Origin of the sequence: Adlercreutzia muris, from assembly GCF_041223505.1 — a bacterium.
In the GTDB taxonomy this organism is placed as follows: Bacteria; Actinomycetota; Coriobacteriia; order Coriobacteriales; family Eggerthellaceae; genus Adlercreutzia; species Adlercreutzia muris.
The window spans coordinates 113293-228635 of record NZ_JBCLQK010000004.1; the positions used below are offsets into that span (position 1 = coordinate 113293).

The window sequence follows — 115343 nt, forward strand, 5'->3', positions numbered from 1 at the left end:
TATCCGTTTAGATAGAACCTGCCGATGAAGGGATTTGCTCGATGGCGAACGAATATAAGTACGATCGCGTTCTGCTGAAGTTGTCCGGCGAGGCGCTGGCCGGCGATCTCGGGTATGGAATCGATCCGAAGGTGGTCGACGACCTGGCCGAGGAGATTGCCGAGATCGTGCACGACGGCGTGCAGCTGGCCGTGGTCATCGGCGGCGGCAACATCTTCCGCGGCTTGGCCGGCTCGGCCGAGGGCATGGATCGCGCCCAGGCCGACTACATCGGCATGCTGGCCACGGTGATGAACGCCCTGGCCCTTCAGGACGCCTTCGAGCGCCACGGCATCTTCTCCCGTGTGCAGAGCGCCATCAACATGCAGGAGGTCTCGGAGCCCTACATCCGTCGCCGCGCTGTGCGCCACCTGGAAAAGGGCCGCGTGGTCATTCTGGCTGCCGGCACGGGCAATCCCTATTTCACTACCGATACCACGGCCGCCCTGCGCGCCTGCGAGTTGGACGTGGACTGCGTCATGAAGGCCACCAAGGTGGACGGCGTCTACGATGCCGACCCCACGACTCATCCCGAGGCCCAGCGCTTCGACCGCATCAGCTACATGGACGTGCTCAGCCGCGGCCTCAACGTGATGGACGCCACGGCCACGTCGCTGTGCATGGACAACGACGTGCCCATGATCGTGTTCAGCTTGACCACGCCCGGCAACATCAAGGCCGCGCTCCAGGGCGAGCCGGTGGGCACGGTCGTCGAGTAGCGCGCACGGCCGCGGCCTTCCCGGTCGCGCATTTTGTATCCGAGGAGCCCGCGGGCTCTGTTCCTAAAGAGGGAGGAAACCCCAATGGCAGATATCGATGAGATTCTCATGGGCGCCGAGGAGCGCATGGAGAAGGCCGTGGCGGCCTTGAAGGACAACTTCATCGGCGTGCGCACCGGCCGCGCCAACGCCATGGTGCTCGACCGCATCAAGGTGGACTACTACGGCGTGCCCACTCCGGTGAACCAGATGGCCGGCGTGAAGACGCCCGAGGCGCACCTGCTGGTCATCGAGCCCTGGGACAAGGGCGTGCTGCGCGCTATCGAGCAGGCTATCCTGGAGAGCGATCTGGGCGTGACCCCGAACAACGACGGCAACGTCATCCGCCTGCCGTTTCCGAGCCTGACCGAGGAGCGCCGCCGCGATTTGGTGAAGCAGTGCAAGACATTCGCCGAGGAGGCCCGCGTGGCCGTGCGCAACGCCCGCCGCGATGCGAACACCGCGGTTGAGAAGGCCGTGAAGAACGACAATCTTCCCGAGGACGAGTCCAAGCGCGCCGAGGCCGAGATTCAGAAGATGACCGACAAGTTCGTCGCCGAGATCGACGAGGTGCTGAAGAAGAAGGAAGCCGAGGTCATGGAGATCTAGCTGGTTCCGTGGGCGAACCTGCGAGAAATGATATGGCTAAAAGTTTGGATTACATATTCCCGAACCCGCCCGCGGGGCTCGACCCTGCGGCGCTTGATCGTGCGCGGGTGCCCGAATCGGTGGCCATCATTATGGATGGCAACGGGCGCTGGGCGAAGAAGCGCGCGCTCAATCGCCTGCGCGGACACAAGGCCGGCATCGAGGCGGTGCGCGAGACCATTCGCTGCGCGTCTGACCTGGGCGTTCGGTACCTCACCATTTACTCGTTCTCTACGGAGAACTGGAAGCGGCCCGAAGACGAGGTCGTGGGGCTCATGGATCTGTTTGCCAAGACCATGCTGGCCGAGGTGGACGGGCTTCATGCCGAGGGTGTGCGCGTGCGCACTATCGGCGATCTGTCGCCGCTGCCTGCAGAGACGCGCGAGGCCTTCGACGCCGCCTGGGAGAAGACCCGCGACAACGAGGGAATGACCCTGGTGGTGGCCGTGAACTACGGCGGTCGCCAGGAGATTTTGCGGGCCACGGCCGTCTGCATGCGCGAGGCGATCCTGATAGCCGAGGAGACCGGCGAGGTGCTGGAGCCTACCGAGGAGATGTTCGAGCGCGGGCTGTACACCTGCGGTATGCCCGATCCCGATCTGGTTATTCGCACCTCGGGCGAGATGCGCGTGTCGAATTTCCTGCTGTGGCAGATCGCCTATAGCGAGTTCGTGGTGACCGATGTGCTGTGGCCCGACTTCGACCGGTACGAGTTCCTGCGCTGCCTGCTGGCGTACCAGGGCCGCAATCGCCGTTTCGGGGGCGTGGCCTAAATGAGAGGCGGCATCTCCGACGACGAGAAGAAGAGTCGCGCCCGTCGGGCCCGCGAGCGGTTGCGCCAGAGCGCACCGAGCATCAAGGGGGCCCGTTGCGAGCCCAAGGCCGACCATATCGGGTTCGGCCTGCTGACCGATGAGGATGAGGAGCGCGAGCTGCCCCCGCTGGCCTGCGACCCCGCCTCGGCGCCTCCTGGGCCGCCGTGGCATTACGACCTTTCCGAGGAAGAGGAGCAGGCTCGCCAGGAGAAGCGCGAGACCCGCCAGGAGAAGCGCGACCGCCTGAAGCGCAAGGCCCTCGACAAGGCCCCGCAGAAGCTGAAGAATCCCTCTGATTTGCAGGTGCGCTTCCGTACCGGCGCGGTGTACACGGCAGTGACCGTGGTGTGCGTGCTGGCGGGCAACATTCCCATGGTGCTCATGCTCATGGCCGTGGCAGGCATCTGCGCTGGGGAGTTCTTCTACATGCTGCGCTCCGATGCGAAGCTGCCCAACGAGATGCTCGGCATTGTCGCGGCGGTGCTCTATCCGGCGAGCGTGTATCTGGCCGGGCTCATCGGCGCCATGCTCGTGAGCCTGGGGCTGCTGCTGGCGCTGATCGTTTGGTACGTGTTCTGGCTGCGGGCCCGCATTCCCGATGTGGGCGTGAGCTTCTTCGGCGCAGCCTATACCGGGCTTTTGCTGTGCGGTCTCATCGTCATCCGCGTATCGCTACCGGAGCCGTGGGGCGGCATCGTGGTGCTGTTGCTGTTCTTGAGTGTGTGGGCCAACGACGCCTTTGCCTACCTGGTGGGCAGCAAGATCGGCCGTCACAAGCTGGCTCCGCGCACGAGTCCGAAGAAAAGCTGGGAGGGCTTCTTCGCGGGGCTCGTGGGCTCGGTGCTGTTCTGGTGCGCCATCTCCTTCGTGCCAGGCGTGACCATGTCCGTCGTGCAGGCGGTGGCCTTCGGGGCTATCGCCGGCTGCATGGGCGTTCTGGGAGACTTGGCCGAGAGCCGCATCAAGCGCAACTCGGGCTTCAAGGATTCCGGCACTATCATGCCCGGCCATGGCGGTCTGCTCGATCGCAGTGATTCGCTGTTCCTCACCTCCATTACCGCCGCCATCCTCATGGTGGCCGGCGGATGCATTCCCTACGTCGTCTTCTAGGGCGGCATCCCGCCTTCTGTTCCCGACCTGAAAGGCAGGCCCATGAGCAAGCGCCGCATCGTCGTTCTCGGCTCGACCGGCTCCATCGGCACCCAGACACTGGATGTGGTGCGTCAGCATGGCGACCAGCTGGAAGTGGTGGGGCTCGCCGTGCATGGGAGCTTGGACGGCCTGCTCGCCCAGGCCCGCGCGTTCGGCGTGCGCCATCTGGCCGTGGGCGACTCCTCTCTGATCGACGATCCCCGTTGCGATGAGGCGCGCGCTCTGGTGGCTGCGCTGCCCGGCGCTGTGGGTGAGAGCGAGGCCTCTTTCGCCGTGGGGCCCGAGGCGGTGGCGGCCCTGGCCCAGCTGCCCGAGGCCGATGTGGTGGTGAACGCCCTGGTGGGCGCTGCGGGCCTGCGGGCGAGCTACGATGCCCTGGCCGCTGGCAAAGTGCTGGCCCTAGCCAATAAGGAGTCACTCGTGGTGGGGGGCGACCTCATCATGCCCTTGGCGGCCCGCCTCGACGAGCAACGCCGTGCCGATGGCGCGGCTCCGGTCACAGGCCCGGCGGGGGCGCTCATGCCCATCGATTCCGAGCACGGCGCCATCTACCAGTGCCTTCTGGGGGAGAATCCCCAGGAGGTGTCCAAGCTGTGGGTGACGGCATCGGGCGGCCCCTTCCGCGGGAAGACTCGCAGCGAGCTGACGGCCATCACGCCGGCCCAGGCCCTGGCCCATCCCACCTGGAACATGGGGGCCAAGATCTCCATCGACTCCTCTACCCTCATGAACAAGGGCCTGGAGGTGATCGAGGCGCACCATCTGTTCGCCATGGCCTACGACCAGATCGAAGTGGTGGTGCAGCCCCAGAGCGCCATCCACTCCATGGTGGAGTTCACCGATGGCTCGGTGCTCGCGCACCTCGGTACGACCGACATGCGCATTCCCATTCAGTTCGCCCTGTCCTACCCGGCTCGCTGGGAGGCTCCGGTGGCTCCTCTCGATTTCCGCACCCTGGGCACCTTGGAGTTCGCTGCCCCCGATACGGATACGTTCCGCTGCCTGCCCCTGGCCCGCCATGCGGGCGAGGTGGGCGGCACGCTGCCTGCGGTTATGAATGCTGCCAACGAGGTGGCCGTGGCGGCGTTTCTGGCCGAGCAGATCGGCTATTTGGACATTGCCGCCTGCGTGGAGGCCGTCATGGAAGCCCATGAGCGTGCGGGCGTCCAGCCGGTGGAGAGCCTCGATCAGCTAGAGGCGGTGGACGGCTGGGCCCGCGCCCAAGCCCGTTTGTGGTGCGCCGCCCGCTAGCCTTGCAGCATGCGCTGACGCTCCTTGTCGGCGCGGTCGACGAGCCACATATTGATGACTCCCTTGCGGGTCATGCCTCGCCGGCTGGCTTCTTCGTCGAGAGCGGCAATGAGCCAGAGGGGGAGTGTGACAGTGATGGTTTTGGTCGTGGTGTCGAGCAGGGGCCGGGCGGCAGCGTCAACGTCAAAATAGTCGAGCACGTCTTCGCCGGCCTCGAACCGATCCTCAAGGTTTTCGGCGGTTGTTACACCTGTCATAGAATCTCGCCTCCTTTTTAGTTGAACGCCTCACGGAGATTATGCGTACCGCTATTCCCCGATAGGCGATGATGGCTGTCCAGCAGACCCCGTCCATTTTCGCGATGACCATGCGCCGCCGTTCTCCGCGTTTCTTGGCTGCCATTTCGACAAGCCCGCGGTCGTTCCAAAGTCCGCCCTCCCCTAAAGCCGATGCCGTGCTTTTCTTGATTTGAGGCATCCTTAGCGGCATCATAAAGGGAATGCATGATGCGCTCCTCTGAAATGGCCTGTATGGTTAGATAGAGACCATGTAGATATTAAATTGATTTCAAAATGATATAGATCATTGAGGTGATGGGTAGGGCGGCCTGAGGCCGCCCTACTATGGCTACTTGTGACGGTTGCGGAAGCTGTGCCAGGCAAGGGCTCCGCCGAAGCAGGCGGCCAGGGCTGCGATGCCGATGGGAATGAGGTTGTTGTCGCCTGTTTGGGCCAAGCGCCCGGGAGCGGGAGAGGCGGCCTGACTCGGTTCGGGCTCTTGGGGCTCGGGCTCCTCGGTGCCGCCCGTGGGAGGTAACGGCAGGTCGGGGTAGCCGTAGGTGACCGTCTGCCCCTCGTCCTCCAAGTCGGCGTGGAGGGCCACCTCCGCATCGCCATGGTAGAGCGACTCGAAGACGACGAGGCTCGCGCCATCGAGGTCGGTGCCGGGGATGGTGATTTCCACTTCTACGATGCCATCGCTGTGCTCGGGCACGAAGGTCTTCTCGGCGGTGATGATCTCATCGCTCACGGCGAAGGGCTCGCCGCTCTGCTTGTCCATGAGCAGGGCCACAAGACGGTATTCGAAGCCCGGGGTGAGGCCCTGGTAGCTTACGGCATCGACGATCGTGACCTCTTCGGCCGGTTCGCCCTCGTGGGTGCCGCTCACGCTGTCGCGGGCGGAGGTTGCTATGGTGATGGGGTTGGCGGTGATAGTCTGCTTGCGATCGTCAATATCGTGGTGGGCGGCCACCTCCGAGCCGTTCTTGAGCAGGGTCTCGAACACGACCAGCTCGGTGGATTCCTCGATGCCCGAGGCATCGAAGTGCAGCTCGATGTTCTGGTAACCGTTGTAGTCGTTCGGCGTGAAGGTAGCGGATGCAGCCACTTCGGCGTCATCGGCGAGGAAAGGCTCGCCGGTGGATTTGTCCATCAGCACGGCCTGCAGCTCGTAGGGCTCGCCCGGCTTAAGGCCGGAATAGGTCACGCGATCCACAATGGACACATCGGTATCGGCGCTGATCTCGCGGTCGCAGAGATCGTTGGAGATGCCGTCGTAGGCGCTCGTGCGGATGGAGGGGCGCCCAGCAGCAGTGTTGTTGAGCGTGCCCAGGTCGATGGCGAGGTCCTGGTCGCTCTCGTCCACGACGATCTCATCGTGGATCATCTGGAACAGCTCGTTGGCGGGACAGCGCAGCTCTTCCAGCTCGTAAGTATCGAAGGGCAGCGCTCCGTGCTCGTTGTCGGGATCGATGGCCGTGCCGTCGGCTCGTAGACCGAACCACGTGCCGGCGGTGGGATCGAGGGCATCGACATCCAGGGTGAGGGGCATGCGGAAGCTGCCGTCGGGGGCGCGGAACTGCTCGTCGTTGCTGTTCGTGCGTTGGTCGTGGGGATGGGCAGCGGTGGACTCCGTGGAGGCGAGGCCGTTCTTGTCGGTGACGATGATGTGCCACTCGCCCGTCGTCTTGGAAGTGAGCTTGAAGGGAATGCCCGCTAGCTTGGCAGCCCCTTCGGCCCGCTTCATGAAGCGCAGATCGGAGCGCACGACCTGATCAGTTACGAGATCGCCGTTCTCCTCGGCGTCATAGGTCTCGATGATCTCGCCGTCGTGGTCGGCATCGGTGATATGGCGCACGCGCACGGTGGGATCGAGTCGGTAGCCCTCAGGGGCCTTCACCTCTTGGATGGCGTAGGTGCCGATGGGCATGGCGATGGTGCCGTCAGAGAGCTTGTAGAAATCGGATCCACTCACTTTGTAGGGGAGCTGCGTCTCTTGCCCGTTCTTGTCCATGTGCGTGAAGCTACTTTCCGCGTCTTTCAGTACGAACGCGCCCTCATCGTTGGTGCGCACGACCCAGCTGGCTCGCGGCGTTAAGGGAGCGATGGACGACGCTGTGCCGCCCTTTACGTCATGATAGTCGATACGGAAGTGCGCGTCCCCCAAGGTAGCCGCACCTTGGGCAAAATTCTCCTTGCTTTGGGCATCTCGCTTCTGGATGAAAATGGACAGAGGGTTTAGCTTCGCCTTGTCGGTGACGGCCGTGGTGTTGACGCGGGTCACGGCTCCGTCGGTGACGATGACGGGGTAGATGCGGGTATCGAGGGCGAATCCCTGAAGCGGGCGCTTCGTCTCGCGTACCCAGTAGGAGCCGATGGGCAGCCCGTCGGCTCGGGCATAGCCCTCTCCCTCGGCCGTCAGGTCGGTGCGCAATTCGCGAGCGAGCTGCGTGCATGCCTCATCGCGGTAGATACCGTAGGTGGCGCCGGCGAGGGTATAGCCGGGATTGTTGCCGGTCAGCTCGGGATAGTTCGACTGCTTGAGCAGGTCGATGGAGCCCTGCTGGGGCACGTCCTCGAAGACGAGGGAGCTTATAGCCTCGGCATCGCTTGCGGCTTCTACGGCGAGGGCCTTGACCGAGGGGGCCAGGCGGAAACCGGGGGGCGCGAAGAGCTCGGCGACGTAGTACGTGCCGGCCTCGATGTCCTCGACGACGTTGCTCGCGCCGTCGCTATCGGTCACGAATGTGAAACCCGCGTTCTGGTCGGCCCAGGCGCGCGCCTCCTCCCAGGTACCCCAGGCACCGTTCTGGGCCTGGCGCGATGCCGCCTCGGCAGAAGATTGCCCATCGAAGGCGGCGAACACGCCGTGCTCAAGGGAGTAGTTCCCATTGGCATCGGAGATGGCCGGCTCGGTAGACACCTTGGTAAGCTGGGCCTTCCCGGTGGTTACGGGCGCAGCGAGCAGGTAGCCCACGACATCCTGGAACTCGTTGCCCGTAGCGGCGGACATGGCGTCGAATTTGTAGTAGAACTTATACCAGCCCTGGTACTGCGTCTGGGGCCCCGTGTAGGTGCCCTTGAACACGATGTAGTTATCGCCGGCGGGGTTGGTGGTGACGGCGCCGTAGCCGTTGTTCACATTGGATGATCCGCAGGTGCCGTGGGCCATGGCGCGGTTGGTGGGCGCAGTGCCCGAGCTGATGCCGGCGTCGAAGAAATCGCGGCCGGTGGTGACGTAGCGATCGTAGTAATGGCTGCCGGTCTGGGCTGTGGCGAACTGGGCGGCCGACCCGTTGCGGGCCGCCACCGTATCCCACAGGTAGAGGTCCACGGCGGCATCGAAGGAACTGTCGTTCACATCGAGGAACCAGTCGTTGAAATTGGTGCTGTTGGGCTTGCTGTTCTCCCATACCTGGGAGGCACTGAAGAGCACGCCGAAGCCGTAGCTGCCCACTTTCTCCGGCGGGAAGCCGTAGGCCTTCTGCTTCTCGATCTGCTGATCGGTGAAGTTCTCGAGGCGCGTGTGGGGGTTCAGCTGGTAGCGCTTTTCGGCCTGGCCGGGGAAGGCGCGAGCGCTCTCGCCGGCTTCCGCGGCTCCCGTGGCTGCGCGCACGAGGTCGGGAATGTCGGAGGAGAAGGTGATCTCCTGGTCGTCATAGGTGATGGTCACGTCGTCGGTGTCAAGGTCGGCCAGGACGTAGCGCTCGTAGGCGGGATGGGCGGGTGAGAGCCAGAAGACGATTCCGAGGCTGTCCCGTCCCTCTTCGTAGACGGCCGGGAGGCGCACCGTGCCTGTCTCGGCATCGTAGGAGCACTCGGCGGTGATGTCGCGCTGCTCGTAGTTGAAGGCGGCGTAGTTCTCGTATACCTCGAAGGACAGATTGTCGCCATAGTGCAGGGTGGCCGGATCGTCGTTCACCGTTACGACGAGGTCATCCCCATCGCGCAGGTAGGGAGCTTCGTAGCCGGCGTAGTCGATGGTCTCCCCGGCTTCGTCCTTGAAATGGAGCATGACGGGCACGGTGCTCTGCTCGTCGGCTTGGGCGACGACGGTCGCCGGCGTGGTGAAGGGCATGATGCACGCCATGAGGAGGAACGCCATAATGGCGCTGATGATCTTTTGGGTGCGGCCCGGAGCGGGCCGCGCGAGATCTGGACGGGTGGGATCCATGGAGGGCTCCTTTCTGCGCTGGCCCGGAAGGCGCGCGGGTCGATGGAAGTGCCGAACGCGAGGGATGGCCCGATGTCCGAAGGGGAAGAGGGGGGGGCTGTGCCGGCTCGCGTTCGACGGCGCCTACTGTAGGCTCCCAAAACCGTAGAAATGTCGCGGGAACGTCGCACCTGATTCCCGCCGCGCGCCGTCCCGGCACCGTGCCAGAGCCTTCCCCCGTACGTCCTTGCGTCGCGGTGGGGTCGTCGAGTCACCCGTCCGCAACACTTGCCCTCGCCACCCGGAACCGTCCGCCACGCCCGTCAGCGTCGCGCTCCGAGCCGCTCCGGCCTCCGCTTTCGCCGTAGCTGTGAAGGCCCCGTAGGCCCCTTGTAGTTATTTCAAGGGCGACCCCGGTGCGAGGAGGCGCGATCGGGAGCGCTCCTTATAATGGGCGGCGATACACGCCCGTCGGCCCGCCTGGGACGGAGGCCGGCGAACAACGATTCTCGTCTAAAGGAGTTAGTGAGTGGATATTCCCATCATGCTCGTGTGCGCCGTCATCACCATCGGCTTCCTCGTGTTCATCCACGAGGGCGGCCACTTTCTGGCGGCTCGCGCGTTCGGCATTCGCGTGACCGAGTTCATGCTCGGTCTTCCCGGCCCGTCGGTGGGCTTTACCCGGGGCGAGACCCGCTTCGGGGTGACGGCTGTGCCGCTGGGAGGCTATGCCAAGGTGTGCGGCATGGAGGCCGGTCCCTTGCAGCCGCACCTGCAGGAGGTGCTCGCGGCCCTGTATCGCCGCGGCACGGCCAACATGGAGGACGTGGCTCGCGATTGCGGCATTTCCGACGATGCGGCTTACGAGGCCCTGGAAGAGTTGGTGGAATGGGGCAGCGTTGTCGGCCCGCAGAAAGCCGATCAGTTCAACACCTACCGCGCTCCGCGCGTAGCCCCCACCAAGCGCCAGCTCAAGAAGGCCGCTGCTGCCGGCGCGCCGGCGCTGCCGAGCTACGAATTGGGCGAGGCTCGCCCTGTGCACGACGAGCGCGCCCTCTACGAGAGCGAGTATCGCCAGCAATATCGGTCGCTGCCTTTCTGGAAACGCTCGGTCATCCTGCTGGCCGGCATTGCCATGAACCTGCTGTTCGCCATGGTCGTGTTCATCCTGGTGTTCTCGGTTGTCGGCTTTCAGGTGGCCCACCCCGAGACCGGCGAGGTCACCACGATTCACGCCTCGGTGCTGCAGGCGCTGCAGGCCGGCTTCATGTACATCGGCATGGTGGTGCAGGCGGTGGCGGGCCTGTTCAATCCCGCGACGGCGGCCCAGACCGTGTCCGACTCCACGTCCATCGTGGGCATCGCCGTCATGTCGAAGGACTTCTTCCAGGCCGGCCTTGTGCAGGGGCTGGAATTTATGGCCATGATCTCGGTGTCGCTCGGCATTATGAACCTGCTGCCCATTCCCCCGCTGGACGGCGGCCGCTTCGTGGTGGAAATCTTCCAGAAGGGAACGCGCCGCACGGTGTCCCAGAAGGCCATGAACTACATGTCCATGGCCGGTATGGCCCTGTTCCTCGGCTTTTTCGTCATCATGCTGAACCAGGATATCCAGCGCTTCGTCTTCGGGAATTGGTAAGCCCTGCCGCGCACAGCGAAATGGATGATGTATGGGGACGGCCTGCGGGCCGTCCTCGGCTTTATAATAGATAGAACTAGTTTCGTTCTCAGTAAGGAACGCCTATGAGTGATGCGTTAAAGCCCTGTGCTGCCGGGGCTGTTTCGACGGCTGCGGCTGGCAATAAGCCTTGCAAGCCCCACGCCCGCACGCGCCGCGTGATGGTGGGCACGGTTCCCGTGGGCGGCGGGGCGCCGGTGGCGGTGCAGAGCATGTTGAATGCCCCGGCCGACGACGTGGAGGCCAACCTCGCGCAGATAGAGGCGCTGGCGGAGGCCGGCTGCGAGATCGTGCGCATGGCCATCCCGCGCCGCAACTGCCTGGACGCTTTCGAGGCCGTGTGCGCCGCGTCACCTCTGCCCGTGGTGGCCGATATCCACTTCGACGCGCGCATCGCCATCGAGGCGGCTCGGCGCGGGGCGGCGAAGCTGCGCATCAACCCGGGCAACATCGGCGGCTTGGAGGCCACGCGCGCGGTGATCGTCGCGGCCCGTGCGGCGGGCATCCCCATCCGCATCGGGGTGAACGCCGGCTCGCTTGATGATGCGCTCGCGGCCCGCGATGACCTCACGCTGCCCGAGAAGCTGGTGGCTTCGGCCACCGAGTACGTGCGCTTCTTCGAAGAAGAGTGCGACTTCCGCGATATCGTGGTGTCGGCCAAGGCCCACGACGTGCAGACCACCATCGACACGTACCGCCTGCTGGCCTCTGCGTTGCCGCAGGTGCCGTTGCACATCGGCGTCACCGAGGCGGGCACGGCCTTCCAGGGCATCATCAAAAGCGCCTGCGGCCTGGGAGTTCTTCTGGAAGAGGGCATTGGTGACACCATGCGCATCTCGCTCACCGACGACCCGGTGGTGGAGGTGCGGGCCTGCTGGACGCTGCTAGGCTCGTTGGATCTGCGCCGCCGCGCCCCCGAACTCATCAGCTGCCCTACCTGCGGCCGTTGCCAGGTGAACCTCATCGGCCTGGCGCGCGAGGTGGAAGAGCGTCTCGCTACCGTGAGCAAGCCGGTGAAGGTGGCCGTCATGGGTTGTGTGGTGAATGGCCCCGGCGAAGCCGCCGATGCCGATATTGGGGTGGCCTGCGGCGCAGGCTCCGGGGTTGTTTTCTCCCATGGTAAAATCGTTCGCAAAGTGCAAGAGGCGGAAATCGTTTCCGCCCTGATGGAAGAGTTGGAGAACCTATGATTCAAATCCTGCGCATGAGCAATCTGTACGCCCCCACCCTGAAGGAAGACCCGTCGGACGCCGACATTGCCAGCGCTCGCCTGCTGCTGCGGGCCGGCATGCTGCGCAAGACCGCCTCGGGCGTGTACACGTTCTTGCCGCTGGGCTGGCGCGTGCTCCGCAAGATCGAGGATATCGTGCGCGAGGAAATGGACGCCGCCGGTGCCCAGGAGATTCTCATGCCGGCCCTGCAGCCGGCGAAGCTGTGGCACGAGAGCGGCCGCTGGGACGACTATGGCCCGGAGCTCATGCGTCTGACCGACCGCCACGACAACGAGTTCTGCCTCGGGCCCACCCATGAGGAGCTCATCGTGGACTTGGTGCGCAACGAGCTGCGCTCCTACAAGGAGCTGCCGGTGAACCTGTACCAGATTCAGACGAAGTACCGCGACGAGATTCGCCCCCGCTTCGGCCTTCTGCGCTCCCGCGAGTTCATTATGAAGGATGCCTACAGCTTCAACGCCTCTCAGGAATCGGTGCAGGAAACCTACGACGCCATGGGCGAGGCCTACAAGAAGATCTGCGACCGCTGTGGTTTGGAGTGGCGCGAGGTGGAAGCCGACGGCGGCCAGATCGGCGGCAGCGTGACCGCCGAGTTCATGGCCCTGGCGGAATCGGGCGAGGCCGAGCTGGTGTACTGCTCCTGCGGCTATGCGGCCGATGCCGAGGCTGGTGCCTGCCTGGCCCGCCCCACGCTGTACGAGGTGGATGCCATGGAGAAGATTGCCACGCCCGGCGTGCACACCATCGCCGAGCTGGCCGCGTTCCTGGACATCCCCGAGTCCTCCACGGTGAAGGCCCTTTCGGGCAAGGATGCCGAGGGCAATCTCGTGTGCCTGTTCATCCCCGGCGACCATGAGCTGAACGAGCTGAAGATCGAAGGCGTGGTGCCCGGATTTGCGCTGCTGACCGATGAGGAGATGAAGGACTTCGGTCTGTGCAAGGGTTCCATGGGCCCGGTGGGGCTGCCCGAGAGCGCGCGTGTTATCGCGTGCGCGAGCCTGCAGGCGGTGCCCCAGTGGGTGGTCGGCGCCAACGAGGACGGCTTCCACTATGTGGGCGCCCGCCTCGGCCAGGACTTCTCGGTGGACGAGTGGGCCGACCTGTCTACGGTCAAGCCCGGTGATGGCTGCCCCGAGTGCGGGCTGCCCCTCGATGGGGCCCGTGGCATCGAGGTGGCCCAGATCTTCCAGCTGGGCGACAAGTACTCCCGCGCCATGGGCGCCACGTTCATGGACGAGGAGGGCAACGAGGTTCCCTTCTTCATGGGCTGCTACGGCGTGGGCATTTCCCGCACTCTGGCCGCCATCGTGGAGCAGCACAACGACGAGCACGGCATCATGTGGCCTCCGTCGGTGGCTCCGGCCCAGGTGTGCGTGGTGCCGCTGACCGTGGGCGACGACGAGGTACAGCCCATGGCCGAGAAGATCGCGCGAGATTTGGCCGAGATCGGCTTCGAGGTGGTCGTCGACGACCGCGACGAGCGCGCCGGTGTGAAGTTCAACGACGCCGATCTCATCGGCTGGCCCGTGCAGATTGTCGTGGGCAAGCGCGGCCTGAAGGAAAACAAGGTGGAAGTGAAGCTGCGCCGCACCGGCGAGAAGAAGGACGTGTCGCTGGACGTGTTGGCTGAGCTCATGGGCTTCGCCCGCCGCGCCATGCGCAACAACACCCATACGGGTGCTGGCTACGGCAGCTTCGACGCCATTTTCGGCTAGGAGCGAGGCTTTTCAATCAGAGGGAGGCCCCGGAAGGCAGCCTATGCTTTCCGGGGCCTTTCTTGTTTCGCGCCGAAAGGACGCGAGCCGCACCGAATGGATGCGAAATCTCTGCGCGTCGAATGATGTAAAGCACCAGCTCAGAATCCCTGTCAAAGACTTTTGGCAGGGGTTTTTCATTGGATGGGGGGCCATGTCAAAGAGTTTTGGTGGTAGGGTGGCACCCGTCATGTCACTCTGATTGCGAAAGGACGGAACAGTGGAGCTGAAGGAATCGTTGAAGGAGCATCGGGCCCGCCTCGGTCTGTCTCAGGAAGAATTGGCGGAGCGCATTTTCGTGTCGCGCCAGACCATATCGAACTGGGAGACTGACCGAACCTATCCCGATGTGCAGAGCCTTCTGTTGCTAAGCGAGCTGTTCGAGACGTCCATCGACGAACTCGTGAAAGGAGACGTGGCAACTATGGAGAAGACCATCAAGGAAACCTGGAAGACGATGCAGAATTGGGCGCTGGCCGCCTGGGGCTTGGTGGCCGTAGGATTCATCTGCCTGATTGTGGGATTCCTGCTGCCGACGGGCCCCTCGTCGCTGGCGGCCAACTGCACCGAGGGCGAGGTGCTGGGCATCGTGCTGTTCGTGGCCTTCTGGGTCATGGGCCTTATCGTTATCAACAAGGTGGAGATCATGAAGAAGCAGAACGACCTGGTGACTTACCGGGAGATTGTCGCTTTTTCCAAGGGCGAGGACATAGAGGCTGACGAGCAGGCATTCAGCCGCCGTCACCCGGCGCTTTCCAACGGCCTGAAGCTGTCGGTGAGTGCGATTTCAGGCTTCGTGGTGATGTATGTGGTGATGAAGATATTTATGGGCTAGGTGGTTGCCGGGCGACTGCTGCAGTGTGGTGAGGCGGTCGAGGCCCGTTGCCGGCGCAGAGTCGCGTGCCGCTGCCTGCGGGCTCGGCCAAGGGGCACCGTGCCGTCCTTGGGCGCATCTGCGGCTCCGTGTCGCCATCTGCGACGCGGCTGAGGCGAGCGGCCGATGAATATGACCGAGGCAATCATCTTCTGACGGGGCGGTAACGCTGTCGGCCTTTGGGGTGCGGGGCCTGCGGAGGGTCGTATAGTGGAAGGCGCGAAACCGCCACCGAGATAAGGGAGGCCCGATCATGACAACGATTGCCGACGGACTGAAGGATGTGTTCCTGGCCGGTGTGGGCGCCATGGCCCTAGGGGCTGAAAAGACCCAGGAGCTGGTAGAGCAGCTCATCGCCAAGGGCGAGATCACCGTGGAGCAGGGCAAGGAGATCAACTCCGAGGTGCTGAAGCGGGCTCAGGCCACGGCCGAGCGCGTGGGCCAGCAGGCTCAGGCCGCGGCCGACGAGGCGGCCCATCAGGCGAAAGTGGTCGCCAGCCACCTGGGCGATCAGGCCAAGACTGCCTCCGAGCTGGCGAAGGAGCAGGCCGAGGCCGCGGTGTCCATGGCCCGCTCTCAGACCGAGATGGCCGCCGATGCCGTTCAGAAGGCGGCCGGGGAGGCCAGGAAGGATTCCGCCGACTTCGCCGCCGCTTTGAAGCACGACGTGCTGGAGGCCCAGATGGCTGCCATGACGCCGGAGGAGCGCACCGCGTTCGCGGCCAAGGCCGCCGAGATCGCCGCTCGCGATGCAGGCGCGAAGGCAGAGTAGCTGTTGGAGTCGCTTCTTCTCGGTATTGTACTGAGCCCCGAATTGACGATGTGAACGGCACAACCGTTAAAACGGGGCGGGAAATGAGCCGTAAAGCCGATAATGGGCGTAGAAGCGGGCTCGAATTTCCGCTTCGCACGGCACAACCGTCAGTTTGAGGCGGAAAAGGATTTGGAACGAAAAAAGGGAACCCACGCGATGCGGGTTCCCTTTTTGGGAGGGGAGGCGTGTTCGGGGCGGCCTACCAGGTGCCGTTGTGCAGGTTCTTGCCCAGCAGGTAGCCGAAGGTGGTGCAGGGGCCGCCCAGGTTGATGCCCGGCACGTGGTAGTCATACACGTCGCCGTACATGTCGCCGACCACGGTGCCCACGCCGTATAGGCCGGGGATGGGGTCGTTGTTCGCGTCGCACACGTGCATCTGGATGTCGGTGTTCAGACCGCCGGTGATGCACAGCGTGTAGGGCTCGTTGCGGATGCCGTAGAAGGGCGGCTGGGTGACGGGCAGCAGGAAGCGCTTGTCCTTATGGAACTCGTCGTCGAGCCCGGTCTCGCAGTAGCCGTTGTAGCGCTCCACCTGGGCGAGGAAGGCCTCGCGGGGCAGGCCCAGGCCGTCAGCCAGCTCTTCCAGGGTATCGGCTTTCACGGCGGTTTCGGCCATGGTGGCATCGAAGCCGGCGTACTCGTCAGTGGTGGTCCAGTCGGTGTTGGGATCGAAGAGCATCTCGATGGCGTCCTTCACCTCCTGGGTGTCGCGGGGCTCCCCGCCGATGCGGTCGCCCTGCCACGGGGCCGAGGCGTCTACCCAGTTGGCGTCCCAGATGAGGAAGGCGCACCCGTCGGGCTGCACGCGCTGGGGGTAGGGCATGTAGCCGTAGGTGCAGTTCTCGTTGGAGTAGCGCACGCCCTTGTTGTTCACGAGCAGGCCGGGGAAGGTGGTCAGCGCGCCTTCCGCCCACCAGCGGCAGGGGAGCACCTCATCGCCCATGGTGGCGAGCATGGGGGCGTTGGGGGTGTACTTCTGCCAGGCAGCGCCGATCCACAGGGCCAGCTTCAGGCCGCTGCCGTCGTACACGCCGCCGTTGCCGAAGGGCAGGGCGATGGGGCAGTACTTCGCCACCATGTCCCTGTCCTGGGAGAAGTCGCCCGTGGCCAGCACCACGCCCTTCGAGGCCACGTAGCGCACCAGCCCGTTCTCGCCCTCGGCCACACAGCCCGTGACGCGGCCGGTGTTGTCGTCCTCGCGGTCGAGCTGTACGGCGGTGGTGTTGTAGAACACGCGGCCGCCGCCCTTCTGGATTTCCTCGGACAGGGCCTCCACGACCACCTGCTGGGAGGCGCCGGCGGCCTGGGCGCCCTCGGCCACGAAGGAATGGGACACGTTCAGGGTCTTCAGCGGACCGCCGTCCCACCAGTTCTTGCCGCCGTCTTGCTGGTTGTTCTCGATAACGGCGGTGATGCCGTAGGGCTCCACCTTGTCCATGAGCCAGTTCATGGCGTTGCCGGACTCATCGTAGACGAGCCACCACTTGTCCTGGTCCAGGCGGAAGCTGTTGGCGGCGAAGATCTCCTGGAAGATGGGCTCGATCTCCTCGCGGCTGTAGTCCATGCCCAGCTCATGGGTCAGGCGCGTGTTGAAGGCCGCGTTCGAGCCGCCGCGGGACACCGCCCGCGCTGGAGGCGATGAGCACCACGTCGGCGCCCTCTTCCACGGCGGGGTCGGCCTCGCCGTTCGGACGCCCGGCCCTCTTCGATGTGGGCGTGGGGGCGCTGTACTTCTTCACGTCGCACATGGTCATTCGCGCCCTGTATTATGTGGGCATCGACCGCACGCCCTGGGAGCTGACGGTCTTTTTATTCACGGTGGTTCTCTCCATCATTCTCGCCCTGGTGGCCCTGGGCCGCAGCGCCAAGTACATTTCGGAAGAGCTGATGGTGTCCTACAACACCACCCGCACCCATGTGCGCCACATCTACGAGAAGCTCAACATCCACAGCAAACAGGAGCTTATCGATCTGGTGCTCTTCGGCTCCGGCGTGATGTAGGGGTGCGCTCCCGTGACGCTTTGGCGCGGTTGGCGGGCCGGGCGCGGGTGCGGAGCTGGGCGCGTGGTACACTGCTGCGAACGAACAAAAGGCCCCCGAGCGGCCGTCCGGGTGCCGGTGCACGGCGCGGCGGAGGGCGGCGGCCCCAACCAACGAAAGCGAATCCATGGCTGATTTCATTGAAGGCAAGCGCCCGGTTATCGAGGCACTGCGCACCCACGTGCCCCTGAAGTACATCCTCATGGCCGATAACCTGAGTCAGGGCGACAGCATCGTGCGCGATATCCAGCGCAAGGCGAAGAATCGCAACATACCCATTAAGAAGGTGTCGAAGAAGAAGCTCGACGAAATTTCCGAACGCGGCAGCCACCAGGGTGTCATGGCCGAGGCCGAACCCTTCGGCTACGTGAACGTGACCACCATTCTGGAGGCGGCGGCGAAGTCGGCCGAGGAGCACGACGGACGGGCGCTCATCGTGGTACTCGACCACATTACCGACGCCGGAAACCTGGGGGCCATCGCGCGCTCGGCCGAGTCGGTGGGCGCTGCGGGCATCATCATTCCGAACAAGCGGGCGGCCCGGGTGACGGCGGCCACCTACAAGAGCTCGGCCGGGGCCATCTCGCACATTCCCGTGAGCCAGGTGGCAAACATTACGAGTACTCTGGACCGCCTGAAGGAAGAGGGCTTCTGGGTGGCCGCTGCCACCGAGCACGCGAGCGACTATATTTGGAATACGAACCTGAAGGGCAAGATCGTGCTCGTGATGGGCAACGAGGGCGAGGGCGTGTCGCGTCTTGTGCTGGAAAGCTGCGACTTTGGCGTGAAGCTGCCTCAGGTGGGCGAGATCTCCAGCCTGAACGTGGCCCAAGCCTCCACCGCCTGCATGTACGAGTGGCTTAGGCAAAATTGGGCCTAGCTTGCGGGTGGGAATGTGGCGAAGCAACGGAAGAAACTGCTGATCGTCGATGGGTACAACGTGCTGCGGTCGGGCAGCCGGTACCGGTGGCAGCCGCGGGCCGATGAGGACTACACCGACGACTTCTTCAACACGGCGCGCGAGCGGCTCATCAACGATGTGGTGAACTTCGCCGGGCGCGACATGGGCGCCGTCATCGTGTTCGACGCGGGCGACAACGAGCTTTCCCAGGGCAGCCGCACCAAGGTGGGCGGCGTGGATGTGGTCTTCTCGCCGGCGGGGCAGTCGGCCGACAAGGTGATCGAGAAGCTGGCCTACGATGCCGGCAAGCGCGGTGTGGAGACCATGGTGGTCACGAGCGACGCCGCCATCCAGGACACGGTGTTCGGCGGCGGCGTGGACCGCATGAGCGCCGAGGGGTTCTCCCATGAGATGGGCGAGTATTACGAGGACGCGCGGCTCGACGACACCCCGAAGGTGGCTCCCAAGCGCACCGTGGCCGACCGCATTCCCTCCGATACCTTGGCGAAGCTGAAGGCGCTGCGCGACAAGAAGTAGATGGCGGCCGGCTGGCATCGTGGTGTTCGGCGGTGGGCCCTGTCGGCAGTATTCGCGCAAGGGAGGGCGGTGTTTTCCCAGATCAGACATTCCGCAACCAATAATTGCGGGAAATGACAACGGGAATTGGTCGCGCGGGCGGCAGCGTTTCGGTAGGCTCGAAGGCAGTCGAGGAAGGCAAACGCAGAAGAAAGGGACCACACCATGAACGTTGAGATTGCCGAGCGCCTGGCCGCGCGCCGTAAGCAGGCGGGGCTGTCCCAGGAAGCCCTGGCGGAGAAGCTGGGCGTGTCGCGCCAGGCCGTTTCCAAGTGGGAGCGGTCGGAGTCATCGCCCGACACCGACAACCTCATTGCCCTGGCGAAGCTGTACGGGGTGTCGTTGGACGAGCTGCTGTACGTAGACGACGCCATTGCCGACGATGTGGCCTTCGAGGCGGCCGACCGGGCCGCGGGGCACCGGGGCGCGGCGGGCATGGCGGCTGGCGGGAGCACGGTGGGTGCGAGCACGACGGGCGGGAGCACGGTGGGCGCGGCTGCCGGCGATGCTGCCACTGGCGGCGCAGGCGAACCTGCGGCTGATGTCCGCGACAACGCGTCGTTCGGCCCCGACGGAATCAACTTCGAGAAGGAAGGCCGAGGCCACGTGCATGTGGGACCCGACGGCATTCGCGTGAACGACGGCAAGGACCATGTGCTGGTAAGCTGGGCCGACGGCGTGCACGTACGCGACCGCTACGGCCAGGAAGTGCACGTGGGCTGGGACGGCGTGCGCGTGAACACCACCGAGCCCGAGGCCGCCGACCACATCTTCGAGCACGCCTCCTTCGACGACATCGATTCCGACTTCGCCAAGCGGTGGATGAAATTCCCCTTCTGGGGCATCGTGCTGGCAGCCTACCTGCTGCTCGGCCTGGTGAGCGGCGCGTGGTGGCAGGGGCTGTTCTTGCTGTTCCTCATTCCCGTGTACTACATCGTGGGCGCGGCCATCGTGTCGCGCCGCGTGGCGCCCATGCTCTGCGGCCTGTATCCCGTCGGCGCCACGGCGTGGTTCTTCTGGATGGCCTTCGTGGTGGGCCAGTGGCATCCCGCGTGGGTCATCTTCCTCACCATCCCACTTGCGGAGATGATCATCGTGAAAACCTCCGAGCGCTGGCACCGCCGCCGGAATTGCGAGGCCGTTGTCGAGGAGGTGTCTTAGACGCGTGCCGTGCCGACGGCTCGAAGGGGCGACGTTGCGCCGAAGCCGACCGTCGCCCTTCCCAAACGGGCCGCTGTTGCTCCGAGCGAGTCTCCGCTGCCTCGAACGGGTTGCTGCCCCGCAGTTGGACGCCGCCGCCTTCCCTCAGCGCTTGGGCACCCCCGGTTCCTCGGAACACGGGGGCTTTTCTTTGGTATGCTGGTATCATTGAGAAAGTGATTGGCATTTTCCCAGGTGGCATATGGGGCAACCGCTGGTTGTCGCGGCAATGTTCCGCAGGATTTTGAAATTGACCACAAAGGGTGCTGGTGCAACTTCCAGGGAAACCATAGGGTGAAAGGCGAGACGTGACAACACGCAGGACACGAAAGGGAACCATGATGAACGTGGAGATCGCCCAACGCCTTGCCGAGCTGCGCCGCGAGCGCGGTTTCTCCCAAGAAGGCTTGGCCGAGCAGTTGGGGCTGTCGCGCCAGGCCGTTTCCAAATGGGAACGGGCCGAGTCGGCGCCCGATATGGGGAACCTCATTGCCTTGGCCGACTTGTACGGCGTGACGCTCGACGAGCTGTTGCGCGTGAGCCCCGAAGTTGAGGAAGACGTGCGCTACGAGTCGCAGGAGCGCGCCGAATCGGCCGAGAGCCAGGCGGCGGAAGCGGCCGAAGCGGCCCGCGCGGCGGCCGAGCGCGCCGAGACGGCAGCCGTGGCGGCCTCGGCGGCTGCCGAGAGCGATGGCGCCCAGAAGGTGGTCGTGGAGGTGAGCGCCCCGGCGCCGGGGGTCGGAGTGAGCGCGGGCGCCCGCGGAGTTGGTGCAGCCATGGGCGCTGGCTCGATGGCCGGCGGTATGCCCGGGGTTGCCGGTGCGCCTGCTGCGCCGCCGTATCCACAGGTCGCTTCCCCCGGCGGACCGTCAGTGCCGGGCGGCATGCCGGGCGGGGTGATGCCCGGCTACGGCGCTCCGCAGGCTCCCGTGCCGCCAGTGGGGGCAGCACCCTTCGGGGGCTCAGCCCCAATTCCCCCGGCGGCTGCGGTACCCATTGCGCCGCTCGCGCCGCCCCAACCGAAAGACCCGCTGCGCAGCTTTCCCTACCCGCTGCTGTGCGCTGTGCTCTTCTTGCTGGCCGGTTTCTGCTTCGGATGGTGGCATCCGGGCTGGATCATCTTCCTTACCATTCCGTTCTACTACTGGATTGTGGGCACGCTGGAATCCGACCCCGCCTACCGCGAATGGGTCGTCGAGCGTGGGCGCGCGGCGCAGGATGCGGCCCGTGAAGACGCCTCGTCTGAGGGAGGTGCCCGATGAAGCTGGCGACGAGCACGTGGGTGAAGATCGCGCTCATCGGGCTTCTGTGCCTGGGCGTGTGCGGATGGCTCGGCGGCTGCGGGCGGGGTGGGTGGTTCGCGAGCTCGCCGCTGTGGCCCGGCGGTGTGCTGGGTTGTGCTGGCATCAACGCCGTAGATGGCGCGCTGTCCGGCCTGGCCCAGCCTGGCAACTACGAAACCACTACCGAGGGAACCCGCTTCGAGGCGGATGCCTCCGAGGTGAGCGCCATCGAGGTGAATTGGCTGGCCGGCTCGGGGCAGGTGCGGGTGGCGCCCGATAGCGAGACAGGCGGCAAGGTGGTCGTGGAGGAGACGGTGCGCGGTGGCTCGTGCCCCGTGATGGTGTGCGAGGTCGAGGGCGGCACCCTTTCCGTTTCCTACATGGAGGGCCATGGCGGCCTGTCCGGGTGCTCGCAGAGCTGGTTCGGCCAGAAGGACCTGACGGTCACGGTGCCCGCGTCCCTTGGCGAGAAGCTGGAGCTATTCGGTTTGGAGGCGGCTTCGGGCCGCTATACCGTGGAGAATCTCAACTGTGGTGAGCTGGAGCTGGGCGTGGCCTCGGGTGAGGTGGATATGACGGGGCTTGCGGCCAAGTGCGCGGAGCTCAGCGTGGCGAGCGGTCGGGTGCACGTCCAGGGTGCCATCACCGAGAACATCGGCCTCGACCAGGCATCGGGCGACGTGAGCCTCTCGCTGCCCGACGCAGCGCCTGCGGAGGTGACGGGCAGCATGGCCTCAGGCTCGCTGACGTTGGAGCTGCCCGCCGACACGCAGCTGGCGGCCGAGGTCGACAAGACGAGCGGCAACTTCAACAACGAGCTTGCGAACCAGGGGAATGGCAACGGAAAGCCGTGCAGCCTCTCTTTCGCCATGATCAGCGGCGCCTTCACGGTGCGTCCCGCAGCTTAGGGGCGATGGGAACGGCAATTCGCCTCGGCGCCAGGACGTACGGGCCCGGATTGCGAGGAAAATGACAGTTCTCGTAGTTTCGGCGAGAGAGGTGCGGGCGTTTTCCCAGGTCGCTTCTTCGACTCGTGGCGCTTTCTGCGAAAAAGCTATGAGAAACGGCATTTTCGCCGCATTTCAGCAAGCGCAAAAGGAAGTGCCCTCCGCGGAGGGCACTTCTGCGTTTCGGGCTTGGTTGGTGCGCGTTGGCTGTGCGGCTTAGCGCTGGCCGAAGAGGTCGTCCAGGTTCAGGCCGCGGCCGTCCTGGCCGTAGGGGTCGCCGTAACCGTAGCCGTTGCCGCCGTCCTGGCCGTAGCCGTAGCCATCGCCCTGCTCGGGCATTGACTGCTCCAGCTGCTTCTTGGCCTCGGCCGCGGCCTTCTGGCTGGCGGCGTCGTCGCCGAGGGTCACCTGGATTTCCTGCTCCTGGCCATTGCGGTTCACGGTCAGCGTCACGGTGTCGCCCGGCTTCTCGCCGCGCACGGCCAGCATAAGATCGCTCGCGCCTTCCACCTTCTCGCCGTTGAGGGCCGTGATGATGTCGCCCTCGGCCAGGCCCGCAGCCTCGGCGCCGGAGCCCTGGGCCACACTGGCCACATAGGCGCCGCTCTCGGCAGGCAGATTGTAGCTGCCGGCCATCTGGTCGTTCACCGTGGACAGGCTCACGCCGAGCTGGGCGTGGGTCGGAGTCTCGCCGGCGATGATCTGCTGGGCCAGGTTCACCGCATAGTTCGCGGGAATGGCGAAGCCCACGCCGGAGTAGTTGCCGGAATAGGAGGTGATCAGCGTGTTGATGCCGATGAGCTTGCCGTCGGCGTCCACCATGGCGCCGCCGGAGTTGCCCGGGTTGATGGCCGCATCGGTCTGGATCATGTTCGGGTAGATGGTGACCTCGCCCGATCCGCCGGCCTGGGCCGAAGTGCTGGCGTCCATGATCTGGGAACGGCTCGTGGCCGATACGATGCCCGTGGCCACGGACTGCTCCAGGCCGAAGGGAGCGCCCAGGGTCATAACCCACTGGCCCACGGTAAGGTCGTCGGAATTGCCGATCTCCATGGGGGTGAGGCCATTGGCGTCCTTGGCCTTCAGCACGGCCACGTCGGAGGACGGGTCGGCGCCCACCAGCTCGGCGTCGTAGGTGTTGCCCTCGATAGTCACCTTGAAGGCCTGGCCGCCGTCTACCACGTGGTTGTTGGTGATGAGGTAGCCGTCCTGGGTCATCACGACGCCGGAACCGGTGCCCATGGCCTGGAGCTGGCCGCCCGCATCGGCGTAGGTTTCCACGAACACCACCGACGGCAGACACTTGGCCGCCACGGCCTCGGCGAGGGTCTCGCCATTCTGGGGCGTGAGGGCCGCCTGGCTCATGGGGGCGGGCTCGTTCGCGGCCTCGGCGGTGGCGGGGTTGATGACGGCGCCGTTGATGCCGAGGGCCAGCATGCAGGCCATGGCCGCGCCGGCGAAGCCCGTGAGGAAGGTGCGGCTGCGCTTCGACTGGGCGCCGGGCACGGTCTCGGCCACCGACGCGGCCACCGAGCGGTCGATATCGAAGGCGGGGACGCTGTCCGCGATGAGCTCGGCGGGGCGAGCGTGGTTGCCGCGAGGAGAAGGATTCGTGTTGAAGTTCGTCATGATGGCTCCTTTTTGAAGGGGTCTGTCTTTTGCTGGAGCGCAGACTATCACGGCGAAACATGGAAGATCGGCTGCGGCAACCCCTCGTCATGCTCCCGACACGCAGATACACCAACGAGAGTAGTCCGCACGGATGAGGGGGCCGCCCTTTCCCGGTGAGCATGGATCACTGTTCCGAAAGAGGGACGCCTGATAGAGCAAGGAGCTGGGATGTTCTTACCGGGCAAGAGCGTCCCGGTCTGCCTGGGGGCGGCCGCGCGCGACACGGCCGCCGCTTTTGCGCCGCTGCCGTCCTGGGACGGCGGCGGCGCTGGCAATTCAGTACTTGTCCACGAGGTCGATGAGCTCCTGCTTGGAATGGATGCAGGTTTTCTCGAAGATGCGGCGGGTGTGGGTGCGGATGGTGGATTCCGATACGAACAGCGCCTCGGCGATAACCTTGGCGGAGCGACCGCGGGCCAGATAGGGGAGCACTTCGGCCTCCCGGCGCGTCAGGCCGTAATCCTCGGCGATGAGGGCGAAGACGGCCTCGTCGGGGGTATCGTCAGCTGGGGGCTCCTTTTCGGTGCCTGCGGCGTCGGTTGTGGCATTTGCCATGGCAGCTTCGGCATTGGCCGAGTCGATTTCGGCGCTCTCGGCCGAGGAAGTGCCATCGGCGCCGTTCTCGCTCGCAGTCGGTTTGCTGCCGAGGTTCACGCAACCGTAGACGATGGCGGGGCCGGTCAAGGAGGGGGCAGGCTCCGCGTCGTCGTCATCTTCGGGAACCTCGAAGGATGGGTGCTTGGCGCTGTGCCAGAGGAACCACAAGAGCATGACCAGGAGATATACGGCCGCAATGCAGACGCCCACGATGGCGCCGCTGGCCACCTCGGGTACGAGCATGACCAAATAGCCGATGCCAATGCCGATGAGCCGCGCCAGAATGGAGAGGGCGCGCACGAGGCCGCCCACCACGAAGCCAGATACAGCGAAGTCGTAGGCTGTGGCCGCCACCGTGTACCAGATGATGACATCGAAGACGCCGTAGATGGCGCTCATGATGGCATTCAGGATCACCGGATGCACGGTCCAGAAGAAGGGAACGACGGCGAAGAGCGCGATAGAGACGGGAATGAGCAGCTGGTAGGTCCAGGACAGGTTGATGTGGCGTCGCGAAGCGATGACGAAGGCGAGCAGCCCGAGGGCCGCGATCAAGTTCAGCACCAGGGGAAAGCCATGGGCATCGGTGGCCGAGTCGACGCTGAGCACAGCCGTTTCCCACATGAACCCGAACAGGCAGGAAAAGATGAGGGCAGCGATGATGAGCGGCACGAGGGAGGTGAGGGCGCTCAGATAGCGCCTCCCCTCCGCCTGGGGCTCGGGCTCGCAGGCGCTATCGGTTCGACAGCGTATAAGGCAGAGCAGCGAGATAACGGGCAGGGGCGCCATGAGCAGCACGGGCGGAACGGCGGCCAGCGATGCCGCCAGGCTGATGCCCAGGAAGAGGACGGTGGTGAGGAAGAACGCCGCGGGCGCGTAGAGCACGGTGCGCGAAGGATGCATGCGCCCGAGCACGTCGGCCCAGCTTCCCCAGAAGTAGCCGTAGCCCACCCCGGCAAGGGCTGAGCCGGCCACGAGGGCGGCCACGAGGCCGCCGCCTTCGAAACTGGCGCCTGCTAAATGGATGAGGGCGATACCGGCGATGATGGCGCCGCAGAATAGCCACGGGGAGAACTTCGCCAGGTTCTCCGGTGTGCGTTCCACGAGGGCCGAGATACTGAACAAAGTGGTCATGTTCGCGAGGAACGAGACGACCACCACCAAGGTGTTGAATTCCGGTGTGTCGGCGTTGCCGGTCAGCAAAATGGCGCTGCGGAAGGTGAGCATGCTGCACGCCCAGAAGAAGGCAAGGCCGAGATAGCGCAGCCGCAGAGAACGCGGGGATGACACATCGCCCGTGCGGGAGAACTCAATCATCGTTGCCATTGGCCCTCCCCTCCTCATACCATGCTCTATCTGGGCATTTGCTGGCGTGTCATCTATTATGACCGACTTGCTTTCAGGCAAATCATCAGAAACTGATGATATAGAGCGAGGCCGACGATTCTAGCATGGGTCGCCATCGAGAGGAGGTGCGATCATGCAGAAGCGGGCAAATTACGTGAGGGCCTTAGGAGCGTTGTTCGCGCTCTGGGGTGCCGATTATCCCGCGGCCTATGAAGGAGCTCAAGCGGCGGCGGTCGATGGCCTTGCCGCTCCCGCACCCCCCTCGGCGGCAGTGCGCCGCCGTCTTGAGGACGAGGTGCTCACCTTGGGGGCCCTGGCCGCAACCCTTCCCGTGGAATCTCTCTATAAGCCGTGGGCCTCTATGTCGGGAGGTGACGGGGACGGCCCGGCGCAGTTCGGTGCCGCGCGGAACCTGCTGCTTGGAGACAGCGCCCAGCATATGCGCGCGCTCTACGATGAGCTGGAGTTGGAGGTTCCTCCCGCCTACGAGGCCATGCCCGACCATGTGGTCCTGCTGACCGAAGTAGCGTGCCTGTACGCAGAGGCGGGCAATGGCGAAGCGGTGCGCGCTCTGCTGGCCGACCACCTCGATTGGCTCAGCGCTTACGAGGAAGCCCTGGCAACCCGACTTGCGGCCCTCAAGGCACACCCGTTGCCCGTGGCACAGCACCACGATGAGCTGACGGCTGCCCTGGCCCACGGTCGCGAACTGACGGGGGCCCTGACCCGGGCGATTCACAATCTTTCCCAGAGCCTTCGGTAAAACGCCGAAGGGCTTCAGAGACAAGGAGAACGCAGACATGCAAGAGAAGGAGGCTTTAATGCGCTGCAATCCCACCAGGCGGACCTTTCTGAAGGGCACCGCCGCCACCGCCGCGCTGGCTGCCGTGGGCACCTGCTCGGTGGCCGCGTGGCAGGCCGAGCGGGCCGAGGCTGCCGGGGCGAAGACCCAGGGGGCGTCGCTGTGCAACGGCTGCTCAAGCAAGTGCGGTCTGGTCGCCACTACCCTCGATGGGCGCCTGTGGACCGTGGAGGGCATGGAAGAGCATCCCTATTCCAAGGGAACGCTGTGCGGTCGCGGCCACGGTACGGCCCAGTGGGCCTATTCCGATGGTCGCCTGACCCAGCCCATGAAGCGGGCCGAAGACGGCAGCTTCGCCCCCATCAGCTGGGACGATGCCTTTGCCGAGATCGGGGCCAAGGTGCAGGAGATCCTGGCTGAGGCGGGACCTGAGGCCCTGGCCATCGTTCAGGATCCCCGTCCCTCGGGCAAGTACTACAGCAAGCGCTTCATGAATGCGCTCGGTTCGGCCAATGTGTACACCCACGCCGCCGCCTGCAACCTGTCTAAGGAAAGCGGCATCCAGGAGGCCACGGGCGCATCGAACTATTCCGTGGATTTCCCGAACACCAAGATGGTGGTCTTCATCGGTCGCAGCTACGGCGACGGCATCCGCCCCTCGTCGGTGAAGAGCCTGGCCGGGGCTGCCGACAAGGGCGCTCGCGTGGTCATCGTGGATCCGCGCTTGAACAACACCGGCATCTTCGCCACCGATTGGGTGCCCATCAAACCTGGCACCGACATCGCCCTTCTGCTGGGCATTGCCAACGTGCTGGTGACGAACGATTTGTATGACCACGAGTTCATCGAGCAGTTCACTGTGGGCTTCCCGGAGTTCGCGGCCCAGGTGGCCGAGTACACGCCGGCGTGGGCCGAGGGCATTTGCGACGTGCCGGCCGATACCATTGTGGAGCTGGCCGAGGCCCTGGCTGCCGCAGCGCCCGCCTGCGCCATCGAGCCCTCCTGGCGCGCGGCCTTCGGGTGCGCCTACCAGAACTCCTTCGAGACGGCCCGCGCGGTATGCGCCGTGAATGCGCTTCTGGGCTGCTGGGGTCAGAAGGGCGGCGCGCTCATCACCTCCTCGCCCAAGGCCGGCGATGTTGATCCGGCGAAGTTCCCCGAGGTGCCCAAGCCCGCGGCCAAGCGCGTGGGCGACGCCGAGTTCCCCCTTGCGCTGTCCGGCACCGGCACCAACCTGGCCGTGCTGAACGGCTGCAACGACGGCACCGTGCAGGGCGTGTTCTTCTACAACTCCAACGCGGTACAGGGCTATGCCCAGCCGGCGAAGTGGCGCGAGGCTCTGGCCAAGGCCAAGCTGGTGGTGACTATCGACGTGCAGATGAGCGAGACGGCCCTCGCCTCCGATTACGTGCTGCCCGAGTGCACCGTGCTCGAGCGTATGGAGCTGCCCGAGTTCATTGGCGGCAAGAAGCACTATGTGGCGCTGCGCACGCCGGTGATCGATCGCGTGCACCCCGAGACCAAGTCCTGTGACGAGATCTTCGTCGGCCTGGCCGAGGCCTGCGGCGTGGGGCAGTACTTCCCCTTCACCGTGGAGGAGCTGGCCGATGCCCAGCTGGCCACGGTGGGCACCTCCCTTGATGCGGTGCGCGAGGCCGGCATCGTGGAGTTGGCCGATCCGGGCTTCGAGTTCGGCACGCCCACGTTCAAGACTCCCACGGAGAAGTTCCAGTTCACCTCGGCGAAGGTGGCCGAAGCGGGCTTGAACCCGGTTATCGGCTATGTGCCGCGGCTGGTGGAGCCGGCGGCGGGGGAGTTCTCCCTTATCGGTGGCAAGCAGGGCATCCACTCCCACACCATGACGCTGAACCTGGAGGCCCTGAACGCCATTTCCCGCGAGTACCAGCTCGAGCGTTTGTGGATGGCCGCCTCCGATGCCGCTGAGCTGGGCATTGCCGATGGCGACACGGTGGAGCTGTCCTCGAGCGAGGCTTCGGGTCGTGTGGCCGTCAAGGTGACCGAGCGCTTGAAGCCCGGCGTGCTGTTCTTGCCCACGCACTACGGCAGCACGTCGCCCTATCTCACCCGCGCCCAGGGCTTCGGCCTGAACATGATGGACTTCATCCCGCTGCATCTCGAGCCCGCCGTGGGCTCCACCATGAGCCAGGAAGTGGCGGTTACGGTTAGGAAGGTGGAAGACTGATGACCCGCTATGGCATGCTCATCAATACGAAGAAGTGCGTCGGCTGCTATGCCTGCCGCATCGCCTGCCAGATGGTGAACGGCCTCGATCACGAGGAGGCGTTCATCAAGTTCGACGAGGTGGAGCAAGGCGCGTATCCCAACGTGTACGCGGAAGTGGTGCCGGTGCAGTGCATGCACTGCGAGGACGCCCCCTGCGAGGCCGTGTGCCCCACCCACGCTACCTACACCACCGATTCCGGCGTGGTACTGGTGGACGAGGGCAAGTGCATCGGCTGCAAGTACTGCATGGCCGCCTGCCCCTACGGCGTGCGTGTGCAGATCGAAAAGACCGGCGTGATCGAGAAGTGCCGCTTCTGCTGGTACGAGGGCCAGCCGGGCAACCCGCCGCGCTGCGTGAACACCTGCGTCTCCGGTGCCCGCATCTTCGGAGACCTGGACGATCCCGAAAGCGAGATCTGCCGGGAGATCGCCCGCACGAACGCTCAGCCCCTGGCGAGCGACTTGACCGCCGCGAAAATCTACTACGTGAGGTGATGACCAATGGTTTGGGGATCTATGATCGCATGGTACCTGTTCTTGGCGGGTGCATCCGCCGGGGCCTTCCTCACTTCGGCCTTTGTGGAGGCGAAGTACCCCGATAGCGTGAAGATGCGCGTCGCAGGCCGCATTATCGCGCCGATCTTCCTCGGCATCGGGCTGCTCATGCTCATGCTGGATGCGGAGGCGGGGCTGCATAACCCGCTGCGCTTCTTCTACCTGGTGATGAACCCGGGTTCCGTAATGACCCTCGGCGTGTACTTCATCTGCGTGTTCATGCCGGTATCGGTGGTTGCCGCTCTGCTTGAGGTGCTGCGCCGTCCCGTGCCCAAGGGGCTGACCTGGGTGGGCATCGTGTCCGCCTTTTGCGTGGCCGCCTACACGGGTTTCCTGCTGGGCGTCGTGAAGGCCTATCCGCTGTGGAATAACGCCATTCTGCCGGTGCTGTTCGTGGTGTCGGCCCTCTCGGCCGGTCTTGCCGCCACGAGCTTGGTGGGTCTGGTGACCGACCGGGAGCGTTTCGAACACATGTGGCTCATCAAGAAGAGCCATGTGATCCTGTCGGCCATCGAGATGGTGGTGCTCGTGACCATGCTCGTCATCGTGAGCTCGGGCAGCGCCGAGGGCGCCGCGTCGGTGGCTTCGCTGGTGTCGGGCCAGTACGCGCCCATGTTCTGGGGCGGCCTGGTGCTGCTCGGCCTGGTGGCGCCCTTCGCTATCGAGGGATACCCCGTGTTCATCACGCGGAAGGTGGAGACGTCCACCACGTCCATGGTGGTGAGTGTCATCGGCGAGGGCGGTGTACTCGTGGGCGGCTTCATGCTGCGCCTGCTGGTTATTTTGGCGGCCCTGCCGGTGGTGTACCTGTAGACCCTTCAATAATGGGGCCGGGACACCTTACCGGGTAAAGTGCCCCAAAGTGTCCCGGCCCTCGAATCCTGCACAGTGGGACACCTTACCCGGTAAGGTGTCCCACTTCTATCGGGGTGCGCCCCTACTCCTCTTCCAGGGTGATGCGGTCGATGCGGGCGGCCAGGTCGCTGCCGCGCTCGTAGAACTGGAGGTTCTGGTTGTGGGCGAAGTAGCGCTCGCAGCCGTGGTCGTTGATGAAGGCCATGCCGGCGCGGTTGACCGATAGGTCGGTTACCAGCATGAGCATCTCCTGGCCCTCGCCGAAGGCCTCTTCAACGAACCTGAACACGTTGTCCAGGGCGGCTGCGGCGTCATCGATGCTGCCGTCCAGCGCGTCCAGCCGCTCGTTGAAGTGCTCCCGCAGCAGGTTGAACGTGGGCCCCTCCGGTCGTTCGGCCCCGGTGCGCAGCACCTCGTCCAGCAGGCCGATGGCCCGCTCGAAGGAGCGGTAGCGCTCCTCGGTAAGCAGGCTCGCGGCCCGCTCCGTATCGCGGTCGTGGGCGAGGGCCGTGGCGGTGGCGCGCATGAGATCGGCCCCGTTGCCGTTCTCGGCCACGCCTGCGGCAGCCAGGCGCGCCTTCAGATCGGCCAGCACGCCGTGGGTGAACGCCGCGGCCTTCTCTTCCATAACGGCTTGGCGCAAACGGCCCACCGTGGCATCCACGATGAGCCCCATGACGGCCACGCGCTCGTCGAAGGGCGCCCGCCGTGCCCGCTCGGCCAGGCCCGTATCGGCCGTGCCCTCGAGAATGCGGTCGATCTGATAATCGCTGCGATACTTCGTGAACAGGTCGTAGTACATCGCGAACCGTTTCGCGATGTCGCCGTTCTGCACGTACTGTTCCACGAGCAGCTCGTCGACGGCCAAGCCCTGGGCCTCGTAGAGCTTGATCATGGCCGACAGGTCGTCCCAGCCGCGGGCTGTGACGAAGGATGCGCCGTCGGGCGTGGCCTCCACGGCGTAGAAGTGGTTGCGCTCGATATCGAGGTAGGTGATGACGGCCGGGTGCACTTCCGCTGACACGGCGAATTCGCGCCACACGTCGTAGTCGGGCTCCACCTCGATGCGCTTCAGGCGGTCCCAGGTGGCGATGTCGAAATCGTGAGCCGTGCGGTTGTACTCGGGCGGGTTGCCCGCGGTCACCACAATCCATCCGTCGGGCACGGCGTGGCGGCCGAACACCTTGTACTGCAAGAATTGCAGCATGGCCGGGGTGAGGGTCTCCGACACGCAGTTGATCTCGTCTAGGAACAGGATGCCCTCGGGACGGCCCGTGGATTCCATGGCCTCGTAGACCGAGGCGATGATCTCGCTCATGGTGTACTCGGACACCTGGTATTCCACGCCGCCATAGGTCTTCGTGGCGATAAAGGGCAGGCCTAAGGCGCTTTGGCGCGTGTGGTGGGTCATGGAATAGGACACGAAGCCCACTTCCAGTTCCTGGGCGATCTGCTCCATGATGGCCGTCTTGCCGATGCCCGGGGCGCCGAGCAGAAACACCGGGCGCTGGCGGGCGGCTGGCAGCTGGTAATTGCCGAACTCATCCTTGGTGAAATAGGCCACCATGGCGTTCTTGATCTGCTGTTTCGCTTCGCGGATGTTCATAGGGGCTCCTTTACGGACGGCGGTTCGTGAAATGGCGGCGAGGGAAGAGCTATGGTCAGAGGGGCTCCTCTTCCAATACGAAGGTCTCGTCCAAAACGACTTTCATGGCCCACGGAGGCACCGGGGCGCTGGCGGCGGCATCGTCGGAATCGAGGAAAACGAAGGCGGTCTCAAAGGCGGGGCGCCGGGTGGGATAGGTGCCCTGGCCGTCGGTGAAGTAGATGAGGCCGCCGAGGTCGTTCAGCTCGCCAGCCGCGAGCGCTTCGTCCACGTAGGCGAACACGGGACGGAAATCGGTGCCCCCCAGGCCCTTGATGACAGGATTTTCCAGGTAGTCTTCCAAATCGCGCAGGCAGGTGATGCGGGCCACGTCGGTCACGGCGGCATCGCACTGGATGACGAGCACGTTCATCTTCGAGAAGAAACTCGTCTCGTCGGCGAGGATGGAATAGGTGCGCTCGATGAAGCGCCGCACGAGGCCGTCTTTGGTGGAGGCCGAGGTGTCGATGGCGATGACGAAGTCGCGGATGCGCTTCTCCTCGGCGAATTCCACCGGCTCCACGAGGGGCAGGTTGCCGTACAGCTGAAGGCCGTAGGTGTAGAAGACGTAGTCGAACTCGTCGTCGTTCACGCGAATCTGCTCGCCCATGCGGGAGAACTTGCGCAGGAAGGCGCGGTAGTCGTGCTTCTCGCGGGTGACCTTGCGCAGGTTCATGGCCAAGTTCGAGCCCTCGATGCCCCACAGCTTCGCGTAGGCGTCCAGCTGAATGCCCATTTCCAGGGCGGCGTTCTCCCACTGCTCGCGGGAGCGGTCCAGCTGCACCGTGTCGGCGAAGCGCTCGCCGATGGCCCGGGCGGCGTGCTCGGGTGCCTCCTTTTGGGTGATGTCGGCGGCATCCATGGCCCGGTGGGCCTTGTGGCTGTAGGGAACGTCGGCGGCCTCGTCGGGAATATCCATATCGGTGCCGGGGGTATCGGCCGCGCCGGCGGCGGCGCTGCGTTGCCCCGTGCCCTCAGCGGCCTCGCCCTCGGCCAGGGTGCCATCGTCTCCCTCGGCCACGGCGACGGCGTGCCAGGGGCGATGGTCGTCCACGGAGAAGCGGGCTGCGAGGTGAGCAAATTCATCGGCGCTTGCGCCCGCAGCGCGGCGCTCGCGCAGGGCCGCGTAGACGCGTTCGGCGGTCATAAGGCCGGCTTCTTCGGCCATGCGCTCCAGCTCGGGGCGCGAGGCGGCGGCCGTTGCCGTACGCGTAGCGGGAAGATCCAGCTGGTCGATGACCGATTCCACCACCATATCGCAGGCGATGTCCCACAGATCGGGCTCCACATTCGCGCCAGGATACAGGTGCAGGAACACGTTGTGCAGCACCACGTGCAGGTAGGAGCGGGTGGCCTCGGCGCTGTCGCGGGCATAGGTGCGGGCCCAGGTGGCCGGGTCAAAGCGCAGGTGGGCGCCATCGGTGGCGAGGGTGGCGCCGGGAGTGGGCAGGGGAGCCAGCCGCGCGAAGGCGGCGCTCATGAAGCGCAGGTTCACCAGAAGGCCGTTGCGCACCAGGTCGAGCGCATCGAGGGCCAGCGCCTCCATCTCGCGTTCGTGCACCGTGCCCCACTCCTCTCGCCCTCGCGCGCCGCGCCGCGCTCCTTTCGCCCTCGCGCACCGCGCCGGGCTTCTCTTGCAAGGAGAGCACTCTCGACTTTTCCGGCCAAAAAGGCTTCGAGTGAGCTCTTTCTCTCGCGAAAAGCAGAGAAACGAAGCCTTCTTTGCGAAATCTGGCGACAAAACAGGGCCAAAATCGCACGAGAACGCCGTTTTGCGGGTCAAGAGCGCTCACTCGAAGCCTTTTTGGCCGGAAATCGACAAAGTGCTCTGTCGTTGTGCCGTTTCGTGGCGTAGTGTAGCATGGGGCGCACACGGGGTAAACAGCCTGCGAGCATCGGAATTGGGAAGGTGCACAAAACTATGGACGGTAATGCTCTGGTCTTTCGCGACGCAACTTCTTCCATCGACAATCTCATTGCGCGGGCGCAAGAAAACCCGCTGGCGCTCTCGCTGGCCGATGTGATCCTGGAAGAGCCAGGCCACGCCATTGAGGGCGAGAACTGGCGCCCGCAGCTGGCCCCCTATAAACCCTGGGTGCACGATGCGGCCCTGGACGAGACTGACGAGCTTGATGGCACCGACGGCGACCTGCTGATCGTGGGCGCTCTTGGCATGGGCATTTCAGACGAGGAGCGCATGGCGCTGATCGGCGACGCGCTGCGCGGGGAGGCGGCCGGCGCCGCCGGGGCCGAACGGCCGCTCACGCCCCACGAGCTGTGGACGCTCGGGCAGACGCCCCGCTGGATTACGCCCCATGAGCGTGAAACATCACAAAACCGTGAAACACTTGAAAATAACCGTGGAACAACAGATACATGCCGTGAAACAAATTTGGCAGCCTGTGAAACATCAGGAATGTTGCATGAAACATCGAGCGAAGCTGATGAAGCGCCGGGCGATTCCTATGGAATGGCGGCCACTGACTATTTCGCTACCATGGTGCCGGTGCAGGTGCGCCGCGACGGTGGTGGCTTCGCCCTGTCGGCCGTGCACCTGTCGGCTTTGGCCGACCATGGGCTTCCCAGCGATCAGCTTATCGTGGCGGTGCCGGCGTTCATCGACGGGGTGCCCGTGGTGCGCATCGCGTCGGAGGCCTTCGCCCGGCGCTTCACGAGCGGTGCATCGGTGCGGCTGCTCGTGGTGCCCGACACAGTGGAGGTGATCGGCGCCCAGGCCTTCGGGTCAGTGTGCGCCGAGGTGGTGTACTTGGGCGCGGGCGTGCGCGTGTACGACCCGGCGCCGCTGGACTTGGCGCTGCCCAACCCGCGGCTGACGGCCCGGCGCTACCGGGTAAGCCCCTCCAACGAGCGCTTCGTCGTGGTCGGGGACTGTTTGCTGGAGCGAATTGGGGCCGCTTCGTCCTCGAGCGTTGGGGTTGCCGCAGGTAACGCGGACGGGGGAGGCGGCAATATCGGCGATTGCCCCATCAATGGTGCAATCGGGCGGCGCACTGCTGTCAGTGGAGGCCCCGTGGCCGATGACGACGGGAGCGTTTTCCGCCTGTTGTTTGCGGAGGCGCCCTATGGCGAGCGGCTTGCCATGCCCGATGGCGTGCAGATCGTGGGGCCGGCCCTGCTGGCGAAGGGGGTGACCCCTCCCCACGTCATCGATGCTCCGGCATCGTTGGCCCGTGTCGACGGCGCCGTGCCTCCCGAGACCGTGTGGCGTGGCGACGACCCGGCAGCCCTTGCCCGGGTGGTCGCGCGCTGCGGCGGCCGCGTGACCGACTTCCAGGCAGTGGAAGATGCCCAGTGCTGGTACGGTTTCGCCGCGCCCGCGCCCATGGCTGCGCCTGACAACGGCGACGCGGCCGTTGCCGGCTCCCCGTCGGCACCATTCGCGGCCGCTTCAGCGTCGCCCACCTCCCGCGAGGCCCATCTGGTGGCCGGGCCGCCGGCGCCCGATTCGGTGTCGCGCCAGTTCTCGTCTGCGGCCCATGCGCGGATGCGCGGCGCGTCCGACGTGTCGGCCCGGGAGGCGGCGGCCAGCGCGGCCAGCGCCATGGTGGCGCCCGTGTCGGCGGCCGACCGTCTGGCGCTGCCCCGGACGGTAGAGGGCGTCCCGCTCACGGTTGTTGCCGAGCGGGCTCTCATCACGGCACCGGCCACCCTTTCCCTTCCCGACACCGTGCGCGCGGTGCGCGACGGCAACGCCTGCAAGGGCACGCGCAAGCTCATGCTGCCCGAGGGCCTGCGTACCATTGGCGCCCACTGCTTCTGCTCGCGCACACTGGCAGGACCGGTGCTCATTCCTGCTAGCGTTACCAGCATCGGCGAGGGCAGCTTCGAGTACGCCGTGGTGCGCCTGGCCGCGGCCGATGCCGTGGTGCACATCACGTCTGACCAGCTCATGAGTTGCTTCTTGGCCACGCCCGACGACGGCATTCCCTTCGACTTCACCCGCTACGACGATCAGCTGCTTACAGGTCGCGGCCTGCCCGATCACCTGGGGGCACTGCTCCATCGCCTGGCCGCTCCCTTCCGCTTGGCGCCCGCGATGCGCGACCGTATCGTGGAAGCCCTGCGCGAGCGGGCGGTCGAGGCGTGCCAATACGTGGCCCGCGAGGGGGACATCGCCATGGTGCGGGCCTTGGCCGACGCCGGCTTCCTCGATGACGGCGATCTCTTCGACCGTCAGATCGAGCGCCTGCGCGCCAGCAACCGCACCGACTGCGTCCTGTTCCTCATGAACTGGCAGCACGACCGCACCGAGGCCGCTCGCGCCACGGCCCCCCAACGGGCTCGCGACCGCTTCGCGCTGTAGATGCCGACTTGGTCTCCGGAGGTGCACTGCGTGGCAAAGTGCTTCGCAGATCAACAGCCGCAAAATACCGATCTGATCGCGAAAAACGATGTTTTCGGCCGTTTTTTCGTGATTTCAGGCCGACTGCAACGGAAAGCTGCCCCGAAGTGATGATGCGCCCGTTCGTATCGTCGATTCGCGCCCAGAACTGCATTATGCACCCCCTTTCGGGAGAGAAATAGCCCCGAAATAGCGATGCGCCTGAGCGCACCGGTGTTTTGCGCCCAAAAAAGCACGCCCTTCCGGCGAAAGCGGCCCTTATCCGCTAAAGTGGATATCGCACATGAGGAAACAACGGCGCGAAGACAACGGCGCGAAGACAACGGCGCGAAGGCAACGGTGCGAAGGCAACGGCGCGAAGACAGCTGCGTGAAGACGGCTGTGCTCAGGCGGCACAGGTGCCATCGCCGGGACAGGGCTGCGCGGGTAACAGCAAGGAGCGGCAAACAACAAGAGGCAGGCGCGGAGCGGTAAGCGACAAGCATCATCCGATACGGGGCAGAAGAGGGGGCGGTTGTGGGAAAACTGGCGGCGAAAGCGGGGCGCGGGGCGCTGTTCGGGGTGCTCACGGTGGCGCTCGGCGGGTTTGCGGGGGCCTTTGCCTGGGCATTCTTCTTTCTCATGAACCTCGGTATCGATCTTTTGTGGGTGAAGGCCCCGGCTGCTCTGGAGGCTCAGGGGCTTCCCGCCGTCGTGTATCCGCTGGCGTTCTGCCTGGCGGGCGGTGCGATCATCGGGCTCTTCCAGAGGCGATGCGGGGCCTATCCCGAAGATATGAACACGGTGATGGCCCAGGTGAAGGCCGCGGGCCGCTACGAGTACCGCCATCTGGGCGCATCGTTTACAGGCGCGCTGCTGCCGCTTTTGTTCGGCGGCTCCATCGGCCCTGAGGCGGGGCTCACGGGTGTGATCGCGGGGCTCGCCACCTGGGTGGGCGACAAGATGCGCTTCATGGGGTCGCAGGTGCGCGAGCTGTCCCAGGTGGGCGTGGCGGCCGTGGTGTCGGCCACGTTCTCGGCGCCCCTGTTCGGCCTGGCTGCGCCTCTGGCGGGGTATGCCGACGAGTCTGCGGGAGCGGCTCCGTCGACCATCGAGGTGCCCCGGGCGACGAAGCTGGTTGCCTACCTGCTCGCCATCGCCGGGGCCCTGGGGGCCATGGTCGGGCTCGGGTCTCTGTTCGGCCAAGGAGGAGGCCTGCCCCATTTCTCCACCATCGCCATTGGCGCTTTGGAACTGGCCTGGGGCATTCCCCTTGCGTTGCTGGGGGCTGCGGCCGGCCGGCTCTTTCACGGCAGTGGCCGGATCGTGCGCGGGCTGGCCAGCCGCCTGGGGGATCGCCCCGTGGCGAAGGCGGTGGCGGCCGGAGCGTTCCTCGGTGCCGCGGGCGTCGTGCTTCCCTTTACGATGTTCGCCGGAGAGGCCCAAACCGAGCAGCTCGCGGCCACGTGGACCACGTTCAGCGCGGCGGCCCTCATGGCTACGGGATTCCTGAAGGTGATCGTCACCCAGGTTTGCCTGGGCCTGGGCTGGCGCGGCGGCCACTTCTTCCCGATCATCTTCGCTGGTATCGCCATCGGCTACGGCGCCGCGGCGCTCACGGGCGTCGACCCCGTCTTCGCCCTGTGCGCCGCCACTGCCGGCCTGACTGGCTGTGTCATGCGCCAACCGCTCATGACGGCGCTGCTGCTGTTTCTGGTATTTCCCGTGAAGGCCGCCTTTGTACTTTTGGCCGCTGCGGCCATTGGTGCCCTCGTTCCCGTGCCGAAAGGCTGGCTGGAGCGATAGCGGCCGCACCCCAGAGAGGGGCCTTGTGCGGGCCGGCGTTTCATCCCGGCGTGGTAGAGTGGGCGAAGAGCATTCAACGCGGAGAAGAGAGGGGTGGCGCGATGCTGGAGGTGCGCAAGGCGCGAGCCGATGAGCTGGATGCGGTGTTCGACTTCTACGGGCAGATGGCTGACCAGATGGAAGGCACCGATTTCGACGTGCAATGGCGGCGCGGCGGCCATCCGTCCGCAGCGCTTCTGCGAGAGTCGGTGGAAGCCGGCCAGATGATCATCGGTGTGCCCACCGGGGATGCCGAAGGGGAGGGCGTGGAAGCGGATGCGTGCGCCTCGGGCGCCGGCGGGGCTAAGGGCGCCCGGCCCGAAGGCGGCAAGGGTGCTGCCGGTTCCCATCCCGTCATTGCGAGCGCTATGGTGGTGAACCACGAGGGGTCGCCCGGCTACGAGGCGGTGCCCTGGGCTGTGGATGCAGCGCCCGAGTGTGTGGGCGTGCTGCATGTGGTGGCCACGCTGCCGGCCTATCACGGCCGCGGTTTCGCGCGACAGCTTCTGACCCGGGGCATTGAGATTTCCCGTGCCGATGGGCTTGCGGTTCTGCGCCTGGATACCTTCCCCCACAACAAGCGGGCCCGCAGTCTCTACGAATCCTGCGGCTTCGAGGATCGGGGCGACTGGACCGTCTACTACCCGGCCCTCGGCGACATCCAGGTGTCCATGTACGAGCTGCCGCTGTAAGTTTAGCGAGGAGATGGCGCGGACTTGGGTGATGGGGCCTCGGATGATGGGGGCTTGGGCCCGCACCGTTTCCGAGGGTCCCCCCCCCGCAGGCCGTGCCGCTTTCCGGCTGCGGGAGCGGCCGCCGCACAGCGACGTCTTCTACCTGCAGGCCTCCGGGTCCAGGCGGTAGCCGATGCCCCAGACGGTCTCGATGATGCGGGGCTCGGTGGGGTCGGCCTCTATCTTGGCCCGCAGCTTCTTGATGAACACGGTGATGGAGCTGGTCTCGCCCACGAACTCGGGGCCCCAGGCGGCTTCCACCAGCTGCTCGCGGGAGAGCACGGTGCCGGGGCTCGCGGCCAAGGCGGCCAATATCTTGAACTCCTTCGGGGTGAGCGCCACGGGCCTGTCGCCGAGAGTGGCCCGGTGCTGGGCCATATCCAGCGAGAGGCGGCCCACGGCGATGGTGCCGCTGGCCGGCGCGGTGGCGGGGCGCATGGCCGCGCGGCGCAGGTGCGCCTCGATGTGCATCATGAGCTCGCGGGGGTCGAAGGGCTTCACCATGTAGTCATCGCCCCCAGCGGCAAATCCCACGCCCTTGTCCACGATGTCGCCTTTGGCCGACAGGAAGATGACCGGCACCGTGACGCCCCGGGCCCGCAGCTCGCGGCAGGCGGTGAAGCCGTCCATCTTCGGCATCATCACGTCCATGATGACAAGGTCGGGCGCGACCCTCCCCACGAGCGCCAGCGCGTCCGCGCCGTTCTCGGCGTAGGCGAACTCATAGCCGGCGCCCTCTACCATGTCGCGCACCAGCTTCTCGATGCGCGGCTCGTCGTCGACAAGCAGAATCTTCGCCATCATCGTCCTCCTTCGTCACGGGTTGCGGTGGGAGATGCGTTGAGGCCGTCGCCCCTCTGCGCCTGTGCCCCAAAAGTGCGATGTGACCGTGCGCAGAGCGCTTTTGGGGCGGGAAAACAGGGCGAATCGCCGCAGCGGGCTTTCTTTCTGCCCCGAATGTGCGATACGACCGTTCACATCGCGCATTTGCGACGCAATCTCGCGCAAAGGGGGGCCGCCGAGGGGTTCGCGATGCCCCGAATGTGCGATACGACCGCTCACATCGCATATTTGGGGCGCAATCTTGCGCAAAGGGGGGCCGCCGAGGGGTTCGCGATGCCCCGAATGTGCGATACGACCGTTCACATCGCATATTTGGGGCGCAATCTTGCGGAAAGGGGGTCGCCGAGAGGCCTGCGATGCCTCGAATGCACGATGGGCGCGGTCGCATCGCCCGTTCGGGGCTTTGGGGGCGTTGGGAGCATCGAGGGCTCGCAGGCTAACGGGGGAGGGCTGTGGCGCGCTTCTCACTCTTCCTCCTCTTCCGGCACGGGCACGGCGGGAATGCGCACGGTGAAGGTGCTGCCCTCCTTCACACGGCTCTCCACGGCAACGGTGCCCCCGTGCAGCTCGGTCAGGTCCCGCACCACGGCGAGCCCGAGCCCCGTGCCCCGATAGCGGCGGTTGGCCGACTGGCCCGCCTGCTTGTACAGCTCGAAGATCTGATCCAGGTCCTCGGCGGCAATGCCCATGCCGTCGTCGCTCACCCGCATCACGATCTCGCCGTCCCTCGCGCCGTCGCTGTCCCCCGCGCTGCCGCCGTCCCCCGCGCCGTCGCCGTCCCCCGCGCCGCCGTCCCCCGCGCTGCCCTCGCTGGCTTCGCTGCCCGTGGGCTCGAACGTGATGGCCAGGTCCACGAAGCCGCTGCGGTGGGTGTACTTGATGGCGTTGTCCACGAGGTTCTCCAGCACGCGGCGCAGCTTCTCCCAATCGGCCATGGCCAGGGGCACGTCGGGGGCTACCGAGCAGGTGAGTCGCACGTCCTTGGCCGCGGCGATGGGGGCCAGGGCCTTGCGCACGAACTGGGCCAGGTCCACGAAGTCCACGGGCTCGGGCACAAGCTCGTCCTTCTGGGCCGCGTGCTTGGAAATGACGAGGATGTTGTTCACCATGTTCAGTAGCAGGGTGGCATTCGACTCTATCTCGGCCACGGCCTCGCGGGTCTTGGGCGCCAGGCTCTCATCGCCGTTCAGGATGCGGGCGTAGGCCAGGATGCTCGTGAGCGGCGTGCGCAGCTCGTGGCTCACAATGGCGAAGAACTCGTTCTTGTAGGCCACCTCCTCGCCGAGGCGGTCAAGGGCTGCCTTCAATTCCCGTTTCTGGTAGTTGAGCAGGTCGTTCAGCACCATGAGATCATCGGTCTTAGAGCGCACCTGGCCTTCCAGATCGGCATAGAGCGCCTCCAGGTCGCGGGCCATGCGGCCGAACTCGCCTGTGAGCTCGGTGATCTCGTCACGGGGCCTGGCCCGAGGGTCGGGCACCGCGAGCGTGTAGTCGAAGTCGCCCTCGCCCACGGATTTCGCCGCCGTGCGCAGGGCATCGATGGGCCGCAGCACCAGCCGGCTTGTGACGAAGTAGAGCCCGGCGAAGGCGGCCACCATCATGAACAGCACCATGACCACCTGCTGCACCATGCTGTTCTGGATGCCGGCGGCGTAAATGTCCATGGGCTCGGTGATGGACATGGCACCGCCCACCTGCCCCACGGCCATGCCCTCCTTCGGGTAGCCGTACTGATCCGGCTCGCCGACCGGTTCGCCGTGGCATTCCAGGCATGACTCGGTCACGTACAGGGGCTCGAGGTAGCGGAACACCCGCTCGCCGTCGGCGCCGGCCATGACGCGCCAATAGGCCTTCAGCTCCGGGTCGGCATTGAAGGCGGCCAGGGCTTCCTGCTCGAAGGCGTCCGGGGCGTTGGCCGCCTGGCGGGGCGTGTCGTTGGTGAAGCGGATGGAATAGTCGGTTTCCGTGGTGAACAGCATGGAAATGGACTTCGCCGCCACCACGCATACGAGGTGCTTCGTACGGAAGCTGCCGTCCTCGGCGCGGTTGATGACGTTCTGGTTCCTATCGACGAAGTCCCAGGCGGCCCGCATCTCGGCGGCCAGAACCTCGGCCTTCTCTCGGGCCTCGTTCTCGGCCTGGGCGTTTTGCAGCGACAGGTTCCACAGGATATCGACGCCCATGAGCGCAACCATGATGACGCCGATGGATACGGCGATTTTGAAGCGTATGCCGAAGCGGAACGAGCGTTCCGACGGTTGTTGCGCCATGGATCCCCTCCTTGCCAACCACCCTATTATGCCCGATGGGGAGGGGCGCGGGAATAGCTGATGGGGAAGGTAATTCTTTTTTAATATTTGTCCCGAATTCTTAATGGAAAGTTCCCTTCCCGACCATTGCGACCGATTCTCGGCAGCGGCACAATGGGCCTGTGCGCTGGGGGTCTCGGTCGAGGAGGGCCGCCGCCCCGCAGACAGCGCCCCTCGGTGATGCGCGCCGCAGTCGGCGCGACGGACGGTGGGGGGCTGTCGGCACAGCGCCGCGAGGAAATCCTATCTGAGGGAGGAGAGTTCTATGACGAAGAACAGCGAACGCGCCGCAGACGCCACGCTTACCCGTCGCGCCTTCGTGGGGGCCGCGGCCGCCACGGCTGCCGCCGCGGGCCTGGCCGGGTGCGCGCCTGCGGCCACCGACGACGCGCCCGCCGAGGAGGGGCTGCCCGCGACGGGCGAGGATCCCTACGAGGGCGCGGAGATCTTCTATTCCACGTGCCCGCCGGAGTGCCAGCATCACAACCTCAAGGGCTATGTGGTGGACGGCAAGCTGGTGAAGGTGGAGTCTTCCGAGCTGAACGACTGCGCTGCCTGCGGCCGCGGTATCGCCCGCGCCTACATGACCAACGACCCGGAGCGCCTGACGGTGCCGCTGCTGCGCGACGGGGACAAGGGCTCGGGGAAGTTCAAGGAGATCACCTGGGATGAGGCCTTCGACCTCATCCAGCAGAAGTTCGACGAGGCCATCGCCACCGACGGCGTGGAATCTATCTGCTACGTGACCGGCTCCGGCAACTTCGGGGCCATGCACGGCCCGGTGGCCAACGCCTTCTTCGCCCATCTCGGGGGCGCCTCCACCACGGTGGGCAGCCTCTGCTGTGCGGGCACCACGGCGGCCATCGTGCCCATCTACGGCCAGCGCTTCCTCGATTGCCGCAATCAGATCGAGAACTCCACCTACTGTGTGATCTGGGGCAACAACCCGGCCATCTCCAAGCAGGGCTACTTCCAGCGCTTCGAGAAGGTGGTGGAAAACGGCGGCAAGCTCGTGGTCATCGACCCCATCTACACCGAGTCGGCCGCCAAGGCCACCGACTGGATCGCTCCCTGGCCCGGCACCGACGCGGCCTTGGGCCTCGCCATGCTGAAGACCATCGTGGACGAGAAGCTCTATGACGAGGAGTTCCTGCTGGCCCACACCTGCGCCCCCTGCCTTGTGGACAAGGCCACGGGCGCGCCGGTGCTCGAGAGCGCCGAGGACCCGGCCTCGTTCATGGTGCTCGACACGGCCACCGGCGCGGTGGTGCGCCACGACGCCCCCAACATCACGGCCGCCCTCACCCTGGAGGGCACGCCCCAGGCCGAGCAGTACAGCACCGAGTTCGAGCTCATCTACGCCAACGCCGCCCCCTGGACCGCCGAGGCGGCCGAAATGGAGTGCGGCGTGCCCGCGGCCGACATCCAGCGCATCGCCCGCGAGTACGCAACCGCCGAGCACGCCATGATCGTGCAGAACATGGGCGGCTTCATGCGCACCGAGAACGGCACCTACGCCACGGCCATCGGCGCGTACCTGGCGGCCTTCTGCGGGCAGGTGGGCCACGTCGGCGACGGCGTGTCCGACGCCGGCGGCATGAACGAGGTGAAGACCGGCGCCCCCATTCCCGTGCCCGAGCTCGACCATAAGGTTCCCGCCATTCCCCGCTTCAAGTTCGGCGAGGCGGTGCTGGCCGAAGATCCGCTGAAGGTGAACGTGCTGTGGTCCATGACCGGCAGCCCCATGACCCAGTGGCCCAACACCACCATGGTGAAGGCGGCCCTGGAGGCCATTCCCTTCGTGGTCACCGTGGAGCACTACCTCACCTCGACGGCCCTCTACTCCGACCTGGTGCTGCCCTGCACCGGCATGTTCGAGATGGAAGGCGTGCTGGCCAACGCCCGCTCCCACTGGGTGCAGCTGGTGGAGAAGGCCGTGGACGGCCCCGGCCAGTGCAAGTCCGACCTGGAGATCTTCACCGAGCTCGCGAAGCGCTACGGCTTCGGCGACGCCTTCGACGTGCCCATGGACACCCTTATCAGCAATGTCATCGAGCCGACGGGCATCACCCTGGAGGAACTGAAGGAGAAGAAGGCCATCGACGTGGTGGGCCCCGACTACATCCCCTACAAGGACGGCGAGTTCCTCACCCCCTCCAAGAAGGCCGAGTTCTGGGTGGCCGCTTGGAAGGAAGAGGGCTTCGACCCCATCGTCACCTACGCCCGCTCCGAGGAGGACGCCCGCAACGACAACGAGCTGGCAAGCAAGTACCCGCTGTTCGCCGTGCAGCAGAAGACCTATCGCGGCGTGCACTCCACCTTCCACGCCCTGCCGTGGATGGACGAGATCTGCGACACCGAGCCGCACATCCTCATCCATGCCGATGACGCGGCTGCTCGCGGCATTGCCGACGGGGACGCCGTGGTGGTATTCAACGATCGCGGCGAGCACCGGGGCATCGCGCGGGTGAACAAACTGCTGAAGCCCGGCGTGATCGGCCTGCAGAACGGTTGGTGGGAGCAGCAGGGCGGCTCGTCCAGCTACGTGACCAACGACAAGTGGAAGACCCTCGGCGGCACCCACTGCTGCAACCAGACTCTCGTCGACGTGAAGAAGGAGGCGTAAAGCCATGGCCATCGGATTTTGGATGAACAACAAGAACTGCTACGGCTGCAAGACCTGCTCCATCGCCTGCAAGAGCGAGAAGCAGCTGGATCGCGGCGTGCTGCTGCGCACCGTGACCGAGATTCGCCAAGACGACCCGGCGGCCTTCGCCTTCCTCTCCATGGCCTGCAACCACTGCGAGGAGCCGGCCTGTGTGGAGATGTGCCCCGTGGGCGCCTACACTAAGTTGGAAGACGGCACGGTCATGCAGGATCACACCGTGTGCATCGGCTGCAAGACCTGCATCTCGGCCTGCCCCTACGGCGCTCCCAGCTATGATGAGGCGACGAGCACCACGTTCAAGTGCGACGGCTGCTACGACCGCCGCCAGCGCGGCGAGCTGCCCGCCTGCGTGGCCGCCTGCCCCGGCGCGAACCTGGCCCTCGATGAGATGGACGCGCTGCAGAGCGCTCACGCAGCCGACATCGTGTCCGACGAGAACTCTGGCACCAAGCCCAACTTCGTCATCACCGTGGATGCGGCGCTTTCCGAAGAGCCCGACGACACCGCCGTCGCCGCAGCCGCCGAGAAAGCCTAAGGCTGCCCTGCCGGCAGCAGACCGGCGACACGCCGACGGCACGCCAGCGGCGGCCCGTCGGCAAGCAAGCCCTCCCAACGGTGCCCCGACCCTTCGTCGGGGCACCGCCCTTTCGAGGCATGGCTCTCAGGAAGCGACCCAGCGGAAGTTCCCCAGGGCGCTATCGACAAGGACCTGGACACCGGCGAGGTGAAGAGCGGTCCGGAGAAGTGCATCGGCTACGGCACCGACGCGGAGATCGCGCCTCTGCCGGCGGCCAGCGAGAGCCAGCCGAACCTGGTCATCACCGTGCCCGTTGACGCCAAGCCTGCAGGCGCCTGCCGGAGCCTCGCCGACTTCCTTAGGCGCACCTGAGTGGGGTAGAATGGCAGCGATGGTTTCAGGGGCTTAGGAGAGAATAGGGGGCCCGGTGCCGTCGAGGAAAGAGGGCCCGAGCCCGGTCAGAGTGGCCGAGCCTGCGGGCAAGCACAAGAGAGAGGGAAGCCATGACCGAAGCTACTGAGCCTGTGGACGCCATCGTTTTCGCGGGGGCGAGCCTGGCGCCGTTTTTCCTGAACGACCCCCGCACCGGCGATGCCACCGATGCCTTTGCCGCCCTGGCCGAGCTGGATGTGGCCGCTGCGGCTGCGCAATGGCCCTTCGTCGGCGATGAGATCGCTGCGGTGGAGAGCGCCCTGGCCGCCATGAAAGAGGGCCTGGCCGCCGGCGCCGACCACGATGACGTGGTGTGGGAGTACCGCCGCCTGTTCGTAGGGCCGGGGCATCTGCCCGCGCCGCCCTGGGGCTCGGTGTACACCGATCGCGAGTGCGTCGTCTTCGGCGAGAGTACCCTGGCCCTGCGGGCGTGGATGCGCGCCGTGGGCGTGGAGCGCCTGGCCGACGAGCGCACTCCCGAGGACCACATCGGCCTCATGCTGGCTCTTTTGTCCTTCCTCGCCGCCGAGCGGCCCGAGCTGGTGGACGACTACCTGCGCGACCATCTGCTCACCTGGGCGCCCCACTATCTGGAGGCCCTGGAAGAGGCGGCCGAGCAGCCCTTCTACGTCGGCCTTGCCCGCTTGACGCGCCTCACCCTGGTCGGCCTCCAGCGGGAGCGCGGCCTGACAGTCGAGCTCCCGCGCTTCTACCGCTAGGGCACCGGCGTTCCATGGACGGCTTCGCCCTTGCCATAAGCGAGATCACCCTGGTGCCATCGTCGCCTTCGTGGCAGCCGTAGCCTTCGCCTACGGGGTGCTGGCCGGTCAGTTGGAACCCCTTGGCAACGAGCTGGCCTCGGTGGCCGAGCTTGTGCCATCGCTTCCGACGTGGGCCGCCGCCTTCGTTGTGCTGGGCCTCGCCGGCGTGGTTGCGGCCTTCTGCGGCGTGCGCGCCCACAACCCTCGCCGACGCTTGGCGGCTGCCCTTACACCTCCAGCAGCACCTTGCCGTCGAGGTTCTCGATCCACGTGTGCAATACGCGGCCCTCTTCCACATCCATCTTCGCGATGGTGCGGCCGAAGTCGCTGCGGGGGCGGAACACCGCGCCGGGACACATATATATAGCCGCGGGCCGCGCCTCGGGCCCGACGATCAGCTCCGGCACATGGGTGTGGCCGTGCACGATAACGTCGGGAATGGGGTCGCCGGGGCCGAGGCCCCGCGAGGCACCCCCGCGGTTCACGCGCACGTCACCGGGCTTGTGGCCCACGAGGAACTTCACGCCCCCGATCACGGGCCGGGCGAAATGGTCCACGGCGCTGCCGTATTCCGCGAAGTCGTTGTTGCCGAGCACGGCGGTCACGGGGGCCAGGGTTTCCAGCTCTCGCAGAATGGCGGGGCCGCCGATGTCGCCGGCATGGATGATGTGGTCGCAGTCCGCCAGGGCCGCGTAGGCCGCCGGGCTCAAGGAGCCGTGGGTGTCCGAGATGATGCCGATGCGCATGGGGCCTCCTGTTTTTTGGGGAGCGTTCGTTCTCGCAACGATAATAGCCGTTTTTGCGCAGCAAAGTCGAAGCAAAACGCTTATAAATTATCGGCCGCGCGCCCTCGTTGACGCAGCGTCCCTGCTATGATGGGGGTACCAGGTGGGGAGTACCGTCGATGGGCGGCGCCCCGCGCGAATCCGCTCGAGAGAGGACGTCCCATGGGTAAGAAAATCGACGAGGCGCTCGACATCGCATATGAGGATATGCCCACCTACCTGCACGCCAACCACTCCGTGTACATGGAGACGCCCACCGGGCTGTACTATCTCACCGACGTGAACGACCGCTACTGGCGCGCGCAGGACACCAACCAGTTCAACGAGAAGGGGCACTACGTCGACTGCAGCCCTCTCGTGCCCACCATCGCCGAGTTTCTGGAGCTGCCCTTCCATGAGGGGAAATCCGTGCGCGACCTGGCTGAAGAGGCCACCTTCTACGCCTCGGGCGACGGCAAGGACATGCCCGAGGACTTCTAGGGGGCGTCGCTGCCGGCCCTCAGGGGCCCGACCCCGCCCAGCCTCTCGCAACCCCCGAGGAAATGCATCCTGCACCTCGGGGGTTGTGCTATGATGCCCCACGAACTATCTTGGTTGCGAATAATGCAACCGCCTGAGAAGAGAGAAAGAAGGAATCATGGCAGAAGAATGCTCCCACGAGTGCTCCAGCTGCGGCGTGTCCGGCTGCGGAGACCGCACTGCTGAGGCGGGCCCCTCTACGCTGGAGGCCAATAAGCGCTCCAACATCAAGCACGTGGTGGGCGTGGTGTCTGGCAAGGGCGGCGTGGGCAAGTCCCTCGTCACGAGCCTGCTGGCCTCCGAGATGAACAAGCGCGGCTACAAGGTGGCCATTCTGGACGCCGACATTACCGGCCCCTCCATTCCGAAGTCCTTCGGCGTGGATGCCCGCCTGACCGGCGATGCCGACGGCATCAATCCCGCCGCCTCCGCCAGCGGCATCAAGCTCATGTCCGTGAACCTCATGCTGCCCGAGGGCGACATGCCCGTGGCCTGGCGCGGTCCGGTGGTCTCCGGCGCCATCAAGCAGTTCTGGCAGGAAGTGAACTGGGGCGACGTGGACTACATGTTCGTCGATATGCCTCCGGGAACCTCGGATGTGTTCCTCACCGTGTTCCAGTCGCTGCCCGTGGACGGCATCGTCACCGTGTCGGCGCCCCAGGAGCTGGTGGCCATGATCGTGGGCAAGGCCGTGAACCTGGCCCGCTCCCTGGAGGTGCCCGTGGTGGGCCTCGTGGAGAACATGGCCTACTTCAAGTGCGACGACTGCGGCAAGGAGCACCACATCTTCGGCGAGCCCCAGGGCGCGGCCGTGGCCGAGAAGTACGCCATCCCCGCCGTGGCCACCCTGCCCATGGACCCGAACTTTGCCCGTCTGGTGGACAAGGGCCGTGTGGAGGCCTATGACGTGGAAGGTGCCCTGGACGGCATCATCGAGCAGGTGGAGAAGGCCGCAACCGAGGCTGCCGAAAAATAGCAAAAACTTTTTCAAAAAAGTACTTGCGCCCCCGACCCGTTGTGCTATTATATTCCTCGCACTTTTACGGGGCCTTAGCTCAGCTGGGAGAGCGCATGGCTGGCAGCCATGAGGTCAGGGGTTCGATCCCCCTAGGCTCCACCAAGACTTATCGGGCGCCTACTTCGGTAGGCGCCCGTTTTTGTATACCGCGCAGGGAGTCGGGCCCCGCGAGGGGCGAACAGCCCCCAGGTTCGTTCGCAGCCAAGTGTTTTGGCTGGTGAAGCTCGCTTTTAGGGAAACCTTTCAGGTTGCTTTCAGGTGTGTGTGGGTTTCGTTTCCGGGGTGTGCGGTATTCGTGATTCGCTTTCGCCCCGTCGGCAAGATTGAAATAATAACGCCCTGACCACAGTGGGGAAACTATCTCAACTGCCTTTTGCGGCAGAACACAGGGCCCGGTTGGGAGGGCCGTGCGCTGTGGGATGAGAAAGAGCGCGTCGGCGTGAGCCGCGCGGCAGAGATGCCCGGCATACTGGCTGGGCGGCGAATGAAAGGTTGAGGGATTCATGAAATTCACCTCGTTTATGAAGAGCTCTGCTCTGAAGGGTGCCGGCGCCATGGTGCTGACCGTGGCCCTGGGCGCGGGTCTGGTCGGCTGCGGTGGCGGCATCGGCGGCGGTGCCGTGGCTGCCACGGTGAACGGCCAGGAGATTATGGAGCAGACCGTGACCGACTACGTCGCGCAGTTCCGCACCGATAGCGGCCTGGAGTCCGATGAGGAGTGGGGCAAGTGGATGGTGGCCAACGGCTACACCCCCGAGACCGTGCGTCAGGAAGTCATCGACTACTACATCAACCAGGATCTCTACGATCAGGCTGCCACTGAGTACAATGTGACCGTGGAGCAGGCCGATATCGACGAGGCCCTGAGCCAGACCAAGAGCATGTTCGAGAGCGACGAGGCCTTCAATGAGGCTCTTGAGGCGAGCCAGATGACCGAGGAGGATTACATCAACGAGGTGATCCGCCCGAATCTGCTCCAGACCAAGCTGGCCGATGCCGTGGCTGCCGCTGAGGGCGAGGGCGAGGGCGAGGGCGACGATGCCCTGCTCGCCCAGGCCCAGTCCATGGCCGATCAGCTGAACGGCGCTAAGCGCTCCAGCCACATCCTGCTCACCGCCGAGGGCGACGAGACCGATGAGGCCCTGCTGGCCCGTGCCCAGGAGCTGCTGGACCAGATCAACAATGGCGACATCTCCTTCGAGGATGCCGCTGCCCAGTATTCCCAGGATTCCGGTAGCGCTGCCCAGGGTGGCGACGTGAACTGGGACAAGCTCGGCACCGGTTTCGTGACCGAGTACCAGGAGGCCCTGGACGGTCTTGAGAAGGACCAGATCGTGGCTGCCCCCGTGAAGAGCGAGTACGGCTACCACATCATCAAGTGCACCGATGTCTTCACGGTTCCCGAGGGCGGCATCACCTCCACCGATCAGCTGCCGGCCGAGTTCCTCGACACGCTGAGCTACATGCAGGAGGCCAACACGAGCCAGAACTTCGCTACCTGGTTCGAGGAGTACCGCAATAACGCCCAGATCGAGATCAATCCGATGCCCGAGGGTCTGCCCTACGCCATCGACCTGACCCCCTATGAGGAGCAGGCCGCTGCCGACCAGGCGACTCCCGAGGGCGACACCGCCGATCCCACCGCCCAGGACCAGACCGACGGGCAGGCTCCGGCCGCCGACGGCGAGGGCGCTGAGGGCGCCGATGCCGCTGCTGCTGACGATCAGGCTGCCGCCGAGGGCGATCAGGGCGACGCGACGGCCGATGGGGCTGCCGAGGGCGCCGATGCGCCCGCCGCTGACGGTCAGGCCGACGCGGCTGGCGAGCAGGATGCCGCCGCAGGCGACCAGGCTGGCGATCAGGCCGCTGACGCCGGCGCTGCTGACGGGGCCGACCAGGCTCAGTAGCCGCCGCTCATTCACGGTTCCGCTTATATCTTCGGTTCCATTCGGGGGCCCGCTTCGGCGGGCTCCCTTTTTTGTATGGGCAAGAGGGGAAAACTGACTCAACGTTTAGTTTCTCGCTCATAAAAAGCCAGATGAGACCGTTAAAGTAACAAATTAGCAACATGACCGTTAGCAAGCCGTTACCCCTTTGACAACAAGGGGAGAAGTTCTACAATCCTTTACTAAGTGTTATTGTACCCAGACTCTATCCTCATGACGATTGGCGATTTGTGAGGACGGGGGGGGGCACTTCAAAAGAGCCTTTTGATCTGGTGATTTGAAGGTGAGAGACGGAGACGCTGAAGCGAGAGCGGATAACAGGATTATTGAAGGTATGGCAATGAGCGAATATAAGCAAAATCATCATAATTCTGAGAAGACAGATGGTTGCGTGCAAGTGGATGCGCGGCAGAACACAGGCCGCCCCGCCGCGGTCGATAGCGGGGCCCATTGGCGCACGCGGGTGCCTGCCAACGCGGCGGCAGCAGTGCGCCTGGCCGAGGGGCATCCGCCCGTGAACCTTTTCACCACCAAGACCTGGGTGCGGGTGCTCTCGGTGCTGCTCTCGCTGTTGCTGGCCTTCACCATGTTCGATGCGACGGCGCTCGTTTCCTATGCCGACGAGCTGCCCGGCGACGAGGTGCCCGCGACCGATGACGGCGGGGCAGATGATGCGGAAGAGGCGGGCCGCCAGGCGGCTTTGGCCTGGGCCTCCAGCGTTCAGTCCCAAGATCTCGATCCCGATGCCTTGGAAGCCCTGCTTCCCGAAGGGCTGGTGGAGCCGACCGAGGTGCTTCCCCAGGTGACCGTGGCCACCGAGTGGGGCGACTCCGAGGAGGCCCAGCAGGCTGCCGAGGAGGCGGCCATCGCGGCGCGGCTGCGCCCGAATCTCGTGGCCTCCGGGGCGCCCTTCAGCGCCGAGGCGGGCTTCTATGTGAAGGGCCGTCGCGTACAGGCCGCCTTTGAGCTGGGCGATCTGGGCAAGAGCTTGGAAGGTGGCTACCTGGCTGGTTCTAAGCCCGGCGACCGTTTCGTCTTCACCCTGGAAGCTCCCTATCTGTATACCGATGATGCGGGAGCCGTGGCCACGACCTATGCCGAGGAGGAATGGCGCTTGCGCCATGCCCTGGCCGATCAGGCCGATCGTGTGACGGCTGGGGCCGAGGATGCTCCCTCCACGCTGGACGAGGCGCGGGCCGCGGCGGCCGAGGCCGCCCTCGATGCCGAGGCCGCTGCGGGCGCCATGCGGGCGGCCGTGTTCGCCGAGGCCCTGCCTGAGGGATGGTCGCTGTGGCAGGAGCACTACGGGATGTACCGCGCCGTGACCGACGAGGAGCTGGCTGCGGGCGTGTCGGGCAAGCTCGTGCTGCGCTACGACGGCAACGACGGCAAGCTGGATGCGGCGACGGAGCTGCCCTCCCTTGAGTTCGGTCTCGTCGGCGGAGTGCCCGAAGGCACTCCCGTATCCATATACTATGGATACGAACTCCATTCCTTCTCCACTGCGCCCGATGACGCTGAAGACGCCGAGGGCGCCCAGCCCGAGCCCCAGTACGACGATGTGAAGCGCGGGGCGGCGGGGTCCTATACCCTCACCAACGAGCGCAGCAGCATCGCAGCGAACCTGAGCGCAGAAGTGGTGCGGGCCGAGATGCCCCGCACCAGCGACGTCTCCGGTGCCGGGTATCTGGCCCATCTCGTGCGCTACGAGGTGCCCGAGGATGCGCCCGCGGTGCGGGCCTGCGCCCTGGGGGCGTTCTACCCCTCCGACAGCGCCGGCCGCGGCGGTTTGGGCCTTGAGACCCTTATGGCCTACCGGGTCGATGACGAGGGCAATGCCGTGGCGAACCGGATAAACGGCGTCGTGAACACGGCCGATGAGGTGCGCGAGGCGGAGCGTTTCGTGGGCGTGCCCGGCGAAGACGGCCTCATCGTGCTGGATGTGACCGGCCTGTCCGAAGAAGAGCTGGCGAGCCTCAACCCCATGAAGGCCTCGTCCTTGGAGGCCCTGGGCTTGGCCCCGGTGCCCTACGCCGTTACCGAGGACGGTCGTGTGCAGCTGTCCCGCACCGGCGAGGACGGCGCGATCGCCCCCGGCGAGAGCCGCACGCTGTACGTGGCTGCCCCCTTCCACGAGGCCTCGGTAACCTTTGCCGAGGGGGCGCGGGAGTCCTTCCCGGTCACGGCGGTGTTCGACGCGCAGGTGGCGGCGGTCGGCGACGGGGTCGATGGGGTGTATTCCCAGTGCCTCACCACCGAGACGCCCTTTGCCGCCACGGCCATGGGCGACGGCTTCCTCACCGATGAGCAGTCTGAGGCGGCCAACCAGACCAGTGGCGCCATTGTGCCCACGGCCCCCGAGCTGGTGGTGCCCGAGCCCGATGAGGACGCCGAGGCCGATGACCCCTCATCCGCGCCGGCCCCCGAGCCCGAAGCCCCGGTGATCGCGAAGGATCCCGACGACGGCGATGCTCCCGAGAACTATCGGGAGCGCCCGGATCTGGCTCCGCGCCAGCTGCTCTCGGCCTTCACCGGCTCCACCTATCTGACGCGCACCATGCTGGAATCGCCGGGCATCCGCCCCTTCGCCAGCGAGACCGTGGAGCGTCTGCCCACGACGTACCTGGATCCGAACCTGCACATCGGCAACGGCACCGCCGTGCCCGGCCAGACCAACACCGTCATGATCAAGACGGGCGACACCATCTATATGACCTTGCAGCCGAACCCCACGTACAAAGACGGCTATCTTGGCCGCTCCGACGGCTACGATATGGCCGATCGTCGCGCGGCCGCGGTCATATTCACCCTGGACATTCCCTATCTGTACTTCGATGCCAAAGGTCCCAAGGAGACTGTGGACCGCGCCGAGTGGGAGAAGGGCCAGCAGATTGCGAACCCGAAGTACCCGAACCAGTTCCAGCGCCTGTCCTACAAGCCTGACTCCGACGCGGTGAACCGCTACGACTTCTCCCAGGACGGCGTGAACTGGTACACGTCCCAGGAAATGACCGATCCCGAGAACGGCCTGATCAAGCAGGGCCTGTCGGGGCGCTGGTACCTGCGCTACAAGTCCACCAGCAACGACAAGCAGTATCAGCTGCACAGCGGCGCCCAAACGCTGACCGGCGAGATCAAGTTCGAGGGCTCGGTGCCCGACAACACCGGCGCCACGGCGAAGCTCGGCTATTCCTACAACAACTACACCAACGCCGACGGCACTGAGAAGAGCGCCTCGTGGCCCACGGAGGTGGCGCCGGGCACGGGTCGCGCCCCCGGTGCCGCCAACGTGCTCGTGGCCACCTTCATCCAGACCAACCTGCGCTGGGCTCTGCACAACGAGAGCTTGAACACGCCGGTGCTGTGGAACAAGTACAACTACGCCGTCTACAAGGTGCAGGTGGAGAACACCTCCGATACCCGCGAGTCCGAGATCGACTTCTTGAACTACGTGCTGTTCTTCAAGGCAGGTTCGGCGGCCACCTCGGGCATCCGTCTCCAGGACCTGCTCACCTGGAAGCGCGACGCCAGCGGCGCCTACGTGCCCAACGAGAGCTTCAGCGCCACCGAGAAGGGCGCGAGCTACATCGGCATGCCCGGCCAGGGCGGCGCCCTCATCTACGACGTGTCCACCCTGACCGATGAGGAGATCGCCTCCATCGATCTGACGGAGTTCTCCAACGTGGACGAGCTGGGTCTCGAAGAGCTGCCCTATGGTACTGGTGGCAAGGAAGGCCAGATCACTGTCGATATCCACGAGGATGACATGCCCTATGGCAAGCACCTCATCTCCCATACGCCCGAGGCCGACAAGACCCTCGAGGGGGCGCCCCGGCCCGAGGACGAGTCCGATGTGCACACGCTGCTCGTGGCCATGCCCTACACGACGAACTACGGCAGCATATCCGGCGGAGTGGAGAAGGCCTATCTGGATGCCTATGCGACGGTGAACTTCGGCAACCGAGGCTACGATGAGGACGGCAACTCCAACGACTACCAGTGGATGAAGAACCTGCGCGTGGATTCGGCGTTCGCCACGCCGACGCGGGGCCCATCGCTGACCAAGCTGGCCCAGAACCCGGAGAATGCCGATAACTGGGAGAGCGCCCAAAGCGCGCCCCTTGGCGAGATGGTCACCTACCGCATCGGCAATATGCAGAACAAGGGTAATACGCCGCTGTTCGGCCAAAACCCCGATACGTCCTATGGCGTGGAGCTGTCCGACCAGCTCCCGAGCGGTTTTCAGCTGGCGGGCATTACCATTCGCGTGGACGAGAGCGATGAATCCGAGGTCGTGCGCACCGAGACCCCCGGTGAGCCCGGGGAAGACGGCGAGCCCGGCGAGCCCGTCGTGACCGAGACGCGCAACCCCCAGCTGTCGGACTGGTACGATACGACCGATGGCACCCAGGCCAACGTGACCGAGGGTGGCAGCGCCCAGCAGAAGACCAATGTGGTGCAGTTCCAGACCACGGATATGAGCGGCAAGAACCCCCAGTGGGTCTCGCTGACGCTGCCCCAGAAAGTGGAAGAGGGAACCGGTCCTGACGGGAAGTACGTGCTCTACCGCCTCGGCGACGACGAGCGCGCCAGCCAGGGCATTGCCGAAATGCTCGAGGCCCAGGGTATCGCGGCGGTGCCGGGCCGGCGCTACGAAGCCGGCGCTGCGCCGACCCGCAAGTTCACCGGCCTGTTCCGTGTGCTGTTCAAACATACCTTGCCCCAGCCGGCAGCGGGCGAGTCTACCATGCGCATTGCCAGCTCGGTGGACGTGCACGGCGTTATGATGGAGGCCACATCCGACGGCGCGAACGGCTACTATGACAACAAGGCCGACCTCACCTACGGCGAGCGCTTGTGGACTCCGAGCGGCGTGGGCCCCGATTACGGTTCCTTCTCCCAGCCGAAGAAGACGACCCAGGCGGCCAAGGCCACGTTCCGCCAGGTGCAGACCAATCCGCTGATCACGGCAAAGGTCTTCTCCATGTACGACGGGTCTGGCGCGACCGACTCGGCCATGGAGAAGGAGGCCGACAAGCGCAACGCATTGGTGAACGAGCCCAACGCCGGATGGCGCTTCCGCTTCGGCAACACCTCCGCTTCGCGCATGGCCCCGGCCCTCATCAACATCGGCCCTATCCCCGATGGCTTCAAGTACATCAAGGATCCCGCCACGGGCAATATGGTGCTCGACCCCACCTCGTCGAAGAAGTCGCAGTTCGTAGCCAGCGCGGTGAAGCTGGGCCCTGCCTATATGGGCACCTACGACCCCGATACGAACACCTATGCCGACGATGCCGGGGCCAAGGTGGAGAAGGTCACCCTCACCTATTATGCCACCACGGCTGCCAGCGACGTGACCAAGCGCACGCTGGAGATTCCGGGGAGCAAGCTGCTGGACTACTTCAAGCCCGAAACGAAGAAGAACCCAACGACTGGCGTCATGGAGCGTACGGGCAACTATGTGCTCACCTGCACAAACTTCAACATCGGGTACCTTTTGAACGTCGATATCGAGCTGGAGCAGTTCACGAAGAACAAGACCGTGGATGCCGCCCAGGCCATGGTGGAGATCATCGGCACCCCCGAGAGCGTCGGCGAGCTGACGGTGGCTGCCCGCTTCGGCACCGACTATGAGAATCCGGACGGCAACAAGTCAGTGAGCGGCCAGGCTACGTTGAATTCCATGTTCGTGCCCATCAAGCCCGCCGTGGCCGCTTCCTACGGCTATGTGGACAACACGGGGGCGCGCAAGAGCAACGCCGCCGTACCCTATCGCTGGGGCGACAAGGCCGATGAGATCGCGTACTTCCGCTATGATCTGTCGAACAATTCTCCCTATGACATCAGCAGCTTCGACGTGGATATGGTGATCAACGGCACAAAGCAAGAGGCCCTTTCCGATGAGGCCGGCGCGCCGTCGGTATGGCGGGGCTTTTTGGCCCGGTCCCTTGTGGTGCCCGGCTTCGCCTATGGGGTGGTGCCCGTGTTGGATGCCGATGGCAACCCCACCTACGATGAGACGACCGGAGATCCCATCACGAAGACCTGCTGGCACTACCGCTACGGCGAGATCTCCTCGGTGGATGTGCTGGACGTGCTGAATCCCACGGCCACCATCCTCCATACCGAGGAGGGGCTGCGCCCGAACGCCTCTTACGACATAGCCGCGGCCCTGGATACCCTGGGCGCAGCCGGCGGCACGGTGACTCTCGGCGACGGCGCGACCCTGACCATGGACAGCGCCACGGGCATGCTCACGCTGAATGTGGCCGCCAACGGCTCGGCGGGCGACATCGTTACCGACGGCCTGGTGAGCGGGACGGTTTCCGACGGGGCCACGGAGAAGGCGCCCGTGAAGATGCTGCGCGTGCGCTTCGCGAAGATCAACAGGTCCGCCGTTACCTCGGATTCGGGGGCCATTGTGCCCCCGGCGGCCAACACGGCTCCGGTGATGTACGTCTTCGGCCGGGCCGACAGCCACGACAACGCCGCTGTGGCCACCGAGGTGCGCGCCTTCGCCACCAAGTCGGCCTACGGGCCCGACATGATGCTGCCCGACGCGGTGCGCCTCGAGGGCAATGTGAACAAGCTGCGGGCCACGGCCAAGATGCAGTTCGGCACCTTTGCCGCCACCCTGGATTGGTCTGCCGTGAAGCCCGCCGGCGTGCGCCCGAATCCGGGCGCGGCCGCTGAGGGCAAGAACGTGGAAGTGGCGAACTTCGCCGATGGCACCGGCTACAACTTCACGGTGCGCAACAACAGCCTGAATCGCGCCGACGATGCCGTGGTGACTATTCGCACCGATCAGGATCTGAGCGGCTTCCTGAAAGATCCCGTGAACGACGTGCGCGGCTTCAAGACCAAGGAAGTCACCTTCGGCGAGGAGCTCTTCAACTTCGGTTCCACGGTGCGCAAGGACAACACCGTGGGTGCCACCGACAACAGCTCGCTGGAGAACGTCACGTTCTACTTCCGCCGCGTTGTGGAGACCGGCTCGGGCGCTTCCGCGTCCTACGAGACGGTTTCAGACGGCACCTTCGCCGACCAGGGCTATTCGGTGCGCTACGACCGCGACGAGCTGTTGGCGATGTTGGAGGCGGCCAAAGCGGCCGATAGCGCGGCCACGGGCTTCTCTGTGGATGTGACCTCGGACAATCCAGATTTCGCCGCCCTGCATTTCCTCTTCGACCGGCCCCTGGCCGCCGGAGGGACCGCAACGGAGAAGCGCGATTTCTACTTGGAGCGCATCGAGATCCGTTACAGCGAGATCGACCCCTACGTGAGCGCCGACAAGCAATTCGCCGTGAAACTGCGGGGTCAGACGAACTCCTGGTACAACAATGTGAGCAGCGACGGCGCCGGCCAGTTCGCCAAGGTGAACGCCCAGGCCAAGGTGGATGTCACGGCCAAGCTGGACAACCCCGGCGAGAAGGGCAAGGCCGATGCGTTCCTGAAGGTGTACTTCCCTGCCATGGCAGTGCACACCTTCGGCCAGTACGGCGCCACCTTCAACAAGTACATGAACCACCACACCTTCGCCGACGCGGCCAACTGCTCCGATGGTTCCTTCACGCGCACTGGCGTGCCCTATGACCGCGATTTCAAGATGTGGGCGAACCTGACCAACGAGCATGCGACTTCCACCCTCGACGACGTGGACGTGACCGTCGACCTGCAGATGAACTATGAGAAGGTCTTGCAGCTGGACGCCAACGACAAGCACAAGGATGGCGGCACGGTGTCTGACTACACCGGCTTCCACACCACGAAGGTGACGGTCAACCACGAGCTGTTCGACACCTTCCGCCATGGCACGGTGGGCGCCATCACGTTCACGGGCCGCAAAGAGGGGGCCGGGGCCGACGCGGCCGCGGCCGTGTCGTGGACCATCCGCCCCGACGGGGTCTACCGAGCCCTGGATCGTGCGGTCGTTCCCGCCGCCGATGCCCTGCCCGACCATTTCGAGGACGCGACGGATGCGACCCAAACCTACGAGTTCACGGCCGAGGGCGACCTGGTCATCACCGAGGAGATGCTGCGGAATCACGGTATTGAGAACCTGACCCAGGTGAAGCTCGTCTCTTGGCAGGATATGGCCGAGGACGCCGCGCCTGGTGCCAACAACACCACCGCCCCCGCGACGGTCAGCTGGGATGATGGCCAAAACATCGTGTTCGACGGCTTCGCCGACCATAATTTCGACACGGAGCGCCTGTTCAGCGCCAAGACGGAGAACTATCTTCTGAAGCTGCGTGGCGATGCCATGATTCCCGGCATGAAGAACACGCCGGTCACCCGCACCGACCGTTCCTGGATCTATATGTCGAAGATGTACTTCGACACGCTGAACCGCGCCGGTCTCTACGACTCCAACGCCGGCGGCGTCGCGAGCGCCCCCACCAACGGCAACCGCTTCTCCCAGTACAGCTGGGGCTCGTGGGACAGCTGCCATATCGCCCACAACGACTCCTATGCCTCCGATGCCGAGCGCAACTTCGCCCTGGACGTGGGCTATAAGTCCCAGGTGTCGCTGCTGGCCGACTTTCGCCAGGTGAACACCCAGTACAACGAGTACGGCCCGGAGCGCACCTGCCATACAGAGCAGGGGCCCTGGACTTCCTATAACTTCAACGGCCGCAACCTCTACTGGGTGGGTGCGGAAACCTACAATTCCGGCATGGTCTTGCATATGGTGCAGGATCTGAAGGATCCCTCCCAGTACTTCGATGCCTATTACCTGAAGATTCGCCGTCAGGCCGCTGAGTACGTGGACAACCTAAAGATCACCTACTCTGACGGCAAGACCCTGACGCTGACGGGCGACGAGATCAAGCAGCAGCTGGCGGGCACGGCTGCCGACGCAGTGCAGAGCGACTACGACGGCGCGAAGTACTTCCGCCTCAATCTGCTGGCCCGCGATGGGGCCGGCGAGCCCGAGGCCAGCTTCGGTACGGGGGCCGATCGCAGCGACTCCTACCGCGATCCGGTTGACGACTATTACCTGCAGAACCTCACCCGTCCCGGGGCCCCGCGCTTCACGGTGACGCGCATCGAGTACGACATCCGCATCAACCAGAACCAGTACGCCTCGGGCGACAATCGCTACGTCACCGGCGACTGGACCGAGAGCGACAGCGATGTCACCACCCTGAACCAGCCCGACTATGGCAAGTGGTTCGGCAAAGTGAACAACAGCTATGCCGACATCGTGAACCAGATGTCCTTCGAAGTGAACGGCCGCATGTACGCCGAGACCCCTACGGGTGGCATGAACATGTACACCGACGTGACCCTGGAAGTGGGCGGCACGAATTCCGGCAACGACCGTCCGGGCCACCAGGCTATCGTGCGTTCCGACACCAAGGACTCCCGGGCCAATACCAGCGGCAGCGAGAACAAGAACCAGCAGGCCGATAAGAACCGCTTCTGCAGCGCGTGGTCCTATCAGGACTACCATCGCACTGGCAACTACTGGCACCATTACGACGGCGTGGCCTATATGCGTCACCTGCGCAGCCGCACCAACGTGGTGGCCCGCAACGACGGCAACTACACGATGCAGGGCATCAATTGGAACGGCAAGGACGCCACGCGGTTGGGCGATACGGCCGATGCGTGGAATTCAAACCCCTACAATATGACCGAGCACGGCCTGTTCGGCGGCGATACGAACTTCGCCATCGCCTTCTATCGCCAAACGATTTACCGGGGCATTTACTCGGGCGACGCCAGCTACTCCAGCACGTGGGGCAACGACCAGTACTACCCCAACGACTGGGGCTGGAACTACACCTCCTTCACGGATAAGGTGAAGCTGACCGATCGTTTGCCCTGGTGCCAGCCTGACGACGACCTGTCCTTCTACGGGTTCTTGTCCACGGGCCTGCACTTCCAAAACGGCGTGCTCGACCACCTGCGCGACTACGAAGATGCCACCATCACCTTCACTACGCGCCAGTGGAAGGCCTCCGACGAGTTGAACGACGAGGGCTTCACGATCTACGAGGAGGACGCCGCCGGCGCCCATACCTACCAGGTACGCCGCGATGGCGTCTACGACATTACCGGCGGCAAGAACGATCGCGTGGGAGATCTCGGCATCGATCACCTGACTCGAGGCAAGGCAGACGTGGCCTATCTGGAGTTCGCCCGCCCCGGCGAGGATTCCCATAGCGCCATCATGGACCTGAAGAAGACCGGCGATGTGGTGGCGCTGCCCCTGGCCACCAACGAGTTCGTGACCAGCTACGAGATCGACCTGGGTCCCTATTCCGGCAACGGCGACATCACCGCCGAGGGCGCCGGCCATAACGTGGATCGGGATGCCAACGAGGGCACCGTGGACATCCAGCTGCTCGGCCGGCCCTACATATATAAGGGGCAGAAGCATCCGGCGTTCAAGGGCGCGGCCCATGACAGCTGCGGCGACAAGAAAGACGCCCTCAACTACGCCTATGCCTGGGGCTACAGCTTCGCCAAGCTGGGCACCTCCAAGGGTGACAACGCGCCCTTCAATCAGAGTCTGTCCCTGAACAGCGACGGCACCCATCCCGGGGCGAGCAACTGGAAGAGCAGCTCGAACGCCAGCGTGACCCATCGCAACGAGGACACGGCCTACTTCCTCGGCTACCTCATCCCCTTCGGTTACAATTCCCGTCTCTCCCTGGAGGCCAACGGCACGGACCATCCCTCCATGGCCGATTACGGCGATGACAACTTGACGCCGAACGTGGCCACCTTCGAGGCTCGCTTCTGGAACAACATCGACAAGGACGAGGCGAAGGACGACGAGAACCGCGTGGCCCATATCAGCGCGGTCACGCTGAACAGCCACTGGTCCCCGTGGTTCACCGGGAACAACAATGGGGATCCGAATCCCGATGGCATCCGTTTGCAGAAGGTGTACGTGCCGGCCCAGTTCGTGCCCGTCACCGTGGCCGGCAACGACGGCTTCGCCGCCCGTGACGACGACTGGTTCCAGGCCGACGGCTTCCAGTTCACCGTTTACAACACCACGACCCAGACCACCTCGGCCCCCGTGACCCTCAGCTGGGCAGACCTGGTGAACCTGGGGCTTTTGTCGGGCACCGTGGCCGGCGCGGGCACCGCTCAGACGTTCACGGGCGATCCGCGCATCGGCGAGAGCCGCTACGGCGGTTGCTACGTCATCGATGTGGAGAAGTACCTGCGCATGACCGAGGCGAAGCGCGCGCTGAAGGCGGACAACCCCGCCATCACCACCGCAGAGCTGTTTGCGGCCCTGGCGGCCGACTACGGCGTGAACCTGGCCGGCTACGACTTCGCCACGGCGGGCCTGACGGAGGCCGCCGCCCAGCAACAGGTGGTGGACGCCGTGCGTGACGGCATCGTAGGCTACTACACCGCCGTGCAGAAGACCAATACGCTGCCCGGCTCTGGCTGGGCGGCCGACCAGACAGTGAACCGCACCTACGCCGCGCCCTATGTGACCAGCGTCCAGCTCACCTTCTCATCGCCCAATGCCACACGCGAGCGCCCCGAGACTATGCTCGATTCCGGTCAGGTGCTCGGTGCCAACCGCAACGCGAGCAAGGCCAACTACCGCGAGCACAGCGACGGCGCGATCTACTACAACGACAACGACGCGGACAACGCCACCGTGCCGGGGGCGGCCAATAGCGACAACTTCGCCTTCGCCTATGACGGCGTGTACGCCGACCGTCCCGTAGAGGACTTCCGCACCGCCCGGGCCACGGGCACCGATCTGGCCGCCGGCAATTGGAACTATTGGAGCACGCCCACCTTCGACAAGCAGGGCAACGCCTTCGGCGGCATGCACATGAATGAGCACCTGACGGTGTCGAACGTGGTGACTCGCGATCCGAACAAGAAGAGCCTCACCAAGCGCGAGGCCAACGATCGGGGCTACGACCTGTTCCACCGTCTGGGCTCGCTGGTCACCGACATGCAGCGCGGCAAGAAGGTGGAGATGAACGGGACGACCCAGTCCATCTTCGCCTACGACTTCGACGACCGCTCGGTGTCCTCGCCCGTGAGCTACGACCCCGCCGCAACCCGGGGCGGCAACGGCAACGGCATTCCCAACGGCGATCTGTACGCCGGCGATTACGTGGAGTACCGCCTCTACGTGGGAGCCGGCTCGGGGGACATCGGCACCGATCGGGGCACGCTGCAGGGAAGCCACAGCGGCACCTTCAGCCAGAAGGCCCTCCCTCTTGAGCATGTGGACGCCCGCTTCGAGGTGCCCCGTGGCCAGCGCATCGTCGGCTGGGAAGTGGAGAAGACCAAGACCGGTGCGCGGTGGGCCGACAACAACACCACGGGCCACGGAGTGACGGCCGAGCTGTCGGCTGCCGACGGCACGGACGCGGTGGCTGTCGATGAGCAAACGGATCTCTCGAAGGCCACGGTGGACGGTGCCTCGCGCACCTTCGGTGACGGGCCGAATGCCACCGAGCAGTACGACGGCAATCGCGTGCTGCGCCTTTCGGTGGGTCAGGCCTACGAAGCCGATAAGGACAACGGCAACGCCACGAGCCAGATTCAGCCGGGCCAGGGCGTTTGGGTGCGCGTCATTACCCAGGTGACCGACGAGCTGGAAGAGGATCCGGCCTACAACGACGAGGCCAACGGATCCGATGGCTCGGATCATCCGAGCTACCGCGGCCAGCACCTCCAGGCCAACTTCTACGCCACGGCCGCGCCGCTGCATGGCTATGCCCAGTATAGGGTGACGAACAAAAGCGGCACCGGCTCCAGCAACAGCGCCGGCCAGCCCTACGGCTCTGATGCCGCCGAGCTCGGCCGCATCACCGGCGCCCACACGGTGGCCGCCGGCGGGCAGACGACGGACAACTGCGGATCGGCGGACATGGCCGGCGCCCGCGATGCCTCGCTGCTGCGCTATTCCTGGTCCCACGGCGCGCCGGCGGCAGGGGCCGAAGACGGTTCCACGACGGACTTGGCCTTCGGCGACAAGGAGCAGCTGACGGCCCGCAACTACTCGAGCGTGGCCTTCCATCGCCATCGCACCGATCGCATCGACATCACGCCGGAGTATTGGAACCCCGACACCCAGACCCTCGACCCGGTATCCTCTTCCGGGGAGGCGGCCAATGCCGACGGCAACCGCATGCGCCTGCGCATCTCCAACATTCGCAACACCACCTGGCACGAGTCCACGATGACCGTGACCGTGTCCTTCATGCGATCTGTGAACGGCACCGGCATCGTTCAGGGTGCCGACGGCGACGGCACGGCGGGCTTCGACGCCAACGGCAATCCTGCCGGCAAGCGCTACTTCGAGCTGACGCGCAAGCCCACCTATGTGGCTGATGAGACCATCGACGAGCTGGGCTATCCCACTTCCGACAGTTCTCTCGGCCAGGATGTGACCGCCCAGGCCGCTTGGAGTCAGACCACGCCGGCCCAGGTGCTCGGCTTGAGTCACACCTCCTCGGCCGCCGATCGCGCCCAGGCGCTGCTGCCTGACAGCCAGGCGGGCCCCGACCTGGATGACCCGGGCCGCCCCGCCGTGGCCATCGAGTACTACGTGCCCGATTGGAACACCCCGGCCGCATCCCCGGCCGCGGCCTACGATGAGCGAGCCTCCATCACCCCGCTCGCCACGAATGCGGCCAGCGGCGAGGGAGCCTGGGTCACCTATGAGGAGCTGGCGGCCCGCTATGATGTGGGCGGCGACCGTTACGGCCAGGAGGCCACCGACGAGGGCCACACTGCCAACGGCAACCTGTTCCGCGACGTCACCGGTGTGCGCTGGACCTATTACGACGTGCCCGCCGTGGCCCGCGCCAACAACTCCGGCGCTGACGTGGTGGCCTTCCCCCTCGACGATGTGTCGCTGCTCGGTGTAGCCCGCTATCAGGACACGCGCCAGGACAGCACGGCGGTGAGCCATGCCGGCGGCGAGCAGGAAAACCTGTGGAAGCCCTACGGCTCGGTGGATGTGGGCTTCACCCATAGCGACAACCAGGCCACGGTTCTCGACTTCGTGGATGTGGACGCCAGCAACACCTCGGGCGCGACGGTGCTCGCGGCCAACGATCCGGTGACCCACGACACCCTGCTCACCAAGCAGGATGAGGCCAAGAAGAAGGTCACCACCGTGTGGCGCCGCACGCCGGTCATGCGCTTCCAGTCCCAGGTGTTCCAGACCGAGGCCCAGGCCGCTGCCGCCTACGACCCCGAGGCGGCCCAGAAGACCGGATACGTGGCGGGCGAGCGGTTCTGGTACAAGAACACCCTCAAGAACGTGCCGAAGCGCACCAACGCCGGCATCACCAAGCTGGAGGGAGAGCTGTACAACCCCGTCTTCTACGAGCTCATTCCGACGGAATACCTGAAGAACGAGGCCGATGGCACCCTCGATGCCCAGTACCTGGCCGATCATCTCCAGGTGAAGTGGCTTGAGAACCGCACCGATATGACCGATCCGAACAATCCGGTCACTGTGAAGGATAGGGACGTCTACAACGCCCGCACCCACGGTATGAAGCTCATCGTCGTCCCCGTGGACAGCTACGAGATGCCGGACTATGGCGGGGCCATGACCTACGACAACGGCTTTTCCAACGTCTTCGGCGGCCATGGCGACTACTTCGCCGATATGGACCCGCGGGCTGCCGGCGTGAGCCGGGACACGGAGTTTACCCTGTTCAAGATCGCCTGGATCGCTGCCGATGAGCCGCTGCCCGCCGGGGCGGCAGAGGTGACGCGCCCCATGTCGAGCGTGCCGGCGCCGGGTGCGGGGGCGGAATCGGGCTCTATTATCGACGATGGCCTGGCCTACGACCGTCCCGTCGACCTCGTGCAGGCCGGCTCTACCCGCATGGAGGTGGGCGACGTCATCGAGCTGTACTTCGACGTGTACGCCTCGGTGGACAACCTGCCTCAGGTGTACCAGCGCAACAACATCACAGGCGCTCAGGATTTGACTGGCGGTGGCACGGCGGGCCTCGAGCCGGCTTACTTTCCGCGGGTGGGCGAGTACTATTACGCCGACTGGCATCCGAACTACGGCAGCAACTGGCCGGGTCATGTGAGCCCGCTCGGGGGCACGGGCTCGGGGGCGTGGAACATCGGCGCCAGCTACTATCGCAACTATAATCTGAACACGCCCGGGGCGAGCTACCATATGCAGCATGTGGGCGAGAGCCAGGCCGCCTGGCAGGTCGTCACCAACGACGTGCTCATGGATATGGACTACCTGATGCTGGACTCGGCCTTCTCCGGCGACAAGCCCGAGAACACCGATACCTGGGAGATGTTCGACGGCTCCTATACCTATATTCCCGGCGAGGGCCTGTCCTACGGTCATTACAACGGCTTGGATGTGAACGGCTGGGGCACCAATGGCATGACCCCCTACGAGGACGGCTACCTGCGCACGGCCAACGGCAACGCCGACAGCTACAAGGCGGGCTACCTGCTGGATACCGACATGAAGGTATCCAACAATCGCCAGGTGGTACGCTATACGCCGCGGCCGCGCCAATCGACTAAAGACGAGGCCGCCTCCGAGCTGCCCAACGATGTGCACTACCTGTGGTGGTACTACGGCCACAATGACTTCAATACGGGGTACCAGGCGCAGATTGCCGAGAACGACCTGGAGAACGGCGCCGGCGCCCTGCGCAATGCCGATCGCTATGTGCGCGACTGGTACCACTATGTGACCAAGGCCCGCACCTTCGGCTCTGCATCCCTGGACACCACCCCCGGCACCGACGAGGAGACCGGAGAGCCCATCGAGATTCCCACGGGCACGCGCTGGCACTCCTCCACGCCGCTCGTGTGGTCGGAGACGCGCCTGCACATGCAGAAGGCGTGGCTCGCCACGTCGAGCCGCTTCATCTCCGGCTCTCTGGCCACCGAGGGCTCTGGCGTATCCAACTACGAGACCCAGCGCTTCTACCAGACCGAGGACACCTACGCGGGCTGGAGGACGGCCAACTACGACTACGCCGACGAGTACCGTCAGGCCCATCGTGGTGTGCTGAGGGGTCAGTACACCACGGCTCTTCAGTACAACCAGGACTTCATCAGCGAGCTGACCGCCTACAACTACGGCGACCGCAACCTGGACGGCGTGGAGTTCACCTACATCATGCCCCGCGGCGTGGAACCAATGCTCGACGGCTCCATCACCGTGGTGCCCGGGCCGGGCGAGGACTTGGATGCCGACGAGGTATCCTATTCCGGCCAGGTATCCCTCACGGTGAACGCCGAGGGCCTGGAGGATCCCATTATCGTGGACGTGGTGAGCGCCACGGGAACGGTGGTGGTGGAGAACTTCAAGCTGACCCCCAACAAGAAGATGACCCTCGGTGGCGACGACATGGAGCTGCCCCAGGGCGACTACTGGATCGTCGTGAAATCGGTGGGGACCACTCCGGAGGGACTGCCCTTCGAGGAGGGCTCCTACACCTATCGGGTGCTCGTCGACGGCAAAGTGGAGGAGCGTACGACCGCCTTCAAGCCGCTGAGCTTCCATATCGTGGCCCACGATGCCATGGCCGAGAAGAACCCCTCCTTCACGACCGGCGAGAACAATGAGCAGATTCCCACGGGCATCACCGTGGATGTGAGCGGCGCCCTGAAGGGCGAGAAGCGCAAGGTGTACGCCGAGGACGGCCAGCCGGTGCGCCTCACGAAGCTGGAGGGTGTGCCGGGCGAGAACGACGAAGTGGTCACCATCGGCACCAAGACCTACGTGAAGGATCCCAACGGCAAGTACGTGACATGCACTGAGGACGGCCGTTTCGTCGAGATCGACGACTATGATGCCGCTGTGCCCTCTCAGGTGAGCGGCGAGCTGACCCTGAATCGTATCGAGAAGGAGAGCGCGGTCTCCGTGACCGTGGACGCCGAGGGCGCCAGCCCCGACTTCCCGGCCAAGGCCCAGATCGTGGCCATGGAGGAGAAGCACGAGACTCGTCCGGTGGTGGGCGAGGACGGCAAACCGGTGGTGGGAGAGGACGGCGAGGCCCTGACCGAGGAAGTGGTGACCTACGAGGAGACCGGCGAGGTGGTGGCCGAGGTGGAGATCGTGGCCAACGCGCCGGCGGTCATCGCCACGCTGCCCCGCGGCCACTACGGCCTGAAGTTCACCGCCTCGCCCCAGATGCCCCCCGAGGCGGGTCAGGGCGGCCTGGGCTATACCCTGCCTGCCGAGGTGCAGCACTTCTATGTGGTGGGCCTCGGGGACGCGGTGGAGCTTGAGCCCTATACCCTGGAGCATGTGTGGGACGCCAGCCCCGTCCAGGTGACGGTGGATGCCCCCTACGCCGATGATGATGCCCCCACCTTCGTGATCATTCGCAATGAGAGCGGGGATGTCATCGACGGCACCACCGGTCTGCCGGTGCTGCCCGCCGAAGGCGAGGACGTGGTGGACGAGGAGCCCTATCGCATCGCCGTGGCCCCCCATGGCACGACCCAGCTGCCCACGCCGCTGCCCCGCGGCTCCTACACCGTGTCGCTCGTGCAGGCGCCGGTGGTGTCCTACACCTACACCGTGGTGGAGCAGGACGGCTCCGGTGCGAATGTGCCCATGGAGAAGAAGGGCACGTGGGAGTACCGGGCACCGAAGGATGCCGCGCAGATCGTCGCCGACGGCCATGGCGCCGTCATCGAGGTGCCGCTTCCCTGCGAGCTGGGCGACGCGCCCTCCGTGGTGGCGGGCACCTCCGTGGTTCGCGCCCTCATTGGCGCGGAGGGCGCCGGCGCCGATGCCGAGGCGAAGTACCGCCTGGTGAGCGTTGCCGTCTCCGGCGAGGGCGACGAGGCCGTGGAGAGCGAGTCCACCATCGCCGAGAACCAGACTGTACGCCTGAACCATCCGGTGCTCCTGCGCAACCTCGAGCCGGGCACCTACCGGCTGTACTTCACCGAGTCTCCGCTGCTGCCCGACGGGGGCACTTTCGCCCTGCCCGCCGAGCCGGTGGAGTTCACCGTGCCCGAGGGCGGCACCCATGTGGATGTGGCCACGACCTTGGAGCGGGGTGCTAACGGCAGCCCGGTGACGGTGACGGTCGGCGCGGCGCCCTCGGGGACTTCCTTCCCGGCTGGTGCCACCTTCACCTTCCATGTGGAAGACAGCGCGGGTAACCGCGTCCCCATCAACGATGCCGCCGGCACCCCTGTCGACGAGCGGACGGCCGGGGTGAGCGAGGAGATGGTCCTCGGAACCCTGGCTGCGGGCGCCTATACCCTGGTCATCGATGAGCAGTCCTGGTCCGGCGCCCCCTATCTGTGGAGCACGGCCCTCGTGGTGAACGGCACGGCGGCCCCGGTGCGCCAGGCCATCGATGTGCGCGCGACTGCCGAGCCCGCCGCGGCCTCCTTCGGCCTGGGCGTTCTGGCGGCCCTGGCCGATGAGGCCGCCTGCGAAGTGTCCCAGGCCGTGGCGCCCCTGGCCGCCCTGGCCGAAGAGGCCCCCGGCGCCAGCGAGGCGCCGGCCGGCGATGGCGCGACGCCGTCTGCGTCGGCTCCTGCCACCGTCACGCCCCAAGGACGCGTGACGGGCAAGCCCTCTGCCTGGGCGGCGCTCTCCTCGGCTCTGGCCGAGCCCGACGCCACCGCGCCGGGTCCCGAGGGCGACGAGGCGTTCCTCGCCTCCCTCACCTCCCTGGAGGAGAGTGTGGGCGCCGAGGTGTCGACGGCCGATCCCACCATGCCCGCCGATGCCTTTACCGCCGATGAGAACGACACGGCCTTCTTCACCATGGCCCGTGCCGGCGAGGAGGGGGTGGCTCCCTCCGAGAGCGAGGTGGACACCACCGACCTGGAGAAGCTGGCTCGGCAGATAAAGCCCAAGGCCTACCTGCTGAAGAAGACCACGACAGTGGCCGGCAACTACTCCCAGGACCCGCAGGTGGGGTCGGAATGGATCGACATTTCCGATCTCATGGAGGTGGAGGTGATCCAGACCCCCACGGCCAAGGCCGACGACGGCGTGACCTACTATGCGCCCGCCTCCCACCAGGATCCCATCCGCTCGACGGTGGATGCCACCACCCATAGCGAGAAGAGCAGCTATACCGCCGTGGCGGCCCAGGACGTGGATGCGGCGGCGGGCACGTCGAACCAGTCCGTAGGCTACCGCGACAGCTCCCAGCCTTGGGTGCTCAAGATCACGGTGAAGCAGGATCTGGCCAAGTGGTACGGCCGCACCATCGACGGCACCGCCACCGACGCGGCCGACCCCGACTACGTCCATGCGGGCCAGGCGGCCAAGTACGCCGCCCTGGCGGAGGAGATCAAGGCGGCCCTGGCCGGTGGCGGCGGTTACCAGATCAAGGTGAACATCCCCTCCCACGTCTTCGGCAACAACGAGAGCGGTGCCTGGTACGACCGCGTGCTCACCCGTCCCTGGGAGCGCACTGAGGCGTCTTCCCCCGAGGCATCTGCCTTCACCACGAGCGCCGAGCGGGCGGTGAACTTGTACCGGGAGGGCCAGGACACGGCCGACGGCGAGGAGCCGAGCCGGTCGAGCGCCTACTATCAGATCTTCGACATCGACCATTACGAGGGCCTGGCCCGCGATCGCACGCGCCATATGCAGCCCTACGGCATGGACTACAAGTACACGCTCCAGCGCTACCACCTGCGCAACGGCGAGATGCAGCTGGCCGGTTCCCCCAACATGCCGGCAGTCAACGGCTGGACGGTGCAGAACAATACCGTGCGCACCACCGATGCGGCGAGCACCGGCGAGATTGTAGACGTCATGGGCACCGCCGCCCCCAACCTGGACTTCTGGAAGAGGGCCTACAAGGGCGCCACCACCACCGGACCGGTACTCTATGCCCAGACGGGCACGAGCGCCGTGATGCGCAAGCCCGTGGTGCGTGTGTGGAACTCCATCAGTCTGCCCGACGTGCTGGAGGTCGCGACCGATGACGCCGGATCGGTGACCGATGGCGTAGGTGTGACCTCGGGCAACTACTACATGGAGACGGAGACGGACACGCGCCAGGTGAACGTGCATGTGGAGAACCGCTTCTGGTGGGACGCCTTCACGCGCGTCTATGCCGACAACAACTACCGCGGCTACGTTATTAACGAGAACCGCTGGGCCACCTATTCCAAGATCGGCGGCCAGATGGGCGACTTGGTGCTGCCCGTGGTGACCGTGGTGCTGCCCTACGGCATCGCGCCGGTACACCGTACCACCCGCCAGCCCTACGGTCTGTGGCCCGACCGGGTGCAGGAGTTCCTCTACGAGGACTGGGACATCGCCCAGTCGACCAACGCCCAGTGGGGCGCGGTCGGCGAGGTGAACCGCAATGAGACCCGAGCGTGGCTCGAGGAGAACTTCCGAGCCACGGTGACCTACGAGAAGGTGGAGGCCGATCCGGAGGAGTACCCGGCTGCCGACATCAACAACGACAACTATCGCTTCGTCGTGCGCTTCCTGCCCAAGGGCAACGATCTGAACGGCGACCCCGATGAGGAGCAGCGCATCCGCTCCCATCAGATGGACACGTTCAAGTTCTCCATCGCCATGACCAACGAGCCGGAGTGGCCGGAGCTGCCCGACCACCGTGAGGCGGCCCGGGCCACGGAATCCATCCGCACCTACGTGACGAGCGCCATGACCGGCTATGCGGCTCTGACCGACAACGATATCTCCCATCCGAGCTGCGGCGCCGACCCCTACACCGTGGGCGCTCCGGCCCGTTACCGCGGCGCCGGCGACTCGCGCCAGCGCGATGTGCGCCTCGATGCCCTGTCGGCGGCCTATGCGACCCGTTGGGACGACAACGGCAACTGGAACAACAACGTGTGGCGCACCGACTCCAAACTGGGCACCGCCCTGTACCGCGATGCCCACGGCTGGGACGCCTACCGTTTCCAGTGGGAGTACGACAACGTGTTCAGCGGCTCCTACACCTATCAGCACAACGGCTGCTACATCCAGTCCAACGGGTCGTGGTACCACCGCAGCCATTGGTGGAACAATGTGGAGTTCGTCGATCGCCTGAAGTACAACTTCTACAATTCCGGCACCCAGACCAACGACCAGGTGCAGTACAACCATCTGAACGGCTATTTCGGTACCTACACTGAGGGCGGCGGTGCCCGGGTGGGTACGGCGGCCACCCCGCTCACGGGTCCTGCCGACAATCGCGGCCTGAACATCTCCGAGTTCAACTGGCGCACCCAGTACGGTCTGTCGGAGACCACCACGAAGAACCTGAACAACAACTATGTCGATGGCGAGGGGCGCCCCACCGTCGACTCCACGAACTCCGACGCCCAGAAGGCCGAGGCTTTCGCCTTGCGGGATGGGGGCACCGCGGCAGTGCACACCGATAGCGGCGTGTTCGCCGCCACGAAGCTGCGCTTGAAGACCCCCACCCTGGGCTCGGCCTACGAGATTGAGAACACCCCGGCCGACCTGCCCTCCGACGGCAACGGCACCACCTCCGTGCCCGGTCATGCGGTGACCGGCACCGGGGCGGCCGAGGGCCAGAAACTGGCCGACGCCGATCCGGACGCGAAGAAGGGCGCCTTCGAGTACGATGACGAGATCTGGCTGGCGGCCACGTTCAAGAACGCCGTGATCGGCGACAAGGCCGCCTCGGGCAACCAGGGCAAGGAAGGCGCGCTGCTCCACGGCAAGCTCGTGTTCTCCCTGTACCTGCCCGAGCAGGTGACCTTCTACCAGGAGGAGCAGCTGAAGAACCTCGGCGAGGCCGTGGGCACGCCCGATCAGTACGAGCGCCTGTTCACCGACTACGAGGGAAACGACTTCTCCTTCTATGTGGAGCGCACCTACCGCGATCGCCACACCGACACGGCCCTCGTGGGCAAGACCGAGGTGCGCGATCCCGACACGGGCGAGGCGCTGTATCCCAAGCGCGAACAGCAGACGGTGAAGTACGAGCGGCTGACCCCCAAACAGCTGGTGGAGGCCGGCTGGACCGTGCGCGTGCGCGTGCAGCCCGACTACGATAGGAACGGCTACGGCACCGCGGGGGCCGCAGACCGCAAGCACGCCGATTTCGGCAAGCCCGATGTGGACGATCCGGAGGATATGCCTGACAGCGATGATGTGAAGGTGCGCCGTCACGGCGGCGAGACCATCGTCTTCGAGCTGACGCCTCCCGACGACGCTTCCGACAAGGAGTTCGTGAAGCACGACAGCCTGCTGGCCGCCTTCTGGGCCCAGGTGCGGGCCGATGGCTATGTGGGTGCCGGCGATTCCGTAACCGTGAAGGTGCGCACCCGCATCGACAACCTCGGCGACGAGGAGGAGGCCCTGGCCGACCTGACCGACGCCGACGGCGAGCCGTTGCCCTACTACCAGCAGATCGATGCCATCCGCACCTGGTCCACCGAGGCCTCCACGGCTTACTTCGCCACGGAGAGCCGCGATGTGACCTGGCTGCCCACGGAAACGGGCTGGTCGCACCGCTTCGCCGAGGACATGACGGTGCCCGTGGCCGATGACGCGAAGATCCTCCAGGCAGTGAAGGAGAACTGCGCCATCAAGTACAACGAGACGGGCTTCCCCGAGACGGTGCCCGTCAGCCGCAATGCCGACGGCACCGTTACCTTCAAGAAGGGCGAGCTGTACTACAAGCCCACGGTGGGCGCCAACTCCCAGGAGCAGTACGGCGTATCCGGCTTCAACAACCAATCTCCGGAGTACTTCCAGTACAACGACGAGGACTCTCTGGTCTACGATGCCGCCGAGCACGTGGATCCGGACACCCAGGATGTGGTGCCCGCTGTGGACTACGACCAGGACGGCAAGTACGAGAGCGGTGGCCGCCCCGAGCGCCACATGAGCTCGCGGGCCGGCACCTTCGACATTCGCAAGCCCTCGGCCTCGGTGCGCGTGGACACGGGCACCGTGCGCGTGCCCACCAACGACACGAGCTCGACGGACTGCACGCAATCGGGCGATAACGACCTGTTCGTGACCCAGGCCATCAACACCGGTGCCGCGGTGAACAGCTTCATTGTGGACTGGCAGGTGCCCCTGTGGGCCCTGGGCACCCAGTCGGCGGAGAATGCGCCCTTGAACAGCGCCACCATACCCACGGGCAAGGTGGCCCCCACCATCACCTCGGTGAAGTCCGGCGTATGGGAGATTCCCGGCACCTATTACCATAGGCTGAAAAACCCCGTGACTGGCGCCGAGCGGGCCGTGGGCCAGGGCACCTACTACTTCAACGCCGCCGGCGCCGAGGTGGGCGCCTGGCGCGTAGACCGCAAGACCACCAAGGTGATCGACGGAAAGACCTGGTACGCCTACTTCAAGGACGACGACAACCACCATCAGACCAAGCCCCAGACCGATGCCGCCGGCAACGTGGTGACCAACAGCAAGGGCGAGATCGTCTACACCGACGAGATCGATTGGGTGCTGCCGGTGGATACGGTGCGGGAGCAAGTGAACACGCCCGAGGCCGCGGCCAACCGCGCCATCGAGGAGAAGCTCTTCGTGCTCGTGTACGTGCGTCACAACACCACCAACGTCACGAAGCCCAACAACGGCTACGTGGAGCAGAACGGCGCGGTTCGCCAGGATCGCGAGAACTTCGCCGTGCCCGGCACCGACGCCGACCGCGACTACTTCTTCGGCGAGGACGACGCCTCGGACTTCAACACCGCCGACGATGCCGCAGGCACCTGGCAGTTCGTCGGCTCTGCGCGCGTGTCGGACAAGCAGAACATCACCTTCACCCAGGGCGTGGCAGCCACCGGCAAGCAGGTGCGCCAGGTGCGCTGGGTCATTCGCGCGTGCGAGACCGACGAGGCGGGCCGTCCCATCCTCGACGACGAGACGCTCTCCCATGAGGTGCCGGTGCCCTCGGGCTTCCGCTTGGCCACCGATGCCGACCCGGACACCGTGGAGGTGGAAGAGCCCGACGCAGTGGATCCGAACCGAAACAACACCGCCTGGGCCAAGCAGAAGGATTACAACGACCAGGTCATCTACAAGTACACCGAGCGCAACCTCGGCAACATCAACTACCTGGATATGAGCAAGGTCTACAAGATCGCCCCGAATACCCTCTACTTCTACGGCGAGATCATCACCACCAAGGAGGGCAAGGGAGCCGACCGCACCCTGTCGGCGGCCGAGATGGAGGCCGCCAAGCAAGGCGTGGCTCCCAACCCCGCCGTGGGCGGCGACGACTGCTGGGTGCGCACCATGCAGGGCGACCTGCTCGTGGACGAGTACAAGCCCCAATGGGTAGTGGGCAGCTCGCTGCCCGAATCGGTGACGAAGAACGCCGCGGGCGTCCACGGATCGGCCTTCATCACCGAGATGCCCAAGATCCAGGTGACCGGCCCTCTCGGACGCCAGTTCTCCCTCGGTACGCCGGATCGGGGCCAGACCATTACGCTTTTGGCCGATGAGGACACCCCGGCTGAGGTGACCGACACCGTGGCCGACGCCCTGACGGCCAACGGCGCCGATGTGAACGTCCAGACGGCGGCTGATGACGGGCAGGATCCCACGGTCACCGTGTCCGACTCGGTGCATGTGAACCACTTCGCCACGGTGGTTCCGCGCTACGACGACACCAAGTACGCCTCCTTCGAGCGCAGCCGCGCCGGCTTCTTCCGCTCCGAGGAGCGGCCCACCATCAAGATCGACGCGAAGCAATGGTACTTCGCCGGCACGGCCAACAACGGCTACGGCTGGACGAGCGAGTCGATTATGCTCGATCCGGAGGACTCGCTGTTCATGCGCTACGAGATTACCCTGTACAACATCTCCCGAGGTCAGATGACGCTGCTCGGCTATGATGCGGACGAGTACCCGAGCGATACGTGTACAAATCCCTCGGTCTCCACGCTGCTGCCCCGCATCCAGAACTTCGGGCCCACGCCGGGCTCCATGTTCTCGAAGTTGCCGGACAAGACGGCCGATCAGAAGCTGCGCGAGCAGCAGGCGGAGCAGATCCAGGCCATCGGTCGGGAGCTGCAAGGGCTCGTCGATACCGACCGCGCCGCCTTCGAGGCGAAGCTGAAGGAGTTGAGCGGGCGGCTGAAGGCCATCGACATCATCTCCGGCGATCGCGTGCCCGAAACCTCGAAGGAGACCGTGGAGGCCATCAAGACTACGGTGGCTGCCCAGGCCGAGACCATCATCGGCTATCACCCGCGCACCGTTGATCCGGACACCGGCCAGGTGACCGAGCCCTACTACGATATCACCACCGTGAAGGCCTCCGATGCGAAATCCGTCGGCCGCAACCTCGTGGTGCAGGGCAACAACCTCATCAACCGCGTGTCCAAGGAACGGCCCTACAGCCGCGTGTTCGAGTACGTTCCCTACCAGAAGATGTTCGAGACGGACGCCGCCGGCAAGCCTGCGAGCCCGCTGAACGAGAACTACCGCCACGATCCCTCGTCGCCCTCGGCCGGCGATGCGGTGCATATGAACACCCAGGTTCCGCAGTGGACCTACCGGGTCGTGCGCTTCAAGGAGTACCTGCGCGACGATGACGGCAACCTGTGGACGAAGAACGCCGACGACAGCTACACCTATATCCGCAACATCCACGACGCCGATGGCTCCGGCGGGGAAGGCGATGGCGGGGACGAGGGGGAGGCCCCTGCTCCCGAAGAGAAGCCCATTCCCGATAAGCCCGTGGGCGACTTGGTGGAGTACGGCAGCTTTACCGAGTCCGATCCGGTGGCCATCACCGGCTCCACGGCGGCCCTGCGCGAGGAAGAGGGCATGGCCCAGCTCGGCGGCGGCCTCATTGCCAACGGCGGTACGACCCTCTCGGCCAAGGACGAGTTCGCCTACTTGTACGGCGACAGCGCTTCCAAAGCCTCCGTTTCTCCGCAAGACGACGCCGTGGCGCCGAGCGAGGGCGATGCCTCCGCGACGTCCAACACCCGCCGCAGCTTCACCTGGAACTTCACCGGCGAGAACGGCAGCCGTGGAACCCTGAACGCCGGCGAGGCCATCATCATCGACTTCACTATGCAGTTCAACCCGAACTCCTCGGCCACCACCGATGTGGGCAGCGCCCTGGTGCTGTCGGCCTATGCCGACAAAGCCGGCTCCTACAGCTTCTACGACTGGCCCCTCTTCCGCATTGACAGCCAGACGAAGCAGACGGTGCTCGTGGACAAGGCCACGCTGAACGATCCGGAAACTGCGGTTTCCAAGGACTCCTCCTACCGCTCCGACCTCAATGACGGCAACGGCAACGGCGACCGCACCGAGACGCTGTTGCGCAAGGACGTGGATTCCATCGGGTGGACCAATAACGACCAGGTGGTGCAGGAGAAGATGGTGCAGCCCACCTATACTGACGAGAAGTTCTCCAAGCGCACCCAGACAGCGGCCGTGCCCGAGGGAGGCACCTATATCTACGAGCTCATCCAGCAGTACACGGGCAACAATCCCTCGACGGCCATGCTCTACAAGCATTCCACCTTCATTGACACGCTGCCCCATGTCGGCGACAAGGAGGCCTCCACCTACGACAACAACGCGAAGAAGTACAATCTGCGCCAGTCCCAGTGGTCTGGCTGGCTCAAGAACCTCGACTCCATCAAGATGGAGTACACGGACACAACCTACGACGAGACTGTCGGTGATATCAAGGGCAAATACGAGCTGGCCTTGGAAGATGGCTACGACAAGGTGACGGGTCAGGAGATCCACGCCCAGGGCCAGGTGTGGGTCGGGCCCATCGCTACCGAGGGCAGCGGTGCCAACGTGCGTTACCGGCCCCTGACCACCGACGACATCGTGGAGCCCATCGATATCGCCAGCGCCAACCTCGACGCGACCGAGATGGAAGCCGATAAAATCGACGAGTACATCACCAAGTGGACTGTGGCCCACGTCACCGGCAACGGCGGCGAGACCGCAGTGGCCGCCGCTATGGCCGAGGTGAACCTCGTGGATCTCAACGACCTGAAGGCCTACGTGAAGGCCCATCCCGACGAGGCCGAGGCCCTCACCCGCTGCATCGGCACCATTTGGTGCCGCGTGCTTGACGACGACTTGTACCTCATGACAAACAACGGCGACGTGCGCTTGAAGTACGAGCTGACGGCCCCGCTGAACCTGCCCAAGTACCTCGGCGGCGCCGGCAAGACCTACAAGTCCATCGATGGCTTGAAGGAAGATGCCACCGAGCTGCAGAAGCGCCTGTGGGAGACGAGTCAGTGGAACACCTTCATGTCCATGGCCGACTACCGCTCCAGCGAGAGTGGCCTGACCTACCGCAAGATAGAGAACAAGCCGGCCGGCGTGTACGTGGATGCTCCGGAAGGCTACGGTTATCTGGGCAGTTACGTGTGGCTCGACAACAACTGGGACGGCCTGACCAACGACACCCTGGGCGAGACGACCACGGACACCCTGGGCAACGAAACCACGTACCACAAGGGGGCCAACGGCCGCTACATCTTGTCTACGGAGAAGTCCATCGACAGTGCTCGCGGCGCCTATGCCTACACCTACGACGGCGGCAAGGACACCAGCGCCCTGTTCCGCGATTTGGATTACGACGGCAAGCCGGATGACCCGGGCGTGAACGGCGTGAAGGTGGAGTTGCTCAACGAGTGGGGCGTGCCGGTGAACCGCAACGGCGAGGCCGTGGCCCAGGTGCGCGAGAGCACTACGTCCTCGAAGATGATCTGGGTGAAGGCCGATGCCAAGACCGGCAAGCCCATCCGCGGCATCTACGGCTACGAGCCCATTACTACGGCCGAGGGCGTCGACCTGGGCGCCTATGTGTACACCACCGAGTCGGACTACTACAACAACCGCGGCTACTACATGTTCTCCATGCTGAAGCCGGGCAATTACCGCTTGCGCTTCACCTTCCCCCGGCAGTACGCCAACTACGCGCTCACCACCAAGCGCATCGGCGCGGCCTCGGCGCCCGTGGTCAACGAGAAGGGGGCTCCCACCGGAGATACGGAGGACATCTCCTCCTACCTGTCCGTAAACCGCACCGGCGATGCCATGACGGCCACCTCCGAGGTGATCCGCGTGGATGCGGTGGCCTTCGACGCCGACCGCTACGCTGTGGGGGCCGATCCGCAAAATGAGATCTACGACGCGAAGATGACCAGCTATAACGTGGGCATCGCCCGCCCGGTGGTGTATTCCGGCGTGGCCTTCCGCGACGACAAGCTGGCCGGTTACGAGGATATGGAAGAGGATCCCGAAGAGGGTGGCGACGAGGGCGACGGCGACGGCGGCGACAACCCCGGCGGCGACGGCGGTGGCGACATCTTCAACCCGCAGAGTGCCCCGGCCGCGACGAGCGCGCAGAGCGGCTCTTCCGAGGGCGATGCCGGCATCGCGCCGCTGTCGCTCACGCCGGACAACGTGCCCGACTACGACGCCTCCAAGGGCGAGCTGCCGCCATTCATCATGGTGAACGGCAAGCTGACCCTGAACCTGAACAAGTACGTCGAAAATGACGGCGCGGTCGACCCTGAGCTCATCGACGGCGTGCTCGACTGGGTGAACGTGAACCTGGACGAGTCGAATCCCTACGAGTACGGCCTGGCCGTCGACGAGCTGCGCCTCAAGAACATGAAGGTGTCCGTGAAGGTGTACGACGAGGAGACCGACACGTGGGAGCAGGCCTACGATACCGACGGCAACCGGGCCGAGGTGCAGACCGACTGCGTGCTCATGGTGTCGGAAAAGGGTCAGAACAAATGGACCCGCGCTTTCGACGACGCGGGCAACAAGCTCGTGGCCATCGAGGATCTGGACACCCTAGATTGGCGTTGGGAGCCCGTAGAGGGCGACGCCTCCGGTGCCTTCAGCTTCTCGTTGGAGCCGGAGCACAACTACAAGATCGTCTGCACCGATACTAAGAACCGCGTGCTGAAGCCATCGGTTATGGCCTGGGAGAACGATCCTCTGAAGCGCCCGGTCGCCAATGCCGAGGATCAGACAGCGGATGCCGAGGGCAACCCGACCGACCGGGTGGCGGCCATGTGGGACAACGACCTGTGGCTCAAGGGCGGCATCGGCGAGACCAACAGCTTCTACGCGGCGGTGCCCGTGGACGCCAAGGGCCACGCGGTCTACGAGGATCCGCGCAACCCGTGGAAGGGCTATAAGGTCTACGACAAGCTGGCCCTGGGCTGGATCGACGGCACCAAGGGCTTCCTCGGCAACTACGTGTGGAGCGACAAGAACGACGGCGTTGACGCTGCGGGCAACCCGGTGTTCTACGACGGCATCCAGGGCGACGTGCCCAACATCGGCGTGGGCGCGGTGACGGTGACCCTTGAGCAGTACTACTGGCTGCCCGAGGACGCCGACGCCTTCGCGGCTCGGGACTACAACCCCGGCACCCCGGGCGACAACGGCAACGGCCGGGGCCGCTGGGTGCTCAACGACCTGGAGTACAAGACGGCCCGCACCTCCTCGGCCGGCAGCTATGTGTTCAAGGGCGTGCTCACCTACGTGGCCGACCCGAACGCGCCGAAGACCGTGAAGGACGAGGACAAGACCAAGTATCTGGCCGGCTATCGCGTGCGCATCGACCGCGACAACTTGAAGGCCGCGGAGCGCGACTGGGGCATCTCCCTGCGCAACGCGCCGACCAATCCGCTGACCGGCCAATTCGACGAGGAACTGGACTCCGATGCCGCCATGAGCGCCACACTCGTGCGGGACGCCGACGGCAACCCCTACGTGCGCGACGGCAAAGAGGTCTACGCCTACTATTTGAACGAGAGCGGATCCGGCTCCACCGCGGCGCCGACGCCGGGCACCGGTCCGCTGACCGTGACCGGCGGCCACGATGGTGACGTGTCCTTCGATCAGATGATCGTCATGGCCGGCGGTGCCGACGATGTGACCACAGCCCGCGAGAACATCCGCCGCGTCTCTCGCAAGAGCGGGAACATCACTACTACCATCGATTACGATCTCGGCGCCGCCCAGCGCATCGAACACTGGGATGTGGGCCTGGTGGAGGTGCCGCGGTCCGCAGTGACCGGCGTGGTGTGGAACGACGAGGACTACGACGGCGTGCGCACCGACGATGAGGAGGGCCTGGCCGGCGAGGCGGTGTCCATCAGCCAGTGGTACTACGACGGTGCCAACTGGGTGCAGAACCCGAACTTCGGCAACGATGTGCGCACCTCGGTGGCTGCCGGCTGGAAGACCGAGACCCGCCAGGATTTCCAGGGCAAGGACTACACGGTATGGGTGCGCGATTACCTGGACGCCGGCACCGGGGCTCTCGCGAAGGCCGAGACGACCAACGAGGAGTCCACGCTTCCCATCGGCGAGACCCAGGATGGCGGTTGGGTGACCGTGCATACCGATGCCGAGGGTGCCTACACCTTCGAGAACCTGCCCACGGCCTACACCAACGACGAGGGCGAGCATTTCCTGGCCGCCTACCGTGTGCGCCTGGACGGCCTGCGCGTCGAGAAGAAGTACGACGAGGACGACCCGACCAAGCTGCTCTACGAGACGCCGTGGATGATGACCCATTTCCACCAGGGCGACGATGAACAGCGCGACTCGGACGTGGAGGACAACCAGGGGCAGCAAGCGCCGGCCCTGCGCATCGTGGGCCGCGAACTCGACCATACGGGCACGGGCACGGCCGTGCAGCAGCGATCGCTGGACCGCGACGGCCAGATCATCCTGGCGGCTCCGGTGGGCACCGGCCGCGAGAACGCCTACCAGCCCTCCCAGGTGAGCATCCCGCTCGCTGATGTGTACCAGGACGCGACGGGTACGGTGAAGTACGACTACCTGACCCGCCGGGCTGCCGAGGTCCAGGGCGGCGACGTAGGCGAGATCGCCGTGCCCCGTCGCGAGATTTCCGGTCGGGTATGGCGCGACGACGACTACGATGGCGAGCAGGCCTACACGGAAGTGGAGGAAGAGGTGCTCGACGCGCACGGCGATCCGGTACTCGACGAGAACGGCGAGCCGCTTAAGCGGACGGTGAAGCGCTACGACGAGCCGGGTATCGAGGGCGAGTCGGTGACCCTTACCCAATGGTACTTCGACCCGGCCGACGGCACCTGGAAGCGCAACGAGCAGTTCGGCCACGATGCCATGAACGCCTTGGCTGCCATCGCCACCGACGACTGGGCTGCCGGCGAGCCCCATGAGGCCACGCTGAGCGATGACGGCCGTGTGACCCTGACCACCAATGGCAATGGCCTCTACAACTTCAAGAACCTGCCCACGGCCTATGTGGACGATGCCGGTGCCTTCTATCTGGCCTCCTATCGCCTGACCCTGAACGGGTTGGAGCAGACCGACGTGCGCGATGGCGCGGGCAACGTCGTGTCCCGCGTTCCGTGGATGATGACCCGCTACCACGAGGGCGCCCTCGCGAGCGATTCCGATATCGACGATGGCCTCGGATCGACGCCGGTTGACACCGTGGTGCCCTACCCGCTCACTGGCCGCGAGGAGGCCTTCGAGAGCGCCATCGACGAGGGGACGCGCGCCGAGGACGGCCAGATCATCCTCGCGGCCCCCAAGGATGCCGACGCTACCCTGGCTGCCGACAAGACCACCCTGGTCACGGTGCCCCACAACCAGGTCATCAGCGATGCGACCGGTTCGGTGGTGTTCGATATTATGCGGGCGCGGGCCGATCGCTACGATGGCGGCGATGCCGGCGAGCTGCCGGTGCCCACCCGCTCGCTCACCGGCCGCGTGTGGCGCGATGCCGACTACGATGGCCTCCAGGATATGAAGACGACCGAGGAGGTGGCGCTGCCCGACGGCTCCACGACGACCAAGCTCGTGGAGGAGGGCCTTAAGGGGCAGATCGTCACCTTGGAGCAGTGGTACTACGATCCCGATGCGGTGAATCCCGACAGCGCGCCGGCCTTCCTCACCGACGACTTCGACTATGATACCTTGAACCTGTCGGGGAAGATCTCGGCCAGCTATGACACGAGCCACTGGTTCCGCAACGAGGACTTCGGCACTGATATATACACGACGCTGCGCGACGGCGACCACCCCCTGGTGACCGGCGATTGGGATACCGCCGACGCCGTCGTGGCCGACGGTACGGTGGCCGTGCGCACTAACGACGAGGGCGTCTACCGCTTCGACAACCTTCCCTGCGCCTACACCGATGATGCCGGCAAGCAGTACCTGGCCGCCTATCGCGTGAAGCTGGACCGCCTCACTGAGAACTACGACCGCGACCATTACGGCATGCCCGAGGAGGGCGCCTGGATGATGACCCGCTACCACGAGGGGACCGAGGAGCGGGCTCTGACGGTGGATTCCGACCTGCCGGACAATCTGGGCATCACCGAGCACTATCCGATCATCGGTCGCGAGGCCTTCGTGGCCGAGGAGGGCACAGGCGCCGATGGCGCGCCCCTTACGACTCCCAAGCGCTACCTCGGTCAGCGCCAGGAGATGCTGGAGGGTCAGATCATCCTGGCCGCCCAGGGCAAGGATCGCAGCGCCACGGCCCAGGAGACCATTGCCGCCACCGACTTCCAGAACGATCTGGACGGGCGGCTCACCTTCGATTGGATGGACGCCCGCGACTATGCCGCGGGCGATGACGCCGTGAAGGCCGGCGATGTGGGCGAGCTGCCCCCGCCGACCCAGGACATCGTGGGCATCTTCTGGAACGACGCCGACAACGACGGCGTGCAATCGGTCGACGAGGCCACGGGCCTGCCCGTGGTGCATGCTGCGGATCCCGCGGATCCGGATAAGCTCGTGCCGCTGCTCATCGAGTACGCCGAGGACGGCACTATCACAGTGTACGAGGCCATCACGCCGACCGATGGCGAGGGGGAGGGCGCTCCCCTCATGAAGGGCGATGTGGTGAAGCGCTCGCGCCTGGAGTCCGACGGCCTGATCCACCTGTACGCCGTGGACGACGCCGGCGCCGAGACCCCGGTGATGCGCGCGAACGAGCTCACGGGCATCGAGGAGCCGGTGGTCTACGAGCCGGAAGAGGCCGTGGGCGGCACCGCCTACCGCGACGGCACCGTCTATGACGAGAATGCCAGCGAGGACGGCATAAACAACGCCCGAGTGACCCTGGAGCGCTATATCCCCGACGAGAACGGCAACTGGGTGCGCGATCCCGAGTGGGCGCTGCCCGGCGAGGGCTGGACCGATGGCAATGCCGACCCAGACTACTACGACCAGAACACCACCACGGCCTGGCGCAGCGACCCCCAGCACGTGCAGTATACGAAGGTGCAGGAGTACGCCCCGGTGGTCGAGGGCGGCGATCCGGTGGTGCGCTCGGGCGTCTATCGCTTCGAGGATCTGCCCACTCAGCGGGCAGGTGCCAACGGCGAGAAGATCATCTACGGCTACAAGGTGCGCTATACCGATGCCGGCTTCAAGCAGCGGGCCTGGATGATTGCGAAGTACCAGCAGAAGGACAACTTCACCCAGGACTCCGACCTCATCAACGTCAATGCCAACCTCATGCAGGCCGACGAGTACGATGTGCTGCTGAACCGCCAGGACGAGAGCTCGGTACTGGGCAACCTGACCGAGGGCAATCCGTCCAACAACGACAACCAGGACAAGGGCCTGCTGCCCTTGGACGAGGCCCTGGCCCAGAAGAAGCCCGCTTCCCGGGGCGCCTCCCGCAGTGCCGCCGCGACGGTGGCCCGTGCTCTGGCGGCGCTGCCCGCGGCATCGGCGGTCGGGGAAGCGGCTGTGAGTGCTCGCTACGACCTGGGTGCCGGCAGCGATCGCGCCTATAACGACGCGGCCCTGTTGAAGCGCAAGACCGCCACCATCGAAGGCGTGCTGTTCCAGGACGGCAACTACGATGGCATCAACCAGGCCGACGAGCCGAAGCTGGCGGGCAAGCACGTGTACCTGCGGGCCTGGGGCCTCAAGCTGGTGGCCGACGACCAGTGCGCCTGCGATGATCCCGCTGCTGGCGACGAGGGATCGTGGCCGGCGTCGACGGGTGCTATCGAGGCCCGGGATGCCGCGGGCCAGCCCATGGCCGGCTACCATTACGAATGGGTGCCCGAGCCCAACGGCACCGTGCGGGCCATCACCGACGCCGAGGGTCGCTTCGCCTTCGACGACCTGCCCGCGGCGACGCGCAACGTGAAGGCGGGCAACGACGAGGGCAACGATGACGTGCTCGTGACCGACGACTGGGACGAGTGGTATCTGCTCGGCTATACGTTGCAGGTGGAGGGCCGCGCGGGCCAGGATGGCACCGTGCGCGGCATGCCGGTGACCCGCCTGCTATCCGATGACGGCGACGAGCCGGTGAGCGCGGCGGCCTCCAAGGTGCACCGTCCCGGGGATGCGGCTGTGCTGAACGATCGCCTTGCAAACGATGCCGGCTACAGCGAAGACTACTACGCCATCACCTTGAGCGAGGTGAACGCCCAGGATGAGGAGAAGTCGGTGCTCGACGGCCGCTTGGTTCTGGCCGATCGGGCGACGACCGAGGCCGATCCGGTAGGTGCGACGGATCCCGCGTACTACGTGGGAGCCAACGGCATGGCCTTCGACCTGTCCACCATTCGCGATGCCGACTGCATGAACGGCGGCTTCGGTCCCTTCGGCACGGCGGTCATCTCCGGCGTGGCATGGGACGATGCCAATTACGATGGTATTCGCAACTACAAGGTCATCGGCGGTGAGACGGAGGAAGATGGCTCGGGGCAGGACGGCGTCGTCCCGGGCGAGGACGATGCTGCCGGCGATGGGGCCAACGGCGAGGGTGAGGAGAACGGCGACGCGGGCGAGGGCGACGACGGCGAGGAGCCGGGCACGCTCGTTCCCCTGGAAGACCCGCTCGTGGGCGAGACGATCTACCTGACTCAGGAGTACTACGATCCCCACGCTGCAGGCGGGGCCGGGGCGTGGGTGTACAACCCGGCCTTCGGCAATCCGGTGGACGATCCCCACCCGGGCGACCTGACTGCTACCGACAGCTCCGTGAGCGTGCGCCACGTGACTGACAACACCCAATACTCCATCGAGGGCTTCGGGTACACCGACGGGAACGGCGACTGGCAGCCGCTGTGGCTCGCCGATGCGGAAGACGCCGACTTCGTCACGGTATTCCCCTGGGAGGACAAGTATCCGGGCCGCTTCCGCGACGGCATGACCGTGACGGCTCTCGATGGAACGACCCACACCATCGAGATCAGGCCGAACACCCAGTACGGCGTTATCTGTCGCCAGCAGGATCGGGACGGCAACCTGGTGACGAGCCAGCAGCCCTTCTACGTGGCCACCCGCGGGGCCACGGCGGTGGCTGGCGTACCCTTTGCCGAAGGCGATGTGGATGTGACGGCCGCAGCGGTTACCTTCACGGAGCGCGAGGGATGGTGGAAGGAGGTCGGCGACGACGCCATTGCCGACGTTGAAGCCGATCCCTCCTGGGACGGCTGGGAGTACGCAGCGGTCCCCGAGGGGGCCACGGCAGCTGAGATCGCGGCCCACGGTTCCTGGGCGGTAGCCGACGAGGCCGGAATCGTCTCCATCGAGGGCCTGGCCCAGCGCACGGGTTACCAGCTGGTGGCCCGTCTGAGGACGGCCGGCGACCCGACCGATTCCGAGGGATCCGAGGCCTCCCGGATCGCAGCGACCCGCGCTCGTGACGCCGTGATCTTCCCCGATCCCGACGGAACCGAGATATGGGCCGTGCGCACCCCTGCCGATAAGGTGGGCGACTCCAACGGCTACCTGCCCGAGGGCTTGCCCGACACCCCCGAGAACCGCCAGGGCTCCGTGAAGCCGGCGCCTCCTGGGTCGCTCTCCACCACCACCGGTGCCGATGGCGGCTACCGCTTCGGCGCCCTCCAGTGCTACGTGCAGAAGGACGCGGCGGGCGACTTGGTGGATTACGGGGTGCCCGGTGCCGCCGACGAGGTGTTCCAGACGCGCTACCGCGTCTACATGGCAGAGCTGAACAACGGCTATGTGATGTCCCGCTTCCATGTGGGCGGCCCCGATTCCGACCTCACCCGCAGCGAGGAGGGGGCGCTTACCCTGCGCCAGGCCATCACCTATCGCAATGGCATGACCATCGACGATGGCTATGCCTACCTGAGCCGCGAGAGCACTAACAAGCCGGATTCCGTGTTCGGTTCCCAGTACGATGACGATGCCGATGACAAGAAGGTGGCATTCGACGTGCCCGCTCCCAGCGGCACGGTGCTCGACGCCGGCGCGAAGGCCCCGAATCTGAATACCGTTTCCGGTACCGTGTGGAACGACGGCAACCGCAACGGGCTGCGCGAGGAAGGAGAGGCCGGCATCACCGGCGCCACGGTGGAGCTGACCCGTTACTGGTATGACGGGGAAGAGGACCAGTGGGTCTTCGACCGCGACTTCAACCGCCTTGTGGACGCCCAGGGCAATGTGGTGCAGCCGGGCGGCGCCACGGTGTATCTCTCCGCCGAGGAGCAGGCCAGCACCTGCCGGGTGGTGACCACCGGCCGTTTCGAGCGCCGCGTGAAAGATTTCCTCGGCGAGGAGCAGGTCATCGAGTATCCCCAGGGCTACTACGAATTCAACGACTTGCCCGCCACGGAGGTGCGCGTCATCGGCAATGCCGAGCAGACGGTGGTCTACGGCTACCGCGTGAACGTGGTGGATATGCCGCGCGGCTTCGCCGTGACGGGTCTGAACAACGGCGAGGATATCGAGACCGACTCCGATCTCGACGAGGCCACGACGCGCCTCGATCCCGAGGGCGAGGTGGCTGTGGACGGCCTTATGGTGCTCGCCATGGCCGCCGACGATGCCGATGCCGAGGAGTCCAAGGTGGACGGCCCCGATGGGCTGCGCTGGTCCACGCTCGGGTCGCGGTCGAGCCACTTCAACGATGCCGGCCTCATTCCCTTCGCGGGCACGAGCGTGAGCGGCTGGGTGTGGAAGGACGCTGACAAAGACGGCCTCCAGGCCGAAGATGACGAGCTCGTGATTGATGCGGAAGTGGTGTTGGAGCGCTCGGTGGCCACCTTCGCCGATGCGGTCGATGCGGGCTGGATGAGCCGTATCACCGACGGTGCGCCGGGTAGCGACCTGGATGCTGAGGGCAACCCGCTCCAGGAAACGAAGCGCTACTTGGATATCGCCTGGATCGTGGACGGCGCGGAGCCGCCTGTGGAAGAGCCGCCCGTTTCGGGCGGGGACGAGGTTCCCGGCAGTCCCGATGAGGACGAGGACGAGAGCCCGGTTGATCCCGATGGCGGCAACAGCGAGGGTAGCGCTGATTCCGAGGGAGACACCGGTTCCGGCGGCGATCCCGCAGAAGGGGCCGACGGAGACGATGCGGCTGATGAGCCGGCGTACGTGACGGCCCTGACGTGGGTGACCCGGGTGTACGGCCTCGACGACGGGGCCGATGACGCGGGCGACGGTGATGCCGGCGACGGCGTCCCGGGCGGAAGCGATGCCGATAACCCAGACGATGGCAACGCCGACGACGGAGAGGGTCAGGCCGCAGCGCGGCTCAAGAAGCTGCTGGCCATGGATGTGCCCGACCCGGCGGCCGACCTCGACCGCAACCAGGATGACGGCGTGCTCTCCGAGGGCATCTGGGAGCGGGTGGCCGCGACCAAGACCGACTTGGAGGGCGGCTATTCCTTCGTCGGCCTGCCGGCGGTGGATGGCTATGGTCGTCCCTATGTGTATCGCGTGCGCATGGAAAAACCGACGGATGCGGAATGGGTGCCGCTGAATGTGGGCGAGGACGACAACCTCGACAACGATGTGGCCCATATGAACCTGCGTGGCGAGGACGTGGACGACAACGTGGGCATCAGCGAGCCGCTCGGCGTGCTGAGCCCGCGGGGCGCTCCCAATGCCTACGGCGTCGCCTACCAGGTGCTCGCGCCCCAGCAGTGGACGCGCGATGCCGGACGGGCCGTGGATCCGGGCTACTACGTGGAGCCTGATCCCGTTCCCGATCCTGGAGAGGAAGATGACTGGATGACGGAGATCTTCCAGAAGGACTGGCTGGCGAAGGTGACGCACAAGTTGCTGCCCCAGACTGGCGATCCTGCCTCGCTGCTGCGTCTCATCCTGGCATCCCTGGCGGGGCTTGCGGCCATGATGCTCGTTCTCTCGCTGCTGCGTCGCCGTGAAGAGGAGGAGCCTGAGCGGTGGGTGGATATCACCATCTAGGGCGCCGGGCCCGTTTCGGACGGAGCAGCCGGCTGATCGTCTAGATTAAGCGAGGAGGGGAGCGGTCCTGGGGGCCGCTCCCCGCTTTATGGGGTATTCTTGGCTTTGGGCATATTCCGTGCCTTGTCCCCGTGTTTTGAAAAGGAGGCCACTGTGGCCGATTTGCTTTCCCCCGATGATGAGCGTCCGGGTATTTCGCCCGCGCAGCCCCTTTCAGGCCTGCCATCGACATCCTCGGCCGCCGCGGCTGCCGCGGAAGCCAAGGTCGAGGCTCCGGCAGCCGTTCGGGCCGATGAGGGCCGTGCGCCGCGTCCGGCCTTGCTGGCAGCCTTGGTGGGGCTGGTGGCGGTCATCGCGTGCGTGGTGGCGGTGCCGCTGCTTCTGGGCCGCATGACGCCGTCGAATCCAGCGGAGGCCCCGGCAGTAGAGACTTCGGCCGGGGAGAGCGCCGAGGTCGCGGCCGACGGAGATGCGGCACCCGAGGGCGATGGGAGCCTCGGGGGTGTCGCATCCGAGGGCGATGGCCAGGCTGTCGCGGAAGGCGCGGCCGAAGGTGGCGAGGAGGTGCTCACGGCGGGGCCCATCGTTTCCGAGGGTGCTGGCTATGCCTTCGCCGATGATTTGCTCGCGGCTGTTACCCCGGGTCTGAACCGGGCCCTTGCCGCGCCGGACGATCCGTCGGCTCAGGCCCAGTGGGTGCGCAGCGCCCTGAGCTTTCTGCCGGCCGACTACCTGAGCGCCTGGTCCGCATCGCTTGGCGCCGATTCTCCCGCGGCTCTCATCGAGCGCCTGACCGATCCCGAGGTGGCCGCCTTGGCCGCGACGCTGGCCCCCGAGGGCTTTGCCCTTGTACAGGGCGAGGCCTGCTCGCCGGAAGAGGTCCGATCCCTCGAGGCCCGCTTCAAAGATGTCGGACTCGAGCGCTTCCTCCAGGCCGCCTATGTGGTGAACGCCCAGCCGACGGCCGCCGGCGCTGCGGGCGAGGGCGGCGCTGCTCCCGAGGCCGGGGATTCCGCTTCCGCCGCGGAGGGGGCCGGCGCCTCTGACGCTGCTGCCAGCGAAGCCCCCGAGGCCTTCCCCACGGCCTATCGCATTATCAAGATCAACGACGCTTGGTATCTCGCCCCCAGCATCTTCTCCCTCTAGTTCCGCACTTCCATACCCCGAGAAAGGCCCGCTATGCTCTTCGCCGACATTGACATCCTCGATGAGAACCTTGCCGTGCAGCCCCATCGTTGGGTGGGAGTTCGCGACGGTCGCATCGCCTTTGTGAGCGAAGGGGCCCCCGAGCCGGCCGTCGCTGCCACGTTTGGGGAGGTCTACCATGGCCGCGGCAAGCTGCTCATGCCAGCGCTCTACAACGCCCACGCCCATTCCCCCATGACGCTTTTGCGCGGTTTCGCCGAGAACCTGCCGCTTCAGCGCTGGCTCGAGGAGAAGTGCTTCCCCTTCGAAGCCAAGATGACCGCTGAGGACTGCTACTGGGGCACGGTCCTCGCCTGCGCTGAGATGGCCCGCTATGGCGTGGTGAGCTTCTCGGACATGTACTACGCCAGCGAGGAGCGCGCTCGCGCGGTACTGGAGGCGGGTATGAAGGCTAATATGTGCGAGGGCCTCGTGGCTTTCGAGGAAAAGCCCTACGCGGAGTATCCCATTTGCGCTCAGATGGAGGCTCTGGTAGCCGATTGGCACGGGGCCGGTGACGGGCGCATTCGCATCGACTACAACATCCATTCCGAGTACTTGTCCACGGAAACAGTGTGCCGCGACATCCTGGACATCGTGCGCGGCACCGACCTGCGGCTGCACATTCATCTCTCGGAAACCGAGAAGGAGGTGCGCGAGTGCCGCGAGCGTCACGGTGGCCTCTCGCCGGTGGAGTACTTCGATCGCATCGGCATCTTCGACGTGCCGGTGACAGCGGCCCATTGCGTGTGGGTCGATGAGGCCGACCTGGATATCCTCCAGGCTCGTGGCGTGTTCGTGGCCAACAACCCGGCGTCCAATCTGAAGCTCGGCAGCGGCTTCGCCCCCATTCCCGAGATGCTGCGCCGGGGTATGAACGTGTGCCTGGGCTCTGACGGCATGGCGTCGAACAACAACCACAACCTGTTCCACGATATGTACCTCCAGGCGCTCATCTACAAGGGGGCGACCCTGGATCCCACGGCCGTGACCCCCCAGCAGGCCCTTGCTGCAGCTACGCGGGTCGGCGCCCGATCCCAGGGGCGCGACGATTGCGGTGTCGTGGCCGAGGGCATGCGCGCAGATCTGTGCGTGCTGGACACGACCGGCCCCCAGTGGTGCCCGGCGCCCGATCCCGTGTACAACCTCGTGTACGCTGGCGACGGCTCCGACGTGGTGCTCACTTTGTGCGACGGCCAGGTCATCTACCGGGCCGACGGCCATTCGGCGGGTTCTGAGGGGCAATGGCCCACTATCGACCTGGAGCGGGCCAAGGCCGAGTGCGCCGCCCGCACCGCCCGCATCATCGGGGAGTTGTAGGGACGCGCGTCGGTTCGGGCGGGCGCGCCGTCGGCTCGATGCGCGCCCTTCGCGCGGGCGTCCACCCCATTACAGTAGGAGCCGTCCAACAGGGCGGCTTTCTTTGTCTTTTGGCGCAAGGGGGGCTACGATGGGTGCGGCCGGGCCGCAGGGGCGGTCGGTTGTGCAGCGCCCCTGGGTCTGCCGCCGCTACGTTCCCGGTGAGGCAGGCTTGATGCGCGCCCTTCGCGCGGGCGCCCACCCCCCCTGGCTTGCCGTGCGGGAAAGCCGATTGGTCGCGCGGCGCGCGCAGGGAGGGGCGATTTCGGGGGGCGGTGACGCTAGGAGAGGGTCGGCGGTGATGGTGCCCTGAGCTTGTGCCCGTTCGTTCCGAACGGGCATTTGTGTTGCGTCTCTTCCCAGATCGCATTCCCTAAGTCCGCATCGTCGTTCGGGCCGTGCCTCTGAGGTGTTTTTGCTCTGCTTGGGCGCGAGTCTCCCTCTGTTCAAAAAGTGAACCGCGAAGCACCAAATACCCCTTTTCCGACATTGCCAGAGGAAAAACTGTCGCAAAGGGGCTGTTTGGTGCTTCTCAAACGCTTACCTGCTCTCTTCACCTTCCTCTGAACAGGTCATTTGCGCAACCTGAGGGTCGGATGACCCTTTTCGGGTATCACAAAGAGCACCAAACACCCTTTCTGTGACAAGTTTGAGCCAAAGTGAGCCACAAAACCGCTGTTTGGATACATGGCCCGCCGCAAAGCCGTTGTATGGGTACATGGCTCGTCCCGCGCCCTGTCTTCCCCGCTTTTCTTTCCCGTCTGCTGCGGCTCTTCCCACCTTCAGAGCCCCCGCTGCCCTTCAAGAGAGTCGAGCTCTGGTCTTTTCGCTCGGGGGCGCCTGAGATCCACTTTCGCGGCTCCCTTCCACAAGTCGTTCCCCGTGAGTACCTGCTTTCTTCCAGGCTCTCCTTGTTCTTCGTGTTATTCTCGCTCGCTGCCCTCTGCTCGCTCGGGCAATCCGCTGTCCTCTGCCCGCTCTCGGGCAATCTACTGCTCCCCTGCCCGCTCTCGGGCAATCCGCCGCCTTCGCACCCTCTGTTCGCGGGAGGGGGATGGTGCCGACCGAGTGGCAATACCTGCGATGGTGCTGGCAAGGTGCTCGGGTGGCACCTATCGGAGAAGCCCCAGTGTTTTCCAGAGCGTGATCTGACGAGCTCGGTGATTGCGCGTTCGGATGCGAAGGGGGCGCCCGAGGGCTTTGGCTATGATGGTGGCCACTTTGTCCATCTCGTCGAGACTGCGCAACTGCCGGCTGGTGAGTGTGATGACGCGATAGCCCATCTCCTCGAGGGTCGTGCGTTTGACGGCATCGTAGTAGTGCTGGCTCGATGTCAGGTGGAACGCGTCGCTGTCATATTCCACGATGAGGCGTTGGGCTGGCCAGCAGAGGTCGGCGACATAATAGCGCTTTGCCGCTGCAGGCTGTCCGCGCCGGGTAACATCGATGCGCTGATTGAGCAGAGGCCGCAGGAGTCCGTACCCGCCGTGATGGGTGGGCAGCGCGAGAGCGAGAGCGCTGGCGAGCTCGCGCGGGGAGGCGCCGCGCGGCAGCATCCAGGGAACGGCACTGCGCACGGCGATGCAGCCTGCCAAATCTCTGTGAGTTCGGCTGAGGCGTTCCACGGCGCCGGGGGAGGTGAGAGGCTCCCTTCCTGTGAGGTGCCCGTCGCGGGTTATGGCGAATGCGCCGCAGAGCGCCGATCCCTTGAGGGCGATGCGGGGCAGATCGAACCCTCGACTCCCTTGGATGAGCGCGATCTCGGGTGGGGGCGCAAAGACATCGCCGGTTATGGGCACCACAAGTCCCTCCCGAAGGGATGGGGGTGCAACATGGCAGTGGGCGCAGCGTTGACGCCGATCGCGCTCTTCGGCCACCGTGAAATGGAGCGGCTCCGTCAGAAAGGGGAACTGTTCTTGAAGGGCACCGACGGTGGCTGTATAGGGGACGAGTGAGTGGCGACTGGCCGCGGCGAACGTCACCGCTTCCGAGGGAAGGGCGGTGCAGTGCTCATAGAATTCCAAGGCGGTGGGGCCGAAGAGGAGGAGTTTGGGCATGGGGATCCTTTCGGGGGGGGGATGCTCCGGCGTAGAGGCTCGCAGCCGTACGGGGGGGGTGCTCTGGCGCAGAGGCTCGCAGCCGTACGGGGGATGCCCTAGCGTAGAGGCTCGCAGCCGTACTTTTGTCGTGGGAATGTCGCACGGGGGTCGCGCCGCGTACCGTTGCCGCGTCGCCCGCAGTCTCGCGCAAACCTCGCCTCCGTCCTCTCCCAAGACCCTGTGCGGCCTCGCTCGCGTCTCGTTGCATCGCGCTCCTGTAGCGTTGCGGCTTGCCCTGCGCCTATCGTCTTCGTCCCGCCCTCCTCTGCTCTCTGGCCCCGCGATTTTCCGGGGTACCGCTCCTTGTCGCGGCGGCCTCGCTCTCTCGGGGGCGCCGAAAAGTTGGGGAAAATATCGGGCAGGTGCGGGCTATGGGAGCCAAGGGTTTTGCTAAGATGAATCCAACGCCAAATTGCCGCTCGCCGGTTGAAGAGAGCCGCTCGCTGTCACGCTGTCAGTAAGCGGAGGAGTTGGCGGATGCCGTAGAAGGGCGACGGAAGCATCGGGACGAGGCCCCTGTTTCTGCTCGTCGGGGGCTTCCGTTCAGTCTGGGGCGTGCGACAGAAAGGTACTCGCCTGCGGTGGGGCCTGAGCCCGCGCCGCTTGGGAATGCCCGCGCACCCGGCGCGGGCGCCCTCTATCTGGAAGGCAGGTGGTCGCTCATGGCAGCTCCGGCTCCCGAACACGTCAGAAACATCGTCCTTGTGGGACAAGATGGCGCCGGCAAGACCTCACTGGCCGAGGCCATGCTCTTCGTTTCCGGCAAGACCCCGCGCATGGGCACCACCCATGACGGCAAGTCCTACCTCGACTACGATCCCGAGGAGATCAAGCGCAAGTTCACCATTTCCACCTCCATTGCGCCCATCCCCTACAAGGACTACAAGATCAACGTGCTGGACACCTCGGGCCACCCCGACTTCATCGGCGACACCCTGGCTACCATGCAGGCCGCTGAAATGGCCCTGTTCGTGGTGGATGCCGTGGACGGTCCCCAGGTCATGACCGGGAAGCTGTGGCGCGAGGCCGAGGACATGCGTCTGTCCCGCGCCGTGTACATCAACCACATTGACCGCGAAGGGGCCGACTTCGATACCGCCATGGCGCTGCTGCACGCGCGCTTTGGCGGACGTTTGGGCGCCGTGACCATTCCCATCGGCCAGGGCCCCGATTTTGCGGGCGTCATCGACATCATCCGCATGAAGGCTCGCTACTTCGAGCCGGGCGGCACCGCCGAGCGCGTGGAAGACGTGGACAGCCTGCCGGCGAAGTACCAGGAAGAGGCCCGCATCGCCCGCGACAAGCTGTGCGATCTGGTGGCCGAGGCCGACGATGAGCTCATGATGAAGTACCTCGATGGCACCGAGCAGCTCACCCAAGAGGAGCTGGAGAGCCTGCTCGACAAAGCCATCGCCCAGGAGCTTGTCATTCCCGTGTTCGTGGGAAGCACCATCATCATGCAGGGTGTGCAGGGGCTCATGGAGGACATCTGCACCTACTTCCCGCATCCGCGCAGCCACGGCCGCTTCCAGATGGCCGACGACGTCACCGTGCGCATCGACGAGACGAAGCCTCCCTGCGCCTTCGCCTTCAAGACCGTCTCCGACCCGTTTGTGGGGCGCCTCACCTTCCTGAAGGTCATCTCCGGCTACCTGGAGCCCGGTCTGGAGCTGGTCTGCGGGCGCACGGGCAAGAAGGAGCGCCTGGGCAAGATCCAAGTGATGATGGGCAAAGAGGCCATGGACGTGAAGAGCGCGAAGGCCGGCGACATCGTGGTGGTGCCGAAGCTGAATGACGTGCGCGCGGGCGATACCCTGTCCTGCGAGGGCACCATCGCCATCGAGCCGCTGCCCCTGCCCGAGCCGCTGTACCCGGTGGCCATCGAGGCGGTGTCGAAGAAGGAGGAGGACAAGCTCGGCACCTTCCTCGCCCGTGCCGCCGAGGCCGATCCCACCATCCGCATCACCCGCGATGAGGACACGCACCAGACCATCATTCACGCCATGGGCGAGGCCCAGGTGGACATGCTGCTTGCCCGCCTGCGCGACCAGTCCGGGGTTGAGGCGCGTCTCGTGCCCGTGCGCATTCCCTATCGCGAGACCATCACTAAGGGCGCCGAGGCCCAGGGTCGCCATAAGAAGCAGACCGGCGGCGCCGGCCAGTTCGGCGACTGCTGGCTGCGCCTGGCTCCCATTCCCGGCGAGGGTTACGAGTTCGTGGACGAGATCAAGGGCGGCGCCATCCCGAACGGCCTCATCCCCGCCGTGGACAAGGGCGTGCGCGAGGCCATGGAGGAGGGCTTCCTCGCGGGATACCCCATGGTGGATATTAAGTGCACCGTGTTCGACGGGTCGTACCATTCCGTCGACTCCAACGAGATGGCCTTCAAGACCGCCGCGCGCATCGGCTTCCGCGCCTGCTGCGAGCAGGCCGGCCCCATCATCCTGGAGCCCTGGGCCACCATGGAAGTGACCGTGGGGGAGGAGTACGCCGGCACCATCATGGGCGACATCTCCACCCGTCGCGGCCGCATCGTCGGCACCGACGCCGGTTTCGTGGCTGGCGAGACCATCATCAAGATGCGCGCTCCCTACGCCGAGGTGATCAACTACACCAAGGACCTGCGGTCCATGACCCGCGGATCGGGCTCCTACAGCCTGGTGCTGGAAGGCTACGAGGCCGCACCGGCCGACGTGACCCGGAAACTCGTGGAAGCCTACGAGGCGGCACGGGCCGCGGGGAACTAACTTGTTCGCAACAGGGGTCGGGTGCCTTGTCGCGCTCCGACCCCTGCTCTGAAACACGTCTCCTACATTCTTTTGTGACGGACTTCTTTCAGAATTCCCTTTTTGAACATCGACCAACTCCCGAAGAATTTTTCGTCAGTGGGCGTCGCTTCATTGACAGCGTATTTGAGCGCGGTAAATTCTATGGTACAGATATAGTCAGCCACTTGAGCAAGGCGATAATCGGTCGGGTTTGTGGACTTATAAGCGATGGCGTTCTTTGACAAGGCGTAGTCAATGGCCTTATGGAGCGCGTCGGCGATGGATCGCTGCCCGTTGTCGTAGTAAATCTTGATAGTGTCGAACTGCTGAAAGTACGCGAGGTTGTCAAACAGCAGGTCAATGAGTGCGCGGCGCATGGCGCGTTCGATGTCTTCAGGCGATCGGTGCTCCCGGGTTTTTACCGAAAATACCCAGTATTTGATTGGTAGATGCCTGAAAAACACACGAAACGAGGACAGCATCTTCTTGCGGGTTTCCGGTGTGAGACTCTTGTACTCGTCTTTGCCGTAGAGGAGCGGCGAGGCGTGAAACGCAAGATCGGGAAGACCTTTGTCGACTAGAGCGCGCTCATAGCGGGTGATGGAATTTACGATCGAATCGCTTTGATCGTGAATGACGAGTGTCAGCAGGTAGTAGCGGCTGTCCAGTGCGTCGCTGCCCGATTCGTCGCAGAAAAGGCTGAGTTCGAGGGGCATGGGGCCTCCTTGAGATAGCAAAAAGCCGGGGAAAACGTCCCCGGCACTTGGTAGCCCTCTTTGCGAAAGCCAGTTACTTTATAGCATCTGATCGGCGTGCTGGCAAGCCTTCTGCTGCTATTGAGCCAGAGCGGTGACCGCGTAGTCAAACTTAGGCGATGTCATGGGCGTGGTGGCGCTTTGCAGTGAATGGTTTGCAGAAGGCGGCATCTTCATCTGCCGCGGCCGCATTGCGGGGCACCGACGCCGGTCTTGCCGCCGACGAGACGGTCATCGAGATGCGCGCCCTGCGCCGAGGTGATCATCCACACGAAGGATCTGCGGCCCATGATGCGCGGTAGCGGCTCCTATGCTTTCACGTTGGAGGACCGAGAGACCTCTCGCGCCGCTTGGAACTAACAGGGCTGTGCAATCGGGCGGATTTCGACGCTCTGCAGACGGTCTGCACATCTTCATAGAGGGGTCACTCGTCTTTCTTACGGCAATGTTCGCGGGTGCCGACATCTCGCCACCTCCGACCTTGTGCAGCGGTTCCGTTGGGCCATTTCCAATGTTTCGCTCGTGCAGTGCTAATGAGTATTATTTTGCTAGAGCTATAGAGGCGGAGCTTCGTCCCAAAGGGCCTCTCCAAGAGGTGTTATGTTGTGGCGAGAGGATGGGTCGTGCTTTCGGCTTGGGATAAAGACGCAGCTGCAGTTATTCGCTAGAATGATGCAAAGGTATTTATGGATGCGAATAGGAGCGAACTCGAGAGCGAAAGGCTGGTCATCGTGAAACGACGTTGCATCGAAATCGCCCCGGCACTCTTATTGTCCTGCGGGCTATTCTGCTTGCCTGGTTGCGAGTCTGGGTCAGAAAGCTTGAGGGGAGCAATGGAGGAGAAGGAGAGCGCGGAGAATATCGGAGCAGGAGGTTCAGAGGCAGATGAGGAGTCTTCAGGCGAAATTATGATGCCCGAAGACGCTTCAAGCTACGTTGGTTCCGAATGGACGGTCAAGGCCCTATGTGACTATTTTGAAGGACTGGGGTTTACAGATCTATCAGCACCGTTCCCTGTGGGCCAGATGATGAAAACTATGGGATGTTGATCCAAGAATTATCTATCAATGGTGGCCTATTCGGCTCTGGACAATGGAAAGCCGGAGAGAGCTTTTCCCGAGACGCAACAATAACAATTTATTACAATGAATGCCCTGTATTGACTACTGATAACTGCTCAGATTTCGCCGATATCCTATCAGATAAGGATGCGGATTATATGTCCTTTGCGGAGGAGTACGATGGACGATACGTGGAATTTGAAGCGTATGTGTTAAGCCACATTACCTATGATGGCGGCACTAGCCACATCATTGACGTGGTAAGCGGAGATTATGACGGCATAGACGATCTGGGTATTTCAGAGGAAGAAAGCGTTGACGGATCAGTCGTTCGAATAGGAGATCGTTCCTGGGACAATGATATCGATGAAAGCGTTGAAGAGGGCCAAAACGTGGTAGTTAGTGGGAAAATCGATGCATCGTGGAGCGGATACAACAAACAACTCTACATCGAGTGCTTGTCTTTGAAGAAGCGATAAGCCTATGCTCGTAGCTCATTTGCGCGAGCGGCAACGTTGGCTGTCGAATATCAAGCGGATCGGGAGGGGATTTCTCGGTCCGCTTTTTGTTTGAACAAAGCCCTGCTCCAGGCCCATTTTCCAGAAAATTTCCATGGCTGCTAAAAATTTTTCTTGACTCGGACTTCGCGCAGTAGTAGTTTAGCGGATTGCAACTTTTTGCAGATTTGCGATGGACGTGAAGGAGGAACAGCCTCGTGGCTCAAGGAAAAAAATCCGCTCCCACCAGCCTTTACAGGGATCGCCGAAGCTTTGCGAAGATTCCGGACGTTATGGACGTCCCGAACCTGATCGCTATCCAGACGGAAAGTTTCGAGTGGTTCAAGAATGAGGGCTTGGCTCAGGCCTTCGCCGACGTGTGCCCCATTGAGAACAATACGGGCGACATGTGTGTCGAGTTCGGCAAGCATGAGTTCGGCGAGCCTAAGTACACGGTGGATGAATGCAAGGAGAAGGACGTCTCCTACCAGGCTCCGCTCTTCGTGGAGATTCGCTTCATCAACCGCGAGACCGGCGAGATCAAAGAGCAGGAAGTGTTCATGGGCGACTTCCCGCTCATGACCCCTCGTGGCACCTTCATCATCAACGGCACCGAGCGCGTTGTGGTGTCTCAGCTCGTGCGCAGCCCGGGCGTGTACTTCGCCGCCGAGCGCGACAAGACCTCCGACAAGACCATCTACAACGCGAAGGTCATTCCTTCCCGTGGTGCGTGGCTCGAGTTCGAGACTGACAAGCGCGATCTGCTGAGTGTGCGCATCGACCGTAAGCGCAAGCAGCCGGCCACTCTGCTCGTGCGCGCCCTCGGCCTGGCCGAGACCCGCGAGGAGATCATCGAGCTGCTCGGAAGCTCCGAGATGGTGCTGCGCACTCTGGATCGCGACCCCGCTACCACCAAGGAAGAGTCGCTCATCGAGCTGTACAAGCGCTTCCGTCCCGGCGAGCCGCCCACCATCGACAGCGCCCGCACGCTCTTGGAGGGCCTGTTCTTCAACCCGCAGCGCTATGACCTGGCCAAGGTCGGCCGCTACAAGATGGACAAGAAGCTCGGATTTGCCCCCGAGGAGAACGACTCCTCCGTGCTGACCGATGAGGACATCATCCGCACGATGCGCTACATCATCGGCCTGCACAACGGCGACGAGGGCTTCGCCACCGACGACATCGACCACTTCGGCAACCGTCGCATCCGCTCCGTGGGCGAGCTGATCCAGAACCAGTTCCGCATCGGCCTGTCCCGTATGGAGCGCGTGGTGCGCGAGCGCATGTCCATGCAGGAGCCCGACGAGATCACGCCGCAGTCCCTCGTGAACATCCGCCCCATTGTGGCCGCCATCAAGGAGTTCTTCGGTTCCTCCCAGCTGTCCCAGTTCATGGACCAGACGAACCCCGCCGCCGGTATCACCCACAAGCGCCGTCTGTCGGCTCTGGGCCCGGGCGGTCTGTCCCGCGAGCGCGCCGGCTTCGAGGTGCGCGACGTGCACACCTCCCACTACGGCCGCATGTGCCCCATCGAGACTCCTGAAGGCCCGAACATCGGCCTGATCGGCTCCCTGGCCGCCTACGGCCGCATCAACCCCTACGGCTTCATCGAGACGCCCTACCGCCGCGTGATCGACGGCAAGGTGACCGACGAGATCGACTACCTGACCGCCGATGAGGAAGAGAACTTCACCATCGCCCAGGCCAACGACTTGTTCGACCTGGAAACCCGCGAGTTCGGCTACACCGACGAGGACGGCGTGTTCCACAAGTCCGCCCGCGTGCTCGCCCGTACCACCGACACCAACGGCGTGTTCGGCGAGGCCATGGACGTGCCGCCCGAGCAGGTGAACTACATGGACGTCTCTCCGCGCCAGATGACGTCGGTGGCTACCTCGCTCATTCCCTTCCTCGAGCACGACGACGCCAACCGCGCCCTCATGGGCTCGAACATGCAGCGCCAGGCCGTGCCGCTGCTGCGTCCCACGGCCCCGCTCGTAGGTACCGGCATCGAGCACCGCATCGCCGTGGACTCCGGCGAGATCCTCGTGGCCCAACGCCCCGGCGTGGTGGATTACGTGGACGGCCAGACCATCATCATCCTGAACGACGAGGGCGAGTACGACGAGTACCTCATCCCCAAGTTCCAGCGCTCCAACCAGTCCGGCTGCATCAACCACCGTCCCATCGTCCGCAAGGGCGACGAGGTGTGCGCCGGCGACGTGCTGGCTGACGGCCCCTCCTGCGACGGCGGCGAGCTGGCCCTCGGCCAGAACCTCATGATCGCCTACATGCCCTGGGAAGGCTACAACTACGAGGACGCCATCATCGTGTCCGAGCGCGTGGTGTCCGAGGACCTGCTCACCTCCATCCACATCTCCGAGTACGAGATCGACGCGCGCGACACGAAGCTGGGCCCCGAGGAGATCACCCGCGAGATCCCGAACATCTCCGAGGACATGATCTCCGACCTGGACGCCGACGGCATCATCCGCGTGGGCGCCGAGGTGTTCCCGGGCGATGTGCTCGTGGGCAAGGTCACCCCGAAGGGCGAGACCGAGCTCACCGCCGAGGAGCGCCTGCTGCGCGCCATCTTCGGCGAGAAGGCCCGCGAGGTGCGCGACACCTCGCTGAAAGTGCCTCACGGCTCCGGCGGCCGCGTCATCGGCATCTACCGCACGTCCCGCGAGGCCGGCGACGACTTGGCCCCCGGCGTGAACGAGCTCGTGCGCATCTACGTGGCCCAGAAGCGCAAGGTGCAGCAGGGCGACAAGCTGTCGGGCCGTCACGGCAACAAGGGCGTTATCTCCCGCGTGCTGCCCGTGGAGGACATGCCCTATCTCGCCGACGGCACCCCCATCGACGTCATCCTGAACCCGCTCGGCGTTCCCTCCCGTATGAACGTGGGCCAGCTTTTGGAGAACCACCTCGGCTGGGCCGCCAAGTGGGGCTGGTCCGACGCCGACGAGACCGATGAGGTCGTCGAGGGCCCCATCCACGTGGCCACGCCGGTGTTCGACGGCGCCACCGAGGAGGAGATCTCGGATGCCATCGAGAAGGCGAACCGCAACCTCATCAACATGAACCACGCCAAGTACGGCGACATGGCCCGCGACGAGCTGGTGCCCCAGCTGTCCCGCACCGGCAAGACCTGGCTCTACGACGGCCGCACCGGCGAGAAGTTCCGCGAGCCCATCACCGTCGGCCAGACCTACATCCTGAAGCTCGGCCACATGGTGGACGACAAGATCCATGCCCGCTCCACCGGCCCCTACAGCCTCATCACCCAGCAGCCCCTGGGCGGCAAGGCCCAGTTCGGCGGCCAGCGCTTCGGCGAGATGGAGGTGTGGGCCCTGTACGCCTACGGTGCCTCCAACGTGCTGCAGGAGATTCTGACCGTGAAGTCCGACGACACGTCGGGCCGTGTGAAGAGCTACGAGTCCATCGTGAAGGGCGAGAACATCCCGGCGCCCGAGGTGCCCGAGTCCTTCAAGGTGCTCGTGAAGGAAATGAAGTCGCTGTGCCTGAACATCGAGCTTGAGGGCCACGACATGCAGCCCATCAGCGAGGATGAGATCGACGCCATGGACGGCGACCAGGCTCTGTACGCCGCCCTGGCCGCTGATGCGAAGAAGACCGAAGACGAAGAGGCCAACGCCATCGACACCCTGGCCGCCGAGCTGGGCGATCTGATGAGCGGTCTTGAGTCCGACCTGAACACCGACCTCATCGGTGGCGGAGAGGAGGCCTAAATAATGACCGAGTTCGACGTCAACAATTTCGACGCCCTGCGCATCTCGCTCGCTTCCGCTGAGGATGTGCGCAGCTGGTCCCGCGGCGAGGTGAAGAAGCCCGAGACTATCAACTACCGCACCCTGAAGCCCGAGAAGGACGGCCTGTACTGCGAGAAGATCTTCGGTCCCACCAAGGACTGGGAGTGCGCCTGCGGCAAGTACAAGCGCGTGCGCTTCAAGGGCATCGTCTGCGAGCGCTGCGGCGTTGAGGTGACCCGCTCCAAGGTGCGCCGCGAGCGCATGGGCCACATCGAGCTGGCCGCGCCCGTGAGCCACATCTGGTACTTCAAGGGAAGCCCGTCCCGCTTGGGCTACCTCCTGGACATTCCGCCGAAGGAACTGGAGAAGGTGCTGTACTTCGCCAGCTCCATCATCACCTCGGTGGACAAGGAAGCCCGCGAGGAGGACGTGGACGACCTGCGCGACGAGTTGGCCGCCGACCTGGAGGAGCTGGACGCCGAGCGCGACCGCCTCATCGAGGCCACTCGCAAGCTGTCTACTGACTACGTGCCCGAGGAAGACGACTTCGTCGACGACCTCGATGACGACGAGCGCCTCACCCCCGAAGAGGTGGAAGAGGAGATCGCCGACATCTACGAGGAGTTCAACGAGCGCAAGGCCCTGCGCCAGGACGCCTTCGACGCCTTCCTGAAGATCGAGCCGAAGCAGCTCATCGCCGACGAGGCCCTCTACCGCGAGATGCGCGCCTGCTACCGCGACTACTTCACCGGCGGCATGGGCGCCGAATCGGTGCGCGACTTGCTCGACGCCATGGATCTGGAGGCCACCTCCGAGGAGCTGCGCGAGGTCATTGCCACGGGCAAGGGGCAGAAGCGCGCCAAGGCCGTGAAGCGCCTGAAGGTGGTGGACGCGTTCCTGAAGTCGGACAACAAGCCCTCCGACATGATCCTGGACGTGATCCCGGTCATCCCGCCCGACCTGCGCCCCATGGTGCAACTGGACGGCGGTCGCTTCGCCACCTCCGATCTGAACGACCTGTACCGCCGCGTTATCAACCGCAACAACCGCCTGAAGCGCCTGCTGGACCTCGGTGCTCCCGAGATCATCATCAACAACGAGAAGCGCATGCTCCAGGAGGCGGTGGACTCGCTGTTCGACAACGGTCGCCGCGGACGCCCCGTCACGGGCCCGGGCAACCGCCCGCTGAAGTCCATCTCCGACATGCTCAAGGGCAAGCAGGGCCGCTTCCGCCAGAACCTGCTCGGCAAGCGCGTGGACTACTCCGGCCGTTCGGTTATCGTCGTGGGGCCCTCGCTCAAGCTGCACCAGTGCGGCCTGCCCCAGCAGATGGCCCTGGAGCTGTTCAAGCCCTTCGTCATGAAGCGCCTGGTGGAGCTGGAGTATGCTGCCAATATCAAGGCCGCCAAACGCGCCGTGGACCGCGGTGCCAGCTACGTGTGGGATGTGCTGGAAGAGGTCATCGTCGACCATCCGGTGCTCTTGAACCGCGCACCAACCCTGCACCGCCTGGGCATCCAGGCCTTCGAGCCGGTGCTCGTCGAGGGCAAGGCCATCAAGCTGCATCCGCTCGTGTGCACCGCCTTCAACGCCGACTTCGACGGCGACCAGATGGCCGTGCACGTGCCGCTCGGCGCCGAGGCCCAGGCCGAGGCCCGCGTGCTCATGCTGTCCTCTAACAACATCAAGTCCCCGGCCCACGGCCATCCGCTCACGGTGCCCACCCAGGACATGATCATCGGCCTGTACTACCTCACGGCCGTGCGCGACGGTTTCCCGGGCGAGGGCCGCGTGTTCATCGACCTGGATGACGCCCTGAACGCCTACGATGCCCGCGCCGATCTGGACCTTCAGGCCAAGATCTCGGTGCGCCTGCCCTACAACATGAAGGTGGCCACCGCGTTCAACACCTTCGAGGATCACAAGGAAGGCGAGCGCATCGAGACGAGCGTGGGCCGCATCATCTTCAACGACGTGCTGCCGCCGGACTACCCCTTCTTGAACTATGAGATGAACAAGAAGGAGATCAGCCGTCTGGTGGAGGACGTGACCAACACCTACGACCTGTCCGAGGTGCCGCCGATCCTCGACGGCCTGAAGGACGCGGGCTTCCACTATGCCACCCGCGCCGGCGTGACCGTGTCGGTCTACGATGCCACTATCCCGCCCACCAAGCCGGAGATTCTGGCCCAGGCCGATGCCCGTGTGGCCGCCATCGACGAGGACTACGAGATGGGCCTCATGTCCAACGAGGAGCGCCACAAGCAGGTCGTCGACATCTGGAACGATGCCAACGAGGAAGTCGGCGAGGCCATGGCGGAGAACTTCGACAAGTTCAACCCCATCTACATGATGGCCTTCTCCGGTGCCCGCGGTAACATCAAGCAGATTCGCCAGCTGGCCGGCATGCGCGGTCTTATGTCCGACCCGAAGGGCGAGATCATCGACCGTCCCATTAAGGCGAACTTCCGCGAGGGCCTCTCCGTACTGGAGTACTTCATCTCCACCCACGGCGCCCGCAAGGGTCTGGCCGACACCGCTCTGCGTACCGCCGACTCGGGCTACCTCACCCGTCGTCTGGTGGACGTGGCCCAGGACGTCATCATCCGCGAGATCGACTGCGGCACCACCGAGGGCGTGAGCTACCCGGTGCGCAACGAGAAGAACGAGGTGGACGAGAACCTCGTGGGCCGCTGCCTCTTGGAGCCGGTGGCCAACCCCGAGACTGGCGAGATCATCGCCGAGGCCGGCAGCTACCTGCACTCCATGGCCCAGCTGCGCGAGATCGACGCGGCCGGTGTCGAGGAAGTGGTCATCCGCACCATCATGACCTGCCATGCCGATCACGGCGTGTGCCAGAAGTGCTACGGTTGGGATCTGGCCACGGCCCGTCCGGTGAACATCGGCACGGCGGTGGGTATCATCGCCGCCCAGTCCATTGGCGAGCCCGGCACCCAGCTGACCATGCGTACGTTCCACACCGGCGGCGTGGCCGGCGAGGACATCACCCACGGCCTGCCCCGCGTGCAAGAGCTCTTCGAGGCCCGCAAGCCCAAGGGACAGGCGGTGCTCGCGGAGATCTCCGGCACCATGCAGGTGTCCGGCGACAAGATGTCCAAGACCATCACCATCCACGACCAGGAGGGCAATTACCGCGAGTACGTGGTGAGCGCTCGCGCCCAGCTTTTGCCGGGCGTGTACGATGGGTGCGAGGTGACCGTGGGCCAGCAGCTCACCAAGGGTTCGGTGAACCCCCACGACCTGCTGCGCCTTACCGATCCGAACACCACGCTGCGCTACATCGTGGGCCAGGTCCAGGGCGTGTACGTGTCCCAGGGCGTGGACATCAACGACAAGCACATCGAGGTCATCGCGCGTCAGATGCTGCGCAAGGTGGCCGTGCTCGATGCTGGCGACTCGGACTTCCTGCCGGGTCGTCAGGTCAACCGCTTCGAGTTCGAGAAGGTTGCCAACGAGCTCATCGCCGAGGGTAAGGAGCCCCCGGTGGGCCAGCCGCTGCTGCTCGGTATCACCAAGGCGTCGCTGGCCACGGATTCCTGGATGTCCGCCGCGTCGTTCCAGGAGACCACCAAGGTGCTCACCGATGCCGCCATCGAGGGCAAGACCGACCACTTGGCCGGCTTGAAGGAGAACGTCATCATCGGCAAGCCGATTCCGGCCGGCACGGGCCTGCGCCGCTACCGCGACGTGCGCCTTACCTACAAGGGCCGTCCCGTGGAGGGCGTCACCGGTGACGCGCTGCCCGACTTTGCTCCCGATGCCCTGCGCGAGATCGAGGACCTGCTGCCCCAGCCCCAGGATTGGTCGCTGGACAACGACGGCTACTTCAACTCCGCGGGCTCCTTCGGCGGCTACTACAGCGCTCTTTCGGGCCATCGCGGCCACAACCTGTCCGACGAGGATGCGCGCCTGTACATCTACGACGATCTGGGCGTGTCCCAGCGTTGGGCGAACAAGTTCTCCGAGGCGGGCATCGAGACCGTGGCCGACCTTCTGGGTCACACCGAGGAGGATCTGCTGCGCATCGAGGGCATCGGCGTGAAGGCCATCGAGGAGCTGAAGGAGGGCCTGGAGGCCCGCGACCTCATGCACGTGATCGAGGACGACCTCGCGGCTTCCTCCGACGACATGAGCCAGCTGCTCGACATGGTGTTCTCGCCCGACGACACCATCCTCATCGGCGGCGATGAGCCGCCCGTGTTCAACACCGAAGGCGAGGAGATGCTCGGCGAGGCCCTGCCGCCCCGTTCCTACCAGCGCAACCTGGAGGAGCTGGATGCCCTGCTGGGCTCGGTCGGGGGCCTGGGATCCTTCGGCTTCGGCGTGACGAGCGCCGAGGACGAGGCCGCCTCCAACAAGCGCATGGAAGACGGCGAGGAGGACTAAAGCCCTCGCGGCGACGGTGTGAAGTTATTCCATTTGGAAGGAGGGGCGAGAAATCGCCCCTCTTTTTCGCTGCAGGTTCGGCAGGCACCGGGCGTTGCCCCTTAGTTCGCACATGGCGTTGGTCCGAGCCAACTTGATGAGAAGGCAGGGCGGCTCCGGGTACCTGCCGGATCCTCGCTGACTTCCTTGGGCGATTCTATGACAGGGGATAGTTGATCGACTATCCCCTTTCTATTATGGAAGCGAATTATGGCCGAGAAGGCCTACATTCCCGCAAGAGCCTCGGTGGCGCGGCGCATTTCCTCGAAGAGCAGGCGCCCGTTCTCGGTTGCGATGAAGCTGCGGTTGAACAGAGCGTAGAAGTCCGAGGCGATGTCCATGTCGACAAGGGAGAAGACGCGCAGGTCGGGGCGTTGGTCGATGCCGAAGCGGGGAAGCAACGTGGTGGGCACGATGCCAACGGTTTGGCCAAAGTCATGGGAAAAGTACTCGAAGTGGTCGGCGAAGCCCTGGGTGGCGATGGAGACGGAAGCGCCCCGGGTCGCGAAGCGCTCGGCCATGGAATCGCGCTGGTAGCCGGGGTAGATATCCGGAGGCACCATGAGCGTGGCGCCGGCCAGATCGGCGGTGCAGATGGTCTCACGGGCGAACAGGGGGCTGCGGTCGGTCACGAAGAGGAGGATGCGCTCCCTGCTCACGACAAAGCCGTCGGCGCTGGGCGATGGAAGGGGACAGACGGAGCTTTCCTGCTTGTAACCGGCGATGACGATGCGGTTCTCGTCATCGGCCAGGGCATCGATGGTGCTCAGGGGGCCGTTCTCGATGACAATGGAGAGCTGCTTTTCCGGATGACTCCGCTGAAGTGCCCGTCGAGCCGCGAACAAGTGGGCCTCGATCCAGGGCAAATTCGATGCGGCGACCTTCACCGTGATGAGGTTGTCGGAGAGATGGCGGTAGGTTTCGATGACCGCCTCCCAGTCGCTCACGAGGCGTCGGGCCGTGTCGACGAACTGCTTCCCCGCTCCCGTGAGGGTGGCGTGCCCTCCGTGCTTGTCGATGAGCTGGCAGTTGAGCTCGTCTTCGAGTTCCGCCAGGTGGGCCGCGAGCGCCGGTCGCGATACGAAGAGCCGTTTGGCGGCCAGGGAATAGTTGAGTTCCTCGGCAAACACCAGGTATTCCCGCAATTGGCGCAGATCCATCGGAGCCCCTTTCTCCCCGTCCCCCGTCCTCTGCCGCACGGTTCCTCCCATGGGAGAGCGCCTGTGCGTCGGCTGCCTTCCATGGTACGGAGCGTCGAGACGGCTCTGCGCAGGAAGATGCGGCAGCACTGTAGGAAATTTTAACAGGGGAGCGCCGTTTTCCTGCGCTGGGCCCACTGTTTTCTGCCCCGTCCTCGATGCCTCGTCCCTTATGGTGGAGACAGACGAGGCTCAGGCCGTTGGCCTCGCAGGAGCGAAGGGAAAGGGGACATGCGATGAACATGGATCGAAGGAACTTTTTGAAGGGGGGCGCTCTCATGGGCGGCGCGGCTGCCATAGCCGGCCTGGTCGGTTGCGCGCCGGCATCGGAGCCGCTCTCCGATACCGGGTCGGGCAATGCCGACCGTGACGCCTTCGAGGCGGCTCGGGCGCCCATCGAGCCGGTGGAAGTGCCCGAGGCGTGGGATGAGGAGGCCGATGTCGTCATCGTGGGGTCGGGTGCCGGCGGTGTGAACGCCGCCATCCGCCTCGCCCAGGCGGGCTACCGTCCCTTGGTGCTCGAGCGTCTCGACGAATTGGGTGGCAATTCCAAGCACTCCTCGGTGTTCTCCAACTTCGGCGGCCATCGCCAGGCCGAAGCGAACCAATGGGCCTACCCGAGCTACCCCTATGACGTCGATGGGATCGTCGAGTTCATGCTCGACTGCCAGCAGAACACGGGTGATCCGGAGCTGCTGCGTGCCATGGCCGAGGAGGGTCCGCAGTGCATCGACTGGATGATCGAGAAGGCGGGGGCGAAGTGGGTTCCCATGAATCCCTCCCCGGCCGGTGCGGGGCTTTTGGAGTGGGAGGGCATGTCGACGCCCACGAACGGCATCAACGTGAACCTCGTCCCCATGCAGTTGCTGACCGAGCGGGCTCAGGCCGACGGCGCCCAGTTCCGCACAGGCTGCTCGGTGGACGCCCTCGTCTTCGACGGGCAGCGCGTGTGCGGCGTCATGGTGACCGAGGGAGAGGCGCAAAAGTACATCAAGGCCGAGAAAGCGGTGCTTCTGACCGCTGGCGGCATGGAGATCAATCGCGCCATGATGGCCCAGTACTCGCCGACGGCCTTGCGCGGCATTGCCAATATTGCCACGCCGCCCAACGGCACGGGCGAGTGCATTCGCATGGGTCAGGGCGTCGGAGCCGATTTGGCGGGCTACGATTCCACGGGCGCGTTCGACGGCGGAGTGTGGTGGCGCGACTACGACCTCTACGATATCGAGATGGACGCCCATATCAACAAGGACGGCAACCAGGCGCTGCGACAGCCGTGGCTGCGCATCAATCGCAACGGGCAGCGGGTTCCCTACATTTCCACTTCGGCAACGACCTATCCCTACGACCCCAATGCGGCGCCCGGTTCTCACGGCCTGTGCGAGACGGCCGCCATCGAGATGTCCCAGCCGGGCGGCAAGACCTACTGCATCTTCGATGCGAAATTCGACGAGCTTGTGACCGAAAACTTCTTCGGCCAGGTGATCTGCCGCAAGGCGAAGATCGTTGCGGCCGACGACCCGTTGATCGACCGCGTGCCCGAGTGGCTGCGCGATTGGCACACGGGCTTCGAGATGATGGTCGAGGCCGGCGTTATCAAGAAGTGCGACAGCATCGAGGAGCTGGAGGGCGCCCTGGGGCTGCGCGAGGGCGTGCTCACGACGGAGGTGCGGAAGTGGAATGAGGCTTGCGCCGAGGGCGAGGACTACCTGGCCACCTACCCCTACCTCCCCGAGTGGATGATCCCCCTCGATACGCCGCCCTATTACGGTGCCGCCTTGGGTGGCCATGTGTTCGGATCGAAGTGCGGCCTGCGCGTCAACCCCCGCATGCAAGTGCTGTCCGTCGAGGGCGCGGTCATTCCCGGGCTCTACGCCGGTTGGCATACGGCGGGCGGCTCGGCGGGGGACGGCAATCCCGCCGGCAAGCCCCTGACGGGCATGTATGCCGATCTGGGCCTGGCCTTCGTAGGCGGCTACATGGCAGCAGGGGGTATCCTCGCGGAATAAGGTTATTCCATTTGGAAGGAGGGGCGAGAAATCGCCCCTCCTTTTCGTTGCGGGGCAAGGCTGCGCCGAAGGAGCGCTCGGCATCGCCGACTCTGGACGACCTGGAGCCCGAGGAGGCCTGATCGGCCCGACGGCGCGCATTCGCATTGAGTGATTTGGAGAAGGTGGCCCGTGCGGGTCACCTTCTTCTTGTTGTACGGGTATCATAGACAGGCTGGCAAAGTCCGAACGTGGGCGGCGCTTCGAGAGGAGTGTTGCCTATGGAGATAATCCTGGAAGCTCTTAACGTGCTGGCGATGGTTTCGACCATCGCCGCTTTCCTGCTTGAGGTATGGAAAACATGGAGGGAGGATAAACGCGAGGATGTCGTGGGAAGAAAAGAATAGGGGCTAGCTGCCACTAACCCCTAATCAAAACAACCTGCGCCGCCCGACCAGAGTGTAAGGTCACTCGGGCTTTGCCGGTATCTGCAGTATAGCATGCTCGCCTGCGAAGAGAAAGCGCTGAACTCAATGGTTGATAAGACGTACATCCCCGAAGGCGAGGTGCCCCCGGCCTCGCAGATCGGCGCCACGCTGGAAGCGCTTGGCGCCACGATTGCCGCGCGGCGCGAGGCCGACGAGGCGAGCTATACCCATCGGCTTCTGACCGGCAGCGTAGATGGCGTGCTGAAGAAGGTCATGGAAGAGGCCGGGGAAGTGGCCCTGGCCGCCAAGGACGTGGAGGGCTGGGCCACCTCATCGCTCGCCGCGGCCGTGGCTCTGCAGGCTGCTGGCGATGGCGCCGCTGACGGCCAGAGCGAGGCATTGGACCAGGGCGGCGCCGCGGCTGAGCCGGAGGCCCTTTCGGTGCAGCTTCCACCCGAGTACGGCGAGGCGGTGGACCATCTGCGCTACGAGGCTGCCGACGTGGTGTATCATTTGCTGGTAGTGCTCGAGCGCTATGGCATCTCGCTTGACGAGTTCGCCGCCGAATTGAACATGCGCATGACCGACGAGGAATGCCCGGCCGGCGCCGTGCGCCTGCACGGGGAATATGTGAGAAGGGGAAAGTAACATGGCCCGACTGTTTGGAACCGACGGCGTGCGCGGCATCGCCAACGTGGAGCTCACCTGCGAGATGGCCTACCGTCTGGGCCAGGCTGCCGCCATGTACCTGGGCAAGACCATCGTGGTGGGGCGCGATACGCGGCGTTCCGGCGACATGCTGGGTTCGGCGCTTTCCGCGGGCATCATGAGCGCGGGCGGTACCGTGCTGGAGGCCGGCATCATTCCCACGCCGGGCGTGGCCCTGCTCGTGCGCGAGATGAAGGCGTCCGGTGGCGCGGTCATCTCCGCGTCGCACAATCCGCCGGAGTACAACGGCATCAAGCTGTTCGATTCGGCGGGCTTCAAGCTGCCCGATGCCGTTGAGGACGAGATCGAGCGATTTATCACGACCGGTGGCCTGGAAGGCCAGGTGGCCCGCATGGAGGAGGCGGCGTGGGAGGCGTCCCAAGAGGCGACCGACCTGCTCGCCGCCGATGCCACGAGCTATCTCGCGTCCGAGATCGCCATGCCCTCGGGCGGCTCGCTCGGTGTGACCGTGCCCTTGGAGCAGGCCCGCGAGATCTACATCGATCACGTGGTGCGTTCCATCGGCGAGCAGGGCCTTGATTTCTCCGGCCTGCGCATCGCCCTGGATACGGGTCATGGGGCCGCCGCCTTGACGAGCCCGGAGGCCCTGCATCGCCTGGGTGCCGAGGTCATCGTCATCAACGACGACTTCAACGGCATGGATATCAACGTGCAGTGCGGCTCCACCCACCTGGAGCCCTTGCGCATGCTCTTGGCCGAGAGCGGGGCCGATGTGGGTATTGCCCACGATGGCGATGCCGACCGCGTGATGATCATGTGCCCCGACGGCACCGTGGTGGACGGCGACATGGTGGAGGCCGTGTGCGCCCTGGACATGCGCGAGCGCGGCGTGCTGGCCGGCAACACGGTCGTGTCCACGGTCATGGCGAACTTCGGGTTCGTCCGCGCCATGCGCGAGGCGGGCATCGAAGTGGTGCAGACGAAGGTGGGCGACCGCTACGTTCTGGAGGCCATGCGCGAGGGCGGCTACGCCATCGGCGGCGAGCAGTCGGGCCACATGATCCTGCTGGACCACAATTCCACGGGCGACGGCCTCATGACGGCCTGCCAGTTCCTGGCAGCGGTCATCCGCTCCGGCAAGCCCGTGGGCGAGGCCGTGCGCGTGATGGAGAAGATGCCCCAAACCCTCATCAACGTGCGGGTGCGCGACAAGCACGCTGTGGACGGCAACGCCGAGGTGGCCGCCGCCGTGGCTGCCGCCGAGGAGGCGCTCGCAGGCGACGGCCGCGTGCTCCTGCGTCCGAGCGGCACCGAGCCGGTGGTGCGCGTGATGGTGGAGGCGGCCGACCCCGCCGAGGCCGAGCGCCACGCCCAGGCCATCGCCGCCGTGGTGGAGGCCTCTGTCTAGCGCGACTCCCGGGCGCTGCGCCACGCCCTCATGCACCGGCGCAGCCAGAGCAGGGCGAGGATGAGCCACGCAACGAGGTTGGCTGCGAGCGCGGGGAGGGGAAGGCCCAGGGCGTCAGGCGTGCCCGTGGCCGCCGCGACGCAGCTGCCGGCGAGAAACCCCACAGGGCTTGCCGCGACGAGCGGCGCCCACTGCGGCCCGAGCGCGCCGAGCAGCGGCAGCATGCCGGCAACGACGAGGGGGCAGGCCCATCCGTTCGTGCGCATCTGGTCGGCAGCGCGCAGGCCGCATCCGCAGAACAGCACGAGAACGGGCAGACTGCCCACGGCCGTCAGCAGCACGGCCGGCCCAAGACAGCCCCGAGGTGCGCCCGCGAGCGCCAGGCACACGGGGACGAGTACCGCACATCCCGCGGCGCCGGCGATCACTTTCGCTGCTACGATAGCCTCTAGGCTCGCGCCTCCCCGCACCATGACGTCGTAGGTGCCGTGGGCGTCCTCCTCGCTCATGGCGAACAGGGTGACGACTCCGCCCGCTTCCAGGGTGGGCAGGATCGTCGCGAAGGCCATGAGGAAAACGGCGAAGCCGGGCGTTGCGGTCAGCTCGTCGGCCAGCGTTGCGCCGAAGAGCCATGAGAAGGCCGCGGCCACCGCCGCGCACAGAAGCACCGTGGGATTGCGCAGGGCGCAACCCGCATCGCGCGCGACAAGTGCGCCGATGATGCGCGGCGTCGCGCGCTCCTGTTGCTCCATGACCGTCTTTCCTTCCCTTATCTTTCCGCTCGCCATTATAATAAACGGCGCAACCGACTGGGAAGAGAAGCCATGGCCTCAGAGACCTTCGCCACCGAATACCCCTCCATCGAAGCGCTCATCCGCGCGGAGGCGGGGCAGGCGTGCCGCAGCGTGCATGTGGAATGCGCCCGCGAGACGAGCCTGCGCGCCCGCCAGGCCGTCGCCGAGATCCAGGGTGCGCGCCGCGGTGCCTACTTTCTGGAAGACGACGGTGGCTTCGACCGCGATACGACGCGGTCCTACCTGCGCTTTTTCGCCCGGCTCGCCGGACGGGACGGCACGGCGGTTGGGGACGCCCTGGCCCATTTCGGCCTGGAGGGGTGCACCCGTTCTCTGGTGGCGAAGCTCGCGCCCGAGCAGCGCGCCCTGCTCGCCTTCGCCCGCATGAGCCTCTTCGAGCCGGAGCTGTGCTTCTGCGAACGGCCCCTGCTGGATTTAAGCGCCTCCTCCCGTGCCCTCGTGCTGGCGTGGATCGCCGAGCGCCATGAGGCCGGCACCGTGTTCGTCACCGTGGGCCAGCCCCTGCGCGAGGCGCTTCTTTTGCCGGGGCGGGCGTTTTGGGAAGAAGAGGGGCGCCTGTTCGCGGCCGATGTGGAGGAGGCGGACGTCGAGGAGGACGATGGCTTTTCCGACGAGGTGCGCGTGTGCAAGATCGCCGCGAAGGCCGGCGACGCCACATTGCTGCTCGACCCGCGCGACATCGACTTCATCGAGAGTGCCAACCGGGTGAACTACGCGAGCGTACACGGCGAGCTGTACCCCACGAGCCTCACCATGGACGAGCTGGAGGCCGAGCTCGGCCGCTTCGGGTTCTTCCGCTGCCACCGCTCCTATATCGTGAACGTGCAGAAGGTGGCTCGCGTGGAGCGCTACACCCGCAACACCTTCAACCTCGTGCTGTCCGATGCGGCGCATACCTCGCTGCCGCTGTCGAAGGGCCGAGCCGAGGCCATGCGCGACCGTTACGGCTGGAAGTAGAAGCCGCTGCGGAATCTGCGCGCGGGGCCCTCCCGTCGGCCTTGCCCTGCTCCTCTCGTGCGCCCGTGGGCTCCTCTCGGGCAGCCGATGCGCGCGTCGTGCAGAAGATATTGCAGGCAGCGGTCGCTTTTCCGATCATGGGCCCCGTCAGTTCACCGGCGCTCTCGCGGCGCCCTGAAAGAGAGGATTTCCCATGATCACGACCCACGCCCTCACCATTCTGGTTGGTGCCCTCGCCTTCGCCTTCGTGCTTATCGGCGCGGGGGTGGTGTACCTGCAGCGCCATATCGACGAAGGCCTCGCCAAGGTGAACAAGCGCCTGGACACCCTAGAGCCCGGCCACTCCGCCTCGGCCGAGACCGGCGACGCCGCCGTGGCCGTCGGCACCTTGAAAGCCGCTCGATGAGCGCGGCCATTCTCTCCATGGAGGCGGTGGGTCTGAGCTTCGGCGACAAGCGCGTGCTCGATAACCTCACCTTCTCGGTGCGTCGCGGCGAGGTATTCGGCTTCCTGGGTCCGTCGGGAGCCGGCAAGACCTCCACCATCAAGCTGCTTACGCGCCAGCTCTCTCGCGACGGGGGTCGCATCAGCCTGCTGGGGCGCCCTCTCGAGCGCGCGACAGAGGCCGACTATGAGCGGGTGGGCATCCTGTCGGACACGAGCGCTCTGTACGACCGCATGTCTATCGCCGACAACGTGGAGCTCTATGCGCGGCTGCGCGGGGTAGGGCGACGTCGGGTGCCCATGCTGCTTCAGCGGCTCGGCCTGGCCGAGGATGCCAAGACGCTCGTCAAGCACTGCTCGAAGGGCATGCGTCAGCGCGCGGCCCTTGCGGCGGCCCTCGTGCACGAGCCGGAGCTGCTGTTCTTAGATGAGCCGACAAGCGGGCTCGACCCTGCGGCCCGTGCCGAGGTTCACAAGCTGCTCGCCGACCTGCGCGCCCGGGGCGCGACGGTGTTCCTCACCACCCA

60 protein-coding genes and 1 tRNA gene (1 of these 61 running past the window's edge) are annotated in these 115343 nt (G+C 65.1%); 46 read left to right on the plus strand and 15 right to left on the minus strand.

Annotation, left to right across the window (positions count from 1 at the left end; translation table 11 throughout):
- Nucleotides 1-41 precede the first annotated feature (41 nt).
- The 5 genes from pyrH to dxr all read left to right on the plus strand — a co-directional run bounded on the left by pyrH (nucleotide 42) and on the right by dxr (nucleotide 4663).
- Nucleotides 42-758 (plus strand): UMP kinase, encoded by a 717-nt coding sequence (gene pyrH, locus AAK988_RS05430; RefSeq protein ID WP_135970643.1) that lies wholly within the window; start codon nucleotides 42-44, stop codon nucleotides 756-758.
- 84 nt (nucleotides 759-842) lie between these two features.
- Nucleotides 843-1406, plus strand: coding sequence for a ribosome recycling factor (frr, locus tag AAK988_RS05435; RefSeq protein ID WP_135970644.1), 564 nt, complete (start codon nucleotides 843-845; stop codon nucleotides 1404-1406).
- Between the two features lie 32 nt (nucleotides 1407-1438).
- Nucleotides 1439-2218: an undecaprenyl pyrophosphate synthase gene (gene uppS / locus AAK988_RS05440; protein ID WP_151429518.1), complete on the plus strand. Its 780-nt coding sequence runs from the start codon at nucleotides 1439-1441 to the stop codon at nucleotides 2216-2218.
- Nucleotides 2219-3370 carry a phosphatidate cytidylyltransferase gene (locus tag AAK988_RS05445; RefSeq protein ID WP_151429519.1) on the plus strand — a complete coding sequence of 384 codons (1152 nt, stop codon included), beginning with the start codon at nucleotides 2219-2221 and terminating at the stop codon, nucleotides 3368-3370. It abuts the gene before it with no gap.
- A gap of 42 nt (nucleotides 3371-3412) precedes the next feature.
- Complete coding sequence (dxr, locus tag AAK988_RS05450; RefSeq protein WP_151429520.1) at nucleotides 3413-4663, plus strand: 1-deoxy-D-xylulose-5-phosphate reductoisomerase; 1251 nt, start codon at nucleotides 3413-3415, stop codon at nucleotides 4661-4663.
- Here the strand turns inward: dxr and brnA are convergent.
- The 3 genes from brnA to AAK988_RS05465 all read right to left on the minus strand — a co-directional run bounded on the left by brnA (nucleotide 4660) and on the right by AAK988_RS05465 (nucleotide 9115).
- Entirely contained in the window at nucleotides 4660-4920 is a 261-nt protein-coding gene (brnA, locus tag AAK988_RS05455; protein WP_242369579.1) for a type II toxin-antitoxin system BrnA family antitoxin, read from the minus strand. The genes dxr and brnA overlap by 4 nt on opposite strands.
- The gene (locus tag AAK988_RS05460; protein WP_369880476.1) at nucleotides 4889-5155 is read right to left on the minus strand and encodes a BrnT family toxin; all 267 of its coding nucleotides are present in this window, start codon (nucleotides 5153-5155) and stop codon (nucleotides 4889-4891) included. Before AAK988_RS05460 ends, brnA begins: the two co-directional genes overlap by 32 nt.
- 135 nt (nucleotides 5156-5290) lie before the next feature.
- Nucleotides 5291-9115 (minus strand): VaFE repeat-containing surface-anchored protein, encoded by a 3825-nt coding sequence (locus AAK988_RS05465; protein WP_369873476.1) that lies wholly within the window; start codon nucleotides 9113-9115, stop codon nucleotides 5291-5293.
- A gap of 508 nt (nucleotides 9116-9623) precedes the next feature.
- Between AAK988_RS05465 and AAK988_RS05470 the strand changes: the two genes are divergently transcribed.
- From AAK988_RS05470 to AAK988_RS05490, 5 genes are all read left to right on the plus strand, one after another.
- Entirely contained in the window at nucleotides 9624-10733 is a 1110-nt protein-coding gene (locus AAK988_RS05470) for a site-2 protease family protein (protein WP_369873475.1), read from the plus strand.
- A 104-nt stretch (nucleotides 10734-10837) separates the two neighbouring features.
- Nucleotides 10838-11962 (plus strand): flavodoxin-dependent (E)-4-hydroxy-3-methylbut-2-enyl-diphosphate synthase, encoded by a 1125-nt coding sequence (gene ispG / locus AAK988_RS05475; protein WP_369880477.1) that lies wholly within the window; start codon nucleotides 10838-10840, stop codon nucleotides 11960-11962.
- Entirely contained in the window at nucleotides 11959-13719 is a 1761-nt protein-coding gene (locus tag AAK988_RS05480; RefSeq protein WP_369873473.1) for a proline--tRNA ligase, read from the plus strand. The genes ispG and AAK988_RS05480 overlap by 4 nt, the downstream gene beginning before the upstream one ends.
- Before the next feature lie 259 nt (nucleotides 13720-13978).
- Nucleotides 13979-14593 (plus strand): helix-turn-helix transcriptional regulator, encoded by a 615-nt coding sequence (locus tag AAK988_RS05485; protein WP_170272669.1) that lies wholly within the window; start codon nucleotides 13979-13981, stop codon nucleotides 14591-14593.
- Nucleotides 14594-14885: 292 nt separating this feature from the next.
- Entirely contained in the window at nucleotides 14886-15404 is a 519-nt protein-coding gene (locus AAK988_RS05490; RefSeq protein WP_240806149.1) for a hypothetical protein, read from the plus strand.
- 241 nt (nucleotides 15405-15645) lie between these two features.
- On the opposite strand, the gene AAK988_RS05495 is transcribed toward AAK988_RS05490, so the two are convergent.
- Entirely contained in the window at nucleotides 15646-17067 is a 1422-nt protein-coding gene (locus AAK988_RS05495; protein ID WP_369873471.1) for an FAD-binding protein, read from the minus strand.
- Between the two features lie 17 nt (nucleotides 17068-17084).
- Here AAK988_RS05495 and AAK988_RS05500 point away from each other — a divergent pair, with 17 nt between their 5' ends.
- From AAK988_RS05500 to AAK988_RS11325, 6 genes are all read left to right on the plus strand, one after another.
- Entirely contained in the window at nucleotides 17085-17447 is a 363-nt protein-coding gene (locus AAK988_RS05500; RefSeq protein ID WP_240806151.1) for a response regulator transcription factor, read from the plus strand.
- Nucleotides 17448-17613: 166 nt separating this feature from the next.
- The gene (gene rlmB / locus AAK988_RS05505; protein WP_151429526.1) at nucleotides 17614-18366 is read left to right on the plus strand and encodes a 23S rRNA (guanosine(2251)-2'-O)-methyltransferase RlmB; all 753 of its coding nucleotides are present in this window, start codon (nucleotides 17614-17616) and stop codon (nucleotides 18364-18366) included.
- Between the two features lie 15 nt (nucleotides 18367-18381).
- Nucleotides 18382-18924: an NYN domain-containing protein gene (locus AAK988_RS05510; RefSeq protein ID WP_369873470.1), complete on the plus strand. Its 543-nt coding sequence runs from the start codon at nucleotides 18382-18384 to the stop codon at nucleotides 18922-18924.
- A 204-nt stretch (nucleotides 18925-19128) separates the two neighbouring features.
- Nucleotides 19129-20124, plus strand: a complete 996-nt coding sequence (locus tag AAK988_RS05515) for a helix-turn-helix domain-containing protein (RefSeq protein ID WP_369873469.1) — start codon at nucleotides 19129-19131, stop codon at nucleotides 20122-20124.
- Between the two features lie 380 nt (nucleotides 20125-20504).
- Nucleotides 20505-21425, plus strand: a complete 921-nt coding sequence (locus tag AAK988_RS05520) for a helix-turn-helix domain-containing protein (protein WP_369880478.1) — start codon at nucleotides 20505-20507, stop codon at nucleotides 21423-21425.
- Nucleotides 21422-22354 (plus strand): DUF4097 family beta strand repeat-containing protein, encoded by a 933-nt coding sequence (locus AAK988_RS11325; protein ID WP_440132287.1) that lies wholly within the window; start codon nucleotides 21422-21424, stop codon nucleotides 22352-22354. Before AAK988_RS05520 ends, AAK988_RS11325 begins: the two co-directional genes overlap by 4 nt.
- A 255-nt stretch (nucleotides 22355-22609) precedes the next feature.
- On the opposite strand, the gene AAK988_RS05530 is transcribed toward AAK988_RS11325, so the two are convergent.
- Both AAK988_RS05530 and AAK988_RS05535 read right to left on the minus strand, forming a co-directional pair.
- The gene (locus AAK988_RS05530; protein ID WP_151429530.1) at nucleotides 22610-24022 is read right to left on the minus strand and encodes a S1C family serine protease; all 1413 of its coding nucleotides are present in this window, start codon (nucleotides 24020-24022) and stop codon (nucleotides 22610-22612) included.
- Nucleotides 24023-24340: 318 nt separating this feature from the next.
- Entirely contained in the window at nucleotides 24341-25987 is a 1647-nt protein-coding gene (locus tag AAK988_RS05535; RefSeq protein WP_369880479.1) for a LuxR C-terminal-related transcriptional regulator, read from the minus strand.
- 154 nt (nucleotides 25988-26141) lie between these two features.
- Here AAK988_RS05535 and AAK988_RS05540 point away from each other — a divergent pair, with 154 nt between their 5' ends.
- Genes AAK988_RS05540 through nrfD form a run of 4 tightly spaced genes read left to right on the plus strand, consistent with a single transcriptional unit; the run spans nucleotide 26142 to nucleotide 30422 of the window.
- On the plus strand, nucleotides 26142-26771 hold the full coding sequence (locus AAK988_RS05540) for a molecular chaperone TorD family protein (RefSeq protein WP_304854317.1): 630 nt from the start codon (nucleotides 26142-26144) through the stop codon (nucleotides 26769-26771).
- 58 nt (nucleotides 26772-26829) lie between these two features.
- A complete protein-coding gene (locus AAK988_RS05545) occupies nucleotides 26830-29013 on the plus strand; it encodes a molybdopterin-containing oxidoreductase family protein (protein ID WP_278798518.1) in 2184 nt (727 codons plus the stop codon).
- Nucleotides 29013-29549, plus strand: coding sequence for a 4Fe-4S dicluster domain-containing protein (locus AAK988_RS05550; protein WP_135971220.1), 537 nt, complete (start codon nucleotides 29013-29015; stop codon nucleotides 29547-29549). The genes AAK988_RS05545 and AAK988_RS05550 overlap by 1 nt, the downstream gene beginning before the upstream one ends.
- 6 nt (nucleotides 29550-29555) lie before the next feature.
- On the plus strand, nucleotides 29556-30422 hold the full coding sequence (gene nrfD / locus AAK988_RS05555) for an NrfD/PsrC family molybdoenzyme membrane anchor subunit (protein WP_151429533.1): 867 nt from the start codon (nucleotides 29556-29558) through the stop codon (nucleotides 30420-30422).
- A 124-nt stretch (nucleotides 30423-30546) separates the two neighbouring features.
- Here the strand turns inward: nrfD and AAK988_RS05560 are convergent, their stop codons facing one another.
- Both AAK988_RS05560 and AAK988_RS05565 read right to left on the minus strand, forming a co-directional pair.
- Nucleotides 30547-32070, minus strand: coding sequence for an ATP-binding protein (locus AAK988_RS05560; RefSeq protein ID WP_369880480.1), 1524 nt, complete (start codon nucleotides 32068-32070; stop codon nucleotides 30547-30549).
- Nucleotides 32071-32125: 55 nt separating this feature from the next.
- A complete protein-coding gene (locus tag AAK988_RS05565) occupies nucleotides 32126-33670 on the minus strand; it encodes a vWA domain-containing protein (RefSeq protein WP_369880481.1) in 1545 nt (514 codons plus the stop codon).
- Nucleotides 33671-34030: 360 nt separating this feature from the next.
- Here AAK988_RS05565 and AAK988_RS05570 point away from each other — a divergent pair, with 360 nt between their 5' ends.
- From AAK988_RS05570 to AAK988_RS05580, 3 genes are all read left to right on the plus strand, one after another.
- Nucleotides 34031-36433 carry a hypothetical protein gene (locus AAK988_RS05570; RefSeq protein WP_369880482.1) on the plus strand — a complete coding sequence of 801 codons (2403 nt, stop codon included), beginning with the start codon at nucleotides 34031-34033 and terminating at the stop codon, nucleotides 36431-36433.
- A 555-nt stretch (nucleotides 36434-36988) separates the two neighbouring features.
- Nucleotides 36989-38257, plus strand: a complete 1269-nt coding sequence (locus tag AAK988_RS05575; protein WP_369873462.1) for a chloride channel protein — start codon at nucleotides 36989-36991, stop codon at nucleotides 38255-38257.
- Between the two features lie 101 nt (nucleotides 38258-38358).
- Nucleotides 38359-38988, plus strand: a complete 630-nt coding sequence (locus AAK988_RS05580) for a GNAT family N-acetyltransferase (RefSeq protein ID WP_289636916.1) — start codon at nucleotides 38359-38361, stop codon at nucleotides 38986-38988.
- Nucleotides 38989-39129: 141 nt separating this feature from the next.
- Here the strand turns inward: AAK988_RS05580 and AAK988_RS05585 are convergent, their stop codons facing one another.
- Nucleotides 39130-39834: a response regulator transcription factor gene (locus AAK988_RS05585; RefSeq protein WP_236650578.1), complete on the minus strand. Its 705-nt coding sequence runs from the start codon at nucleotides 39832-39834 to the stop codon at nucleotides 39130-39132.
- 503 nt (nucleotides 39835-40337) lie between these two features.
- Nucleotides 40338-42143, minus strand: coding sequence for an ATP-binding protein (locus AAK988_RS05590; RefSeq protein WP_369873461.1), 1806 nt, complete (start codon nucleotides 42141-42143; stop codon nucleotides 40338-40340).
- 304 nt (nucleotides 42144-42447) lie between these two features.
- On the opposite strand from AAK988_RS05590, the gene AAK988_RS05595 reads away from it, so the two are divergent.
- The 4 genes from AAK988_RS05595 to dmsD all read left to right on the plus strand — a co-directional run bounded on the left by AAK988_RS05595 (nucleotide 42448) and on the right by dmsD (nucleotide 46518).
- Entirely contained in the window at nucleotides 42448-44808 is a 2361-nt protein-coding gene (locus AAK988_RS05595) for a molybdopterin-containing oxidoreductase family protein (RefSeq protein WP_369873460.1), read from the plus strand.
- A 4-nt stretch (nucleotides 44809-44812) separates the two neighbouring features.
- A complete protein-coding gene (locus tag AAK988_RS05600) occupies nucleotides 44813-45385 on the plus strand; it encodes a 4Fe-4S dicluster domain-containing protein (protein WP_160324235.1) in 573 nt (190 codons plus the stop codon).
- Between the two features lie 189 nt (nucleotides 45386-45574).
- Nucleotides 45575-45739, plus strand: coding sequence for a hypothetical protein (locus tag AAK988_RS05605; RefSeq protein ID WP_369873459.1), 165 nt, complete (start codon nucleotides 45575-45577; stop codon nucleotides 45737-45739).
- Nucleotides 45740-45870: 131 nt separating this feature from the next.
- Nucleotides 45871-46518 carry a Tat proofreading chaperone DmsD gene (gene dmsD / locus AAK988_RS05610; RefSeq protein ID WP_369873458.1) on the plus strand — a complete coding sequence of 216 codons (648 nt, stop codon included), beginning with the start codon at nucleotides 45871-45873 and terminating at the stop codon, nucleotides 46516-46518.
- Between the two features lie 269 nt (nucleotides 46519-46787).
- On the opposite strand, the gene AAK988_RS05615 is transcribed toward dmsD, so the two are convergent.
- The gene (locus AAK988_RS05615) at nucleotides 46788-47306 is read right to left on the minus strand and encodes a metallophosphoesterase family protein (RefSeq protein ID WP_369873457.1); all 519 of its coding nucleotides are present in this window, start codon (nucleotides 47304-47306) and stop codon (nucleotides 46788-46790) included.
- Between the two features lie 201 nt (nucleotides 47307-47507).
- On the opposite strand from AAK988_RS05615, the gene AAK988_RS05620 reads away from it, so the two are divergent.
- The 7 genes from AAK988_RS05620 (at nucleotide 47508) to AAK988_RS05650 (ending at nucleotide 91470) form a co-directional block, all read left to right on the plus strand.
- Nucleotides 47508-47825 (plus strand): CDP-alcohol phosphatidyltransferase, encoded by a 318-nt coding sequence (locus tag AAK988_RS05620; protein ID WP_369880483.1) that lies wholly within the window; start codon nucleotides 47508-47510, stop codon nucleotides 47823-47825.
- 157 nt (nucleotides 47826-47982) lie between these two features.
- Nucleotides 47983-48840: a P-loop NTPase gene (locus AAK988_RS05625; protein WP_369873455.1), complete on the plus strand. Its 858-nt coding sequence runs from the start codon at nucleotides 47983-47985 to the stop codon at nucleotides 48838-48840.
- A 68-nt stretch (nucleotides 48841-48908) separates the two neighbouring features.
- A tRNA-Ala gene (locus tag AAK988_RS05630) sits at nucleotides 48909-48984 on the plus strand.
- A 401-nt stretch (nucleotides 48985-49385) separates the two neighbouring features.
- Nucleotides 49386-50789: a peptidylprolyl isomerase gene (locus tag AAK988_RS05635; RefSeq protein WP_369873454.1), complete on the plus strand. Its 1404-nt coding sequence runs from the start codon at nucleotides 49386-49388 to the stop codon at nucleotides 50787-50789.
- A 379-nt stretch (nucleotides 50790-51168) separates the two neighbouring features.
- The gene (locus AAK988_RS05640) at nucleotides 51169-88965 is read left to right on the plus strand and encodes a hypothetical protein (RefSeq protein WP_369880484.1); all 37797 of its coding nucleotides are present in this window, start codon (nucleotides 51169-51171) and stop codon (nucleotides 88963-88965) included.
- A 153-nt stretch (nucleotides 88966-89118) separates the two neighbouring features.
- Entirely contained in the window at nucleotides 89119-90111 is a 993-nt protein-coding gene (locus AAK988_RS05645) for a hypothetical protein (protein ID WP_160324242.1), read from the plus strand.
- Between the two features lie 33 nt (nucleotides 90112-90144).
- Nucleotides 90145-91470 carry an amidohydrolase gene (locus AAK988_RS05650; protein WP_160324243.1) on the plus strand — a complete coding sequence of 442 codons (1326 nt, stop codon included), beginning with the start codon at nucleotides 90145-90147 and terminating at the stop codon, nucleotides 91468-91470.
- A 1151-nt stretch (nucleotides 91471-92621) separates the two neighbouring features.
- On the opposite strand, the gene AAK988_RS05655 is transcribed toward AAK988_RS05650, so the two are convergent.
- On the minus strand, nucleotides 92622-93566 hold the full coding sequence (locus AAK988_RS05655) for a DUF559 domain-containing protein (protein WP_369880485.1): 945 nt from the start codon (nucleotides 93564-93566) through the stop codon (nucleotides 92622-92624).
- Nucleotides 93567-94270: 704 nt separating this feature from the next.
- On the opposite strand from AAK988_RS05655, the gene AAK988_RS05660 reads away from it, so the two are divergent.
- Nucleotides 94271-96355, plus strand: coding sequence for an elongation factor G (locus AAK988_RS05660; protein ID WP_160324245.1), 2085 nt, complete (start codon nucleotides 94271-94273; stop codon nucleotides 96353-96355).
- A 62-nt stretch (nucleotides 96356-96417) separates the two neighbouring features.
- Here AAK988_RS05660 and AAK988_RS05665 read toward each other — a convergent pair whose 3' ends face one another.
- Nucleotides 96418-97092: a DUF3800 domain-containing protein gene (locus AAK988_RS05665; RefSeq protein ID WP_016310371.1), complete on the minus strand. Its 675-nt coding sequence runs from the start codon at nucleotides 97090-97092 to the stop codon at nucleotides 96418-96420.
- An 872-nt stretch (nucleotides 97093-97964) separates the two neighbouring features.
- Here AAK988_RS05665 and AAK988_RS05670 point away from each other — a divergent pair.
- From AAK988_RS05670 to AAK988_RS05685, 4 genes are all read left to right on the plus strand, one after another.
- Nucleotides 97965-98180 carry a hypothetical protein gene (locus AAK988_RS05670; protein ID WP_160324246.1) on the plus strand — a complete coding sequence of 72 codons (216 nt, stop codon included), beginning with the start codon at nucleotides 97965-97967 and terminating at the stop codon, nucleotides 98178-98180.
- Nucleotides 98174-98671 (plus strand): DUF4839 domain-containing protein, encoded by a 498-nt coding sequence (locus AAK988_RS05675; RefSeq protein WP_160324247.1) that lies wholly within the window; start codon nucleotides 98174-98176, stop codon nucleotides 98669-98671. The genes AAK988_RS05670 and AAK988_RS05675 overlap by 7 nt, the downstream gene beginning before the upstream one ends.
- Before the next feature lie 236 nt (nucleotides 98672-98907).
- Nucleotides 98908-102441, plus strand: coding sequence for a DNA-directed RNA polymerase subunit beta (rpoB, locus tag AAK988_RS05680; protein WP_151429629.1), 3534 nt, complete (start codon nucleotides 98908-98910; stop codon nucleotides 102439-102441).
- 3 nt (nucleotides 102442-102444) lie between these two features.
- Nucleotides 102445-106869, plus strand: a complete 4425-nt coding sequence (locus AAK988_RS05685; protein WP_151429628.1) for a DNA-directed RNA polymerase subunit beta' — start codon at nucleotides 102445-102447, stop codon at nucleotides 106867-106869.
- 263 nt (nucleotides 106870-107132) lie between these two features.
- Here the strand turns inward: AAK988_RS05685 and AAK988_RS05690 are convergent, their stop codons facing one another.
- Complete coding sequence (locus tag AAK988_RS05690) at nucleotides 107133-108068, minus strand: LysR family transcriptional regulator (RefSeq protein WP_369873448.1); 936 nt, start codon at nucleotides 108066-108068, stop codon at nucleotides 107133-107135.
- Between the two features lie 281 nt (nucleotides 108069-108349).
- Here AAK988_RS05690 and AAK988_RS05695 point away from each other — a divergent pair, with 281 nt between their 5' ends.
- The 4 genes from AAK988_RS05695 to AAK988_RS05710 all read left to right on the plus strand — a co-directional run bounded on the left by AAK988_RS05695 (nucleotide 108350) and on the right by AAK988_RS05710 (nucleotide 112600).
- Complete coding sequence (locus AAK988_RS05695) at nucleotides 108350-110116, plus strand: FAD-dependent oxidoreductase (RefSeq protein WP_369873447.1); 1767 nt, start codon at nucleotides 108350-108352, stop codon at nucleotides 110114-110116.
- A 260-nt stretch (nucleotides 110117-110376) separates the two neighbouring features.
- The gene (locus AAK988_RS05700) at nucleotides 110377-110502 is read left to right on the plus strand and encodes a hypothetical protein (RefSeq protein WP_257475581.1); all 126 of its coding nucleotides are present in this window, start codon (nucleotides 110377-110379) and stop codon (nucleotides 110500-110502) included.
- Nucleotides 110503-110628: 126 nt separating this feature from the next.
- Complete coding sequence (locus AAK988_RS05705) at nucleotides 110629-111171, plus strand: phosphoribosyl-ATP pyrophosphatase (protein ID WP_135970378.1); 543 nt, start codon at nucleotides 110629-110631, stop codon at nucleotides 111169-111171.
- Nucleotide 111172: 1 nt separating this feature from the next.
- Nucleotides 111173-112600, plus strand: a complete 1428-nt coding sequence (locus tag AAK988_RS05710; protein ID WP_369873434.1) for a phosphoglucosamine mutase — start codon at nucleotides 111173-111175, stop codon at nucleotides 112598-112600.
- Here AAK988_RS05710 and AAK988_RS05715 read toward each other — a convergent pair.
- A complete protein-coding gene (locus AAK988_RS05715) occupies nucleotides 112597-113352 on the minus strand; it encodes a hypothetical protein (RefSeq protein ID WP_369873433.1) in 756 nt (251 codons plus the stop codon). The two genes, AAK988_RS05710 and AAK988_RS05715, sit on opposite strands and share 4 nt — an antisense overlap.
- A 72-nt stretch (nucleotides 113353-113424) precedes the next feature.
- On the opposite strand from AAK988_RS05715, the gene AAK988_RS05720 reads away from it, so the two are divergent.
- The 3 genes from AAK988_RS05720 to AAK988_RS05730 all read left to right on the plus strand — a co-directional run.
- Nucleotides 113425-114372 carry a LytTR family transcriptional regulator DNA-binding domain-containing protein gene (locus AAK988_RS05720; RefSeq protein ID WP_369873432.1) on the plus strand — a complete coding sequence of 316 codons (948 nt, stop codon included), beginning with the start codon at nucleotides 113425-113427 and terminating at the stop codon, nucleotides 114370-114372.
- Nucleotides 114373-114565: 193 nt separating this feature from the next.
- The gene (locus tag AAK988_RS05725; protein WP_369873431.1) at nucleotides 114566-114778 is read left to right on the plus strand and encodes a hypothetical protein; all 213 of its coding nucleotides are present in this window, start codon (nucleotides 114566-114568) and stop codon (nucleotides 114776-114778) included.
- A protein-coding gene (locus AAK988_RS05730; protein ID WP_016310379.1) for an ABC transporter ATP-binding protein crosses the window boundary here: on the plus strand, nucleotides 114775-115343 show its 5' portion. The gene runs 277 nt beyond the window's last position; only the first 569 of its 846 coding nucleotides appear in the window; the start codon lies at nucleotides 114775-114777; the stop codon falls past the right edge of the window. The genes AAK988_RS05725 and AAK988_RS05730 overlap by 4 nt, the downstream gene beginning before the upstream one ends.

Coding starts and splice junctions, on each gene's coding strand:
- rlmB (WP_151429526.1), top strand. CDS start 17,614: ATGGCTGATTTCATTGAAGGCAAGCGCCCGGTTATCGAGGCACTGCGC.
- uppS (WP_151429518.1), top strand. CDS start 1,439: ATGGCTAAAAGTTTGGATTACATATTCCCGAACCCGCCCGCGGGGCTC.
- AAK988_RS05615 (WP_369873457.1), bottom strand. CDS start 47,306: ATGCGCATCGGCATCATCTCGGACACCCACGGCTCCTTGAGCCCGGCG.
- AAK988_RS05560 (WP_369880480.1), bottom strand. CDS start 32,070: ATGAACATCCGCGAAGCGAAACAGCAGATCAAGAACGCCATGGTGGCC.
- AAK988_RS05460 (WP_369880476.1), bottom strand. CDS start 5,155: ATGATGCCGCTAAGGATGCCTCAAATCAAGAAAAGCACGGCATCGGCT.
- AAK988_RS05515 (WP_369873469.1), top strand. CDS start 19,129: ATGAACGTTGAGATTGCCGAGCGCCTGGCCGCGCGCCGTAAGCAGGCG.
- pyrH (WP_135970643.1), top strand. CDS start 42: ATGGCGAACGAATATAAGTACGATCGCGTTCTGCTGAAGTTGTCCGGC.
- AAK988_RS05650 (WP_160324243.1), top strand. CDS start 90,145: ATGCTCTTCGCCGACATTGACATCCTCGATGAGAACCTTGCCGTGCAG.
- AAK988_RS05700 (WP_257475581.1), top strand. CDS start 110,377: ATGGAGATAATCCTGGAAGCTCTTAACGTGCTGGCGATGGTTTCGACC.
- AAK988_RS05720 (WP_369873432.1), top strand. CDS start 113,425: ATGGCCTCAGAGACCTTCGCCACCGAATACCCCTCCATCGAAGCGCTC.
- AAK988_RS05550 (WP_135971220.1), top strand. CDS start 29,013: ATGACCCGCTATGGCATGCTCATCAATACGAAGAAGTGCGTCGGCTGC.
- AAK988_RS05625 (WP_369873455.1), top strand. CDS start 47,983: ATGGCAGAAGAATGCTCCCACGAGTGCTCCAGCTGCGGCGTGTCCGGC.
- AAK988_RS05705 (WP_135970378.1), top strand. CDS start 110,629: ATGGTTGATAAGACGTACATCCCCGAAGGCGAGGTGCCCCCGGCCTCG.
- AAK988_RS05545 (WP_278798518.1), top strand. CDS start 26,830: ATGCGCTGCAATCCCACCAGGCGGACCTTTCTGAAGGGCACCGCCGCC.
- AAK988_RS05725 (WP_369873431.1), top strand. CDS start 114,566: ATGATCACGACCCACGCCCTCACCATTCTGGTTGGTGCCCTCGCCTTC.
- AAK988_RS05580 (WP_289636916.1), top strand. CDS start 38,359: ATGCTGGAGGTGCGCAAGGCGCGAGCCGATGAGCTGGATGCGGTGTTC.
- AAK988_RS05715 (WP_369873433.1), bottom strand. CDS start 113,352: ATGGAGCAACAGGAGCGCGCGACGCCGCGCATCATCGGCGCACTTGTC.
- AAK988_RS05640 (WP_369880484.1), top strand. CDS start 51,169: ATGAGCGAATATAAGCAAAATCATCATAATTCTGAGAAGACAGATGGT.
- AAK988_RS05655 (WP_369880485.1), bottom strand. CDS start 93,566: ATGCCCAAACTCCTCCTCTTCGGCCCCACCGCCTTGGAATTCTATGAG.
- AAK988_RS05465 (WP_369873476.1), bottom strand. CDS start 9,115: ATGGATCCCACCCGTCCAGATCTCGCGCGGCCCGCTCCGGGCCGCACC.
- AAK988_RS05595 (WP_369873460.1), top strand. CDS start 42,448: ATGACGAAGAACAGCGAACGCGCCGCAGACGCCACGCTTACCCGTCGC.
- AAK988_RS05530 (WP_151429530.1), bottom strand. CDS start 24,022: ATGACGAACTTCAACACGAATCCTTCTCCTCGCGGCAACCACGCTCGC.
- dxr (WP_151429520.1), top strand. CDS start 3,413: ATGAGCAAGCGCCGCATCGTCGTTCTCGGCTCGACCGGCTCCATCGGC.
- nrfD (WP_151429533.1), top strand. CDS start 29,556: ATGGTTTGGGGATCTATGATCGCATGGTACCTGTTCTTGGCGGGTGCA.
- AAK988_RS05635 (WP_369873454.1), top strand. CDS start 49,386: ATGAAATTCACCTCGTTTATGAAGAGCTCTGCTCTGAAGGGTGCCGGC.
- AAK988_RS05570 (WP_369880482.1), top strand. CDS start 34,031: ATGGACGGTAATGCTCTGGTCTTTCGCGACGCAACTTCTTCCATCGAC.
- AAK988_RS05685 (WP_151429628.1), top strand. CDS start 102,445: ATGACCGAGTTCGACGTCAACAATTTCGACGCCCTGCGCATCTCGCTC.
- AAK988_RS05665 (WP_016310371.1), bottom strand. CDS start 97,092: ATGCCCCTCGAACTCAGCCTTTTCTGCGACGAATCGGGCAGCGACGCA.
- AAK988_RS11325 (WP_440132287.1), top strand. CDS start 21,422: ATGAAGCTGGCGACGAGCACGTGGGTGAAGATCGCGCTCATCGGGCTT.
- AAK988_RS05695 (WP_369873447.1), top strand. CDS start 108,350: ATGGATCGAAGGAACTTTTTGAAGGGGGGCGCTCTCATGGGCGGCGCG.
- AAK988_RS05670 (WP_160324246.1), top strand. CDS start 97,965: ATGGAGGAGAAGGAGAGCGCGGAGAATATCGGAGCAGGAGGTTCAGAG.
- AAK988_RS05500 (WP_240806151.1), top strand. CDS start 17,085: ATGAGCACCACGTCGGCGCCCTCTTCCACGGCGGGGTCGGCCTCGCCG.
- AAK988_RS05660 (WP_160324245.1), top strand. CDS start 94,271: ATGGCAGCTCCGGCTCCCGAACACGTCAGAAACATCGTCCTTGTGGGA.
- AAK988_RS05520 (WP_369880478.1), top strand. CDS start 20,505: ATGAACGTGGAGATCGCCCAACGCCTTGCCGAGCTGCGCCGCGAGCGC.
- AAK988_RS05675 (WP_160324247.1), top strand. CDS start 98,174: ATGTTGATCCAAGAATTATCTATCAATGGTGGCCTATTCGGCTCTGGA.
- brnA (WP_242369579.1), bottom strand. CDS start 4,920: ATGACAGGTGTAACAACCGCCGAAAACCTTGAGGATCGGTTCGAGGCC.
- dmsD (WP_369873458.1), top strand. CDS start 45,871: ATGACCGAAGCTACTGAGCCTGTGGACGCCATCGTTTTCGCGGGGGCG.
- AAK988_RS05445 (WP_151429519.1), top strand. CDS start 2,219: ATGAGAGGCGGCATCTCCGACGACGAGAAGAAGAGTCGCGCCCGTCGG.
- AAK988_RS05600 (WP_160324235.1), top strand. CDS start 44,813: ATGGCCATCGGATTTTGGATGAACAACAAGAACTGCTACGGCTGCAAG.
- ispG (WP_369880477.1), top strand. CDS start 10,838: ATGAGTGATGCGTTAAAGCCCTGTGCTGCCGGGGCTGTTTCGACGGCT.
- AAK988_RS05590 (WP_369873461.1), bottom strand. CDS start 42,143: ATGGCGCAACAACCGTCGGAACGCTCGTTCCGCTTCGGCATACGCTTC.
- AAK988_RS05540 (WP_304854317.1), top strand. CDS start 26,142: ATGCAGAAGCGGGCAAATTACGTGAGGGCCTTAGGAGCGTTGTTCGCG.
- AAK988_RS05710 (WP_369873434.1), top strand. CDS start 111,173: ATGGCCCGACTGTTTGGAACCGACGGCGTGCGCGGCATCGCCAACGTG.
- AAK988_RS05535 (WP_369880479.1), bottom strand. CDS start 25,987: ATGGCAACGATGATTGAGTTCTCCCGCACGGGCGATGTGTCATCCCCG.
- AAK988_RS05490 (WP_240806149.1), top strand. CDS start 14,886: ATGACAACGATTGCCGACGGACTGAAGGATGTGTTCCTGGCCGGTGTG.
- AAK988_RS05690 (WP_369873448.1), bottom strand. CDS start 108,068: ATGGATCTGCGCCAATTGCGGGAATACCTGGTGTTTGCCGAGGAACTC.
- AAK988_RS05620 (WP_369880483.1), top strand. CDS start 47,508: ATGGGTAAGAAAATCGACGAGGCGCTCGACATCGCATATGAGGATATG.
- AAK988_RS05480 (WP_369873473.1), top strand. CDS start 11,959: ATGATTCAAATCCTGCGCATGAGCAATCTGTACGCCCCCACCCTGAAG.
- AAK988_RS05585 (WP_236650578.1), bottom strand. CDS start 39,834: ATGATGGCGAAGATTCTGCTTGTCGACGACGAGCCGCGCATCGAGAAG.
- frr (WP_135970644.1), top strand. CDS start 843: ATGGCAGATATCGATGAGATTCTCATGGGCGCCGAGGAGCGCATGGAG.